This window comes from Flavobacterium soyangense (assembly GCF_015277675.1).
GTDB classification, from domain to species: Bacteria; Bacteroidota; Bacteroidia; order Flavobacteriales; family Flavobacteriaceae; genus Flavobacterium; species Flavobacterium soyangense.
Genome location: NZ_JADHEC010000012.1, coordinates 1 through 88,953, shown reverse-complemented (window position 1 = coordinate 88,953; position 88,953 = coordinate 1). Strand labels below are relative to the sequence as shown.

Sequence of the window (88,953 nt, the reverse complement as noted above, 5' to 3'; positions counted from 1 at the left end):
TTTTATTATATTTGACATGGATATTGTTTGTTTTGCGACTTCAAGATACTGAATTTCAGTGTCTTGAGCAATATCTAATTAATATTTTTTACTTCAAATAATTACACCCAACGGGTTTGATTAATGTTTATTGCCTATTGGTATGGGTACGAAGTCGGGAGACTTCGCACAGCATCGAGACCTATTGGAAAGGGTACGAAGTCGGGAGACTTCGCACAGCATCGAGAGCTAAGAATCAACGAAGTAATCTACTGTATTTCTCTCTTTGGTTATTATGAAAACAAAACGAAATTTTTAGCCCTGATGGAAGCGGCATCCTCGTAATCCCGCTGCAGCGGGATTACGAGATACAGCGGACAGCAGGAGGATTGGTTCTTGAAAATACCAATAATTCTGCTCCTAAAAAAACTTCGAATTAGCCTCTGGTTCATAACTCCTGATGTTTTCCTTTTAATACCAATTTCTAAATTCCTACTTTGCAGCTTTAAATTTAGCATCAAAAAATGAAGGTCTGTATTGCCGAAAAACCAAGTGTCGCCCGTGAAATCGCATCTGTTCTTGGAGCGAATACCAAACGTGATGGCTTTTATGAAGGCAACGGCTATGTCGTGACTTACACTTTTGGCCATTTATGCACTTTGAAAGAACCTAACGATTACAAACCCCACTGGAAAAGTTGGGATTTGAACAATTTGCCCATGCTTCCCGAGAAATTCGAAACCAAGGTGGTCGAAAATTCAGGTATTCAGAAGCAATTCAAAATCATAAAAAGCCTGTTCGACAAAGCGACATTAGTCATAAACTGCGGGGATGCGGGACAGGAAGGAGAACTCATCCAGCGCTGGGTCATGAACGAAGCCCATTACAAGGGCGAGGTGCAACGCCTGTGGATTTCGTCCCTAACCACCGAAGCCATCAAGGAGGGTTTCCAGAACTTGAAACCATCCGCCAATTACGATAATTTATACTATGCCGGATTTTCGAGAGCAATTGGCGACTGGTTGCTGGGCATGAATGCCACGCGATTGTATACCGTAAAACACGGCGGATACAAACAAGTTTTGTCTATTGGGCGGGTGCAAACCCCAACCTTGGCAATGGTTGTGGATCGCTTCAAGGAAATCGAAAATTTCAAGCCTCAACCGTATTGGGAGTTGCAAACTTTATACAGAGAAACGCTTTTCAGCTATGAGGAAGGACGCTTTTTGAAAAAGGAAGACGGCGAACTTCTCGCCAATAAAGTCAAGGAAAGTGAGTTCGAAATTGTCTCCGTAGAAAAGAAGAACGGCAATGAATTTGCACCAAAACTCTTTGATTTAACCGGTCTACAGGTCTATTGTAATACCAAATTTGGTTTTACGGCAGACGAAACCCTTAAAATTGTCCAAACGTTGTACGAACAAAAATTGGTCACCTACCCTAGAGTCGATACTACGTTTTTACCGAATGACGTTTATCCGAAAGTGGCTGGAATTCTGCAAAAATTGACCAATTACACTGCCTTGACGCAACCGCTTTTGGAAAAAAAGATCAAGAAATCACCCAAGGTTTTCAACGATAAAAAAGTAACCGATCACCATGCAATAATTCCAACGGGGATTCAAAGCAATTTGCAATACAATCAGCAGCAAGTTTACGATATTATTACACGCCGTTTTATTGCGGTTTTTTATGACGATTGCTTGGTTGCCAATACGACAGTAATGGGAAAAGCTTCCGAAGTACTATTCAAAACCACCGGAAAAGAAATCTTGAAAAAAGGCTTTCGTGTCGTTTTTGAAGACCCGAACGTTAAAGAAAAAGAAGCCGATCTATTGCCCAGTTTTGTCGTGGGCGAAAAAGGACCACACGAACCTTCCTTTTTGGAAAAGGAAACCAAGCCGCCCAACCAGTTTACGGAAGCGACCTTGTTGCGCGCCATGGAAACCGCGGGTAAACAGGTGGACGACGAAGATTTACGCGAATTGATGAAGGAAAACGGCATCGGGCGTCCCTCCACGCGAGCCAATATCATCGAAACACTTTTCAGGCGCCAATACATCGTTCGAAACAAAAAACAGGTTTTGCCTACACCAACAGGAATTCAGCTGATCGATACCATTCAAAATGATTTGGTCAAGTCGGCAGAATTGACGGGTTCTTGGGAAAAGCAGTTGAAAGATATTGAAAAAGGGACTTTTACCGCTGCGGCATTTATTAAGAATATGAAACTTATGGTCGAAACCTTGGTATATGAAGTACGAAGAGAAACCAGAGGCGCCAATATTTCGCACGCTGGAAGTGTTCAAAAACAAGAAACCGTTATCGAGAAAAAGAAAGCAGAAGGAATTTTGGCAGAAGTCTGTCCGAAATGTAAAAAATCGACGCTCATCAAGGGAAAATCGGCTTATGGCTGCGGCGATTACAAAGCCGGTTGCCGTTTTGTATTGCCCTACACTTTTGCCGAGAAAAAAATATCCGAAAATCAATATTTGCGATTACTCCAAAAAGGATCTACCGTAAACTTGAAAGATTTCAAAACCGAATCTGGCACGGTGGAAGGTTTGCTTCGCTTTGATGAAAATTTTGAGCTAAAATTAGAACCTAAGAAAACGGCTTCTCCTAGCCTAACAACAGAAAAAAAAGCAATATCGGAAACTTTAACCTGCCCGAAATGCAAAAAAGGAATCGTTATCAAGGGAAACACCGCTTATGGTTGCAGCGACTATAAAACAGGCTGTGATTTTAAAGTACCTTTTGAAATGGTCAGAGCAAAACTAAAAGGTCAAAAACCTACTAAAGAATTTGTTTATACTATTTTGAAAGATAGTTTTCAATAATATTTTGCGTTTTTTTAGGAGCTATTTCCAGCTATTCGTTACAATTCACGCTAGATTGCTTCATGCCTCGCAATGACAGCGTGGGATTTCCACTTCTATCTGGGCTAATTGCGATCTTTTTCATAATTTCGCAATGATTTAAAAAGAACATTTTCAATTTATACATTCATGAAAAAAATAGCTGCACTACTTATTCTGGTTTTAACCCAAAACTCTTGTAACAAATCGAAGGAATCATCTAAAATTGTAGTTGCCGATTGGCTTCCGGGAAAATGGGAAAATAAATCAGTTGATGGAGATCTATTGGAAATTTGGAAAAAAACAAACGACAGTCTTTATGACGGTGCAAGTTATTTTATAAAAGGAAAAGACACGCTTCATTTTGAAGAAATTCAATTGAAACAAAAAGGTGAAACTCTTTTCTACGTTTCCACCATTCGAGGACAAAATAATGATGAACCCGTAACTTTTGTCCATAAACCCGAAATTGAAAAGCAATTGGTTTTCGAAAATCTAAAAAATGATTATCCTCAAAAAATTAGTTATTCAAAGATTACCAATGACGGTATTGTTATCCAAATTTCAGGAATTCAACAAGGAAAACCAAGTTCTGACAAATATTCACTGAAGAAAGTGAAGTAAAAAGGATTTTTTTTGATGACAATAGCAATTTATTTCTAAAAAAGTAAGATATAGTTTTGTATCCTATTTTAAATTTCAATTAAATTAATAATTCTGTAGATTCTTATTTATATTTAGTCTAAATAAGCTTTGCAGATTCAAAAATGGTCTTTATATTTGCATTAATTATTTTTAATCAATCTAAATAACAAACTATATTAAAAACAAATTATAAATTTACAAAATGAAAAAAATTATTTTAATTGCCAGTTTTTTACTCCTAAGTTCAATGAGTCTTTTAGCTCAAGACAGAGTTTTCAATTACACTTATCAAAGCTCCGTTCTCAATAAAGGAGAAAAAGAATTAGAAGTTTGGACTACAGTTTTATCAGGTAAAACCGATTATTACCGAGAAATACAAAACCGAGTTGAATACGAAGTAGGTTTGGGTTCTAACTTGCAAACCGCCTTTTATATAAACTCCAAACAAAAAGCGGGATTTGAGACTAGTTCCGGCGAAATTGTTATGAGTTCTACAGAAATATCCTTTTCGAATGAATGGAAATACAAATTCTTTGATTCAGTTGCAGATAGAATTGGATTTGCCGGTTACGCCGAATTAACTGTAGCCACAGACGAATTAGAAATAGAATTAAAAGCAATTTTGGACAAAAGAATTGGAAGAACAATACATGCTTTGAACTTCACCTTCGAGCCTGAATGGGAAACCACCACTGCAAATGGAAAAGTTACCACCGCAACTGCATTGAAATATGACATTAATTATGGCTTGTCTTATAATATAAATAAACACTGGAATTTAGGTGGTGAAATTATTAACAGAAATGTATATCTAAAAGACGATAATTTTACACATTCCGCTTTATTTGCAGGGCCAACTGTTGCTTATTTTATGGATAAATTTTGGATAAATTTGTCTTTTTCCCCACAAATAGCCGGACTTAATAATCCTGAAGGAAAGTCTGGACTAAATGTAGATGAATTCACAAAAATGGATGTAAGACTTCTATTCTCCTATTCCTTTTAATCCTTTATAAAATGAAAAAATTAATCCTTTTTATCTCTATTTTATTAATAATTTCCTGTTCCTCAAAACTTTATGTTCCTAAATCAGAGTCTTCAACTGTTTCTGTTGATGATTTAAAAACTGGAAGAGAAATCTATGTGAAAAAATGTTCCAGCTGTCACCAATTGTTTTTGCCTAACCAATACAATGAAAAAGCATGGAGTTTAAATTTAACCGAAATGCAGGACAGAGCGAAAATTACAGATGCAGAAAAACAGTTGATCTATCAGTATATTGTGAATGCTCCTAAATAAAAGTATAAAAAATGGCTGTCAAAAATTATATTTTTTACAGCCATTTTTGATTGATAAAACAATTATTTCAATCCTGCCAAACTTTGTTCGATTGTAGCGATTTTTGACAAAGCATCAGCTTCTTTTTGTCTTTCGTTTGCCAAAACTTTTTCTGGCGCACCAGCCACAAATTTCTCGTTGGCTAGCTTACTTTGAACAGATTTCAAGAAACCTTGGGTGTAAACCAACTCGGCAGTTAGTTTTGCAATTTCTTCCTCGACATTTATGCTTCCTGTGATTGGAATGAAATATTCATTCGATTTAACACGGAACGACAACGCACCATCTACTTTATCCGAAACATATTCTAGCGAAGTGATGTTCCCCAATTTGGTTACAACCGCATCAAAATAAGTTGAAACTTTATCATTGTTTAGAATTCGCAATTCGATGGTGTCCTTAAACGGAATATTCTTGTCTTTACGAATCGTTCTAATCCCGGAAATCACTTCGATTGTGTTTTCGAAATCGGAAATTAATTGCGCATTAAATGGTTTTATTTCCGGCCAAGTTGAAACAATTAATGCTTCTTCTGGAGTTCTTTCGGCAAGGATTTGCCAAATTTCCTCTGTCAAAAACGGCATAAACGGATGCAATAATTTCAGGTTGTTTTCAAGCATTTCTATGGCTTTCGCCAAAGTTAGGCTGTCAATTGGTTGTTGGTAAGCCGGTTTAATCATTTCGAGAAACCAAGAACAGAAATCGTCCCAAACCAGTTTGTAAATTCCCATTAAAGCATCGGAAATTCTGTATTTATCGAAATTGTCTTCAATTTCCAGAAGCGTTTGTTGCAATTTCGCTTCGTACCATTCTATCGCCACTTTCGACGATTCCGGTTGTGGAATCGAATCCGAAACTTCCCAACCTTTTATCAATTTGAAGGCATTCCAAATTTTATTGGTAAACGCTTTTCCTTGGTTGCACAATTCTTCGTCGAACATAATGTCGTTTCCTGCCGAAGCGCTCAAAAGCAATCCCACACGAACTCCATCGGCACCAAATTTTTTGATTAACTCCAGTGGTTCTGGTGAATTTCCCAATGATTTTGACATTTTACGCCTTTGTTTATCACGAACCAAACCCGTTAAATACACATTAGAAAATGGTTTTTTGCCAGTATATTCATATCCCGCAATAATCATTCTCGCCACCCAGAAAAACAAAATATCCGGACCGGTCACCAAATCATTCGTTGGATAATAGTATTTAAAATCTTTGTTCTCAGGATCCATAATTCCGCCAAAAACGGACATTGGCCAAAGCCAGGAAGAAAACCAAGTATCAAGGGCATCGGCGTCTTGTTTCAGGTCAGAGGTTAGAAGTGAGAAGTTAGAAGTTTTTTCTTTGGCCAAAGCCAAAGCATCTTCAATGTTTTCAGCAACAACGAAATCTTCCTTTCCGTCACCGTAAAAATAGGCCGGAATTTGTTGCCCCCACCACAATTGACGGGAAATATTCCAATCGCGAATGTTATTCAACCAATGGGCATACGTATTATTAAAACGGGCCGGATGCAATTTGATATCGCCATCAACCAAAACCGATCGGATTGCCGGTTTTACCAAATCTTCCATTTTCAGGAACCATTGGTCTGATAAACGAGGTTCGATTACGGCTTTGGTCCTTTCGGAAGTTCCTACTTTATTTAGGTAAGCTTCTGTTTTTGCCAAAGCGCCTATCGTTTCTAATTCCTGAGCAATTTCAGTCCGAACAACAAAACGGTCTTTCCCTTGATACTGCAAACCAAAACTATTTAGCGTAGCATCTTCGTTGAAAATGTCCACTATTTCAAGATTGTGTTTTTCGCCCAAAGCTTTGTCATTCATATCGTGAGCCGGAGTTACTTTTAAGCAACCCGTTCCAAATTCGATATCAACATATTCATCTTCGATTATTGGAATCACTCGACCGCAAATTGGAACAATGGCACTTTTGTCTTTCAAATGGGCAAAACGCTCGTCATTTGGGTTGATACAAATAGCGGTGTCACCAAAAATAGTTTCGGGACGCGTTGTAGCTACTGTCAAAAAGTCTTCACTTCCTACGATTTTATATTTTAGGAAATATAATTTCCCTTGTTGTTCTTCGTAAATTACTTCTTCGTCAGACAAAGTTGTTTTGGCTTCCGGATCCCAGTTTACCATTCGATAGCCGCGATAAATTAAGCCTTTATTATACAAGTCAACAAAAGATCGAATCACAGATGCAGACATATCAGGATCCATAGTGAACTTGGTTCTGTCCCAATCGCAAGAGCAACCCAATTGTTTGAGTTGTTCCAGAATTACACCCCCATATTTGTCAGTCCATTCCCAAGCGTGTGCCAAAAATTCTTCACGTGTTAAATCGTTTTTATTGATTCCTTCGGCTTTTAATTTAGCCACCACTTTAGCTTCCGTTGCAATAGATGCGTGATCCGTTCCCGGAACCCAACAGGCGTTAAAGCCTTTAAGTCGTGCTCTTCTTATCAAAACATCTTGAATCGTATTGTTCAACATATGTCCCATATGAAGAACCCCAGTTACATTTGGCGGAGGAATTACGATGGTATATGGTGTTCTATGGTCGGGTTCCGAATGAAAATAATTATTCTTCATCCAGTAGTCATACCATTTATTTTCAATGGTTTTAGCGTCGAATTGTGCAGGAATTGTCATAAAAAGCAACTGTTAGAACCAAAATTGGGCTTTGGTCTGGTTTTTGTAATTCATATAGGTGACAAAAGTAAATAATTAAGTACAGTATAAAAAGAGAAATAAAAATTTGTCCCTTTAATTAAAAAAACTACATTTACTTACAAGTTAAAAAAAATAAAGATGAAAAATATAGCCACAATAATAGCAGTCGTATTAATTTCGAGTTTGGGTTTTTCACAAACTGGCGCAAAGATCGAATTCAAGGCAAAAGACAATACAATAGATTATGGAACTGTTACCAAGAAAGGTGACAATGGAGTTCGTTCTTTTGAATTTACAAACACTGGAGATGCTCCTTTGATTATTAGTAATGTACTTTCTACTTGTGGTTGTACAGTTCCCACAAAACCAAATGAGCCAATTATGCCTGGGAAAACAGGAAAAATAGATATTAAATATAATATGCAAGCAGGTCCAATCAGAAAAACTATTACTGTCGAATCTAATGCTGTGAATTATGAAGCAGGGAGAGTTCCTCTAAAAATAAAAGGTGACGTTATTGCTGATTAATATGAATTTTTAGCACCTTTACTTCAACATAAGTGAAAAATTATATGAAAACAATAAATTTTCTTAAAGGACTTCTTTTATTAATTTTGATAATTATTGCAAGTTGCACAAATGATCAAACAATAAAGAATCAAACTTATGTTTTCATAAAACCATATTGCGCGACCGTTACTGTTGGAGGTGTTGTCGGACTTTCTGAAAAATGTTACAAAATTGGAGATATCGTTTCCGGAAAAGAAAACACAAGCGGAAAATCAACCATTAGAATTGCAGAACATTCCTATTTAAATGATGGAGCATCAAGTAGTGCCAGTTATCAAGAATTTTTAGATGTACCATTAAATTATTTAGAAGTTATAAAATAATAATTTTGCTTAATCCTAAATTACAAAGAGCTTCTTGACAAACAAGAAGCGTTTCTTTTACAAAATATTTAGCAATTGAAATTTAAACTTCATAAGTTGGCTATCCCTTTCAATCTCAAAAGTCATCCATTTTTCTTCTTCAGATTTTAAAATCGAGTTGATTTTTTCCAAAGTAAATTGATAAGCAGGTTCATTATTAATTTTAACCAGAATATCCCCTTTTTGCAGTCCACTTATTGCAGCTGGAGAATTCTTTCTAACATTTGCGATAATATAAATTGGCTTTAAAACAAATTTGTATTTAAAATTATTTTCGGCATCATTTGGATGCACTACAAGATTGTCTGATTTTATTAGAGGAACCGTTTCCAAACGAACCGTTTCCTGAACCCATTGCAGACCATAATGTTCTAATTCAACACCGCTTTTATTGTAACTAAATGGAGCGCTGAAATTATTATTTTTCTTTAAAAACATTTTGTGGTTTGGATAATCAAAAACTACCGAAAATCGCTTTAAAATCTCAGAGCCTACGGAACCTGCACGATCCCGAACCATTCTCACATTTTTTATAGAAGTCAAATCCGGAAAAGCAATAATGGGATTATAAAATTGGTATTTTGAAATTGTAAACTTGACAATCTGTGCTCTTCTTCCTTCAACGTCGCCACTAAAACCTTTTCCAAGATAATCTTCGAAATTTTTTGCTGGTATTTTTATTGATTTATCATTATTTTCGAAAAGCCATATTGCGTCACTATTGCCTATATCAATTAATAATTTTACAGGAATTTCGACAGAATTTATAACTACGCTACTGTCAATATAAGGTTTTGATTTTTCTATAGTGATAGGGACTGCTTGGAATTTTCTTTCTATTCGTTTTCTGTTTTTAGTATTATCTCGGTAAATCGAAATTCGCTTTTTTTCGTAATTGATTTCCACCAAATTAGTTTTCAAAAAATTATACCCAATAATACCATTAACAGGAATCCCTATATGAGATGACAAGTTAAAACTTTGATCCAAGACGATATACAACAGGTTATTTACAGATTTTGCACCCTTAATTTCTAAGATATTATTGGTAGACTTTAATCCTTCGATAGATTCCTCTTCGCCCAAACCTCGCAGAGTTATTTTTTCGACATTAGAAAAACTAACCTCTTTCTTGTCTTCCATACTAAAAAGAATAGTTTCTTCGACTCCGGAATCCAACAAGAAGTTCAACTCCGCACCATTAACTTTTATGGGGATAAATATTAAATTATTGATAAATTTAAAAGGGATAGTTGTTTTTTCTATTCCTTTGTCAAAAATAAAACCTTCTTGTCCCTCAGCAGTCAAAGAATAAATAAATAAAAAACACAAAATGATTATTTGTCTCATCAAAAAATGATTTGGATAAAGTTAGTAAAAATTTGGAATGACACTACTCTTTTAAAGACAAATATGATTATAGTCTTCATTAAATTCGAAAAAAAATTGCAAATTTGCATCAAATTTTAACAACTATGCCTGAAATTTCAATTAGAGGTCGAAGAATGCCTGAATCGCCAATTCGCAAATTGGCTCCTTACGCGGAAATAGCAAAAAAGAAAGGTCATAAAGTTTATCATTTAAACATAGGACAACCCGATATAAAAACTCCGGAAATTGCCATCGAAGCGATAAAAAATATTGATTTAAAAATTATTGAGTATGGCCCGTCGGCAGGATACGAAAGTTACCGAAAAAAATTAGCCCAATTTTATGTCAATCAAAATGTAAAAATAGGATTCGAAGACATAATGATAACCACAGGTGGTTCTGAGGCTCTTTTATTTGCACTTGGCAGCATTATGGATCCAGGAGACGAAGTCATTATTCCAGAACCTTTTTATGCCAATTATAGTGCTTTTTCTGAAGAATCAAGCGCTAAAGTAGTTCCGGTAATTTCTAATATCGAAAGTGGTTTTACACTACCTACAATTGAAGAATTCGAGAAAGCAATTACTCCAAAAACCAAGTCCATTTTAATCTGTAATCCAAATAATCCAACAGGATATTTATATTCGGAATCCGAAATAAATCAATTAGGGGAATTGGTTCGAAAACACGATTTATTTCTTATTGTGGACGAAGTGTACCGAGAATTTATATATGATGATAGGGACAAGCACTTTTCGGTGATGAACCTAAAAGGAATCGAACAAAATGTAATCATGATTGATTCCGTTTCCAAAAGATACAGTATGTGTGGAGCACGCATTGGCTGTATGGTAACAAAAAACAAAGAAGTTATCGCTACTGCAATGAAATTTGCACAAGCTCGTTTATGCCCTCCAACAATTGAACAAATTGCTTGCGAAGCCGCAATAGACACACCTCAAAGCTACTTTGACGAAGTAATCTCAGAATACAAAGAACGAAGAGATACTTTGATTACTGAATTAAATAAAATTGAAGGTGTTATAGTAACTACTCCAAAAGCCGCGTTTTATTGTATCGCTCAATTACCTGTTGACAACACCGATGATTTTGCCCAATGGTTGCTTGAAAGTTACAATTCAAATGGAGAAACTGTTATGGTGGCTCCGGCTGCTGGATTTTATTCCACACCAGGTGTTGGTCTAAATCAGGTTCGTATTGCTTATGTATTAAAAAAAGAAGATTTAATTCGCGCGGTACAAATCTTAAAAGCCGCAATTCCAGTTTATAATTCGAAATAGGAAAATTCGGAAAAGTCACTAAACATCGATTTGAATTTATCAGATTAATTATTAAACGCTTTAGAAATTCTTTAGCTTTAATTAATTATCTTTGACTCCTATTTATTACACACAATAATTGCAATTTTTAATGATAAACAACGAAGAATTTCAGGACGAAATAGGAAACAATCATATTAGTTCATCAGCAAAAAACCCAGTAAGAGACGATGCTTTTGATATTTCTGATGATGAAAAAATTGAAAGAATAAAAAAAGATGTCGAAAATATCCTGATTACCCTTGGAATGGATTTGACAGACGACAGTTTAAAGGGAACTCCCAATCGAGTAGCAAAAATGTTTGTGAAAGAAATTTTTGGAGGGCTAAATCCTCTTAAAAAACCAAATGCATCCACTTTTGAAAATAATTACAAATATGGTGAAATGCTTGTTGAAAAAAACATCACAGTATATTCAACTTGTGAACACCATTTATTACCTATTATAGGAAGAGCTCACGTAGCCTACATTTCAAATGGAAGAGTGGTTGGTCTTTCAAAAATAAATCGAATTGTTGAATATTATTCTAAAAGGCCTCAGGTTCAAGAGCGTTTAACAATGCAAATTGTGCAAGAGCTTCAAATTGCGCTTAACACTGAAGACGTAGCCTGCATTATCGATGCAAAACATCTTTGCGTAAATTCGCGAGGTATAAAAGACATTGAAAGCAGCACTGTAACCTCAGAATTTGGAGGTAAATTTAAAAACGAACAAACTCGCAGAGAACTGTTGGATTATATAAAATTGGAAACGAAATTTTAACCCTCTCCCCGACCCTCTCCAAAGGAGAGGGAGTGAAGACTGGAAAATAAAAATTTAACATTATCAACAACACATTCACCTCTCTACTCCCTTCCCTTTGGGGAGGGTTGGGGTGGGGAAAATCATAAATTATATGCCTTTATACAAATCCAAAATCTTAAAAATATACAATACTCTTTCGGGAGAAAAAGAAGTTTTTACGCCAATACACGAAGGAAATGTCGGAATGTATGTTTGTGGACCAACGGTTTATAGCAATGTTCATCTAGGAAACGTAAGAACTTTTATGTCTTTTGATGTAATTTTTAGGTATTTTTTACATTTGGGTTACAAAACACGTTATGTTAGAAATATAACAGATGCAGGACATTTAACTGATGACGGAAATGTGGAAAACGACCGTTTTGTAAAACAATCTCGACTGGAAAAATTAGAGCCAATGGAGGTTGTACAAAAATATACAGTGGATTTTCATCAGGTTTTAGAAAAATTTAATTTTTTGGCACCTACAATTGAGCCTACTGCTACCGGTCATATTATTGAGCAAATAGAACTTATTCAAAAACTAATTGCCGATGGTTTTGCATACGAAACCCAAGGTTCTGTTTATTTTGATGTTTTTGAATACAACAAAAAGGGATTCAATTATGGTGAATTAAGTCATCGAAATATTGATGAATTATTTGCCAATACCCGGGATTTAGACGGTCAAAACGAAAAGAAAAATCCTCAAGATTTTGCTTTGTGGAAAAATGCTTCACCGGCACATATTATGCGTTGGAACTCCCCTTGGGGCGAGGGTTTCCCAGGTTGGCATCTTGAATGTACCGCAATGAGTACCAAATATTTAGGAGAACGATTTGACATTCACGGAGGCGGAATGGATTTAAAATTTCCACATCACGAGTGCGAAGTAGCGCAAGGGAAAGCTTGTAATGGAACTTCTCCCGTGAATATTTGGATGCACACTAATATGCTTACCATGAATGGTTTGCGAATGAGTAAATCTACTGGAAATTATATTTTACCAATGGAATTGCTTTCTGGAGAAAATTCTTTTTTTGAAAAGAAATTCCAACCTAATGTAGTCCGTTTTTGTTTCTTACAAGCCCATTATCGTAGCGTTCTAGATATTTCAAATGAAGCGATGTTAGCAAGCGAAAAAGGATTAAATCGATTGCTCGAAGGTGTAAATATGCTTAAAAGCATTCAGCCAAATACCACTTCCTCCTTTTATGTATCAGAATGGATAAAAAATTGTTATGAATCAATGTGCGATGATTTCAACACTCCTATTCTAATTGCCAATTTATTTGAAGGCATTCGATTTATCAATTTATTAAATGATAATTCAGCCACACTTACATCTGAAGATTTGCAATTATTCAGCAACTCGATGCGATCTTTTGTTTTTGATGTTCTGGGTCTGAAAGATGAAAAATCAGTTGAGAGCAACAACGAAAAACTGGAAGGTGTCGTAAATATGCTTATTGGCATGCGTAATGAAGCTAGAGCCAATAAAGATTTTGCGATGTCAGACCAAATAAGAAATCAATTGATTGCTTTGGGAATTCAATTGAAAGACGGTAAAGAGGGAACTACTTTTAGTGTTCAATAATCAGATAGTAGATTGTTAGTCTAAAAATTATGTTATCAAAAATTCTCATATTTCCTTTTGTACTGATGGTTCGCTTTTATCAAGTTGCGATCTCCCCTTTTACCCCATCCGCATGCAGATTTGAGCCTACTTGCTCGAGTTATATGATTGAAGCTTTACAAAAACATGGTCTGTTTTATGGTGGTTTTTTAGGAGTAAAAAGAATATTGAGTTGCCATCCTTGGGGTAAGACAGGATATGATCCTGTACCTTCCTCTCCCCAACCCTCTCCAAAGGAGAGGGAGTCAAAACACAAAAAATATAACCATTCATAAAAAATATTGAAACTCAAAACAAAAAATGTATTTTTACAATAAATATAAAAAATAATGACACACGCATTAAACATAGTTTGGAATCCATCGGAAGGTATTGATTTAGGCTTTTTTGTAATTCGTTTTTACAGCCTAATGTTTGTAATTGCTTTTGGATTGGGCTGGTACATTATGAAAAACATATTCGAACGTGAAAATGAATCGATAGATAAATTAGATTCCTTATTTATTTGGACCGTTTTGGCCACATTGATTGGTGCTAGATTAGGTCATGTTTTGTTTTATGATTGGGAATATTATCGTAATCATTTATTAGAAATATTTTTGCCTTTCCGCTTTACTCCAAATTTTGAATTTACAGGTTACCAAGGATTAGCAAGCCATGGAGCTGCAATATCCATAATAATCGCAATGTATTATTTCAGCAAAAAAATATTGGAGAAACCTCTATTATGGATTTTAGACAGAATCGTTATTCCAGTATCAAGCGGAGCTATTTTTGTTAGATTAGGAAATTTTTTCAATTCAGAAATTGTTGGAAAAGAAACGGATTCATCTTTTGGAATAAAATTTGTAAGAGACTATTTTTCTCCAAAAGATGCTGTTAATGCGACTCAATTAGCCACTCCAAAAGAAGCTTATCACGCCATTACCACTGACCCTAAATATGCTGATTTACTTCTTCAGGTTCCGGCTAAACATCCGGCACAATTGTATGAAGCCTTTTGCTATATTTTTGTTTTTGCCATCTTATTTTTCTTGTATTGGAAAACAGAAGCAAGAGAAAAATCAGGTTATCTATTTGGTCTTTTTCTTGTGCTTTTATGGTCTGTGCGCTTTGTTGTGGAGTATGTAAAAGAAAGTCAGGGTGGTTTTGAAAGTGCTTTAGGATTATTTTCAACAGGACAATGGCTTAGTATTCCATTTATATTAATAGGTTTGTATTTTGTATTTACTGCTGAAAAACCTGTTCATTTATAAATTATAATAATTGGCTTAGTCTATTTTAATAAAAACTACTATATAAAAAATGCTCCCAACTTAAGGAGCATTTTTTTATCTTTTCAAAGAAAAATGGGATTTGTATTTTTTGACAATACTTTGTTCAACATATTCTACAGTAAACCAATAATCGTCGGCAGGCATTGGCTGACCAATATAAGTTCCGTCCCATCCAGGGTCATTAGGACTAATATCTTTCAATAATTTACCGAATCGGTCAAATATATAAATCCTTGTATTCAATTGATTGCTTAAAGCTGAAATATTCCAAAAATCATTATAATTATCTCCATTTGGAGTGAAATATTTTGGATAGCCAATGACTAAAACATTGTTGTCAGTAATTGGAGTACTGCAACCATTTGCATCAATAACCGTAATGGAATGTATTCCAGAAGCTACATTTTCAAAAACCGAACTAGTTTGAAATGGTCCATTATCCAATTGATATAAATAATTCCCGGCAGCAGTTGCTATAATGGTTACTATTTGATTTTTGGAAAAAGCATCCGTAACAGACCAACTAATACTAGTCAAGGTATTGGATGGATTCACAGTCACATTAATCGTTTTTGCAGTAGCACACTGCGATGCATTTGGAGTAAACACATAAGCACCACTTGCTACATTACTAATTGTTGAAGGAGACCAAGTCCCTGTAATTCCGTTTGGTGAAGTAGGTGGTAAAATTGGAGCGGCAGTTCCAGAACACAAAGGGATATCCTCAAAATTAGGTGTAATGAGTGGATTTACAACAACATTTAAAGTCTGGGTTGTGGCACATTCAGTTGCATTAGGAGTAAAAAGATAACTTCCACTTGTTGTATTATTAATTGTTGCCGGTGACCAAGTTCCGTTAACGTTATTTGGTGATGTTGGGCCTAAAATTGGCGCAACAGTTCCAGAACAAAATGCCGGAATGGCTGCGAAATTAGTTACAACTCTAGGTGTTATTACAACCGTCAAAGTTTGTGTACTTGAACATTGACCTGCGGTCGGAGTAAAAACATAATTTCTACCAATTGTATTGCTAATTGTTGCCGGAGACCAAGTTCCAACAATACCGCTTGGAGATCTATTCGCTAAAATTGGAGCCGTTGATCCAGAACAAACATTAGGTATTGGAGCAAAATTCGGAGGCACAATTGGATTCACATTAATGGTCAAAGTGGTAGTCGTGGCGCATAGCCCAGCTGTTGGTGTAAAAGTATATAAAGTAGTCACAGTATTATTCAAGGCCGGTGACCAAGTACCCGCAATTCCATTAGTAGAAGTGGTGGGCAATGGCGCTATTACTGAACCATTACAAACTGCAGGAACAGGATTAAATGTAGGTGTAACATTAGGATTTACTATAATTATCATCGTAGTTTTTGTAGCGCATAAACCTGCTGTAGGTGTAAATGTGTACGTTGTTGTAGCCGTGTTATTCAAGGCTGGCGCCCAAGTTCCCGTGATCAAATTAGTTGAAATGGTTGGCAAAGCCGCCAAAACTTTACCAGAACAAATAGCAGGAACTGGAGTAAATGTCGGTGTAACATTTGGATTCACAGTAATTGTCATCGTAGTGGAATTTGCACATTGACCTGCTGTTGGCGCAAAAGTGTAAGTTGTTGTAACCGTATTATTCAAGGCTGGTGTCCAAGTTCCTGTAACTCCATTTAGGGAAGTTGTAGGTAATGGCGCCAAAACCGCTCCAGAACAAATAGGTGCTACAGGATTAAATGCTGGTGTTAATACAGGATCAATTCTAATTGAAACAGTTGTTAGAGTTGCTGAAGCACACTGACTAGGATTTGGAGTAAAAGTATAAACAGTTGTTCCTGTAATAGCCGTATTCACAGTTGCTGGAATCCATGTTCCCGATATTGGAGTAACATTATTAGAACTCAGTGGCAAAATTGGAGCTGTCGCTCCTTGACAAACTACAGCAGGAATTCCAGAAAAAGCAGGTGTAACTAAAGGATCTACTGTTACTGGTATTGTTTGAGTTAATGCACAAGGAAACAATATTGGGTCTGGAGTAAAAGTGTAAATTTTACTAATAGTGTTATCTATAATAGCTGGAATCCAAGTCCCTGTTATTCCTTCGTTAGATAATGTGGGTAATAATGGGATTGGAATTGTACCGGAACAAAAAGGAGCAATTGAGGCAAATGTAGGTGCTATTTTTTGAGCAGCAGTACAAGTAGAATTACAAGTTGTAGAAGTTGGCAATACACAAGGTAGACCTAAAACAGATAAAATGTTAAAAGTTACAGACATCCCTGGTCCTGGAACTGGCACATCGAAATGCGATGGAGACACCTGAAAGCCAGTCACAATAGGGCCACCCGCTATAGAGTAAGAATAATTATATCCAAGATATCCAATTACATTATTCCAGTCAAAAGCTACAGAAGTTGGTGTTGTATTTGCAAAATCACAAAAGGGAGTTAAAACACCTCCCGTATTAGCAACTACATTAACCACAATTGGAGTACGTGGATTACTTTCAACACCTGCAATAGTTTGAGTGACATAATAAGTTGTCGCCCCTACTGAAGTGGTAATCGGCGTAGGCGCGCCGGCTAATGCAACTCCTCCAGCTGCTAAAGTATACCAATTTAATGTCCCTCCCACTGAAGGTGTTGCTGTTAATGGTACTGCAACACTATTTTGACATAAATATATTGGCGAAGTTACCGTTGGTGGTGCGGTAGCAAGAGTCTCACTAACATAACTATTAATCCTGCTTTTAGCAAAAACAATTGAATTCGAAAAAGTAATTATCAAAAACAGAAAGGCATACGACCTGAGAATTTTTTTCATAATTATAGGTATTTAGGTTGCTTTAAAATCTGGGGGAATTATAGCAATTATTCGTAAATATATAAAATTTGACTCTTCAACAAAACTAAATCCATAATTATTATCCACTTAGAAATAAAATATCCTATAATAGAAAAGTTTTTGTACAAAAAAAAGACCCGTATAAAATTCGGGCCTTTCTTATAATTTATTAAAATCTAATTCATTTTAAACATTATGCTCACGTTCAATTTTTTTATGTTCTTCTTCAGACATTGTATCGCACAAAACAGGAGTTGCGATAAATAGTGAAGAGTAAGTCCCAACTACAATACCTATAAGCATTGCAAAGATAAATCCTCTAATTGATTCTCCTCCAAAAATAAACATAATCAACAATACCATAATCATTGTCAATGAAGTGTTAATGGTTCTAGACATTGTACTATTAATAGATTGGTTTACAATACTGTTGAAATTTCCTTTGGCTTTTTTACCATCCAAAAATTCACGAACTCTATCAAATACAATTACGGTATCATTCATAGAATAACCAATAACAGTAAGAATCGCAGCTATAAAGTGCTGGTCTATTTCCATACCAAAAGGCATAAATTTGTAACACAAAGAGTAAATTCCCAATACGAAAATAACGTCGTGTATTACTGCTGCAATCGCACCTAAACTGTATTGCCATTTTCTAAAACTGATTACTAAATAAAGCCCTACAATAAGCATAGCACCAAGTACAGCCCAGTAAGCGTTGGTTTTAATATCTTCAGCAACCGTTGGCCCAACTTTTGAAGCTTGAACAATACCGAATTTTTTACCTTCGTAAGCATTTACAAATTTGTCATAAGTTAAACCTGCAGAATAATGTTTTTTCAAATTATCATACAACAATTTATTTACATCTTGATCTGCTTGTATTCCATGCTCTTGTACCTTATATTTTGTGGTAATTTTTAATTGATTGTCTTTACCAAAAACTTTCACTTCGGCACTACCATCAAATACTTTACCTAATTCTGCTTTTACTACTTCAACTTCGATTGGTTTTTCAAAACGAACCTGAAAAGTTCTTCCTCCAACAAAATCAACACCCTGATCCAAACCATTTGTAGCTAATGAATAAATACTCACAATAGTTACAATAGCAGAAAATGCATAAGTCCATTTCTTTATTTTCAAGAAATCAAAATGGAAATTCGTAAAGAAATTTTTAGAAAAACTAGTTACAAATGACAATTTATTATTTTTGCTTATAGTCCAATCAATAAAAATTCTAGCAATAAAGATCGAGGTAAACAATGAGGTAATGATACCAATTAACAAGGTAGTTGCAAATCCTTTTATTGGTCCAGAACCAAAAATAAACAAAACCCCACCAGTTAATATGTGGGTTACGTTTGCATCTACAATAGAACGCATTGCTCCTTTCCAACCGTAAGATGCTTTTACAGCTTCTTCGAGTGATTTTCCAGAACGAAGTTCCTCTTTTGCTCTTTCATAGATGATGATATTCGCATCCACCGCAGTACCCATTGTCAAAACAATACCAGCAATACCCGGTAAAGTAAGTACAGCACCTAAACTTGCTAAAATTCCGAATAAGAATAATAAGTTGACTGCCAATGCAACATTAGCATACCAACCAGCTTTTCCGTAATAAACCATCATCCAAAGTGACACTAATAATAACCCAATAAGAGCCGAATTCGTCCCATTGTCAATAGCTTCCTGTCCTAAGGATGGCCCAACAACATCTGACTGAATAATATCTGCGGCAGCGGGCAGTTTACCTGCTCTTAATACGTTAGCTAAATCTTTTGTTTCTGAAATATCAAAAGTGCCTGAAATCTCAGATCTACCTCCTGAAATTGGACCGCTAGAAACTCCTGGTGCAGAATATACAATGTTGTCCAAAACAATGGCTATATTGCTTTTTTGAGTATAAGCTCTTCCTGTTAATTCTTCCCAAGCTTTTGCTCCCTGACCATTCATTTGCATAGTTACCGCAGGTTTGCCTGACTGGTCGAATGAATCTTTAGCATCAGTAACAACACCACCACTCATTGCAGCTACATCGTCTCTATTGCCTTTTAAAGCATATAATTCTACTGCATCAATTTCTTTTCCTTTTGCATCTTTAAGAGTTGTAGGTTTTCCCCAAACAAATTTTGCATAATGCTGGTCTTGTGCCAATAAAACTCTAATATCAGCTCTTCTCAAATAACCACCTACAACTGCAGTATCTTTTGGAGAGAAAAGTCCCAAAACTGGTCCTCCACCTTGTTGAATAATTTTATCAAGAATAGGATTATTTCCTTTTTTTGTAGCAGATGAATCTTTTTTGTCAGTTAATAACGCACTCAAAGTATCTTTAACAACTGCTTTAACTTCTGGAGATTTGATTTCGGTTTTTTTCAAGGCTTCATTTGCAGCCAATAAGAAATTACCAATTTCATCTATTTTGTATGTTTCCCAAAATTGGAGTTGAGCAGTACTTGATAATAATTTTTTAGCGCGGTCTACATCTTTTGCACCCGGAAGTTCAACAAGAATTTGCCCTGAATTTCCTAATTTTTGAATATTAGGTTGTGTCACACCAAATTGATCTATACGTTTTCTTAATACTCCAAAAGCACTATCAACTGATTCATCTACTTTTTTACGAATTACTTTTTGCGCTTCGGCATCGGTCATTTGAAAATTAATTCCATCTTCACCTTGCAAAGTTCTGTTTGCAAAAATATCAGGAGAAGCCAGTTTTACTGTTCCTTTAGAATTTGCATCAAATGCTTCGAAAAAGGCATCAATATAGGCTTGATTTCCTCTTTGGTTTGCAGTTGCATCAGCTAACGATTTATTGAAAACCGGATTTTTAGAATTATTGGCTAATCCTTTCAAAACATCTTTTACAGATATTTGCAATATCACGTTAATACCACCTTCTAAGTCAAGACCTTTGTTGATTTGCTTATCTTTTACTTCGTTGAAAGTAAAATTGGTAAACCCAAGATTGAAAACATTTTCTTTTCCAATGGAATCCAAATATTTTAATTCTTTATCAGGATTTCCATTAGCAAAAGTTTTTGCATCGTTTTTGACTTTGCTTGAAACGAAAGTGAACGAAAGTTGGTAAATGCTTACCAATGCAAATAGAATTGCGAAAAATTTAATAAGTCCTTTATTCTGCATTATTACTAAAAGTTAATTGTTTAATGAATTTTTTTTGGTTTAAACCCTTGTAAAATAAGCCATAACCACTGCTTTTATCTAAAAATAAAACGTCGTGATTTATCTCATTATTTTTTGACCGAGCAAATATATAATTAACGCAAAGATTAACCAATTTATTTATTGATTAATGTCAAAAAAAAGACTGCAAAAGTGCAGTCTTCTCTGTTTTATACCAAAATTATTATGCTAAAATTGATTTTAGGTCAGCATTCATATTTCTTACAGCATCTGCACTTTTGGCGAAAGCCGCTTTTTCAGCATCGCTTAATTTGATGTCAAGAATTTCTTCAATTCCGTTCTTACCTATAATACAAGGAACGCCGATACAAATATCGCTTTGACCGTATTCACCTTCTAACATTACTGAACAAGCAATCATTTTCTTTTGGTCATTCAAGATACTATCTACTAAATACGCAACAGAAGCTCCCGGCGCATACCAAGCTGAAGTTCCTAAAAGTCCAGTTAATGTTGCTCCACCAACCATTGTATCAGCAGCAACTTTAGCTAATTCTTCTCCTGATAAAAATTCAGAAACCGGAATACCATTATAAGAAGCCAATCTTGTCAATGGAATCATAGTTGTATCTCCGTGACCACCAATAACCATAGCAGAAACATCATTTGATGGTTTGTCCAATGCTTTTGACAAATAATATCTAAAACGAGAGCTATCAAGTGCTCCGCCCATTCCTATGATTCTGTTTTTTGGCAAACCTGTAGCTTTTAATGTCAAATAAGTCATTGTATCCATAGGGTTTGAAACTACGACAATAATTGCATTTGGAGAATGTGTTAAAACATTATCAGCAACCGTTTTCACAATTCCCGCATTGATACCTATTAATTCTTCACGAGTCATTCCTGGTTTTCTTGGGATTCCTGAAGTAATCACTACTACATCGCTATTTGCTGTTTTAGAATAATCACTTGTCACACCAGATACTTTGGTATTAAAACCTGTATTGGTAGCACATTGAGAAATATCCATTGCTTTACCTTCGGCAAAACCTTCTCTAATATCTAATAATACTACTTCACTTGCAATTCCTCTATACGAAATTGAATCTGCACAAGATGCTCCCACATTTCCTGCTCCTACAATTGTAACTTTCATTTTATGTTGTTTTGTTGTTATTTAATTTAGTTATAATATAAAACTACGCATCAATATTAGCGTAAACTGCATTTTTCTCGATAAATTCTCTTCGTGGCGGTACTTCATCCCCCATTAACATGGAGAAAACTCTGTCTGCTTCGGCAAGACTGTCAATGTTTACCTGACGCAAAGTTCTGAAACCTGGATTCATTGTGGTTTCCCATAATTGCTCTGCATTCATCTCTCCAAGACCTTTATAACGTTGAATCGCTGCGCTTCCGCCCATTCTTGCATTAGCTTGATCACGTTGATCTTCTGTCCAAGCATATTCTTTTTTGGTCCCTTTTTTTACTAAATATAAAGGAGGAGCTGCAATATATACATGTCCCTCTTCTATCAGTTCTTTCATAAAACGGAAGAAGAATGTCAAAATCAAAGTTGAAATATGACTACCATCGACATCGGCATCACACATAATAATTACTTTATGGTAACGCAATTTTGATATATTTAAAGCCTTACTATCTTCTTCAGTTCCAATGGTTACTCCAAGTGCAGTAAATATATTTCGGATTTCTTCATTTTCAAAAACTTTGTGATGCATCGCTTTTTCTACGTTCAAAATCTTACCACGTAAAGGCAAAATAGCCTGAAAAGCTCGGTCACGACCTTGTTTTGCCGTTCCACCAGCCGAATCTCCCTCGACAAGATACACTTCGCATTTTGAAGGATCTTGTTCAGAACAATCTGATAGTTTTCCTGGCAATCCGCCACCTCCCATTACGGTTTTGCGTTGTACCATTTCACGCGCTTTTTTGGCAGCGTGACGAGCCTGAGCAGCAAGAATTACTTTTTGCACAATGATTCGGGCATCATTTGGATTTTCTTCCAAATAATTCTCAATCATTTCGCTCACCGCTTGACTTACCGGCGCAACAACTTCTCTATTTCCTAATTTTGTTTTTGTTTGACCTTCAAATTGTGGTTCTGAAACTTTCACCGAGATAATAGCCGTAAGCCCTTCACGGAAGTCATCTCCTGCAATTTCGAATTTCAATTTATCTAACATTCCAGAAGCATCTGCATATTTCTTCAAGGCCCTGGTCAAACCAGTTCTAAAACCTTGTAAGTGCGTTCCTCCTTCGTGAGTATTGATATTATTTACGTAAGCAAAAATATTCTCGGTGTAACTTGTATTGTAAATTAAGGCAACCTCAACAGGAATTTCTCCTTTTTCAGAATTCATCGAGATAACGTGAGAAATAATTGGCTCTCTATTTGCATCCAAATAACGAACGTATTCTTTCAAACCTTCATCCGAATGAAAAATTTCTGAAACAAAATTTCCGTCTTTATCTACTTCCCTTTTATCCGTAAAAGTGATTGTAATTCCCTTATTAAGAAAAGACAATTCACGCATTCTGGATGATAATGTATCATAAGTAAAATCCGTAGTTTGTGTAAAAATTACTGGGTCAGGATAAAAAGTAACCATAGTTCCTCTTTTTGTAGTTTCCCCAATTTGTTTTACAGGATATAACGCCTTTCCTCTTTCGTATTCTTGCTCATACACTTTTCCGTCTCTGTGAACTGTTGCTCTCAAATGTTTAGACAACGCATTTACAACAGAAACTCCAACACCGTGTAATCCTCCGGAAACTTTATAAGAATCTTTGTCGAATTTTCCTCCCGCACCAATCTTAGTCATTACAACCTCAAGCGCTGAAACGCCTTCTTTTTTATGCATATCAACCGGAATTCCACGTCCGTTATCTTCGACGGTAACCGATCCATCCTCATTTATATCAACTCTTATAGTGTCACAATGACCTCCCATCGCCTCATCAATGGAGTTATCTACAACCTCATAAACTAAATGATGCAGCCCACGAACACCTACATCTCCAATATACATTGAAGGACGCATTCTTACGTGCTCCATTCCTTCTAATGCCTGAATACTATCTGCTGAATAATTGTTCTTCTTAATTTCGTCGCTCATATAAATTTACTCTAAAAATGTATTTTTTTTATAACAAGCAAATATATAAAAATGCATAGGATTTAATGGATAAAATCGAGGTTTAAGTCGTTAAGTTATTAACATTTTAGACTTTTTTTTACAATAAAAAACGCTCTCAAATTGAGAACGTTTTTAAATGGATTAAGATAATTAAATCTAATCTATTTTCTTATGATTCTAACATTCATTTCTTCTACTTTTTTATCCGATAAAAGTGATGGTGCACCAAATAATAAATCTTCGCTAGAACCTGTCTTTGGGAAAGCCATAACTTCTCGAATGGATGCTTTTTTCTCTAGAATCATCATCAAACGATCAATCCCCCAAGCAATTCCTCCGTGTGGCGGTGCTCCGTATTGAAAGGCTTTATACATCGTTCCCACACTTTTCATCATTTCTTCTTTGTTGTAACCCATATTTCTATAAGTCGCTTCCAGAATCTCCGATTTATGTGCACGAACTGAACCTCCACCTATTTCGTATCCGTTTAAGATTATATCGTATTGTTGCGCAATAATTGTCCCTATTTCTTCATCGGTTCCATTCATATGTTTTTGCAAATCATAAATAGCAGGCATTGAGAACGGATTGTGTGTAAATGTCCATCTACCTTCTTCTGTTTTTTCAAACATTGGAAAATCAACAACCCAAGCCGGACGTAATTCCTTCGGATTAATTAAATGCAATATTCTGCCCATTTCTTGGCGAACGGCATCCAAAGCTTTGTTCGCAGTTGCATAATCCGCCGCTGAAAAGAAAACAATATCACCAACTTGAGCATTGGTCACTTTTATAATTCCTGCAGCAATATCTTCGCCTAAAAACTTGATAATTGGCGATTGCAATTCGTCTTCATTTACAATAATATAAGCCAACCCGCCTAAACCGTGCTGTTGGGCAATAGCGGTAAGGTTTTCGATTTGACCTTTAGACATACGTTTGCTTCCTTGCTCTTGAGCTGAAACTTTTATGCATTTCACAATTCCACCTTCTTCAATTGGCTTACTAAATACTTGGAAAGTGGTCTCTTTTACGATTGCCGTAATGTCTTGCATCTTTAAACCATAACGCAAATCGGGTCTGTCACAACCATAAAAATCCATTGCATCTTTGTAGGTAATAACTTCAAACGGACGCAAAATCCATTTGTTGCCATAGATTTTCTTAACTACTTCATTAAACATTTTGGTGTTCAAATCGATAATTTGTTGCATACTGGCATATGCCATTTCGATATCCAATTGCGTAAATTCTGGTTGACGATCTCCACGAGAATCTTCATCTCTAAAACAACGTGCAATTTGGAAATATTTTTCATAACCACTTACCATCAACATCTGTTTGAACTGTTGTGGTGCTTGCGGTAATGTATAAAACAAACCAGATCCTTTACGTGTAGGAACAATAAATTCACGTGCTCCTTCATCTGTTCCCGCACTTAAAATTGGCGTCTCAATTTCTAAAAATTCTTCTTCGTCTAAAATGTCACGCAATAATTTAATTACTTTATGACGGTTTACGATTGCTCTTCGTACCTCTTCATTTCTGTGATCCAAAAACTTATATTGAAAACGAATTGATTCATTTGTTTTTGCCGCTCTTTTTATTTCAAAAGGCAATGTTTTAGATAAGTTTAAGATCTCTAAAGCTGAAGTTTCCAATTCAATTTTACCGGTACGTAAACCTGCATTATAATCATCTTCATTACGCCCTACTACTTTACCAGTTACTGAAATTACAGATTCCGGTTTTAATTTCACCAACTCATCAATGTTAGGAAATGATTCCCTGCTGATTCGCACTTGAAAAATTTCATAACTCGAATCACGTAAATCGATAAACATTAATTCACCGTGGTCCCGAACACTGGCTACCCAACCTGACAACATCACTTCTTCTTGAATATTTTCTTCTGATAATTGTGAAATTTTATGTGTTCTATAAACGTCTTTTATAATAATAGGAATTTCAGGAAGTGATTCTTCTTGAATTTCTTTATTCTCAATAATTATTGCCGCCGAAACCTTTTCAAAAGCTTGCCCCTTTTCTAAAACAGCAGCTGCTCCGAGTTTATCTAAAATAATTTGGCGAATTACTTTACCATTAGCACCTTTTCCAATAACTCCTAAAACCTTACCAACTAAAATACCTGCTTTTCCTTGGTCTCCAGCTTTTATATCATTGGCAACAGCTTCATTTTCTGAAATTACTTTAGCAATAACTTCTTGAATTTTATCTTCAGAAATGGTATTTTCTTCAAAGTACTTGTTGTAGTCAAAAGTTCGATCTTTTAAATAAGACGTAATGGCATTTTGAACTAAAACTGCCGTGATTTTCTCCGATTTGAATAATTTGAAAATATCCGTTAAATGGGAAATACTATGAATTTCAGCATAATCTTCAGCCTTGATATTGTTTGTCAAAGTTTTAGCCACAAACGAAGGATCTTTGATTTCGTTATTTATCTCCACGAATGTTTGCGAACGTAACTTATCTGCCGTAAAAAACTTGGCATCTTGAGGCAAAACACCACCGTTAATTAAAATAGATTCAACAGCGTAAGGCAAAGCGCTTGTATCCACTTTAATCGCTTCAATTTCAGCCTTAATGTTTACAAAAGGCAAATCCGGCTCCGAAATAAAACGATAATCCGCTTCAAATTCTTTTTTACGCATTACTTTGGTTTGCTTTAAGTCAGCATCCCACAATACAGTCGTTTGGTCAGGTCTAAACTCTTTGTGCTCAATAAAATAATTTAATTGTTTCTCTACTTCTTCCTTTAGAGCTTCCACCATAAACTTAAAGGAGTTCAAGTTTTTGATCTCCGTTCTTGGGTTTAATTCGTAACTGTGTTTTTTGCGTAAAGACACAGAAACATCAGATTTAAATTCTCCTTTTTCCAAATTTGCTTCAGAGATTCCCAAATTTTGAACAATACGTTGAATGTACTGCGCATAAGTCGAAGCATCTTCAATATTTCTGATGCAAGGCTCTGTAACAATTTCGATTAATGGCACACCTGCTTTGTTAAAATCGACTAACGAAATCTTCTTTTCGTGCATCAACTTTGCAGCATCTTCTTCAATATGAACCTGTGTTAGATTCACGGTAAATTGCGTACCGTCATTTCGGTAACAAGAAACGTGTCCGTCAGGTATTATCGGATTGTGAAATTGCGTTATTTGAATGTTTTTTGGGTTGTCCGGATATTCGTAATGCTTTCTATCCCAAGAGATTATTTCATTACTAAAAGATGAATCTACCGCTTTTCCAAAATAAATGGCCTTTACAATCGCTTCTTTATTTAAGGCAGGTAAAATACCCATTTGTCCCGTACAAACCGAACATATATTTTCATTAGGTGTTTCTATTTCTTGATTTGGACAAGAACAAAACAACTTGGTTTTGGTATTCAATCGAACGTGTGTTTCCAGTCCAATTACCAATTCTAAATCGTGGGCTTTTAAAGCCGCCGTTAATTGCTCCAATTCCATTATATCGTATCTTTTAAGAAGTTTGCAAATTGCAATACTAATTCATCATTGTTTTTTGCCGCAGTAATTTGCAATCCAGTGCTTGTTCCTTGTGGCACGGTCAAAGTGGGTAATTGCCCCAAACTAAAACCAACTGTATACGCATCCGACAAATACATCGCCAATGGATCTTTTAAACTGTCTCCAATTTTAGGCGGTGTGCTTGGTGTTACTGGTGATAAAATAATATCCACTTCTTCGAAATCTTTACTGAAATTCTCCGAAATCTGATCTCTTAAAGCCAATCCTTTTAAATAGATTTCATCCGAAAAACCTTGCGACAACACTTGATTTCCACCCACAATTCTGCGTTTTGTTTCTTCCGAAAAGTTTTCAGAACGGGTAACTGCATAAGTTTCAATTAAATTCTCCGCTTCAATACGGTTTCCGTAATTTGTTCCGTCTAATCGGGATAAATTAGAAGCCGTTTCTGCCATTGCCAATGTATAATAGGTTGAAACTAAAATATCCGATTTAAAAAAATCCAATGCTGCCACAGCAATTCCTTTAGCTTTTAACTTTTCGATAGTTGTCAAGAAATCAGCTTTTATTTGGTTATCGATAGCATCACTTTCGATAAAATTTTTAAAATAACCAATTGTTTTTACAGCAGAAGTTGCAATCGCATCTTCACTAATTTCAGTTGAAGCGACTGAAGTTTGATCTTTTGGATCTTTTCCGCTCATTACATTCAAAACAATTCGAATATCTTCAATTGATTTTGCCAATGGCCCAACGCAATCCGTAGAAGATGCATAAGCCATCAATCCAAATCTGGAAATTCTTCCGTAAGTTGGTTTAAAACCATAAATATGATTGTAACCAGCAGGCTGACGAATAGAACCGCCTGTATCGCCACCGATAGAAAACACAGTATATTCTTTAGCAACATTCACGGCAGAACCTCCGCTTGAACCTCCAGCAACTAATGTTGGGTCGATAGCGTTTTTTACAGCGCCAAAAATGGTGTTTTCACTGGAAGATCCGTGACCAAAACTATCACAGTTTTCTTTGACTAACGGAATAGCGCCTGCATCCAATAATTTTTGAATTGCAGTAGCTGTGTAAGGTGATTTATATTTTTTTAGCAATTCAGAACTTGCTGTAGCGTATGTTCCTTGCAACATATACACATCTTTAATCCCAAAAGGAATTCCTTCCAGCAAACCTATGGTTTCTCCTTTTGCAATTTTGGCATCCACTTTGGCCGCTAATTCCAAGGCCAAAGTATCCAACAAAGAATTGACAGAGTTATAAGTATTTTGTTTAAGCAGGTCTAATTTTTCTTGCACCAAAGCGGTGCAAGTGATTTGTTTGGACACCAATTGTTGGTGTATTTTTTTTATTTGAGAATCCATTTTATCCTTCTATAACTTTAGCAACCACTAAAAAACCATTTTTCTTGTTCGGGAAGTTTTCTATTATAAGTTGTTTCTCCATAACCGAACTCTCTATCACAACATCTTCTCTTAAATCATTTACAGACACACAATTATGATTGACATTATTTGCGGCATTATTATTTGTTGGAATTGCATTTTTAATTACATCAAATAATTGGTTCACGGACTCCGAGGGCTGTGCTCCTTTAATACTCGACAAGATGTCGACTGTCATTGTTTTGTTCATAATTTCGTTTCGTTTTAAAGTCAAACTTTTAAGCTTGCAAAATTACGAAAGTTTTATTAGGGAATAATGTTTTATTTTAATGATTTCGATAGTATTTTGTTAAAGAAGATGTTGATTTAACATTATGTTATATTTGATTTTATTATTGGGAAACTATGTTAAAATAGTAGTCTGTTCAAGAAAAGAGGACACGGATGAAACTGATATTATTCGCTTCTTTGTTTGATTTGATTGTTCAATTCTTCAGAATCGCCATTTAGTTCTTCAACTAATAAATGAACTCTGGTACAAGGATTGTGGATTGCATAATTATTGCAATTATGATTTAAAATCAACTTTTCGGCATAAGTTATGGCTTGTTTTTGATTTCCATACTTTTCTAAAATGGAATACATTTCATCACTATTCTTTTTGTATTCAAATTTTTTAGGTTTTTTACTTTTTGATTGAGCAGCAATTTTGGCATTTATTTCATCTTCAATTGCATTTTTAAAGTCATCTCTTGACATTGAAGTATTTCTATATTGAAAATGCAACAAATACCATAATTCAAAAGCTTCGTTTGACCAACCAACTTTTATATCATTATTCTCAGCCAATTGAATTGCTCCATTAAAATTATTTGGACTAAAACTATCTTTATCAAATACTACCCAAACACTATCGTATTCTTGACTTGAATTATCCCTTGCTTTTATAGTTCGCTTCACTAAATCTTTAGTATTAGAACCTTCTCCCAAAGTATCAATCGTGTAAACAAATGACTTGACATTTGTTTTAAAAGACTTGAAATAATTAGGCTCAGTTTGTTCTCCTTCGCAAACAATTAAAAAGTAAACACGAACTTCTTTTGTACGTTCCTTACGCTTCTTTTCTACTCTTGCAGTACGTTTTAAAACGGCATTATCAATTTTTATGATATTTGCCATAACTATACTTCTTGAAAGTTTGAAATATACGGAATAGCACCATAACGACCTCTTATATAATCTTTCTCAAAACTCCTGTCTTTTCGAATTGTATTTCCGTCTTCATCTTTAAACTCTAATAAAGAATACATATCAGTCGCTTCAAAATCATCTTTTTCGGTAAACCAAATTTGATCTCTTCTAAAAAGATTAGCTCCTAATAAATTAGTATCGTGAGTTGTAAAAATTAATTGGGCATTATTAGGATTCGTTTCAGGATTATTGAATAATTTGATAATTTCTTGAGTTAAAATAGGATGTAATTTTGAATCTAATTCATCAATAATTAAAAGCAATCCTAACTTTAATGTAAATATAATATAGCCCGATAAATCAAAAACTTTATTAGTACCTGATGATTCTTGATCTAATAATTTAAACTCATACTCAGAAACTTTAACACCTTTATCATCATAAACATTATGAAGTGTTTTAATTCTATTTTTAAAATTTTTATTCGAATCAGGATCAATAATAAATTTATTAAATCCCAAATCTAATGTAGCAATAAAACTGTCAATTTTATTTTCGTAATAATCATCTGTATGAATAACAGAAGTCATGGAGATGGAGCTTTCGTGATTTAAACCTGACTTCACATTTGTAAAAGAAAAATTTCTCATCACTATTTTTGCAATCTCAATATTTAATTGGTCTAACAACGACAAAAACAATCCATTTTCTCTTGTATTTTCAACGAATCCTTTTGCTTCTTCAAAAACATCTGAAACACCAATTCCGTTAATATTTCTAATAAAATACAAAACTTCATTTGTCGAATTTTTATTTAAAATATAAAGCCATTCATTATGAACCTTATCATTATCTAATTCAAAACCATACCTGAAACGTTTTCCCAATCGAGTAAATAAAATCTCAAAATAAGATGGTGAATTTTGGGTCCCGGTATTCAATAAAAAAGGTTTAGTTTTTAATTCATCGGTAGAATTTAATTTTGAAGAGTTCTTAACTGTCTCAACCATAAACTCCAATGCCTTGATAAAATTACTCTTACCACTTGAATTAGCACCATAAATTACTGCTGAACGAAGGACTTTGTACTTCTCTTCTTTCACTACGTTTTCTTTAAGTTCAGAAATACTTCCTGCTTCTAAACTAAAGGTTTTTTTGTCTTTAAATGATAAAAAATTCCCGACTGTGAATTCTAATAACATAACTTTATTTTTTTTTATTTTGAGAAAAAATCTCAAATCATAGACAAATGTAACTATAAAATATTCACAAACATTAAAATTTGAGAAAATTTCACAAAACAATAACTATTCAACATTTTCAATCAAATACCTCGTCCCATTAATTTCAAACGAAAATCCAATTTCATTTCCCATTAATTTATTTCCCAAAGGAGATTGGGGAGAAAGTGCAATAACATTAATTTCTTCAACAGCAATTTTAGGAAGTGCGGCGCTTAAATAAAGGTAAATTCCATTGGCTTTGACCAAACTTCCCACAATAATCGTTTTAGCAATTGTAGTGGAATCTATTTTATCTAAAATAGCTTTTTGAGCCAATACTTCCTTCAATTTATGATTGAGTTTTTCTTGCTCGATGTGCATCATCGACAAAGCAGTTTCGTGTTTGTCGCCTGCAGAACCTTTGGCATCGTTTTTTGAATCTTCGGTCAAAGCCACAATCATATCCTTGAAAACATCGATTCTGTCTTGAACTAATTGAAGGTAATATTGGTGAATTTTTTGTTTGAAAGTCATAATTTAGAAAGAAGTTTAAACACTAAGTTCACAAAGAAGACACGAAGCACACAGAGAAATATAATTTAAAAAAACTTTGTGAACCTTGCGCCTTCTTTGTGAACTTTGTGGTTAAATAAATATTAAAAATCAAATTTATAATTCGCTCCTAAAACCACCTGAAATCCCTGAACGGGATAATCCAACCATTTTTGATAGGATTTATTTGTAATATTATTGGCTCTCAAAAAAGCAGTTAATCTGTCACTGTATTTAAAACCTAAATGCGCATTTATATCAAAATAACTATCTAAAGTAGTTGGCCCTTGATCAATTAATGTCGATAATTCCGTATTGATTTTTTGATCTTTTCGTTCCCCTACATAAAACGCATTAACACCTGCATACCATTTTTCAGTAACATTAAAATCAATTTTTGCGTTTAATTTTACTGCTGGCAGATTCCATGCTTCAGATTGAAAATTATTTGTATAACTACTAAAAGTTCCGTCAATTCCAAAAGTTACATCATCTGAAAAATCGGCTTTTAATTCCCCATAAAGACTCACAGTTTTTGTATCGTCATAAACCACTTGGAAGGAATTCCCAAAAGCATAATCATTGTTGGCTATGTTTTCGGTAAAATCATTACTTTTAAATAACGCTTTATTTCTTTCATTTACATAAGAACCACGAATATTATAACTCACACTATTGGTCAGTTTTCCTTTCAAACCGGCAAAAATATCATATTGTTTGTCCGTTGGCGCAATGTTTAATGTAGGCGATAAATAAGGATTTTCACTAACAAAATCCATATAGGTATTCTGTTCCAAATTCCCTTTGGCTCCAGCATAAAAAATCATTAAATTACCTACAACTTTATAGGAAGCATTAATTTGCGGATAAATTAAAAATTTATTATTTTTATTTTCCTTATCCGAACTGTAAAATATACCAACACCTATATTCAATGTCAAATCGTCCTGTTGTATTGCAAAACTTGGGGCAATTCCAAAATTAGTAAAACCATATTTTATAGGATTTGTGTTCCAATATTCTTTTTTGAAACTTCCGCCAACATAATCCACAATAATATTTGTTTTTATTGCCTTGTCGCTGATGTTGAATTCCAATGAAGGCTTCACATAAAATCTGTTTTCTGAAGATCCAAAAGCATCCGAAAAATGATTGAATTTCACACTTGCTTCTTTTATAACATTTTCATTAAACTCAATTTTACTCCCCAAATAAATGTTGTTGTAGCTTTGCTGCGGATTTATTCCGTTTACCAAATTGGCTCTGTCATTTGGCGTTAATGAGCTGCCAAAACCCACTGGCAATCCGTACCAATTATAAATTTGATTTTGGTAACCCAAATCCACATTCCAGGATAAATCATTTTCGTGAATTCCATATGTCAAATCAATTGAAGTATCATAAAAAGAATTGGTTAATTCTACCCCTTTGATTCCGCCTTGCGACGAAAGATGACGAAACATTCCGCCCACATAATCCCTTGCACCGAGATCTTGATTTACAAATAGTTCCGCATTAAATATTCCGTAGTTTCCACCTCCAAAAGTGGCATAATTATTAAACAAATGTACTTGCTTTTCTTTTTCAACACCTTCAGCTTTTCCTTTTGATGGCGTAAAAGTTGAAGCTACCGGAAAGGAGAAAATGTTGTATTTTATAATTTCTTTTTTGGTATTTCCTTCATCGTCAAGAACCGGAGTTTCTTTTACCTTAAAGGCATCCGAAATTGTTGGCGTATATGGTTTTACCACATTCACGACTTCAGTTCCAATGTTTTCTCCCTTCTTTTGAGCGAAAGAAAATTGAAAAGTTAGAAATAAGACAACTGTAATTACATTATTGAAATTGATTTTCATATTTTATATTTTTCAAGAATAGAGACTCAAGAATATAGAGTATAGACTTATCTATTTTCTATATTCTATTCTCTTTTATCTTAATTTGTTATCGATGAATTCGTTTTGGATTCTTCATTTTTAATGCTGTCCAATTCCGTTTGTGCCTCTGAAACCACATCCGGGAAATCAGTGAAATTTTTTATCACATTGTCCAAGATATACGTCGCTTGGAAACTGTCTTTCAATCCATAGAAATTCTTCGCCATCAGAACCAATCCTTTAGCACCAAAATATTTATAACTGGAATAATTTTTGGCTAATTTTTGAACTACAGTATTTGAAACTTCGAATTTTCCATCTTTATTCTTGAAATAGGCATCATAATATAATGCTTCGGCGGCTAATTCTCCTTTGGCGATGGTTTGCAATTTGGCGTAAGCCGAACGCGCTTTAGTTTCGTCACCTGTTTGAATTGCTGCACGGGCAATGATAATTTGCGCATCACTTTTCACATTATCATCTGTTTTTGGGTTTGCTAAAACTTTCTCTGCATAAATAACCGAATTGTCATAATCCTTCTTGTCATAATAACATTTCATCAAGTTAGACTGCGCAAAGGTTATGTTTTGGGGGAAATCGGCTTCATTTTCCAAACGTGACAATACCGGAATCGCTTTGTCATAACTCTCTTTTTTCAAATAAATCTGGGCTAATCGTGCCAAGGATTGTTCCGTGAATTCGCTTCTTGGTTCACCAATTACAAATTCATAATTAGGAATGGATTTAGCTTCTTGTGCATCTGAAAAATACATTTGAGCCAAGTAGAAATTAGCTTTCAAGGAGTGAATTCCGTTTGGAAATTTAGAAACATAACCACTAAATCCAGAAATGGCTTGCTTGGAGTTGTTTTGCAAATATTGTTTTTCGGCAGCTTCATAAGTGTCATTATCCAATTCTGCATCAGTAACAGCAACGAAATCTAAGGTGCGAACCCAGGTTGCATATTCATCTACTTTGCCATTGTCAACATAAATTAATCGTGCTGTTGCAACCGCTTCCAAAGCTTCGGGAGTTTTAGGAAAATCAGCTGCTACTTTCTTAAATTTAACCAAAGCTTGTTCATCTTTATCCGCATTATAATATACTAAACCTTGTCGCAAAATTGATTTAGAAGTAAAAGAACCATTTTTGAACTCGGCATTTAATTTGTCGTAGGTTTTTATGGCAAGGTCTTGTTTATTTTCAGCAACATAAGTATTTCCTAGCTCGAACAAGGCATCATCGCGATATTCCGATTTTGGATACAATTGCAAAAAAGCATTGAGTTCTTCAATTTTTTTGTCATTTTTAGAAACAAATCCGTAGCAAATTGCTTTTTGAAAATAAGCATAATCTGCATCCACACTTTTCAATTCGATTACCTTACTATACGCTTCAAGAGCTGAAGTATATTTTGAGGCAACAAACCTGCAATCTGCTAAACGCAAATAAGAATCGTGCAAACGAACCTTGTCTTCTTTTGCATTGTCTATCTGGTTTTGGAAGTAATTTCCAGCTTGATCGTATTCTTTCAACTTGAAATACGAATAAGCAATATTGTAGTTACTATTTTTATATTCCGGCGTCTCCTTGGCTGCAGCCATACCCATAAATTGTTTGTAACTCAAGACCGCATTTTTGAAATCGTCTAAGACATATTCGGTTTCACCTTTCCAAAATGTGGCTCTTGCAGTAAACTTGGCGTCTTTTGGTTCGTCCAAAGATTTTTCGAATAGTGTTGCCGCTTCCTGATAGTTGGAGTCGGTGTACAATTCTAACCCGCGGTAAAAAGTAACTTTTTGGTAGGCCAATTTATTTTCGGGCGATTTATTCTTTTCCAATAAAACCAAGGCTTCCTTGTAGTTTTTGGAGGAAATATAGGAATCAATCAACAGTTTCTCAACTTCTGATCTGCTGGCGTTATTTGGATATTTTTTTAAGAAACTAATCAAAACTGCGGGAGTACTTTGATACGAATTCCCAATTTCGTAACTCAATTTGGCATAATTTAAACCTGCATCTTCTTGAATGCCAAGATTAAAATCCATTTCGGAAGCGTTTTTGAAAGCGTTCAATGCTTGAGTCTTTTGGTCAGTTTTCAGGTAACTTTCGCCCAAATGATAATAAGCATTTTGTGCCACGAAATCTTTTCCGTCAATGATTTTATTGAACTGGGAAATGGCATTTTCGTAATCCTTTTGCATATAATAAGCGTATCCCAATTGGTAGAAATCGGTATTGTTCCACCTTCCTTTTTTGCCTTTATACAAAGACAAATAGGGAATGGATTTATCGTATTGTTTCAAATTAAAATAGCTTTCGCCAATGATTTTATTCAATTCAGATTTTTCAGCAGCATTTGATTTATCCATTGCTTTCAAGCCTAAATCAATCGCTTTCTGGAAATTCCCCAATTTGAAATTCATATCGGCTTGATAATAGGAAAGTTTTTCTTTGTATTTTTCTTCGCCTGAAACTTCGTCAAAATATTTGGTAGCTTGCTTATAATCGTCGCTTTCATAAGCCATAAAACCTAAATAATACTTGGCCTGCGAGCCATATTCAGCAGAATTGACCACTTTATTAAAATAGGCTGTGGCTTCCTTTTTATTTTTGGAAACAAAAAAACTGTAGCCCTTCTGGAAGTTGAATTTGTCTCTGTCGTTGCCACTCAAATTGCCTTCATCCACTTTATCAAACCATTCCAAAGCTTGGGGATAATTGCCTTGAGCAAAGTAATATTGTGCAACGCCAATATAAGCCTGGTTTTGCTTCCTACTTGTGGGATAATCCGATACGAACTGCTCCATGAGCTCATCAGCACCAGCTTGATCAGTCCTGATAGCGCAATTGGCGATATAAAATGAACAATCCGATAGCAGTTCTTCATTGGCTGTAGCCGATTTCACTTTTTCAAAAATAATTTGGGCTGAAGCATATTGGGCTTCGTTATACAATGAAATTGCTTTGTCGAAATCTTTGGATTCGTGAGAGTAAATTGCTGATTTTTGAGCCGAAATGGATAGGGATTGAACAAAAAATACTAAAAAGAAAAGCCAGAAAAGTTTACGCATTGTGGTTTTGGTTTAATAATTCAAATGTATCATATTCTATTAGGTATAACGGAAGGTAATTCGTTTTTATTATGAACATTTTTTTAAACAATTTAGAATCGGAATTTGAAATTCCCGATTGCAAGTAACTATTTTAGAATGACAGTTTTAGTAATTCTCTTATATTTGGATAAAATTTATTTTGAATGCCGCCGTTATCTTGTTACTTTTACACATTAAATTAAATCTCCTATGTCACAACCTGTACTGTCATTAAAAAACGCAACTATTTCTCAAGAAGGAAAAATCATTTTATCAAATATAAATCTTGAGGTAAATCACGGTGAATTTATATACATCATTGGAAAAACAGGATCCGGAAAAAGTACTTTTATGAAGGCTTTGTATGCTGATTTGCCTTTGGCTGAAGGCGAAGGAAGAATTGTGGATTTTGATTTGGCCACTTTAAAAGAAGATGACATTCCGTTTTTGAGAAGAAAAATAGGTTTTGTTTTTCAAGATTTTAAATTGCTTCCAGATCGTACCGTAAAAGATAACATGTTGTTTGTCCTGAAAGCAACCGGATGGACAGATAAAGATGAAATTCAAAATAAAATTGATGAAGTTTTAGACAAAGTTGGAATGAAAACTTATGCAGATAAAATGCCACATCAACTTTCTGGCGGTGAGCAACAAAGAGTTGCCATTGCAAGAGCTTTACTCAACAATCCCGAATTTATTCTTGCCGATGAACCAACAGGAAATCTTGACCCTCAAACAAGCGTCGAAGTTCTTGAGGTTTTGAGAAAAATCAATGAAACTGGAAAAACAGTCATTATGGCCACACACGATTATGCATTATTGATGAAGTTTCCTTCTAAAACATTGAAGTGTGAAGATACTAAAATTTTTGAAGTGGTTCAAAAAACGGTCTGATGATCTCGATACTCATTCCAATATATAATTACGATGCTTTTCCTTTAGTTTCTGAGTTACACAAGCAATGTTTGGAAAGTAGAATCGAATTTGAAATTTTATGTCAAGATGACACTTCAAATCAATTTCTGAATGAAAATCAAAAGATTAATAATTTAGAAAACTGTAATTTTTCAAGGAACAATTCAAATTTAGGAAGAGGTAAAAACATCAATTTTTTAGCTGAAAAAGCTAAATTTGAATGGTTACTCATTATGGATTGTGATACATTTCCAATCCATAATATTTATATACAAAAATATATTTCCCAAATAAATGAAGGTGAAAAGGTTATTTATGGAGGAATCGAATATAAAAAAGAAAAACCTAATAATGACCAATTATTGAGATGGTTTTATGGCAACGCACGGGAATCACTCTCGGTAGAGAAACGCAATACCAACCCTAACGGAAATACACTAACTTCAAATATATTAATAAAAAAAAATACCTTTATTTCAAACAAATTTGATGAGTCTATCACTAAATATGGCTATGAAGATTTAGTGTTTTTGTCTGAATTGAAAAAAAAGAAAGTTTTAGTAAAACATATCGACAACCCTACTTATCATTTAGGTTTAGAAACCTCGAAACAGTTTTTAGAAAAGACAAAAACAGCTTTAGAAAATCTGGAGTTAATAATAAAAACTAATACTTTAGACAATTCAGAAAGTAAAATTTTAAGGATATATAGTTTTTTAAAAAGATTATATTTAGTTTCCATTATTTCATTTCTATTCAAAAAAACAGAAGGAAAGATTGAACAGAACTTACTTTCCCAAAATCCATCTTTATTACTATTTGATTTTTATAAATTGGGTTATTTTTGCAATATTAAAACCCAATAATTATTCCTTTACAAGATTTTTAAAAAGTGACACCCACTGTTGCATTATGATGTCCAAATCATAAATTTTGACACTTTCTTGAGCATTTTTACCCAATTGTATTCTCAAATTTTCATTTTCAATTAGCAATTCCATTTTTTGAACAAATGAATCAATATTTCCATCTTCAATAAGGAATCCGTTTTTATTATTTTGGATAATTGTTCTTGGACCGCAAGGACAATCAAAAGCAACACAGGGTAAACCTAAAGCCATTGCTTCAATAAGTACCATTCCAAAACCCTCGGATCGAGAGGTCATCACTACTATTGATGCTTCAAGATATTTACCATTAATATCATTTATAGGTTCAAAAAAACATACGCTATTACTAATATTTAGAGTATTAGCCAGTTTTTGCAATTCTTGATTTTCATTGGATTTACCATAAATTTCAAGACTCCAATCTGGATGTTTTTGAACTACTTTAAACCAAATTTGTAACATTCGATCTAATCCTTTTTCGTAAGAATGTCTGGCTACAATAATTACTTTTTTGGATTTTAAGTCCGCAAAACGAGATGCCTGAAACCATAATGGATTAGGAATTACAACTGCGTTTTTCACACTCCATTCCTTCAAACTTTCTGAAGATAATACAATGAATTTGGTAAACTTGTTTGCAGAAAATTCTTTGAATACAAATTTAATTTTTGTTGTAGAAAAATATTTTAATTTCTTTTTGTCTTCAATATACTTAGAACCGTGGCACTCAAAAATAATTGGAATATTTGTTTTTAAAATAAAAGGAATAGTAAACCCTTTTAAACCGTTGTCACAAACTATAATTAAATCTGGATTTATGGTGTGCAATGCTTTTTTTAATGCTTTTACATATTGTAAAAAAAAAGAAATTTTATTACCCAACAAAACCATATCGTGAAGTGCTATTTTATCATTAAAAGAATAAAATAAAGGCTTGTTCTCACCATTTTGTGTTAGTATATGAATTTCATAACCGAAGTTTTCTACTAGATAATTCGTTTTCATAGAGAGAACCCTTTGTACACCGCCAGCACCTTCAATGAAAGGTATTATATATAGAATTTTCATTCTTTCAATTTCAAAAATTCACCATAATCCCTAATATAATCGTCTTCGTCAAAAACATCTGAAGCAATTACTAGACAGACAGCTCCAGATGAAAAATTTTCTAATTCACGCCAAGTGGATTGATTTATCAACAATCCTTTGTCGGGTTTATTTAGAGTAACTTTTTTTTCTGAAATACCATTTTTTAGAACTACATCAAAACTGCCTGAAATAGCGATTAAAACTTGTTGCAAATTTTTATGTGCATGCCCTCCTCTTATGGCCGAACTTGGAATATCGAACAAATAATAAACCCGTTTTATTTCAAAAGGAATGGTATTGTTTTCTATAACGGCTATGTTCCCTAAACTGTTTTCTATTTTTGGAATGTCAATTAACTGTATCTTCATTGTTTAATATGTAGTAATAATCTATTTTTCCTTGATTTGCATTTTTAATAGCTTCCGGAATATGATTCATTTTTAGTTTTTTTTGTTTCAAATCAAAAAAAAGTTTGGTAACTAAGCCCACAAAACAGTACGCTTTTAAAACTCTGGATAAAAAAGCACCTTGAATGTAATAACGTTGTTCAAAATTAATTTTTTCAATTGAAGAAATTTCAGAATGCATCACAATTATGCTTGGAACAAAAGCAATTTGCTGATTTTTTTCTTTTATATCTGATAAAAAAATTGCTTCCTCTCCCATCTCAAATGTACTTCCGAGTCCGAAATTTTCATCAAATGTAATTCCTAATTTATCTAAAATCAACTTGTTTATACTTATTTCTATTGACAAAACATTAAATAATTCCAACAAGCTCAAATCCTTTTTTGCATTTGGCAAATACTTTTTAAACAACATACCGTTAGGCTTTTCGATGCAAAAACTAATTACGGCTTTGTTATTATATTGATTGTGTGCATGAACAATTGTTGTATCAAAATCCTTTTTATATACTACATCATCATCGGCAATTAGAACAATTTTGCCAATTGCATTTTTTAAAGCTAAATTTCTGCTCCGTGACAAACCTTTTTCGAAAGAATTTATGACTCGAATAGAAGGAAATTCAGAAACCAACAAGTTATTTTCCTGTGTTTGATTGACAATTAAAATCGAGAAATCAGAAAAATGACAAAAAGGAAACATAGGAATCAAAAAGTCCAAAGTATTTCGATTCATTGTCGAAACCAAAATTTCTAAATCTTGTTTTTTAAAATCGTTTGTCAATTTGTTAGTATATTTACACAAATATAGAAATTTATGTTTGGCAAATGAAAATACTTTTGTTAGGAGAATACAGCCGATTGCATAATTCGTTAAAAGAAGGTCTCGTCTCCCAAGGCCACGAGGTTATTATGGTGGCTAGTGGCGATGATTTTAAAAAATACGACACTGATTATTCTATCCATTCGGCCTTTTTTTCAAATTTTTGGTTAACCCAAAAAAGCAAAAGTCTGTTTTATAAAATCACAAAAATAGATTTGGGAAAAATTGAGAGAGCCTTGCGATTTTATTTTTTGCTTCCAAAACTAAAAGGATACCATCATGTACAATTAATCAATTCCGACGCTATTGAAACCTATCCGTTTTTGGCTCGATTTCTTTATAAAAAAGTGTTCCAGAATATTAAAAGTCGAAGTTTATTAGTCTGTGGTGATGAAACTCCCGTTATCGATTATTTGTTTAAAAAGAAATTGAAATATTCCGTTTTAACTCCTTATTTTGAAAACAATTCATTACAAAAACAATTTCATTTCCCTTTAAAATACAGAACTAAAAGTTATAGAAAAACTTTTGATTGGTTAAACGATAATTGCACGACATTAATTGCTTCCGATTTGGATTATAAAATCTCTTTAGAAGCTATGGAATATAATGCTGATATTATTCCAAACCCCATAAACACTGATACAATTAAATGTGAAGAATTAGAAATTAATGATAAAGTGATTATTTTTTTAGGCATCAATCGCGGAAGTTATATCAAAAAAGGAATTACTTTTTTCGAAAAAGCTTTAACAATTATCAAAGAAAAATACAACTCTAAAGTTGAAATAATAATTACTGAAAATATCCCTTATAATCAATATATCTCGCTTTATAACAAAGCCCATATTTTGCTGGACCAAGTTTATGCTTATGACCAAGGGTACAATGCGCTGGAAGCAATGGCAAAAGGGAAAGTTGTATTTACAGGTGCTGAAAATGAATTTACAAAACACTATAATTTGACCGAGCGTGTTGCAGTAAATGCTTTGCCAGATGTAGATTCTTTGGTTAACGAATTGACCTTTTTGATTGAAAACCCAGATGAAATAATTGCCATTGGAAAACGAGCAAGAACATTTGTTGAAAACGAGCATAATTACATAGAAATCGCCAGTAAATACTTGGAGGTTTGGAATTTAGAAACTACCTAATTAATTCTCAATTGCTTTATAAATTTTTGAGAAATCAGTAGAATCATAACAATTATAGCTAGTATTGGGTTGAAGATTATTCAAAAGCAATTTATCTTCACTTAAGTAAGAGAATAATATTCTAAACAAATTTACTGATGTTTTCAATTGTCCATCATAATCGGTATGTCGTGAATCATTCCACTTAATAGCTAATTTAGCTCCAAAAATAGAATTCAGGAGTTTGCGATTCGTAATTTTATTTTGAGCTTGTGGCGTATATTCAAAACCAACATATCCACCGTGGTCAGCACCAATAATGATGATTGCTTTTGGATCATTATTTTCAATAATATTAATGGTTTTCATTAACCAAACATTTGCTGTTTTCAATCCCTTGATATACTCAATTCTTTCCTTTTCTATACTACTATTTGATTTTTTTGCATTGGAAATATGACCTGGATTAAATTTCTCAATAAAGAAAAAATTATTGGTTTTTTTATTATTTACTATTTGATTTTCAATTTCATTTGTTATCCCTTTATAACAAGACAACCCATCTTTAAAAAACGGTAGTTCATCTAATTTATAATTACAATAATCAAAATAAACACTTGGTCTATTCATCAACAAATACGGAATCTCTGTTAAAAAAAATGTTTTGTAATTGTTATTCTTGAAAATTTCTAAAACAGGATTTTTACCCACAATCAAATCTCGAGCATAATTGAATTTTGAAAATTCATTTGAAAAATGATGCTTCATAAAAAAACAAGACGAATTTGAATATAAAGTAGAACTATAATTACTCCTGTAATTATCATACAAAGTAAATTGCCTGTCTTTTAGCCAATTGTCAAATGCCGAATTATCAAATCTATAAAGTGGCCCCTTTAAATTAATTTCGTTTGTGTAGCCATCAGGTTGAATATAATAAATATTTGGATTCTTTTTAAATTCACTTTTTAAAATAGCATCCGGCTGAAGCTTCCATTCAACTGAATTTAAATAATTTAAGGATATTATTTTTACTAATTTTAAGATTGGCAATACAGACATAAAAAAAACAAGAACAATAAAATATTTATAATTATGAATTTTGAACTTAATTAAAAATACAAATAGAATTATTAACAATCCCATTTTTTTATATGAAGCCAATAAATTTGGAATTCCAAATAAATAAATTGGCAATAAAAATAACATCATCATTAAAATGCCTTGTGCCGCAAAAGAAGAAAACTTGCTTTTTTGAATGATTTTAAAAATCACAAATACAATCATTATTGGAAAAACAATAAAGTCGATCAAGAAAACAAATGTTTGTTGCCAAGAATTAACCAAATCAAAATTATTGGAAAAATAAAAAACAAAAGCATAAAACCCAACGCTAAAGCCAGATAAAATGGGATAATCCTTAGTGTTATTCAAAAAATTATTGAATTTTTCTTTTACATCGAATTTCATTCTTTAAATTTAAATTATGATTGACGGCGTTTTAAACTATATAAAATTCTCTCTGAAGAGGCTATTTTTTTCTTGTTCACAATCTCGAAATAAACAGAATATTCCTTTTCAAAATTTTCTTCATTATAAAAATCAAAATGACCTTTAAAATCTCTTTTGCTATCCAATAAAAACTGAACCCAAGAATCATGTCTAGTTGGGAATTCAATCAATAAATTTGGAGCCATTTTTGAAAAAAATTGAGCCGAAAGTGAAAACGGAATGTTTCCGGATAAAGTAATATGATGTATCACAGCCAATGCTAAACAGCCGTCAATATTGGCTTCTTGCACCCTTTCGATAAACGAAAATCGCTCTTGATTGTTAAAACCATAATTTGCTGAAGGATTCAAAACATCTATGACCAATGGTAAGATAGACTTTTCTTTGTTCTTCAATATTTGTTTATAATTTTGTTCAACCGCATTTGGATCTACATCGGCAACAATCATGAATTCAGCAATTTTCATTAATTCTCTCGAAAAAGTTCCGTCATTGCCTCCAATATCAATCAAAGATTTTCCATCTATTTTCAAAAACCAATCTTTCGTAAACTCCTTTTTGGTTTGATAAGCTAACTCATTATAATTGGTTTGATTGTAATAATTATCCCATTCCGTGTTTTCATTAACTGATAAATTCAATATATAATCATAAAGTCCATCGATTAATTTTACCTGAGAAGCTTTAGATAAATTGTTATTTACCGTTTTCTTGTCTGATTCAAATTTTGCGTCATATTTTGCAGCCAAATGAATATTAGTCAGCAAAGTAGGATTCAAATATGTTTTTAATGGTAAGAGTTTCGACAGCTTTTGAAATGAAATTCCCTCTAAATTTTGAGCCAAGGTTTTTAGATGTTCAAACCCAAAATATTTTGCTAAAACTAATGGTCCTAAAAAGTGCAAAATAAACTGTTTATAGGCGTTCCAGGGAGAATTTTCTTGATAAATTTCAAAGGACAAAGTATCAATGAAAATGGGTTTTCCTTCGAAAAACGATATATTAAAAGCTGTTGCATCTTTTAGGGTAAAATCGTTTATTAAACACAATTTTTGGATTTTCAAAATCAATAAAGCAGCGTGTTTGTATTGCAAAAAACTCCATTCGTAAGGATAACTAATAAATGGTATTTTTGATGCTTCAAGAATAATTTCTGATGAAGAAATTGAGATTTCCTGGTGTGGAATTAAATATTTTTTATCGAATAATTTCTCATAAAAACCACTTGTTTTCAAGGCGTTATAATGATTGAAATATATGGGTTTTACAACACGTTTTATAGAATTTTCTTCAATAAAAACATAACCCGAAGGATCGCGAAAGGAAGAAGTATTTCGTTTAGACTCCATTTAATCTTTAGCTTCGTTGTCTTTATTTTCGTCCATAAAATCATCTTCTACTTTTTCTTTTATCCCAAAAATTGATTTTATTTTATGCATAACTGTTTTATAAAAAAGGACAAAACCTGCAACTGCGGCAGCTAAAAATTGAACAATTAAGGCTCCTGTTCCTGGGTCGAAATATAATGCAATCATTTATTTATTTTTTTCAAAAATACTCATTTTTTAGGCTATTCCAAATAATGTTCAAATTTCAAATCGGCATCAGAATAAACTTTTCCTAAAATATATGCTAAGCGCAACAAAATAAATAAAATTATCAAAGGCTTGTGCCATCACAATTCCTTCAATCCCAAAAATTTTAATTAAATAGTTACTCAGAAAATATAAAACTCCAAATGAAAATAGTTCAGATATAATAAACGCAATAGTCATTTTTTTTGCAAAAAATTGATATCCTAAAATCAAAGAAGCAACTTTTAAAACATCCCCTAATAGTTGCCAAAAAAACAAGGTAGAAACTGGAAGAAATTCTTTAGTAAAAAGTAATTTAATAATAAAAAAACGAGAAAAATAAATTACCGTTAGAGTAATTATAAAAATGGGGAGTACCGTTTTATAAAAACCTCGAAATATTTTTTTTGTTTCCTGATTATTTTTTGCAACAGCTAATTTTGGCAAAAAATAAAGGGTCAATATTGATGAAACAAATAATAAATAGTAAGAAGATATTTTGCTAATAGCTTCCCAATACCCCGCTTGTTGAATTCCAATATTTGAAATAATGTTTTTTCTAATAGCAATATAAACAACTGAACCTATCACTCCAGATACTAATGCCATTAAAAAATAATGAGATAAATTTTTTATGATTTTGAAGTCAAAAAAACGAAATCTAATTAAATTAAATAGTGAAAGTTCTTTGTTTGTGTAATAAAACGAAACAAAAAAAAGAAGTGAAGGGGTAATAATAATTGACAACAACGCTCCCGTAATTTGAAATTTAGAAACAAAGAATACCGAAACGAAAAGCCCAATAAAATTGCCAATTAGATTGATGTAAATTACTTTTTTAAATTTACCTAAACCATTAATTATTGAAACCAAAACAAGTGACAAAGCATACCAAGGAAGAGCAATTGCAAAAGCTTTAAAAATAAAACTATATTTAAAATCGAACCCAAAAATCAGTTCATCACAAAAATCCGGGAATGAGAATAAAAAACCACTAAGTAACAATGATGCTATTGAAATGCTTATTATAATAGTTGATACATATTTTTTTAATTCCGTTTCTTTTTCTTTGCTTTCAGCCACATATTTTACAATTCCGTTTTGAAAACCTAATGTCGAAACAGTTTCAAATGAGCCAACAAAATTTCTAAAATTCCCCAAAAGTGCTAATCCGCTTGGGCCTACAAAAATCGCAAGTACCTTAGAAGTAATTAACCCAATAAATAATCGTAAAACTATGCTCAAGCTATTTAAAGAAGTGATTTTAAATAGATTGGTTTGCGTTATCTTTTTTATCCTTTTCAATTGTATTGATTTAAAATTGAAATAATAAAATCTACTTCTTTTTCTGTTAAAACTGGACTCATTGGCAAACTCAAGACTTCATTGTGTATTTTTTCCGTAATTGGAAAAGATAAATTATTCCAATCCGTTAAAGCCTTTTGTTTGTGTGGCGGAATAGGATAATGAATCATCGTTTGAATTCCTTTGTCCAATAAATAGTGTTGTAATTCGTCCCTATTTTTGGTTCTAATAACAAACAAATGAAAAACATGATTATTCGAAAAATCCCAAAACGGCAATCTGATTTTATCATTTTTTATATTAGATAAATAGCGTTTGGCAATCGCTTTTCTCTTATTATTATCATCGTCTAAATGGGGAAATTTTACATTCAAAAAGGCCGCTTGTAATTCATCTAACCTTGAATTCGTTCCAATAAAATCATTGTAATATTTCGTTTCAGAACCATAATTCCTTAGGGAATGAATAGTTTTTGCCAATTCAGCATCATTAGTAGTAACTGCACCTCCATCACCTAAAGCACCCAAATTTTTTCCCGGATAAAAGCTGAAAGCTGCAGCATTACTTAGATTTCCTGACATACGATTTTTGGATAAAAAAGCTCCGTGGGCTTGTGCTGAATCTTCGATTACCAATAAATTATTTTGGTTCGCAATTTCATTAATGGCATCCATTTCAGCTAATTGCCCATAAAGATGAACAGCAAGAATTGCCTTAGTTTTTGAAGTGATTTTTTCAGAAATCAAATCTGGATTGATATTGTAAGTTTCTAATTTTGGTTCAACCAAAACCGGAACCAAATCAGCTTGCAAAATAGCTAGAATACTAGCAATATAGGTGTTCGCAGGAACAATTACCTCATCACCTTTTTGTAGTTTCCCCAATTGAATATACCCTTTAAAAATCAAAACCAAAGCATCAAGACCATTGCCTACTCCAATACAATGTTTTATTCCACAGTAACCAGCAAAATTGGTTTCAAATGCCGCGACTTCATTTCCTAAAATATACCAGCCACTTGCTAAAACTGCTTTCAATTTTTCTTGAAAAGCGGCTTCATAAGTGGCATTTATTTTTTTTAAATCAAGGAATTTTATCATAGCAAAACATTGTCTAATAAATTATGATTTATTGATTTAACTTCATAAAAATCATGGACAATAACACTTGCACCAAAACTTTCTTTCCAATATGACAAGCCATTATTTAACTTCCGGCCTTGATTTTCATTGGAAATTCCAAAATCAAAAAAATGTTTATTTTTAAAAACTTCAGTAATTAAATGGTGAAATAATAAATCAAGTCCTCCCAATTCATTTTTAGCTTCTTTTCCTGAAATATATTGACAATGTACCACGTTATCGGTTTCAAAAATAGTGGTTCCCGCATTAATAATTCCGTTTTCATAAACATTAAATTGTCGAATGTTATTGGGAAATAATGTTTTCAATTTTGCAATTTCCTCTAGGCTGTGAACGGGCTTTGCTTGGTGTCTTAAGGCTAGATTTGGAATTAAAACATCGTTCCAGAATAATTTAAAATCCTCCACTTCTTTTATTTTAAAATCATTCGAAACACCTTTTTGAACGCTCCTTTTTCTAAGTTTTGACAAAATATTTTTCTTTGACAAGTCGATAACCGCCATAGAATCTCTTCTGATTAATTGGGCTTTTGCCAAAAACAAAACATAATTTATTTCTTCGGCAGGCTTTTGATGATAAATAGAAGGAATTAATTTTAACTGCAATTTCTCGATATTATTTTCATTCAAAAAAGACAAAATACCTTTAAAAATTTCAATAACCGAAGCCAATTTTATCTTCTCATTATAAACTAATCCGCCATAAGTCAATCCTTGATGCGAGAAAACCTCATTGCCGACAATATTTGCCGGAAGAACTGCAACCCATTTTTCTTTGTCCAAAACAATCAAGGAATAATCCTGAAATTTAACATTGTGATATCCCATAAAATCACGATGAAACAAGAAAGTTGAGTTTTTGGCTTGGCCAATAAAGGCATTCCAATTTTGATAATCGTTTTCTTGATATTGTCTGACAGAGTAATTTTTCACTATTTGAATTTAGAAGCGTGAAATTAAGCATTTTTTATTTATCTTCTAAAGCAGGAAAAACAATTTTACATATTCAACAATAGAATGCAAATTAAACAACAAAACCTTTGTAACTTTGACGCCTGCAACTTTCCATTTCAAAAATGAAACAAATTACTTCGATACAAAACCCATTCATAAAATCTTTGGTTTTATTGCAGGAAAAAGCAAAAGCACGTAAAAAATCAGGCTCTTTTCTGATTGAAGGCAAAAGAGAAATTGAATTAGCAATCAAAGGTGGATACGAAATAGAAACCCTTTTATTTTTGCCGGAATTAATCACAGAAAAACATCTTCGGAATTTTCATCCCAATATAGAATTAATAGAAATCTCGAAAGAAGTCTATCAAAAACTGGCCTATCGCGACACTACCGAAGGGATTTTGGCTGTAGCCAAAACCAAATCCCTGCAATTGTCCGATTTAAAATTATCCGAAAACCCCTTGATTCTCGTTGCCGAAGCACCTGAAAAACCAGGAAATATTGGTGCTTTACTTCGAACTGCCGATGCGGCAAATCTCGATGCGGTGATTATTGCCAACCCCAAAAGCGATTTATACAATCCAAATATTGTTCGTTCAAGCGTAGGATGTTTGTTTACCAACCAAATTGCCACAGGAACAACGGATGAAATTATTGCCTTCCTGAAAGAACGAAAAATAAATATATATTGCGCCACTTTGCAAAATTCGACTTCTTACCACACTCAAGATTATACAACTCCAACGGCATTGGTTGTTGGCACGGAAGCAACTGGCCTGACTGAAGAATGGCGAAACGCAGCCACACAAAATATTATTATTCCAATGCAAGGCGAAATCGACAGTATGAATGTTTCAGTTGCAGCGGCAATTTTGATTTTTGAAGCGAAAAGACAGAGAGGATTTTAAAAAAATTATGAATTAAAAATTATGAATATGAATTGTAAATTAGTCATTGTGTTATTGTTATTTATCCATTTCAATACAAATGCCCAGATAACTGAGCCTCAATTGGATCTTTTAGTCGAAAATACATTGAAAAATTTTAACGTTCCCGGAATTGCGGTAGCCATTGTCAAGGACGGAAAAGTTGTTCACGCCAAAGGTTATGGAGTGAAATCAATTCTTACCAAAGAAAAAGTAGATGCAAACACATTATTTGGAATTGCATCTAACAGTAAAGCCTTTACAACAGCCGCTTTAGCAATGTTAGTCGATGAAAAAAAACTGAATTGGGATGATAAAGTAACCCAATATCTTCCTGAATTTAAAATGTATAATGAGTATGTGACCAATGAATTTACCATTCGGGATTTATTGACTCACAGAAGCGGACTTGGACTAGGCGCTGGAGATTTAATGATTTGGCCTGACGGAAGCGACTTTAAAGCGACTGATATTATTCACAATTTGCAGTATTTAAAACCCGTTTCAGCTTTTAGAACAAAATATGACTATGACAATTTATTATATATTGTTGCCGGTGAAGTCATAGAGAAAGTAAGCGGTAAAACATGGTGTGATTTTATTGAAGAACGTATAATGAGACCATTGGAAATGAATAATAGCGCAGCTTCCTATTCAAGACTTAAAGACACTACAAATATTATAGCTCCTCACGTCCCGACAGATGGAAAACTAAAAATAATTTCTCGTTATAAAAATCACACTTTCGACGCGGCAGCCGGGATTTATTCAAGTGCAAACGATTTGAGTAAATGGATGATTCTGCAATTACAAAACGGAAAATATGGTCCAGAAAAACAGAATCAATTATTTTCTAAAAAAGAACAAGATGAAATGTGGAGTCTTCAAACCATAATTCCTGCAAATACAAGAGCGCCTTATAACACACATTTTAGCGGATACGGTTTGGGTTGGTTTTTGAGTGATATCAAAGGCTACAAACAAGTTACCCATACTGGTGGACTAGAAGGAATTGTCACTCAAACTACTCTATTCCCAGAGTTGAATTTGGGAATTGTGGTTTTGACAAATCAGCAATCTGGAGCAGCTTTTACTGCCATTACCAATACAATCAAAGACACCTATTTAAATATTCCTTACACAGATTATGTGCAATTGTATAGCAAACGGGAAAAAGACAACATATCTAAATCTGATAAAACCACTGAAGAAGTTTGGGCTGTCGTTGCCAAAAATCAAAAAGACAAAGTAAAAATTGATGGTAAAAAATACACTGGTTTTTATGTGGATAATTGGTTTGGCCAAATTGAACTTTCAGAGAAAAAAGGAAAATTATTTTTTAAATCCATTCGTTCACCGAAATTGACTGGCGAAGTTTTCTTTTATAAAGACAATACCTTCGTGGTAAAATGGAATAATCGCAGCTTTAATGCTGATGCTTTTTTGTTTTTTGAGATTGATGAAACAGGAAAATTGGATGCTATAAAAATGAAGCCCATTTCAGAATTAACAGACTTTAGCTATGATTTTCAGGATTTGGATTTTGCCAGAGTTAGGGAATAAATTTTTCAAAATTATAAATTGCAATCACTGTTTGCATATCTCATTACTTTTTTCTATTTTTAGAAATTGAACCATTTTTTTATGTTAGAAATAGATTTTGAAAAAGAAAACAAGGCAATCCTTCAGGAATACAAAGAGTTACTTCGTATTAGTTACCAAACCTTAACTCCCGAAGATAAAAAACTCATTCGTAAAGCTTTTGATGTTGCCATGGATGCACATAAAGAACAACGAAGAAGATCTGGTGAAGCCTACTTTTTTCATCCTATCGCTGTGGCAAAAATTGTAGCTTCGGAAATAGGTTTGGGAGCAACAGCTATTGCAGCAGCATTATTGCACGATGTCGTCGAAGACACTCCAATAACAGTAGAAGATATCGAACGAATATTTAATCCAAAAGTTGCCCAACTGGTAGAAGGATTGACCAAAATTTCGAAGGTTCAAAAGGAGATGAATGTTTCGATGCAAGCCGAAAATTTTCGAAAGATGCTCCTCACATTAAATGATGATGTACGCGTAATTCTGATAAAAATCGCCGACAGATTGCATAATATGCAAACTTTGGACACGATGGAAGATTTTAAACAAGTCAAGATTGCCTCTGAAACATTATACATTTATGCACCTCTAGCCCATAGATTAGGCTTATATAAAATAAAAAACAAACTCGAGGATTTAGGGTTAAAATATACAGAACCTGAAATTTACAATGACATTGTAAGCAAGTTAAAAGAAACCAAAGAAGAGCAAGATGCATATATAAAAGACATATCAGATGTTCTTCAATCTGCATTAGACGAAGAAAAACTCGATTATATCATAAAAGGAAGACCAAAATCCATCTATTCCATTTATAGAAAAATGAAAGCTCAGGGAGTTGGCTTCGATGAAGTTTACGATAAATTTGCATTGCGCATCGTTTACAAATCAAATCCACACGAAGAAAAATTCCTTGCCTGGAAAATATATTCAATTGTAACTGATCATTACAGACCAAGTCCAAGCCGTTTGCGAGATTGGATTTCATCTCCAAAAACGACTGGTTACGAAGCCTTGCACATTACTGTTATGGGACCAAAAGGGCGTTGGGTTGAAGTTCAGATTCGAAGCGAACGTATGGACGAAATTGCAGAGAAAGGATATGCTGCCCATTACAAATACAAACAAGGTGGTTCCGAAGAAAGTGGTTTAGACATTTGGCTTAATTTGCTGAAAGAAGCCTTGGAAAATTCAGAAGCCAATGCCGTAGATTTTGTTGAGGATTTCAAAATGAATCTATATTCCAAGGAAATCTTTGTATTTACTCCAAAAGGAGAAATAAAATCATTGCCAAAAGGCGCTACTTCACTTGATTTTGCCTTTAGCATTCACTCCGAAGTTGGAATTCGCACTAGAGGAACCCGTGTCAACGGAAAATTAGTAGCTTTAAATCACGAATTAAAAAGTGGTGATCAAATCGAAATTATTACTTCTCAATATCAAAAGCCAACCATCAACTGGCTTGATTATGTGACCACTTCGAGAGCAAAAAATAAAATAAAAAATGTTCTAAACGAAAACACGAAGAAAATTGCCGAGGAAGGAAAAGAAATTCTCACCCGAAAACTAAAACACTTAAAGATTACTTTAAGCGAATCAGTTGTCAATGAATTGGTCAATTTTTTTAAACTAAAAACCAGTTTGGATTTGTTTTACCGAGTGGGAGTTGGAGCCATCGAAAATCAGCAATTGAAAGATTACGCTGCTCAAAAAAGCAATACTTTTATTAATTTTTTCAAGAGCAAAATAAAACGTTCTGCAAGTACCGCCAACGAAGACATTCATAAACAGGTATTGAACAGTAATTATGACATGTTAGTCTTTGGCGCAGACCAAGACAAGCTAGATTATAAATTATCCACTTGTTGCAATCCCATTCCCGGCGACGAAGTTTTTGGTTTTATAACAATAAACGAAGGAATTAAAGTTCACAAAAGAGATTGTCCTAATGCGATAAGTCTTCAATCGAATTATGCTTATAGAATTATTTTAGCAAAATGGATAGATTCCTCACAACAGGAATTTAAAGCAATTTTGCACATCACCGGAATGGATACTATAGGACTTACAAATAAGCTTACTAAAGTAATTTCTGACAATATGAATGTAAACATTCAAAGTATATCTTTGAGTGGAGAAGCTGGAATTTTTAAAGGCCAAATCGCTGTAATCGTACAAAATAATAATATTCTTAAAAGATTAATTGATAATATCAAGCAAATTGATGGTATTGATAAAGTAAGTCGAGAATATAAAAATTAAGAGATAGTTATAAGTATAGAAGGTTATTAATTTAGTAACTAAACTTTTAAACTTCTAAACTTCTAAACTAGAAAATAATAATTTATATTTGCATGATATGACACAAATTTCAACAGATAACAGCAAAAATCAAGAAATTGTAAAAAGTGTTTTTACGATGTATCTTGAGAACAAAGGACATCGCAAAACGCCTGAACGCTATGCAATACTTCAAGAAATTTATGAGAGCGAAGAGCATTTTGATATAGAGAATCTTTATATCAAAATGAAAAACAAAAACTACCGTGTGAGTAGAGCAACTCTCTACAATACAATAGAACTTTTATTGGAATCAGGTCTGGTTCGCAAACATCAGTTTGGACAAAATCAGGCACATTACGAAAAATCTTATTTCGACAAGCAACATGATCATATTATAATGACTGATACTGGTGAAGTAATTGAGTTTTGTGATCCAAGAATTCAAATTATCAAAAAAACAATCGAAGAAATATTCGATATAGAAATTACAAACCACTCCCTATACTTATACGGAACAAAAAAACAAAAATAACACACAAATTAACTACAAATAACACACAGAATGACCGTAGATTTATTACTAGGATTACAATGGGGAGACGAAGGAAAAGGAAAAATTGTCGATGTTCTTACTTCAAAATATGATATTATTGCTCGCTTTCAAGGTGGACCAAATGCGGGACACACTTTAGAATTTGACGGAATAAAACATGTTTTAAGAACCATTCCTTCAGGGATTTTTCATAAAACTGCCGTAAACATTATTGGAAACGGAGTTGTAATAGACCCTGTTGTTTTTCAAAAAGAAATTGAAGGCTTGGCCAAATTTAATTTAGACTTAAAAAATAAATTAATAATTTCCAGAAAAGCACATTTAATCTTACCTACGCATCGTTTACTTGATGCTGCATCTGAAGCCTCAAAAGGAAAAGCAAAAATTGGATCTACACTTAAAGGAATTGGCCCAACTTATATGGACAAAACCGGCAGAAACGGAATCCGTGTTGGTGATATTGAATTAGAAGATTTCAAAGAAAGATACCGCGCTTTGGCAAACAAGCACGAAGAAATGATTAAATTCTACGATGTTGCTATTCAGTACAATTTAGAAGAAATGGAAAAAGAATTCTTTGAATCCATCGAAGAATTGAAAAAAATAGATTTTGTAGACAGTGAAGAATACTTAAATCAAGCACAAAGAGCAGGAAAAGCTATTTTGTGCGAAGGTGCCCAAGGCTCATTATTGGATGTTGATTTTGGAACTTATCCGTTTGTGACTTCATCCAATACTACCGCAGCTGGTGCTTGTACTGGTTTAGGAATTGCTCCCAATAAAATAAAAGAAGTTTACGGAATTTTTAAAGCCTATGTAACTCGCGTAGGAAGTGGTCCTTTTCCAACGGAACTTTTCGACGAAGATGGCGCAACAATGGCAAGAGTTGGAAATGAATTTGGGTCTGTAACCGGAAGACAAAGACGTTGTGGTTGGTTAGATTTAGTTGCCTTAAAGTATGCTGTTCAAATTAATGGCGTTACCCAATTAATGATGATGAAAGGCGATATTCTTTCTGGTTTTCCAACTTTGAAAGTATGTACGGAATACAATTACAAAGGCGCAACCATTTCTCATTTTCCTTACAACATCGAACCTGAAAATGTAACTCCTGTTTTCAAAGAATTCAAGGGATGGCAAGCCGATTTGACCGGAATGACCACTTATGATCAATTACCAATCGAGTTGAAAGAATACATTGAATTTATAGAAAAGGAAGTTGAAGTTCCCATAAAAATTGTTTCTGTAGGGCCAGACAGAAAGCAAACGATTTTAAAATAAACATCAAACGCTCTGAAATTTCGAGGGCATTTTTTATATCCCTATATGAAAAAAATTATTTTATTTTTTTTGTTTCATCGTTTCCGATTTTTATTTCATGTTCAAAATCGGAAACCGTTATTATTCCAATTTCTCAAAATGGATATACTGTTTCGGGCACAAAAATTTTAAATTCTAACAAACCAATTCAATTAATTGGAGCAAATGCTTTTCATTCGTTTGGTGCAAGTATTTCTAGCAATGATGATATGAAATCTTGGAAAATGGATATAGCTAGGGAATTTATTGGAAATATCAAAGAAAATCCCATTGATGGTAGTCCAATTCAAGACTCGAATGGTAATTGGTTACATTCGCTACAAAAAATAGTAGATGGCAATAGGTTAAACAACCGAATAACAATTCTTTGTGCTTTTGGTTGGGATGGAACCTCGGCAACGTTATTTTCAGGAACAATGCCTGCTCGAACTACTTGGTTTGCTAATTATAAAATAAAGTTGCAAAGTTGGGCAAATCAATTTAAAAACCAACCCGATGTGTGGCTTGAAGTTTGGAATGAGCCTTATCGATTTGATAGAGCTGATGGTTATACTGATGCAATTTGGATAAATGATATGAACGCAATGGTTACCAATATTAGAAACACCGGCAATACAAGTATCATTATAGTTCCTTGTGCAGAGCAAGGTCAAGACGAAAGTGTATTGATAAATAAAGGAACTTCATTTTTAGCAAACAAAACTAATATTCTTTATGATATTCACGCTTATGAAAAATGGCTTTTAGTAAGCAACACCAATATTACAAGTCGATTAGACAATTTACAAACTAACAATTTACCTGTAATTTTTGGAGAAACTGCTCCAATGAATGCAGGCGAGCTTATGAATCCGCAGTTTTTGTTAAACGAACTCTACAATCGTGGTAAATCTGTTTGCGCTTGGATATGGAAATACAATGAAAATGATACCGATGCATTACTTATAGAAGCAGGATTTCCTAACGATACTAACAATAATAATTGGGGAACTACTTTCAAAAACCTTAGTTTAAAAGCGAGGAATCCTTAATTTAGTTCATTGATGAAAAATTCAAAAATAAAAATACAACAAACTGATTGTTAATAACTTATCTGCAGCAATTATTTTTTATGAAATAACTAGTTATAAAAACACCTAATTCTTAAAATTTTAATATATTTTTGTGAAAAAAATTCATACATAATGAGTAACAATGAGATTTATCAACCTGCAAATAATAGAATTAAAAACATATTGCTGCTAAATGCTGAATAATATCTTTTGAATAATAAATCATACAAAAGTAATCCTAAATAAATATTAAATATGAAAACAATTAGCCCCAAAACTAGTCTCGTTTTATCTTCAATTTTCAGTATTTTGTTATATTCCTGTGTCAGTGACAAGGAAATTAGCAAAGATCAAAATTATGCCAATTTCGATTTTAAAACCACAAAACAAATAACGGTTTCAGTTTCGACCTTAAATTCAGAAAACAAACCTATTGGAGGTGTACCTGTTCAAATTTACACCCAAAACCCCTTAACACCTGAAGGTTTGCTTAAAGAAAACAGCAGCGATTTTTTAGCATTTAAAGGAATTAGTTCAAATAGTGGTCTTTTAGACTGCGAAATTGCACCTGAAACTTTTGTTGATAGCTTGAGTGTTTTAGTAAATCATATTGGTTTACCATCATTAAAACAGGTGAAAATAGATTCTAAGAATCTTAATGTCGTAGTTGGCGGTTCATCATCCCAAAAAACTAACAAGTCTAATGGTGCTTTAAAAACCACCTCAACAGCCGTTATACCTGATCCAATAAAAATGAGCGGCTACTATGTACTAGGTTCTTGGGATAACCAAGGAAAACCAAATTACTTATTGAATGTAGGTGGCAATATAGCTAATGATTTTTTAGCGGATGTAAATGCTTCTTTACCTGAAAACCTTAGACTTCCTGTATCTCATCCTGAATATTTAAATTCTAGTGATAATGGAAATATAGAACTTATAGCTGATGCCGAAGTTTGGGTTACATTTGTTCACGAAGGTGCTGGATACAGAAATGCACTTGGATATTATACACATAAAAATGACAATCCTCCTGCTAGTCAAACTGAAATTAAAGATCAAACTATTATTTTCCCAAATGTTTCTTATAATGGTTCTGGAGGGTCTTTACGTTCAGGTAACAAAGTACAATTACTATATTTAGATCCTTCAACAAATAAATACACCACAGTTTTTCCTTCAGGAACTACAGTAGCTTGGTTTTTTATTGCTAACAGTTTTAATTCTTCAACAAATTCAATTGGTTCAGGCAATGGAAAATTCTATTCAGACAAACGCTTTAATCCTGAGACCAACATTGATAAGAAAAAACACAATGTAGTTTTAAAAGACAATAAACGTCAACTTTTATTACTTGGTTTTGAAGATATTAATCGTGAAAAAGGTTCAGACGAAGATTTTAATGATGGAATTTTCTATTCAACTGTCTCTCCATTCTCTGCGGCCAAAACGGATAAAATAAAATCAATAGATACACCAAAAGATACTGATGGTGATGGTGTAGGTGATTCACTTGATGAATATCCAACAGATCCTACAAAAGCGTTTAATAACTATTATCCAGCTAAAAATAGTACAGGAACATTGGCATTTGAAGATTTATGGCCATCTAAAGGGGATTATGATTTCAACGATTTAGTTGTGGATTACAATTTTAATCAAGTAACCAATGCCAGCAATAAAATAGTAGAAATAAATGCTGCATTAACCGTTAGAGCTATAGGAGCATCATTTAAAAATGGGTTTTCATTACAATTTAACACCACTCCAAGTAATGTTAAATCAGTTACAGGACAAAATTTAAATAATGGTGTATTTACTTTGAATTCAAATGGAACAGAACAAAAGCAATCCAAAGCAGTTATTCCTATTTTTGATGACCCTTATAAAGTGCTTAATACAGCTACAGCTATTACTAACACTTATGTGGGTGGTGCCTATAGTGCTCCTAAAACAATGAACATAAAAATAGAATTTATAACACCAATGCCATTAAGTAGTTTTGGAACAGCACCTTACAATCCGTTTATTGTAGCAAGTGGTATTCGTGGAAAAGAAATACATTTGCCAGCAAACACACCAACCGATTTGGCTGATAAATCTAAATTTGGTACTGGAGATGATGACAGCAATTTAGCTACCCAAAAATATTACATGTCTGATAATAATTTACCGTGGGCAATTAATATTCCGGTGCAATTTGCTTATCCAGCAGAACAACAAGATATTACTAAAGCCTTTTTATTGTTTAATAAATGGGCTGAAAGTCAAGGAACTAACTTTATGGATTGGTACATCGATAAAAACGGATACAGAGACAGTTCTAAATTATATAAAAAATAAAAAAAATAAAAATCCTAACAGACTTCAAAAACCTGTTAGGATTTAATCTTTAAAATAGCTTCTAATTAGCAAACTATATTTTTATATTATCAATCCAATTAGGTAAAAAATATAATTGCTTGTTCTACTATAAAACTTACTTCCTAATTTTCTAATTTTAAAATTTTTGATAAAAAAAATTTAAATTTAAATTCACAGGGTATTAAGTAGAATTTACAAAGAATCTGAGCAAACACCCAAATAACCAATAAGTTACTAAAATTCACCGGAATTATCTTATGCGGAATAATTTTACGGAGCAAATCCTATAATAATATTCTGATGGAACAATCTTTGAATGGGCTTAATTATCATATCTTCGATTTAAAAATTACACACTAACCACTTAAGATTCGTAAAATTTATAAAAATGACTTATAAGAATTATTTACTTAATTTAACAAAAGAATTAACCTTAATACCAGCTAAATATACAAATGTTAAATAAATTATTGTAATTAATATTCAAACAAAGCCAATACTTAGCTTTATACTATCTTTATAAACTAAAATGAAAAAATGAACAACCCAAAAATAAAAATCCGTCAAACTGATTTGCTTTCAGACAATTGGTATCTTTTAAATAAAGTAACTTACGATTATCAAAAAGAAGACAACACCATAGAGACACATATTCGTGAAGTATACGATCGTGGAAATGGAGCAGGAATTTTGCTTTACAATTCAACTCAAAAAACCGTTATTCTGACACGACAATTTCGGTTACCTTCTTATCTCAACGGAAATGCATCGGGGATGATGATTGAAGTTTGCGCCGGTCTTTTGGATAAAGATCATCCAGAGCAATGCATTATCCGAGAAACCGAAGAAGAAACCGGCTATCGTCTTTCAACAGTTCATAAAGTTTTTGAAACCTATATGTCACCAGGATCAGTAACGGAAATCTTGTATTTATTTGTGGGCGAATATGATGCATCAATGAAAGTAAACAATGGTGGTGGTGTCGACACTGAACAAGAAAATATTGAAGTTCTGGAATACCATTTTGACGAAGCATTTGCTATGATAGAAAATGGAGAAATTAAAGATGCTAAAACAATTATGTTGCTGCAATACGCCAAAATAAATAATCTCGTTTAATTTAAGCTTAATAAAACCCTTTATTCGATATTAAAATAAAAAGGAACAATGAAAAATTTCTCATTGTACTTTTCTATTGTACAAACCTACAAAATTTATTTATTGGGTTGTGGGGTCATCCTTAGGTAATATTTTATGCGTTTAAATCCTTTTGGAAATTTTGCAGGAATATCACTATCCGGAATTGCTGGTGATATAACCACATCTTCACCGTCTTTCCAGTTTGCTGGAGTTGCGACGCTATAATTGGCAGTCAATTGCAAACTATCGATGACACGCAGAATCTCGTCGAAATTTCTTCCAGTCGATGCTGGATAAGTTAAAGTCAATTTTATCTTTTTGTCAGATCCAACTACAAAAACCGAACGAATCGTAAATTTATCATTCGCATTAGGGTGAATCATATCGTATAAAGTGGCGACTTTTTTGTCCTCATCCGCAATAATAGGGAAACTTACTGTGGTGTTTTGAGTTTCATTAATGTCTTTTATCCATTCTAAATGCGACTCTAATCCATCAACGCTCAATGCAATAACTTTTGTATTTCGCTTTACAAATTCAGGATAATAATTTGCCACTGTTCCTAATTCAGTAGTACAAACTGGTGTGAAATCTGCGGGATGCGAAAATAATACTCCCCATGAATTTCCTAACCATTCGTGGAAATGAATCTTTCCTTGTGTAGTTTCCGCTTCAAAATCTGGAGCAATGTCTCCTAATCTTAGTGTTGCCATAATTATTATTATTTTAATTACCTAAAATTAAATAAAAAAAACCATACTTCTAAGAAGTAAAATCATAAATAAAATACAAATTAATTGTTGGCTTTTTTCTTTTTCATATTTGGTAGAAAGTAAGTTATGACACCAATTAAAGGAAGAAAAGAACTTATTTTATATACATATTCAATACTCTTTTGATCGGCTAAATAACCCAAAACTGCAGAACCCAATCCTCCCATTCCAAAGGCAAAACCAAAAAATAATCCTGAAATCATTCCTACTTTTCCTGACATTAATTCCTGTGCAAAAACTAAAATAGCAGAAAATGCCGAAGCCAAAATTACTCCAATAATTACAGACAAAGCCCCTGTCCAAAATAAATTAGCATATGGCAACATTAAAGTAAAAGGTGCAGCTCCAAGAATAGAAATCCAAATAATATACTTCCTTCCAAAACGATCTCCCAAAGGCCCGCCAATCAAAGTTCCAGCTGCGACTGAAGCCAAGAAAATGAATAAATGAAATTGGGATTGTTGAATGGTCAATCCAAATTTATGCATCAAATAAAAGGTAAAATAACTGGACATACTTGCCATATAGAAAAACTTCGAGAAGATTAGCAACAATAGAATCGCAATGGAAATATTGACTTTACTCTTAGAAAAATGAACTGTTCCCCCTTCTAAAAATATTTTTTTAGAAGCACGTAAATCCAAATGATTTTGATACCAATTAGCAATTTTTGACAAAATAATCATTCCTAAAACCCCAGCAATTACAAACCAAATTATATAGGATTGTCCGTGAGGAGCCACAATCAAAGCCACTAATAATGGTCCAATTGCACTACCGGTATTTCCTCCTAATTGAAAAATAGACTGCGCTAATCCTCGTTTTCCGCCAGAACCCAAAAAGGCAACACGTGAAGCTTCAGGATGAAATATAGAAGAACCAATTCCCACAAATGAAACGGATACCAATAACATCCAGAAAGAAGACGATTGTGACAAGAATGCCAATCCTGAAATAGTGAAAATCATTCCAATTACCAATGAATATGGCTTTGGGCTTTTGTCTGTATAAAATCCAATAAAAGGTTGCAATAAAGAAGCCGTAAGCTGAAAAACAAATGTTATTAATCCAATTTGGGTAAAAGATAGATGGAAGTTTTGCTTTAATAATGGATAACTAGAAGGAATAACCACTTGCATCAAATCATTTAATAAATGGGCAAATGCTATCGAAAACAATACCGAATAAACTGTTTTTTGAACAATTGGATTATGTCCTTTTTTTGATGTCGTATCAGTAAAAGTGTTCATATTTGAATAATAAAGAACTCTTTGTAAAATAGTAATTTAGAGGCAAAAATATATTTTAAATATAACCTACCACAAAATACCAAAAGATTAATGTAATAAAAGATAATGGTATTCCAAAACCAATCATCATACTGCTTAATTTTGGTTTTAAACCATAAGAAGATGCCAGAATACTAGCTGTAATCATTGGTGCCATAGCCGATTCCATTATGGATACTTGAATAATTTGGGAATGTTGATTTAAAATCACGACGTACAATAAATAAAATAGCGCCGGAGTCAATATCAGTTTAAACAAAAGTCCTAATCCAAGGAATTTCCAATGCTGACTTTTCCTGTCAAAATGCAGTTGTAAACCAACAGAAAGCATAGCCAATGAGGTCATCGCACTTCCAATTTTTTGCTACAAAAACTGAATTACATCCTGAAATTCAAAGTTGAAAATATTCATCAAACAAGCAACAACAAAGGTGATAAAAGGCGGGAAAAATAGAATCTTTTTCACAATAAGAACCCCGCTAGAACCCCCTGATGAGTATAAAATTGCAGTCAAAATTCCCAAGGTAGAAAGTACAACAAAAGAACCTGGCTGATCTACTAAAATAGCTGTTTTTAAAGCTTCCTGACCATATAAAGCTTCAATTATGGGAAATCCCAAAAACGAAGTGTTTCCAAAACCCGCAGTAATAATTAAGCAACCAGTAAGTTTTTTGGACCAGCCCAATTTTTTTCCAAGAAAGCTAAAAAACAAATAAGAAACTGCAAATCCTATCCAGGCTATACCAATTGGAAAAAATAACTGATGATCTAATTTAATTTTTGGAATATAATACAAAGCTAAAGCAGGAAGGCAAAAATAAACCACGACATCATTTAGTAATTTATAACTATTAGTTGGGAAGCGTTTTACTTTTTGCAGAACAATTCCAAGTACCAAAAAAACGAAGATTAGAATGAAGTTGTTCATATGCCTCAAAGATATTGACTAATTTGGTATTTCCGCAATGCATAAATATAAATGCACTATTTTTGGATAAAATTTAGAATATTCATCACCATATTAATTCTAGTACATAAAATAAATTAACTCCTATTTATGCACTAATTTTACTAAAACCATTTTAAGTTTTGGAAAACAAAAAGATTAAACACTCTGCGCTTCACGAAAAAGTTGGAATTTCTCCACCAGAAATTATCAGTTCAAATGCTGTGAACCAAGTCCAGAAATTTAGAAAAACCCAACCTTCTTCGCAGGAATTGATTGCTGGGATTTTATTAGGAAACATTTCTGCACTGAGTCGTGCGATTACTTTGGTCGAAAGCACCAATGCAAACCATTTGGCAAAAGCCAATGAAGTAATAAATGCTTGTTTACCTCACGCAAATAAATCAGTTCGAATAGGGATTACTGGTGTTCCCGGTGTGGGGAAAAGCACGTTTATTGAAGCCTTTGGAAAATATTTGACTGGTTTAGGAAAAAAAGTTGCCGTTTTAGCCGTTGATCCAAGTAGCACGATTTCTCACGGGAGTATCCTTGGTGATAAAACCCGAATGGAAGAACTGGTAAAAGATGAGAACGCTTATATCAGACCTTCGGCTTCTGGAGAAACTCTTGGGGGCGTCGCTCGAAAAACCAGAGAAACTATTACACTTTGCGAAGCTGCCGGTTTTGACACCATACTCATTGAAACTGTTGGCGTTGGTCAAAGCGAAACTGCAGTTCACAGTATGGTAGATTTCTTTTTACTATTAAAAATCCCTGGTGCCGGCGATGAATTACAAGGCATTAAACGCGGTATTATGGAAATGGCAGATGCAATTGTTATCAATAAAGCTGATGGTGATAATGTTAAAAAGGCAAATTTAGCAAAAGTAGAATTCAACAGAGCTTTACATCTTTTTCCTGCTAAGAAATCTGGTTGGACACCAACAACTTCTACTTGTAGTGCCATAACTCACGAAGGAATTCCTGAAGTATGGGGAAGTATCAAGAAGTTCATAAAACTCACAAAAGAAAATAATTATTTCTTTGAAAAAAGAAAAGAACAAAATCAATATTGGATGTTAGAAACTATTAACGAACAATTGAAAACCAACTTTTACAATCATCCTGAAATTAAAAAACTTTTAGAATCAACAAAAAAAGCGGTGCAAAACGATGAAATATCCCCTTTTGCAGCCGCTCAATTATTATTGGAAAAGTATTTCAAGAAATAAATTATTTCATCAAAGTTACATGTCCTGTATATTGTTTTGGTTTTACAACTCCATTTTCAACGCTAAAACCAATACGAACTTGAGTTTTTAAAGTGTCTTTTAAACCAGAAGTTGCTTTTTCGACTATAACAAATACTAATTCACATTCTCCATCTTGCAATTCCAATACCACATCATTTTCGTCATCTTGAATTTTCTGAACCGTTTTTCCAGTTCTTGCATACGAAGCAGCGGCAGCACCACCTCCACCAGCTAAATTACCCACACTAGAAACTGCAGCCGAAATAATAGCTCCGCCTGGCAAAGCTCCTCCTAATAGAGAAGCACCTGACGCTAATGCACCACCTGCTGAATGAAGACCTGCATTTACTTTTTCGCCAAAAACTTGACACTCATTTTTAGACAATTCATTAATGCTTTTGTCTGAAGTATTTACTCTGTAACCTACATTAGAAGGAAATAAAACCACACAACCACCTTCAACTAAAGTAACATTTATTTTTCCAGAATTTAATTTTTCGCCAAAAGTTGCTCCTTGAGTTTGTTTTGGAACAGTTACATTCATCGAAATTCTATTGGGCATACCACCATTTATGTTATTGACACTTTTTCGATTGACCATTGTTTCCGCTATTGCTTTTACTTCTGCATCATTAGCGACATTTTCAATTTCATTCTTTTTCAAACCTCCTTCATTAATTCCTTTTCTTTTTGTTTCGGATAAAGGATTTTCCCCTACTCCATTTGATTCATATAAAGGATTTGATTTCAGTGATGTATTTTTCCTAATATCTGCTTTGTCAATTCCTCTGTTTTCCGATGCAGAATCAACCATTGGAACACATTCCCCATTTTTCATCACAAATCCATTAGGGCAACTTATTGAATTCTTCATAACGTCATCATTCCAACTCAATATTCCAGAAAGTGTTGCTCCACCCGCAGGAACAATAATTATAAAACTACTATTTTGTTCATTAATGGTGTAAATGTTCTCTTTTTTAGGTTTTAATTTTACGCGGATTTGCGGATTATCCAAAACTAATTCAATACCAGAACCATCATATTGATAAGTACTCTTAGTGTAATTAATTTTTATCATTCTATTAATGGAGGATTGCAATTGGTCTTGTGGAAAAGAAAGTTCATATTCACCTTCTTCTAATTGGGTAGAAAAACCTCCATTATTCCCTGTTTTAATAATAGAGCCACCAGTTCCTGGATTCTTTTTAACTACAATACCAACTCCTGGAATTGGCTTATTTGCAAAACTATTTTGCGCAACAAAAAGAAAAACGATAAGAATTTTGAAAATTGTTTTTGGATGTTTCATCTTGTTTTAAATTTAATGGGTTATGTTTATATATAAATAGATGTTGGTTTTTGTTACCCCAGTTTTTAATTTTTATTTAATAAAAAACTGAATGTACTGAATGTTAATTTGTTAAAACTACAACTATTTTTATTTGAATATAACTTTTTTTCAATCAACCAATAAAAAAGCAGTTGCAAAATGAGGATATATCCTCATTTGCAACCGCTATTTTTTTTTTAGAAAAGCAATAAAAAAAATTATTCTTTCTCGTATCGTTCCATTTCTCTATCATAAAATTCATTTGCAAGCACAATCAATCCTTCCATTTCGGCATTGAGTTCACCTTCATCAAGGTCTTCAGCTTCTTCCATAAATTCGACTTCATCATCTTTTAAATTGATAATAAATCTTGGATAATCAAGGTGAATGATAAAAATATCTTCGGGAAAATCAGTATTATCGCCGAGTAAAAATTTTGGTAATTCCATTTTAAATATTTGGTTTTAGATATAAAAATAAAGTTTGAACATATTGCATTTCAAACTTCATTTTTAAAATTATTTATCAGACAAAATTACTGGTGCACTTCCTTTACCCATAAAAATAATTTTGGTGTTAGGAGAAGTGGCAATTTCTTTTTGTGCTTTTATTTGTTCGTATTGCAATTGTTTGTCGGTTAATCCCATTGAAATAATCCTTTGATAATCAGCAATACCTTGAGCTTCGACTCTTTTTCTTTCGGCTTCCTGTTTTTCTTTTTGAAGTACGAAAGTCATTTTTTGAGCATCTTGTTCTGCATTTATTTTACTTTCTATAGATGCTTTAACCGAAGGAGGAAGATTGATATTTCTAATCAACAATTGCTCTAGAACCAAACCTCTGGTTTTAAAATCTGCTTCAATAGTTTTAAAAATTCGTTGTTGAAATTCGTTTCTTTTAGTAGAATACAATGCTACGGCATCATAATAAACAGCATTGTCTCGAATACGGGTTCTAGTGACTGGTCGAACAATTTTATCATTATAATTCACCCCAATTTGTTTGAAAATCATTGGTGCATCTGCAGGGGTAATTCGATATAAAACGGTCAAATCAATTACCACTTCAAGTCCGTCATTAGACAAAACACGAATAGCATCATCGCCTTCCTGAGCTCCTTCACCGTGAATTGCGGACATTGTATAATTTTGAGTTTGAATATCAAAATCGGTTACATCAAGAAGCGGATTTATCAAATGCAATCCACTCTCCAAAACATCCGGTTGAACGCTTCCATATAGTGATTTAACACCCACTTTTCCCGCATCAATTTGCTTGAACATAGATGAGAAAACCCCTAATGCAATTACTAAAAGTCCAATATTTCTAAGTGTACTCGAAAATTTCGAAAACGGACTACTCACATTACTTTTTAATCCAAAACTTAAAACCAATAAAACAACTCCAATAATAATTAATAGTATCATTTTTTTTTGAAAATTAATTTGTTCGATGATTATACGTGTTACTGAATAGGAAGTTACACTTTTTTAAGAAAAAACTTTAATTTTAAGAATTTTCCAATGCCAACCTTTTTGTCAATCTCGCAAAGCGAATATACAAAAATAAAGCTGCCGATGATAGTCCAGCTAAAAGTCCAATCCAGATTCCAGTGGCTCCTAAGTTTGTATGTTTTCCCAAATAATAGGATGTTGGAAATCCCACAACCCAATAGGCAACAAAAGTGATATACATTGGAATTTTTACATCTTGCAAACCACGCAAAGCACCAAGAACTACCACCTGAATTCCATCCGAAATTTGGAATACCGCAGCCACCAAAAGTAATTTGGATGCAATAATAATAATTTCCGCATTGTCTAAAACTTGAGTAGGATCGGACATATTCAAAAATAAATGGGGCAAATAATTATGAAAAACCACAAAAATTAGCCCAAAAAACATCTCAAAAATTATAGTCAATAAAAATATAGAACGCGCAGTAATTATTAAGCTTTTAAAATCTTTCGACCCTTTATGAAAACCCATCCTAATCATTGCGGTAACACTGAAACCCATCGCAAACATAAAGGTTGTTGATGCCATAATAAGCGCAATTTGATTTGCTGCCTGACTGTTTTTTCCAAGAGAACCCGATAGCCATATTGCAGCTGTAAATAATGTCACTTCAAACAACATTTGCATTGCCGAAGGAAAACCAAGATTGATAATTTTATTCAATATTGACTTTCGAATTTCTTTAAAACTAAAATTCTTGAAATATCGCTTGAAAGCGGCATTTTTTCTTAAAATGAAATGCATAAAAACCACCATCATAATTCTGGAAATCACAGTTCCTAAAGCCGCTCCCAAAATTCCTAGTTTTGGAAAACCCCAAACACCATAAATTAAAACATAATTAAAAAATATGTGAACAACATTGGCTAAATAAATCGCATACATCGAATATTTTGTTTGCGATAAACCATCCGAGAATTGCTTATAACCTTGGAAAACTATTACTGGAATCAATGAAAAAGCAACCCAATCAATATAAGGTGTAGCTAATTTTACAACTGCTACAGGCTGATTCATCAAGTTCATTATTGGCTTTGACAAAACGATTAAAACGAATACTGCAATTCCTAAAATCGTGCATAACAACAATCCGTGATGAAAGGTAGTTCGGATTTTTTTGTCATCTTTTTTAGCGTCGGCCTCAGCAATCAAAGGTGTTATTGCTGTAGAAAATCCAATTCCCAATGACAATCCAATAAATATAAAACTATTGCCAAGCGAAACCGCAGCCAACTCTGTTGAACCAAGATTTCCAACCATAAAATTGTCAACAATGCCTATTAAGGTATGACCTAGCATTCCCAAAATTACGGGATAAGCTAATCTTAAGTTATAGGAGAACTCTTTGGTATATTGTGATAAATTCAATTTCTTTTATTTTGGTTGGCAAATATACTTAAAAAATTATCCCTTTTAGGGATTAAAATCCTGAAAGGGATAACAATAAAAACCGCTTTTAAAAATTTAATTTTCCAACTGCTTTTTATATTCTGCAAAATTAGCTTTTACCTTTTCGTCTAATTCCGGCTCTTTTATATCTGTATGTTTTTGCATTTCTTCCCAAATAATTTTTGCCACAATATATCGTGCCATTTCCTTATCGTCAGAGGGAATAATATACCAAGGTGCAATTCCCGTAGAAGTTTTATTAATCGCTTCCTCATAATATTCCATATATTCATCCCAATGTTCTCGCTCTTTCAAATCTCCAGGCGAAAATTTCCAATGATGTTTTTCTTCCTCTAATCTTCGCAACAAGCGCTTTCGTTGTTCTTCTTTACTCATATGAAAGTAAAATTTCATCACTATCGTTCCGTTTTGCGAAATATGTTTCTCAAAATTATTGATTTGTTTCATACGATTTTCCCAAAACATAGGAGTAATATCCTCCACTTTTTCAATTTCAGGCAAGTTCTCACTTAAAATATATTCAGGATGCACTCTGGTCACCAATACATTTTCATAATGTGTCCGATTAAAAACAGCAAACTTACCTTTTTCTGGCAAAGCCAAATAATGTCGCCATAAATAATCGTGCTCGAACTCGGATGAATTCGGCGTTTTAAAACTATGAACAACTACACCACGCGGATTAAATTCCTTGAAAACTTCCCGAATCAAACTGTCCTTTCCTGACGTATCCATTCCTTGTAAACAAATCAAAACGCCATATTTATTGTGCGCATACATCACATCCTGAAACTCGCTCAACTTAGCTTGCACCTTATTTAGCTTGGATTCTTTCTCGTCTCCATCGGCACCATTAAATAAATTTGTAGGGATTTTTGACAATTCAATTTTGTCAACCACTTTAAAATCATCCGGATTTATAGACTTCATAATAAATAATTTATCTTTGTAAAAATAATAATCCGAAGCTATTTCCAGCTATTCGTTTCAATCTTTTCTTTTTTTAAAGAAAAAAAAAGAAAAGGATTTTCACTTCTATCTGGGCTAGGGTATTCGTTTAAAAATCACTTCTATGGAAAAATTTACACTCGAATCACAATTCCAAATCACCGGTATTGGTTCTGCTTCAGGATTAGTTTACAAAGAAAATTCCTTGTTTATCATTTCAGACAATGGTTCATTTCTTTATCAATTTGACATTCCATATAATAAACTAACCCGAATTCCATTAGTAAAAAATGCTCAGGAAAATATACCAAAAAAAGACAAATACGATTTTGAATCCATTGCACTAAAAGGAAATAAACTTCATATTTTTGGTTCCGGTTCAACTGCTAAAAGAGAAAAAGAAATAACCTATAATCTTGAAACTGCAGCAACAGAAGAAAAAGATTTGTCAAAGTTATACAAAAAAATAAAACAAACCGCTACACTTTCTGACGAAGATTTAAACATTGAAGGTGCTATATTCTTCAACGAAAAATGGCACTTATTCCAACGAGGAAACGGAGCCAATTCAAAAAATGGAATTGCAATATTAAATGATAATTTCGATGAAAAAGGTACAATAGAATTCATTTTAATCGAATTACCAAAAATAAAACATATAGAAACTTCATTCACTGATGCTATTTTAGTCGAAAATAAAATCTACTTTTTGGCAACTGCAGAAGACACAACTTCAACTTATGCTGATGGGGAAATATTGGGAAGCATTATTGGCCGAATTGACACTCAAACAATGAAAATCGATTTTACACAAAAAATCACTGACATCAATAAATTCGAAGGTCTCACACTTTATAATAAAACCCAAGACAAAATGGAATTTTTCCTTTGTGAAGACAAAGATTCTGAAGTTTTAGAAACTACAATTTTCAAATTAACATTAGACATAAAACACAACTAATAATGATAAACTTAAAAAATAAAAATGCACTGATTACCGGAGCAGGAAAAGGAATTGGAAAAGCAATCGCATTGGCTTTAGCCAAAGAAGGAGTAAATGTAATTTTGCTGGCACGAACCCAAGCAGATGTGGATAAAGTTGCCAAAGAAGCAAATACTTTAGGAGTAAAATCATTGGCATTAACCACTGATGTTGCCGATATTAATTCGGTAAATGCTTCCATAGAAAGAGCTTTAGCTGAATTTAAAACCATCGATATTTTAATAAATAATGCTGGAATTGCTGCTTTCGGAAAATTCATGGAATTGGAACCTGCTGCTTGGGAACGCATTATTCAGGTCAATTTAATGGGTACCTATTATGTAACACGCGCGGTTTTGCCTAATATGATCGAAAGACAAATAGGTGATATTATCAACATTTCCTCAACTGCAGGGCTAAATGGAAATGCTTTGACAAGTGCTTACAGTGCGTCAAAATTTGCAGTTTTAGGATTGACCGACTCGCTGATGCAAGAAGTTCGAAAACATAATATCCGCGTGACAGCTCTAATGCCAAGCACCGTTGCCACAAATATGGCCAAAGAACTGAACCTTACTGACGGTAATCCAGAAAAAGTGATGCAAGCCGAAGATATGGCCGAATTAATCATCGCTCAACTAAAATTAAACCGACGTGTTTTTATAAAAAATAGCAGTATTTGGTCTACGAATCCGTAATGTTTTTCTTTTTTAAATAACAAAACCCCTGAAAAAAGGGGTTTGTTATTTATAGAAAGTCGCAATTCAATTTAAACCTCGATATTCAAGAATTCCATTCGCACACTTCCATCTTCATCAATTTTTGTTAAATTGATTTCTTGTAAAGTGTTTGCCAAATCCGGATTCCAAGGGGTTTTTACACGAACATAATTTTCAGTAAAACCGTGAATATAACCTTCTTTATTTTCACTTTCAAACAAAACACTTCTGTTAGTTCCAATTTGGCTTTCATAAAAAGCACGACGTTTTTTTACGGATAAACTGCGTAACATTTTGCTGCGTTTTGCTCGAACATTAGCAGGAATAACGCCTTCCATTTTGGCAGCCTCTGTATTATCGCGTTCTGAATAAGTAAAAACGTGCAAATACGAAATGTCTAAATCATTCAAAAAATGATAAGTTTCGAGGAAATGTTCATCCGTTTCTCCAGGAAAACCAACAATTACATCCACGCCAATGCAAGCATCAGGCATTACTTCTCGAATTTTGTTTACTCGCTCTGTATATATTTCTCGAAGGTAACGACGTTTCATCAACTTCAGGATTTCATTGCTTCCGGATTGCAACGGAATATGAAAATGCGGCACAAAAGTTCGACTTTTCGACACAAATTCAATGGTCTCATTTTTCAACAAATTCGGTTCGATAGATGAAATTCGCAAACGCTCGATTCCTTCCACTTTATCCAATTCCTGAACTAATTCCAAAAAAGTGTGTTCGTGTTTTTTGTTACCAAATTCCCCTTTTCCGTAATCACCAATGTTTACGCCTGTCAAAACAATTTCTTTAATTCCTTGTCCTGAAATTTCTTTGGCGTTTTTCAGCACATTTTCCAGTTCATCACTTCGGGAAATTCCTCTTGCCAACGGAATGGTACAATACGTACATTTATAATCGCAACCGTCTTGCACTTTCAAGAAAGCACGAGTTCTGTCGCCAATGGAATAACTGCCTACATAAAAATCGGCTTCTTCAATTTCGCAAGAATGCACTTCGCCAAAATCGTTTTTGGACAAATCGTTTATGTAATCGGTGATTTTGAACTTTTCGGTGGCACCCAGAACCAAATCAACACCATCAACATTAGCTAATTCTTCGGGTTTTAATTGGGCATAACAGCCAATCGCCGCCACAAAAGCTTTGTCGTTAAGTTTCATCGCTTTTCGCACGACTTGCTTGAATTGTTTATCTGCATTTTCAGTTACCGAACACGTATTAATGACATACATATCAGCCACTTCTTCAAAATCGACGCGGTCAAAACCTTCGTCTTGAAAATTTCGGGCAATTGTAGATGTTTCCGAAAAATTCAATTTACAACCTAGCGTATAGAACGCCACTTTTTTTCTGTTTTCCATAAAATAACTCAATTAATGAAATCGTTGTCAAAAAATTGAGATTGCAAATTTACGGACAATATTTCTAAAAATGATACATTAGAAATCTATAAAATAAAACCCCTAACTCGCAGATTAAAAATCCAATCCGCGAATCTGCGGTAAATTAAATATAAAGAACATTACTCCTTCCTCCACTTTTTAGTTTCTTCAAAAACGTGTTCTAAAATCGCGGCTTCTTTTTCATCAAATTCTATATTCCTGCGACCCATTACCAAACGAGCCGTTTCAAAAGCTTTTTTAGTCAAATATGTTGTAAAACCTGAGGCTCCTCCCCATGAAAAACTAGGTACAAAATTGCGCGGAAATCCAGCACCAAAAATATTGGCGCTTACTCCTACAACTGTTCCCGTGTTAAACATCGTGTTAATTCCGCATTTACTGTGATCTCCCATCATTAGCCCACAAAATTGGAGTCCTGTTTTTTCAAAACCTTCAGTTTCGTAACTCCACAATTTCACTTCTTCATAATTGTTTTTCAGATTGGAGTTGTTGCTGTCAGCACCAATATTGCACCATTCACCCAGAACTGAATTCCCTAAAAATCCATCATGGCCTTTATTGGAATAACTAAACAGCACTGAATTATTGACTTCACCTCCAATTCTGGAATAAGGCCCAACGGTTGTTGCTCCATAAATTTTTGCTGCCATCTTAACAACGGCTCCTTCACACAAAGCAAATGGCCCGCGAATAACAGAACCTTCCATTATTTCGGAATTTTTCCCAATGTAAATTGGCCCTGTCGATGCATTTAAAGTTATGAATTCAAGCTTTGCTCCTTCTTCGATAAATATATTTTCTTTCGAAATTACGTTAACACTTTTCGGAATTGGTTGCGATTTCCTGTCTTCGGTTAAAAGTCCAAAATCTTCCCGAATTGCAGCCTCATTATTCGAAAAAATATCCCAAGTATGCTCAATTCTTATACATTCGCCTTCAAATTCGATTATTTCATAAGTATCAAAATCAACTTCTTCCTGATTTTCACTTGTATAAAAGGCAATAACATCTTCTCCTTTAAAAATAGCCTGATTCGATTCGAGATTACTGACCATTTCAGCCAAAATTGTATTGGGAAGAAAGGATGCGTTTATCATGACATTTTCCTCCATTTCCACCATCGGAAATTTATCGGATAAATATTCCTCCGTCAATGTTGTTGTGGTAGAACCCAAAAGCATTTCCCATTTTTGACGAATTGTCATTATCCCAACAAGAATATCGGCAACCGGACGTGTAAAAGTAAAGGGCAATAAAGCGGTTCTTGCAGGTCCGTCGAAAAGTATATAATTCATTTGATGAAGGTTCAGAGTTTTGAAGTCTCAAAGTTACAAAGTTTTGAATAGCAATGAAAATAAAAAAACTCCCCAAAATTGGAGAGTTCTATATAATTTAAAAACCGATAATTATTATTTACCGTGTTTAGCGTATTTAGTTTTGAATTTATCAATACGCCCTGCAGTATCAATAAGTTTAGATTTACCAGTGTAAAAAGGGTGAGAAGTTCTAGAAATCTCCAATTTTACAACTGGATATTCAACACCATCAACAGTTATTGTTTCTCTTGTATCTGCAGTAGATTTAGTGATAAAAACGTCTTCATTTGACATGTCTTTAAAAGCAACTAATCTGTAATTTTCTGGGTGAATTCCTTTTTTCATCTTTATTTTATTTATTTTTTTGAGCGTCTTAATTTTGAAGCTTTCTCTATTTAGAAAAAGGTGTAAATGCAACTACTCTTTTTGTTTAAAACTCTTTACTTATTTTGAGTTTGCAAATTTACACTAATTTTTCAATAATCAAATCTTTACATTACTTTTTTTTATAATCGTAAAAAACGATTTTTTCCCTTGAATAAATTGGGAATTGTTATCTTTGTAGATTAATAAATAAATACCTTCAACTATGAATGAAATTATAAAGAAAAACGGGGTTTCTTATGGGATAATTACTGGTGTTGTAGCTGCATTAATTACAACATCAATATATGCAATTGATTTAAAATTATTTACCGCTTGGTGGGTAAGCCTTTTAAGTATTTCATTTTATATCATTATTGGTGTTGTATTACTTTCTAAAACAAAGAAAGAATTAAAGGGGATTTTCCCGTTTAAAGATGCTTTTACCACCTATTTTGTTTCTGCTGTTATTGGAATATTAATTTCTGTTGTTTTCAATATTATTTTATTCAATTTTATTGACCCATCATCAAAAGAATCTATCAAAGAAATATCCATAAAATATGCTGTCGAAATGATGCAAAAATTTGGAACACCCTCCTCAGCCATTAACGAAGCAGTTAAAAAACTTCAGGAAAACGATCAGTTTTCGATTGTTGAACTATTAAAAGGATCAGTATTTAGTATCGTTTTTAGCGCTCTTTTTGGATTACTTTTGGCTTTAATTTTCAAAACCAAACCTACTCAAGAATAAAAAAATATAAATGAATTTATCTATACTCATTCCACTTCTCAACGAAGACGAATCAATCAAAGAACTTTATACTTGGATAATTTCGGTTATGAAATCCAACAATTATTCCTATGAAATCATTTTTATAGACGATGGAAGTACTGATCATTCTTGGTCCATTATCGAAGGATTAGCTGCCGAAAATCCAAATGTGAAAGGGATTCGTTTTATGAAAAACTTTGGAAAATCACAAGCCCTTCACGCTGGTTTTGCAAAAGCTAAAGGTGACGTAATCATCACCATGGATGCTGACTTGCAAGATAGTCCTGAGGAAATTCCAGGATTGTTTAATATGATCACCTTACAAGATTTTGATTTGGTTTCCGGTTGGAAAAAGAAACGATATGATTCTGTAGTTTCAAAAAACCTCCCTTCAAAACTATTCAATTGGGCTGCCAGAAAAACTTCGGGTGTAGAATTGAATGATTTTAATTGCGGATTAAAAGCTTACAAAAATATAGTTGTAAAAAACATTGAGGTTTCAGGCGAAATGCATCGATATATTCCGGTTTTGGCAAAGAACGCCGGCTTTGGAAAAATTGGAGAAAAAGTAGTGCAACATCAAGCCAGAAAATATGGTGAGACCAAATTTGGAATGAATCGTTTTGTAAATGGTTTTTTGGACTTAATCACCATTTGGTTTCTGTCCAAATTCGGAAAAAGACCAATGCACTTATTTGGTGCTATGGGTTCAGTAATGTTTATCATTGGATTTCTATTGGCTGGTTATATTGGTGTAATGAAATTATACAATCTCTATAATAATTTACCTTATCATTTAGTCACAAGCAATCCTTGGTTTTATATTGCGCTAACAACTATGGTTTTAGGAACGCAATTATTTTTGGCGGGATTTCTAGGTGAAATCATTTTGAGAACAAAAAACAACGAGGAAAGATATAAAGTTTCGAAGGAAATCAATTAATCTTAAAAAAATATTCAAATTTCAAATAAATATACAGAAATGGAAATCAAAAAAAACATTTTAGACGCAGTAAATGAATGGCTTACGCCAACATTTGACAATGAAACCCAAAAAGAAATCAAAGAAATAATGACTTCTTCACCAAAAGATTTAGAAGAAAGTTTTTATAAAAATCTAGAATTCGGAACAGGCGGAATGCGTGGAGTGATGGGAGTTGGAAATAACCGCATCAACAAATATACGCTCGGAAAAAGTACTCAAGGACTCTCTGATTATTTGCATAAAGTATTTCCTAAACAACCATTAAAAGCCGTAATTGCTTTCGATTGTCGCCATAACAGCAAGTCTTTGGCTAAGACCGTAGCCGATGTTTTTTCGGCTAACGGGATTCAAGTATATTTGTTTTCTGATTTGAGACCAACTCCAGAGCTGTCATTTGCCCTAAAATATTTGGGCTGTCAATGCGGTATTGTTCTTACTGCATCCCACAACCCCCCAGAATACAACGGCTACAAAGTATATTGGGAAGATGGCGGTCAAATTGTTCCTCCACAAGATGAAGGCATAATCAATACAATTGAAAAATTAAATTACAATCAAATAAAGTTTGATGCCAACGAAGATTTGATACATTATATAGATACTGAAGTCGATCAAGCTTTTATAAAATCAACTATTGAGAATGCCAGTTTCGGGACATCTCAAGAAGCAAAAAATAATTTAAATATTGTATTTACTTCTTTACACGGAACTTCGATTACTTTGGTTCCCGATACTTTTGCCCAAGCAGGTTATCCAAACGTGCATATTGTTGAAGAACAAAGAGTGCCAAATGGTAATTTTCCAACGGTAAAATCACCAAATCCAGAAGAGCCGGAAGCATTGACTATGGCATTGGCATTGGCTGATAAAATCAATGCAGACATTGTTATTGGTACCGACCCGGATTGCGATAGACTTGGCGTTGCAGTGCGAAATGATGAAGACAGGATGATTTTATTGAACGGAAACCAAACGATGATTTTGATGACCGCATTTCTATTGGAACAATGGAAAAAAGCAGGAAAAATCAACGGAAAGCAATTTGTGGGTTCAACTATTGTTTCAACTCCGATGATTATGGAATTGGCCACAGCTTATGGAGTAGAATGCAAAGTGGGTTTGACTGGTTTCAAATGGATAGCCAAAATGATTAAGGATTTTCCTGAATTGGAATTCATTGGCGGTGGCGAAGAAAGTTTTGGATTTATGGTGGGCGATGCAGTTCGTGATAAAGACGCAGTTGCTGCGACATTATTAGTTTGCGAAATAGCAGCTCAGGCAAAAGCCAAAGGAAGCACTGTTTACAAAGAATTATTACAATTATACGTAGAACACGGATTTTATAAAGAACATTTGATTTCGATTACTAAAAAAGGAATGGAAGGTTTGGCAGAAATCAATCAGATGATGGTTACCATGCGTAATAATCCCGTGAAAGAAATTAACGGACAAAGAGTAATTATGCTGGAAGATTACAAATCATCTGTTGCCAAAAATTTACTTACCGGTGAAGAAGAAATGATGAATATTCCCAAAGCTGACGTGTTGATTTATTATACCGAAGACGGCTCTAAAATTTGCGCCAGACCAAGCGGAACGGAGCCCAAAATAAAATTTTATATCAGTGTTAATGCAGAATTGGACAGTGTTGAAAATTTTACGAAAGTCGAAACTATTTTAAATACTAAAATTAAAAATATCATTGCTGCAATGCAATTAAACTAATGGACAAGAATTTAATAAAACTATTTCCCTATACAAAACCGTATAAATCACACATCATTTGGAATGTGATATACAACATTTTATATGCTTTATTTAGCACCATTTCAATGTTGACGTTGCTTCCTGTCCTGCAAGTGCTTTTTGGTAAAACCAAAACTATTGACAAAGCGCCAATATATACAGGTATTGGAAATATAAAGGATTTTGCAACTGATTTTTTATATTATAAAATCTCAGAATTAACGAAAGAAAATGGACCACAACTGGCACTTTTACTAGTGGTTTCCTTAGTTATTATAACTTTTTTATTCAAAAATTTATTCAATTATCTGGCTTCACACCATATTATGCACCTAAAAAATGGCGTATTAAGAGATTTACGAAAATCTATGTATGATAAAATAATTGAATTGCCCATTTCTTATTATTCAGAAAAAAGAAAAGGCGACATTATGGCTCGAATGCTTGGTGATGTAAATGAAGTTCAAAATTCATTTTTTTCAGTTTTAGAGCTTGTTGTCAAAGAACCCTTAACTATTGTTTTTGCTATAATAACGATGTTTTTTATAAGCGTAAAACTGACCTTGTTTGTTTTAGTTTTTATCCCTCTTTCAGGTTTAATAATTTCAAAAATTGCCAAAAATTTGAGAGCGCAATCTCTGCAAGCTCAAAAAGAAAGTGGTTTTCTTATTTCTATTGTGGATGAAAGTCTGGGTGGTTTGAAAGTGATAAAAAGCTACAATGCAGAAGCTAATTTCAAAAGTAGATTTAACGAATCGGTTACTCGATTGTTAAACTTATCAAATAGCATTGGAGACAAAAACAATTTGGCAACACCTTTGAGTGAATTTTTAGGGATTACAACTATTGCCGCATTGCTTTGGTATGGAGGAAATTTGGTTCTAATAGACAAAACCCTTGAAGGAGCTGCTTTTATTGTTTATCTGACCTTGGCTTTTAACATCCTTACTCCTGCCAAAGCGATTTCAAAAGCATCCTATGCTGTAAAAAATGGGTTAGCTGCTGCAGAACGGGTTTTTGAAGTTCTTGAAGTAGAAAACGAAATTACTTCAAAGGAAAATGCTATTGCCAAAACCACTTTTGAAGACAAAATATCGTTAAAAAACATCAATTTTAAATACGAAGAAGAAGTTGTTTTAAAAGATTTCTCACTTGAAGTAATAAAAGGGCAAACTGTGGCACTCGTGGGTCAATCCGGTAGCGGAAAAAGTACGATTGCCAACTTATTGACTCGTTTTTATGATGTGAATGAAGGCACGATTTCCATTGATGGCCTTGATATAAAAGATATCAGTCTTCATTCACTTCGCGGTTTGATGGGATTGGTAACACAAGACAGTATCTTGTTTAATGAGACCATAAAAGCCAATATTTCAATAGGGAAACTAGATGCAACCGATGATGAGATTATTGAAGCTTTGAAAATTGCCAATGCTTATGAATTTGTAAAAGATTTACCACTTGGAATTCACACTAACATTGGCGATAGCGGGAACAAACTTTCAGGCGGTCAAAAGCAACGATTATCAATTGCCCGTGCGGTTTTGAAAAATCCACCGATAATGATTTTGGATGAAGCCACATCAGCATTGGATACTGAAAGTGAAAAATTTGTGCAAGTAGCTTTAGAAAATATGATGCAAAACAGAACTTCGATTGTGATTGCGCACCGACTTTCGACCATTCAAAAAGCAGATAAAATTGTGGTGATGCAAAAAGGAAAAATTGTAGAACAAGGCACTCATGATGAATTAATTGCGCTAAACGGAACATATAACAAATTAGTGACTTTGCAATCTTTCGAGTAGTGATTAAAATTGCGAAACGAAGCAATCTGATTTTAATGGAAAGCAGATAAAACGGATTCGCTTTGCGAAAACGGAAAAAAAAAAACGATTTTTCTACTTAAAATTTCAAGTAAAATACAGATTCTGTCGAATTTTTAAATTTTTGAATTATTCAATCTTTAAATTAAATGTACCTCAATAACAAAAATATCAAGCTTCCGGAGAATCCTGACACCATTGTTTGGAAATACTTGGACTTGTCAAAGTTTCTCGATTTGTTGATGTCTAAAAAACTCTTTATGTCACGTTCGGATAAATTTGAAGACCAATATGAAGGTACATTTAGCGAACCAACCTACGAAGAAATAAAGAGAATTGCAGAAAACAACCCTGAGTTTTTACAATATTACAAATCACATCGAGAAAAAGTTGCCATCAGTAGCTGGCACATCAATGAATACGAATCGTTTGCAATGTGGCAGATTTTCACTCAAAATAGCGAAGGTCTGGCCATTCAATCTACTATCGGAAGATTGCAAAATGCAGTTATTCCGGAAAAAAAATACGAGCAATACATTGGCGAAGTCAATTATATAGATTACAAAAAGGAACATATTCCGTTTGATGATATGTTTTTCCCATTTTTGTTCAAGCGAAAAAGTTTTCAATACGAAAGAGAAGTTCGCATCATTTCTGATGTCACCCTAAGCAACATCAAATTGAATGATGGTCTAAAAATTGATGTGGACATTAAACAGTTAATCGAAAAAATTTACATTCACCCTAAATCAGAAAACTGGTATAAAAACCTTGTAATCGAATTAGTTTCGAAACTAGGATTTGATTTTAAGATAGAAAAATCGGATTTGGAAAGTGATATTTTGATATAGAATTAAAACCTCATATTCACCTTCACATTAAAAACTCTTGTGGTCAAATAATTAGGAATCGCATATTGATTTTTAGAATACACATCGCGTACCCAAGTATTGGTAATTGCGTTTTGATTGTCGAAAAGGTTGAAGATTTCTAGTCCAATGGCCAATTCTTTGAAACTTTGCAACCATTTTTTATTAGACGGATTTTGAGCATCAATTAATACTTTGGAGAAACCAACATCAGCACGACGGTAATCTCTCAATCTATTTTGGTACAAATAAGGATCAGCGTAGGATGGCGAACCTCCAGGCAATCCTGTGTTGTAAACTAAATTAAGGTATAATTTTATACTTGGAATATTAGGCATATAATCTTGGAACAAAAGCGCAAATTTTAATCTTTGATCCGTTGGTCTGGAAATAAATCCTTTATTGTCAATGTTTTCTTCGGTCTTTAGATAGCCAAAACTAAACCAAGATTCGGTTCCAGGAACAAATTCTCCGTTTACTCTGAAATCAAAACCTTCCGCGTACGCTTTTGCATTATTGGCTGCAGCGTAGCGAATTCGGACATTGTCCAAAGTAAATGGATTTACATCTGTCAACGATTTGTAATACAATTCGGAAACCATTTTGAAAGGACGATTCCACATTTTGAAACTATAATCATTACTTAAAACGACATGAATTGCTTGTTGCGCTTTCACTGTAGGCTGCACTACCCCATCGGCATCTCTCAACTCTCGATAAAAAGGTGGCTGATGGTATAGCCCTCCCGATAGTCGGAAAAAAATATCCTTATTCCAATTGGGTTTCAAAGAAAATTGTGCTCTTGGGCTAAAAGTAAACTGTGTATTGCTCACTAAATTATCGCCTAAAACTTCCCAATTTTGTGAACGCACACCAGCATTTAACCATATTTCGTTATTGCCAATATATCCTTTTCGACTCCATTGCACATAACCAGAAAACCGGTTAATATTAACAAAATTAGTCGCCCTTACATTATTATATGGAACCAATGGTCCTGTGTATGGCGAATAAGGTTGGTCATTTTTTGGTAAAATGAGAATTGGTGTATTTAAGGAAAACCCAGCAGAATCGATCACTTCCCATTCTATAACTCTGTCTCGAATAGATTCTCGCGTGAACTTCGCTCCCCATTCAAATAGATTTTTCTTCCAATTATGTATTCCTTTTAACTCTGTATTTACAATTAAGGCATCCAAATCATTTCTAGCGTGATTGAGTTGCGAGCCAATTCCTCTTGTATATGAGACATTACCAAAATTTTGGGAACCAAAATTTGAATCTACTTCGCCCAAACGATATTGTGCCAAAATATCAAAATGCTCTTGTTCTTTTGTATTATAAGCTGAAACAATTAGTTTGTAAGTGGAGTTTTTTGAAGCATTATAAGTAGATTTCACTGCTCCAAAATAAGTGGTATATTTATCTTTTTCCTGACCTTCATAATAAATCAAAAGTGCCATTGGATTATCGATGGTTCCAAAATTAGTCTGACGTGTCAAAGGTTGATATTGATAATCGTTTTGGGAAATATTCCCAAGAAAACTCCACTCCCATTTATCGGAAGACTTAAAATTGATGTTGGTTTGAAGATCGACAAATGTTGGTTTATAATTTGTTTGTGTTTCCTGACTATTTACCAAAAGTGAATTATTTCTATACCGAATTCCGGTGATTTCAGACCATTTACCATTCTTCGAAACCGCATCGACAGCAACGCTTGCGCCAAGAAAACTGGCTTCGGCAACAGCTCCAAATTTTGTTGGCTTTCGATACGTAATATCCAAAACAGAAGATAATTTATCTCCAAATTTTGCCTGAAAACCTCCAGCAGAAAAATCAACATTTTGAACCAAATCCGTATTGGTAAAACTCAAACCTTCTTGCTGACCCGAGCGAATCAGAAAAGGACGATAAACTTCGATTTCGTTTACATAAACCAAATTTTCGTCATAGTTTCCACCACGAACAGCATATTGCGTACTTAATTCATTATTGGAATTTACACCTGGTAAGGATTTCAAAATATTTTCGACACCTGCATTGGCGCCAGGAATTTTCCGAATCAATTCCGGTTCGATAATTGTAATTCCCTGAACTCTTTTTTTATTGTTTACCGTAATTACAACTTCGCCCATTTGCTCATCTTTGTCATTCATGACCAAGTTAAACTCATAATCTTCGTTTGAATTTAATGTAACCGCAACAGTAACTTTTTTTAGGGAAATGTGGGAGAAAACTACTATTGTTTTTTGATTAGCGGGAACTTCTAAACTGTAAAAACCATTTTCGTTGGATTTTGTCCCTTTACTGGGACAAGATACATTCACGTTATCAACAGGTTGATTCTTTTTATCGAGAATAATTCCTTTTATGTGGGCTGATTGTGCAAAAGTTGTAGCACCAAAACAAAAAAAGAAGAAAACAAGTATTATTTTATGTACACTCAAGGAATTTAATTTTTATTTTTTTTGACTTCTAAAAAACCGAGTTTCAAAGATAGTGGAATTTCCTAAATTATCGACCACTATAATTTTTAATTCATTTGCACCTTCGGCAACAATACCATCACTAAAATCATGGGTTATTTTCTTGGTTTTATTGTCATATTCAAATAAAATCCATTTACCGTTCAAATAACCATTATAGGATTTTATGCCTGATAACCCATCGCTAATGGTGAATTGTATAAACTTTTTATCATTTAACCACTTTCCTTCAATTGAATTTGCAATGCTGATTTTTGGTGGAATAGTATCCAAAACTAAAGCGAACTTTCCTAAAGTTTTAACTTTGGCAGTAAAAACACTATCATTTCGAAACGTAAAATTATAGGCTGTTTTGTTGTCGTCAATTGTGGCTATGAACAATTTTTCTCTTTGCGCTTTTGTAAATTTATTATCAATTATCTCGATAGTGAAATTTGCGTGAACTGGAACTGTATCATCATGAAGATACAAAGTATCGTTCTTTACGTCGAAATTTAAATAGAAATCATCATAAAAAGTTCCTGCGGGAAAAGAAACTGAAACATTGTCTTTGGTGAAATTACTGTCATTATTTGCTTTTACAAAATATTTTGATAAAATAGGTTCCGGAACAATGATGGCGGGCTGAGTATCATATTTAATTGGAATGGAAACTGAAGTCAGATTGCCATAAAAATCAGAAACTTCAATACGATAACTTGAACTCAAATTAGGGACTGCCGTAAGAACTCCGTTAGTCTTATCTGTCTTTATTATGCTCAATCCATATGGATTTCGCATAAATAATTTTTGAACTCTTTGCAGCGTTTTTTTATATCGTGGATAATCAATTAGGGCATTTACATAACGCATTTCATCAAAGGAATAAGTGTCAAATTGGTAACCAAAATTAGGAATTCCATTATAAAAAGTTTGTACTTTATAGACACCGTTTTTATTGAAAGAAACATCGTCATAATCGAAAGTATTGATTCCAAAACCAATTTTTCCATTGGAAACCACTTGATCCGCTAAATAAGTTCCGTCCTTTTGCAATAACAAGTTGAGCAATAAAGGACGTTTTGATTGATTCACAATAGTTTTATTATCTAAAGGATAAACATAAATACTTGAAATAAGTGGTTTTTTAGTATCCTTCATATATTTATCAAACCCAAAAAGCATCGGATTAATAATATTTTCTGTAATGTTATCCCGAAATTCGAAATGTAAATGAGGACCTTCAGAAGCACCGGTATTTCCTGAAAAAGCAATAATCTGACCTTTCTTAACCACTAATTCTCCGGGTTTCAAATACATTTCTATCTCGAATGATTGCTCAGCATAATGCATTTTTTTGATGAAAGCTTCAATAAAATCAGTAGCTCTTAGTAAATGCCCGTAAACTGAAGTATAGCCATTAGAATGCGTTATATATATAGTTTTTCCGTTTCCAAAGGTCGAAATCTTAATTCTTGACACATAACCATCGGCTACCGCATGAACTTCTAAACCTTCCCTTTGCATCGTCTTCAAATCAAAACCTGCATGAAAATGATTGGGTCTCAACTCTCCAAAATTCCCTGATAGCTGCATTGGAATAGCGAGTGGCGGACTAAAATAATCTTTTGGATAATTAACTTGAGCAAAAACGGAACTATAAAATAACAGGATAAGTAGGTACAATCTCATGGAATACATTTTTGCTAAGATAAAAAAAGTATTTTAAAAAAATTTAAAAAAGCATTTAAATGTAATTAACTGATATACAATATATTAATATTTTAAGAATAAAAAAGCCCCTAAAATATTGTAAAAATAAAAAGGAATACTAACTTTGTAGGATTAAGTAATACGTAGGATATAATATGAGTGTAATTGCAGAAATAATTGATACTCTTGAAAATAAGATTGAAAAGCTATTTACAAAAATAAATAGTTTGGAGAAAAAATCTCAAGATTTGAAAATTGAATTAACAAAATCTGCAACTATCATACGAACTCAGTCTCAAGAGATTGAAGCATTAAAAGCAAAGTATGAAACACTTAAAGTAGCTAACGCACTACTTGGCAGTGAGGATAATAAAAGAGAAACAAAGCTTAAAATAAATTCATTAATTCGTGAAATTGATTACTGCATAGCACAGCTATCAGATTAATAAAAGATATGGACGAAAAGCTTAAAATTAAGATATCGATTGCGGACAGAGTTTATCCATTGACCGTGGAGCTCTCTCAGGAAGAAGGACTAAGAAGTGCTTCAAAAAAAATTGATACTATGATAAAGCAGTTTGAAGAAAATTATGCCGTTCGTGACAAGCAGGATGTATTAGCAATGTGTGCTTTGCAATTTGCCTCTCAAACAGAACAAAAACAAATTGATAATGCCATCGATGGAGTAGCAACTATCGAAAGAATTAAAAAAATCAATTCGCTTTTAGATCAATATCTCAGCGATTAAACACGTTCTTTACAGAAACTAAGATACTGCCTACATTAGTTCATATTTGGTAAACTCAACACTAACAAATTAGAATGAGCAAATCATCGTTACTATAGCAAGCCAATTCAGTTTGGAAGCTTGAACAACGAGTTAGCTCAAAACTTGTATTTCCGAGTTTATTCAAGCAACCTAATGTAGGCTTTTTTATATACTAAATTTAGATAAACATGGACATTTTAACAATAATTATTTCAGCAATTGCTGGTATTGCAGGAGGTTTTGGTATAGCCAAAACAATAGAGAAAAGCAACAACTCTAATTTGATCAAAAGAGCAAAAAAAGAGGCTTCTTCTATTTTAAAAGATGCTAATCTTGAAGCCGAAAACATCAAAAAAGATAAAATTCTACAAGCAAAAGAAAAATTTATCGAATTAAAGTCAGAACACGAGCAAGTAATTCTTTCTCGTGACCAAAAGATGGCTGAAGTCGAAAAAAGAATTAGAGACAAAGAATCTCAAATTTCAAACGAATTGTCAAAAGCCAAAAAAGTAAATGACGATTATGAAGCTAAAACTTTAGAATATAATTCAAAAATAGAAATTTTAGACAAAAAACAAGCAGAAGTTGACAGATTACACAAAAGCCAACTTCAACAACTAGAGGTTATTTCTGGTTTATCTACTGAAGATGCCAAAAATCAATTGATAGAAGGCTTGAAAGCTGAAGCAAAAACCGAAGCGATGTCTCATATTCAAGACACTATTGAAGAAGCCAAATTAACAGCACAACAGGAGGCTAAAAAAATAATCATAAATACCATTCAAAGAGTTGGAACAGAAGAAGCAGTAGAAAATTGTGTATCTGTTTTCAACATCGAATCGGATGATGTAAAAGGAAGAATCATTGGTCGTGAAGGTAGAAATATTAGAGCGATTGAAGCTGCAACCGGAGTAGAAATTATAGTTGATGACACGCCAGAAGCTATCATACTTTCTTGTTTTGATCCAGTACGAAGAGAAATTGCACGTTTGGCCTTGCATAAATTAGTCACTGACGGACGCATTCACCCGGCCCGTATTGAAGAAGTTGTTGCAAAAACTACCAAACAAATTGATGACGAAATTATAGAAGTTGGAAAACGTACCGTAATCGATTTAGGTATTCACGGTTTACATCCTGAATTAATCAAAGTTGTGGGTCGAATGAAATATCGTTCTTCTTACGGACAAAATTTATTGCAACACTCACGCGAAGTTTCCAAACTTTGTGGAATTATGGCAGCCGAATTAGGTCTAAATGTAAAACTTGCCAAAAGAGCTGGTTTATTGCACGATATTGGTAAAGTTCCAGATGCCGAAAGTGATTTACCTCACGCTTTATTAGGAATGCAATGGGCTGAAAAATATGGCGAAAAAGAAGAAGTTTGCAACGCCATTGGAGCACACCACGATGAAATTGAAATGAAATCATTATTATCACCGATTGTTCAAGTTTGCGATGCTATTTCAGGTGCAAGACCAGGTGCAAGAAGACAAGTTTTAGACTCTTACATTCAACGTTTAAAAGATTTAGAAGAAGTTGCTTATGGATTCAGCGGAGTAAAAAACGCTTACGCAATTCAAGCCGGTAGAGAATTACGTGTTATTGTAGAAAGCGAAAAAGTTTCTGATGAAAATGCAGCTACATTATCTTTCGAAATTTCACAAAAAATACAAACTGAAATGACTTATCCTGGTCAGGTAAAAGTGACTGTAATTAGAGAAACTAGGGCAGTAAATATTGCAAAATAGGTGACAGACGGCAGTTTGCAGATTTCAGCTAGCAACTTAATTGATATATAATAAAAAATATTTAAAAAATGACTTGTTTTCAACAAGTCATTTTTTTTTCAATCTGAAATCTGCTATTTGAAACCTGCCATCTATCCTCTAGGATGAAAAGTATTCATAACTTCTCTCAAAAATTTTCTGTCCAGATGCACATAAATTTCTGTGGTTGTAATCGATTCGTGACCGAGCATTAGTTGAATTGAACGTAAATCGGCTCCATTTTCAAGAAGATGTGTTGCAAAAGAATGCCGTAAAGTATGCGGGCTAATGCTTTTATTCAACTCAATTTTGGCTGCCAAATCCTTGATTATCGTAAATATCATCGCTCTCGAAAGCTGATTTCCTCTTCTATTCAAGAACAAAGTATCTTCGTGTCCTTTCTTTATATTCAAATCGGTTCGCTTATAGTCTTTATAAATTTGAATGTATTTTTGGGTCAAATTACCAACAGGGACAAAACGTTGTTTATGTCCTTTACCTGTAATTTTGAGAAATCCTTCATCAAAAAATAAATCTGAAATTTTTAGCGAAACTAATTCCGAAACTCGAAGTCCGCAACCATATAACGTTTCTAACATTGCTCGATTCCGTTCGCCTTCATTTGAATCCAAATCAATAGCGGCAATTAAAGAATCAATTTCATCAATAGACAAAGTATCGGGAAGTTTTCTGCCGGTTTTTGGGGTTTCAATTAATTCTAAAGGATTATTAGTGCGATAGTCTTCAAAAATTAAATAGCTAAAAAAACTTTTTAATCCCGAAATTATTCTGGCTTGCGATCGGGGATTTACTTCTTTTGAAACACTATAAATGAACTGTTGGATAGTTTCTTCACTGATTTTTATTGGCGAGACAGTTATGGCATTTTCTTCCAAAAAAAGACACAATCTCTCAATATCAAAAGTATAATTGTCAATGGTGTTTTTAGACAAACCTCTTTCAATCCTAAGATACGACTGATAATTTCTTATAAAAATACTCCAATTCATAAAAGCAAAGTAAAGCTATTTTTGGACATAAAAAAACCACGCCAATGGCGTGGTTTTTAGTAAAAAAAGTTACTTAGAATTTATAACCTAAAGCTATTTGAAAAACTGAATTATGTGAAGCAGATTCTCCTGAAATCAAATCTTTTTGCAATTGACTTAAACCTAAATTATAGCGTATTCCTAAAGTAAAGTCTCCAATATCATATCCAGCTCCAAAATTTAAGCCAAAATCAGTAGATTTAGTAGAGTCTTTTAAATTTTCACTAACTCCGCCAGATTTAGCTTTTGCCGACAGTAAAAAACCAATTTGCGGACCAAACTCAAGACTAAAATCTTTAGCTATATAATATTTAGCCATAACCGGAATATTGATATAATCTAATTTAACATCAATTTTATCTCCATCGGAATCAACCTTAACACCTTGTGCAGAATACAACAATTCAGGCTGAATAGCGAATTTATCACTTACCATAAATTCCCCAAACAAACCAAGATGAAAACCAATCAAAGAACTTGAATTAGACCCATATTGATCAGCATTCGTAACCGAACAAATGTTCAAGCCTCCTTTAACACCAAAAGACATATCTTTTTTGTCTTGTGCATTAGCAAAACTAAATGCTAAAAAAGCAACCGATAATAAAATAATTTTTTTCATGATTGTTTATGTTTAAAATTAGTAAAGTAAAGTTACAGAATAATTTCATTAAAAACACATAAAAAAAACAAAAACAATTGATTTTCAATATATTAAAAAGAATTAAGATAAAACCTAAATAAAATTTGAATCATTAATAATAAGAAAATCACTATCGACCGACAAAACTAAGATTTAGGCAATAAATTCCTTTTAACCCTAGTAAATGCTAGGATTATTTTGTAAAATAAAAAACCTACCTCCCTATATTTCAGAAGAATTGCAT

Annotated in this window: 72 protein-coding genes; 33 read left to right on the top strand and 39 right to left on the bottom strand. The window is 33.4% G+C overall.

The window, feature by feature from the left end; all coding sequences use genetic code 11:
- Window positions 1-503 precede the first annotated feature (503 nt).
- The 4 genes from IR213_RS07410 to IR213_RS07395 all read left to right on the top strand — a co-directional run bounded on the left by IR213_RS07410 (window position 504) and on the right by IR213_RS07395 (window position 4,781).
- Window positions 504-2,819, top strand: a complete 2,316-nt coding sequence (locus IR213_RS07410; protein WP_194311671.1) for a type IA DNA topoisomerase — start codon at window positions 504-506, stop codon at window positions 2,817-2,819.
- A 168-nt stretch (window positions 2,820-2,987) separates the two neighbouring features.
- On the top strand, window positions 2,988-3,461 hold the full coding sequence (locus tag IR213_RS07405) for a DUF6265 family protein (protein ID WP_194311670.1): 474 nt from the start codon (window positions 2,988-2,990) through the stop codon (window positions 3,459-3,461).
- A gap of 223 nt (window positions 3,462-3,684) precedes the next feature.
- Window positions 3,685-4,488, top strand: a complete 804-nt coding sequence (locus IR213_RS07400) for a hypothetical protein (protein ID WP_194311669.1) — start codon at window positions 3,685-3,687, stop codon at window positions 4,486-4,488.
- An 11-nt stretch (window positions 4,489-4,499) separates the two neighbouring features.
- Window positions 4,500-4,781: a c-type cytochrome gene (locus IR213_RS07395; protein ID WP_194311668.1), complete on the top strand. Its 282-nt coding sequence runs from the start codon at window positions 4,500-4,502 to the stop codon at window positions 4,779-4,781.
- 62 nt (window positions 4,782-4,843) lie between these two features.
- Here the strand turns inward: IR213_RS07395 and IR213_RS07390 are convergent, their stop codons facing one another.
- Window positions 4,844-7,477 carry a valine--tRNA ligase gene (locus IR213_RS07390; RefSeq protein WP_194311667.1) on the bottom strand — a complete coding sequence of 878 codons (2,634 nt, stop codon included), beginning with the start codon at window positions 7,475-7,477 and terminating at the stop codon, window positions 4,844-4,846.
- A 159-nt stretch (window positions 7,478-7,636) separates the two neighbouring features.
- Here IR213_RS07390 and IR213_RS07385 point away from each other — a divergent pair, with 159 nt between their 5' ends.
- Window positions 7,637-8,026, top strand: coding sequence for a DUF1573 domain-containing protein (locus IR213_RS07385; protein ID WP_194311666.1), 390 nt, complete (start codon window positions 7,637-7,639; stop codon window positions 8,024-8,026).
- Between the two features lie 44 nt (window positions 8,027-8,070).
- A complete protein-coding gene (locus IR213_RS07380) occupies window positions 8,071-8,391 on the top strand; it encodes a hypothetical protein (RefSeq protein WP_194311665.1) in 321 nt (106 codons plus the stop codon).
- Between the two features lie 57 nt (window positions 8,392-8,448).
- Here the strand turns inward: IR213_RS07380 and IR213_RS07375 are convergent, their stop codons facing one another.
- Window positions 8,449-9,780: an aspartyl protease family protein gene (locus IR213_RS07375; RefSeq protein WP_194311664.1), complete on the bottom strand. Its 1,332-nt coding sequence runs from the start codon at window positions 9,778-9,780 to the stop codon at window positions 8,449-8,451.
- 125 nt (window positions 9,781-9,905) lie between these two features.
- Between IR213_RS07375 and IR213_RS07370 the strand changes: the two genes are divergently transcribed.
- From IR213_RS07370 to lgt, 5 genes are all read left to right on the top strand, one after another.
- The gene (locus tag IR213_RS07370) at window positions 9,906-11,102 is read left to right on the top strand and encodes a pyridoxal phosphate-dependent aminotransferase (protein WP_194311663.1); all 1,197 of its coding nucleotides are present in this window, start codon (window positions 9,906-9,908) and stop codon (window positions 11,100-11,102) included.
- A 130-nt stretch (window positions 11,103-11,232) separates the two neighbouring features.
- A complete protein-coding gene (gene folE / locus IR213_RS07365; protein ID WP_194311662.1) occupies window positions 11,233-11,904 on the top strand; it encodes a GTP cyclohydrolase I FolE in 672 nt (223 codons plus the stop codon).
- 133 nt (window positions 11,905-12,037) lie between these two features.
- Window positions 12,038-13,522, top strand: coding sequence for a cysteine--tRNA ligase (gene cysS, locus IR213_RS07360; RefSeq protein ID WP_194311661.1), 1,485 nt, complete (start codon window positions 12,038-12,040; stop codon window positions 13,520-13,522).
- Window positions 13,523-13,551: 29 nt separating this feature from the next.
- Window positions 13,552-13,836: a membrane protein insertion efficiency factor YidD gene (yidD, locus tag IR213_RS07355; RefSeq protein ID WP_194311660.1), complete on the top strand. Its 285-nt coding sequence runs from the start codon at window positions 13,552-13,554 to the stop codon at window positions 13,834-13,836.
- Window positions 13,837-13,890: 54 nt separating this feature from the next.
- Complete coding sequence (lgt, locus tag IR213_RS07350) at window positions 13,891-14,817, top strand: prolipoprotein diacylglyceryl transferase (protein ID WP_194311659.1); 927 nt, start codon at window positions 13,891-13,893, stop codon at window positions 14,815-14,817.
- Window positions 14,818-14,892: 75 nt separating this feature from the next.
- On the opposite strand, the gene IR213_RS07345 is transcribed toward lgt, so the two are convergent.
- The 12 genes from IR213_RS07345 to IR213_RS07290 all read right to left on the bottom strand — a co-directional run bounded on the left by IR213_RS07345 (window position 14,893) and on the right by IR213_RS07290 (window position 36,822).
- The gene (locus IR213_RS07345; protein WP_194311658.1) at window positions 14,893-17,649 is read right to left on the bottom strand and encodes a T9SS type B sorting domain-containing protein; all 2,757 of its coding nucleotides are present in this window, start codon (window positions 17,647-17,649) and stop codon (window positions 14,893-14,895) included.
- Window positions 17,650-17,856: 207 nt separating this feature from the next.
- On the bottom strand, window positions 17,857-20,829 hold the full coding sequence (secDF, locus tag IR213_RS07340) for a protein translocase subunit SecDF (RefSeq protein WP_194311657.1): 2,973 nt from the start codon (window positions 20,827-20,829) through the stop codon (window positions 17,857-17,859).
- Between the two features lie 223 nt (window positions 20,830-21,052).
- Window positions 21,053-21,988 carry a malate dehydrogenase gene (locus tag IR213_RS07335; protein ID WP_194311656.1) on the bottom strand — a complete coding sequence of 312 codons (936 nt, stop codon included), beginning with the start codon at window positions 21,986-21,988 and terminating at the stop codon, window positions 21,053-21,055.
- Window positions 21,989-22,031: 43 nt separating this feature from the next.
- The gene (gyrB, locus tag IR213_RS07330) at window positions 22,032-23,972 is read right to left on the bottom strand and encodes a DNA topoisomerase (ATP-hydrolyzing) subunit B (RefSeq protein ID WP_194311655.1); all 1,941 of its coding nucleotides are present in this window, start codon (window positions 23,970-23,972) and stop codon (window positions 22,032-22,034) included.
- Between the two features lie 182 nt (window positions 23,973-24,154).
- Entirely contained in the window at window positions 24,155-27,487 is a 3,333-nt protein-coding gene (gatB/aspS, locus tag IR213_RS07325; RefSeq protein ID WP_194311654.1) for a bifunctional amidotransferase subunit GatB/aspartate--tRNA ligase AspS, read from the bottom strand.
- The gene (locus IR213_RS07320; protein ID WP_194311653.1) at window positions 27,487-28,884 is read right to left on the bottom strand and encodes an amidase; all 1,398 of its coding nucleotides are present in this window, start codon (window positions 28,882-28,884) and stop codon (window positions 27,487-27,489) included. Before IR213_RS07320 ends, gatB/aspS begins: the two co-directional genes overlap by 1 nt.
- Before the next feature lies 1 nt (window position 28,885).
- Window positions 28,886-29,143 carry an Asp-tRNA(Asn)/Glu-tRNA(Gln) amidotransferase subunit GatC gene (locus IR213_RS07315; protein WP_228479117.1) on the bottom strand — a complete coding sequence of 86 codons (258 nt, stop codon included), beginning with the start codon at window positions 29,141-29,143 and terminating at the stop codon, window positions 28,886-28,888.
- Between the two features lie 218 nt (window positions 29,144-29,361).
- A complete protein-coding gene (locus tag IR213_RS07310) occupies window positions 29,362-30,084 on the bottom strand; it encodes an RloB family protein (RefSeq protein WP_194311651.1) in 723 nt (240 codons plus the stop codon).
- Between the two features lie 2 nt (window positions 30,085-30,086).
- Window positions 30,087-31,298: an AAA family ATPase gene (locus IR213_RS07305; protein ID WP_194311650.1), complete on the bottom strand. Its 1,212-nt coding sequence runs from the start codon at window positions 31,296-31,298 to the stop codon at window positions 30,087-30,089.
- Between the two features lie 105 nt (window positions 31,299-31,403).
- Window positions 31,404-31,853 carry a hypothetical protein gene (locus tag IR213_RS07300; protein ID WP_194311649.1) on the bottom strand — a complete coding sequence of 150 codons (450 nt, stop codon included), beginning with the start codon at window positions 31,851-31,853 and terminating at the stop codon, window positions 31,404-31,406.
- Between the two features lie 122 nt (window positions 31,854-31,975).
- Window positions 31,976-33,727, bottom strand: a complete 1,752-nt coding sequence (locus tag IR213_RS07295; protein WP_194311648.1) for a porin family protein — start codon at window positions 33,725-33,727, stop codon at window positions 31,976-31,978.
- Window positions 33,728-33,807: 80 nt separating this feature from the next.
- Window positions 33,808-36,822, bottom strand: coding sequence for a tetratricopeptide repeat protein (locus IR213_RS07290; protein ID WP_194311647.1), 3,015 nt, complete (start codon window positions 36,820-36,822; stop codon window positions 33,808-33,810).
- A gap of 231 nt (window positions 36,823-37,053) precedes the next feature.
- Here IR213_RS07290 and IR213_RS07285 point away from each other — a divergent pair, with 231 nt between their 5' ends.
- Both IR213_RS07285 and IR213_RS07280 read left to right on the top strand, forming a co-directional pair.
- Entirely contained in the window at window positions 37,054-37,737 is a 684-nt protein-coding gene (locus tag IR213_RS07285) for a cell division ATP-binding protein FtsE (protein WP_194311646.1), read from the top strand.
- The gene (locus tag IR213_RS07280) at window positions 37,737-38,624 is read left to right on the top strand and encodes a glycosyltransferase family 2 protein (protein WP_194311645.1); all 888 of its coding nucleotides are present in this window, start codon (window positions 37,737-37,739) and stop codon (window positions 38,622-38,624) included. Before IR213_RS07285 ends, IR213_RS07280 begins: the two co-directional genes overlap by 1 nt.
- Here the strand turns inward: IR213_RS07280 and IR213_RS07275 are convergent, their stop codons facing one another.
- The 3 genes from IR213_RS07275 to IR213_RS07265 are packed head-to-tail and all read right to left on the bottom strand — an operon-like array spanning window position 38,625 to window position 40,928.
- Window positions 38,625-39,716, bottom strand: coding sequence for a glycosyltransferase family 4 protein (locus IR213_RS07275; protein ID WP_194311644.1), 1,092 nt, complete (start codon window positions 39,714-39,716; stop codon window positions 38,625-38,627).
- Window positions 39,713-40,105 carry a sugar 3,4-ketoisomerase gene (locus IR213_RS07270; RefSeq protein WP_194311643.1) on the bottom strand — a complete coding sequence of 131 codons (393 nt, stop codon included), beginning with the start codon at window positions 40,103-40,105 and terminating at the stop codon, window positions 39,713-39,715. The genes IR213_RS07275 and IR213_RS07270 overlap by 4 nt, the downstream gene beginning before the upstream one ends.
- Window positions 40,086-40,928: a glycosyltransferase family 2 protein gene (locus IR213_RS07265; protein ID WP_194311642.1), complete on the bottom strand. Its 843-nt coding sequence runs from the start codon at window positions 40,926-40,928 to the stop codon at window positions 40,086-40,088. Before IR213_RS07265 ends, IR213_RS07270 begins: the two co-directional genes overlap by 20 nt.
- 44 nt (window positions 40,929-40,972) lie before the next feature.
- Here IR213_RS07265 and IR213_RS07260 point away from each other — a divergent pair, with 44 nt between their 5' ends.
- Window positions 40,973-42,121 carry a glycosyltransferase gene (locus tag IR213_RS07260; RefSeq protein ID WP_194311641.1) on the top strand — a complete coding sequence of 383 codons (1,149 nt, stop codon included), beginning with the start codon at window positions 40,973-40,975 and terminating at the stop codon, window positions 42,119-42,121.
- Here the strand turns inward: IR213_RS07260 and IR213_RS07255 are convergent, their stop codons facing one another.
- The 6 genes from IR213_RS07255 to IR213_RS07230 form a co-directional block, all read right to left on the bottom strand.
- Window positions 42,122-43,570: a hypothetical protein gene (locus tag IR213_RS07255; RefSeq protein ID WP_194311640.1), complete on the bottom strand. Its 1,449-nt coding sequence runs from the start codon at window positions 43,568-43,570 to the stop codon at window positions 42,122-42,124.
- 14 nt (window positions 43,571-43,584) lie between these two features.
- Window positions 43,585-44,961: a class I SAM-dependent methyltransferase gene (locus IR213_RS07250; RefSeq protein WP_194311639.1), complete on the bottom strand. Its 1,377-nt coding sequence runs from the start codon at window positions 44,959-44,961 to the stop codon at window positions 43,585-43,587.
- Window positions 44,962-45,147 (bottom strand): hypothetical protein, encoded by a 186-nt coding sequence (locus IR213_RS07245; protein WP_194311638.1) that lies wholly within the window; start codon window positions 45,145-45,147, stop codon window positions 44,962-44,964.
- A gap of 69 nt (window positions 45,148-45,216) precedes the next feature.
- A complete protein-coding gene (locus tag IR213_RS07240; protein WP_194311637.1) occupies window positions 45,217-46,491 on the bottom strand; it encodes an O-antigen translocase in 1,275 nt (424 codons plus the stop codon).
- The gene (locus IR213_RS07235; RefSeq protein WP_194311636.1) at window positions 46,488-47,591 is read right to left on the bottom strand and encodes a DegT/DnrJ/EryC1/StrS family aminotransferase; all 1,104 of its coding nucleotides are present in this window, start codon (window positions 47,589-47,591) and stop codon (window positions 46,488-46,490) included. Before IR213_RS07235 ends, IR213_RS07240 begins: the two co-directional genes overlap by 4 nt.
- The gene (locus IR213_RS07230; RefSeq protein WP_194311635.1) at window positions 47,588-48,565 is read right to left on the bottom strand and encodes a GNAT family N-acetyltransferase; all 978 of its coding nucleotides are present in this window, start codon (window positions 48,563-48,565) and stop codon (window positions 47,588-47,590) included. The genes IR213_RS07235 and IR213_RS07230 overlap by 4 nt, the downstream gene beginning before the upstream one ends.
- A gap of 143 nt (window positions 48,566-48,708) precedes the next feature.
- Between IR213_RS07230 and IR213_RS07225 the strand changes: the two genes are divergently transcribed.
- From IR213_RS07225 to nudK, 8 genes are all read left to right on the top strand, one after another.
- On the top strand, window positions 48,709-49,494 hold the full coding sequence (locus IR213_RS07225) for a TrmH family RNA methyltransferase (protein WP_194311634.1): 786 nt from the start codon (window positions 48,709-48,711) through the stop codon (window positions 49,492-49,494).
- Window positions 49,495-49,521: 27 nt separating this feature from the next.
- Complete coding sequence (locus IR213_RS07220; RefSeq protein WP_194311633.1) at window positions 49,522-51,075, top strand: serine hydrolase; 1,554 nt, start codon at window positions 49,522-49,524, stop codon at window positions 51,073-51,075.
- Window positions 51,076-51,156: 81 nt separating this feature from the next.
- Window positions 51,157-53,376 (top strand): RelA/SpoT family protein, encoded by a 2,220-nt coding sequence (locus IR213_RS07215; RefSeq protein WP_194311632.1) that lies wholly within the window; start codon window positions 51,157-51,159, stop codon window positions 53,374-53,376.
- 97 nt (window positions 53,377-53,473) lie between these two features.
- Window positions 53,474-53,929 (top strand): Fur family transcriptional regulator, encoded by a 456-nt coding sequence (locus IR213_RS07210; protein ID WP_194311631.1) that lies wholly within the window; start codon window positions 53,474-53,476, stop codon window positions 53,927-53,929.
- A 30-nt stretch (window positions 53,930-53,959) separates the two neighbouring features.
- Window positions 53,960-55,231, top strand: a complete 1,272-nt coding sequence (locus IR213_RS07205) for an adenylosuccinate synthase (RefSeq protein WP_194311630.1) — start codon at window positions 53,960-53,962, stop codon at window positions 55,229-55,231.
- Between the two features lie 35 nt (window positions 55,232-55,266).
- On the top strand, window positions 55,267-56,301 hold the full coding sequence (locus IR213_RS07200; RefSeq protein WP_394354907.1) for a cellulase family glycosylhydrolase: 1,035 nt from the start codon (window positions 55,267-55,269) through the stop codon (window positions 56,299-56,301).
- Between the two features lie 276 nt (window positions 56,302-56,577).
- A complete protein-coding gene (locus IR213_RS07195) occupies window positions 56,578-58,665 on the top strand; it encodes an LruC domain-containing protein (RefSeq protein ID WP_194311629.1) in 2,088 nt (695 codons plus the stop codon).
- 558 nt (window positions 58,666-59,223) lie between these two features.
- Window positions 59,224-59,805: a GDP-mannose pyrophosphatase NudK gene (gene nudK, locus IR213_RS07190; protein WP_194311628.1), complete on the top strand. Its 582-nt coding sequence runs from the start codon at window positions 59,224-59,226 to the stop codon at window positions 59,803-59,805.
- 95 nt (window positions 59,806-59,900) lie between these two features.
- Here the strand turns inward: nudK and IR213_RS07185 are convergent, their stop codons facing one another.
- From IR213_RS07185 to IR213_RS16560, 4 genes are all read right to left on the bottom strand, one after another.
- Complete coding sequence (locus tag IR213_RS07185) at window positions 59,901-60,539, bottom strand: peroxiredoxin (RefSeq protein ID WP_194311627.1); 639 nt, start codon at window positions 60,537-60,539, stop codon at window positions 59,901-59,903.
- Window positions 60,540-60,619: 80 nt separating this feature from the next.
- Window positions 60,620-61,849, bottom strand: a complete 1,230-nt coding sequence (locus tag IR213_RS07180; protein WP_194311626.1) for an MFS transporter — start codon at window positions 61,847-61,849, stop codon at window positions 60,620-60,622.
- 55 nt (window positions 61,850-61,904) lie between these two features.
- Window positions 61,905-62,234: an AEC family transporter gene (locus tag IR213_RS16565; protein ID WP_317173128.1), complete on the bottom strand. Its 330-nt coding sequence runs from the start codon at window positions 62,232-62,234 to the stop codon at window positions 61,905-61,907.
- Window positions 62,235-62,252: 18 nt separating this feature from the next.
- On the bottom strand, window positions 62,253-62,816 hold the full coding sequence (locus IR213_RS16560) for an AEC family transporter (protein WP_317173127.1): 564 nt from the start codon (window positions 62,814-62,816) through the stop codon (window positions 62,253-62,255).
- Window positions 62,817-62,977: 161 nt separating this feature from the next.
- Here IR213_RS16560 and meaB point away from each other — a divergent pair, with 161 nt between their 5' ends.
- A complete protein-coding gene (meaB, locus tag IR213_RS07170) occupies window positions 62,978-64,066 on the top strand; it encodes a methylmalonyl Co-A mutase-associated GTPase MeaB (RefSeq protein WP_194311625.1) in 1,089 nt (362 codons plus the stop codon).
- Between the two features lies 1 nt (window position 64,067).
- Here meaB and IR213_RS07165 read toward each other — a convergent pair whose 3' ends face one another.
- The 5 genes from IR213_RS07165 to IR213_RS07145 form a co-directional block, all read right to left on the bottom strand.
- Entirely contained in the window at window positions 64,068-65,399 is a 1,332-nt protein-coding gene (locus tag IR213_RS07165; RefSeq protein ID WP_194311624.1) for a hypothetical protein, read from the bottom strand.
- A gap of 239 nt (window positions 65,400-65,638) precedes the next feature.
- Window positions 65,639-65,869: a hypothetical protein gene (locus IR213_RS07160; protein WP_039110009.1), complete on the bottom strand. Its 231-nt coding sequence runs from the start codon at window positions 65,867-65,869 to the stop codon at window positions 65,639-65,641.
- A 69-nt stretch (window positions 65,870-65,938) separates the two neighbouring features.
- Window positions 65,939-66,847, bottom strand: coding sequence for a prohibitin family protein (locus IR213_RS07155; RefSeq protein ID WP_194311623.1), 909 nt, complete (start codon window positions 66,845-66,847; stop codon window positions 65,939-65,941).
- An 82-nt stretch (window positions 66,848-66,929) separates the two neighbouring features.
- Entirely contained in the window at window positions 66,930-68,306 is a 1,377-nt protein-coding gene (locus IR213_RS07150) for an MATE family efflux transporter (protein WP_194311622.1), read from the bottom strand.
- Window positions 68,307-68,402: 96 nt separating this feature from the next.
- A complete protein-coding gene (locus IR213_RS07145) occupies window positions 68,403-69,278 on the bottom strand; it encodes a PPK2 family polyphosphate kinase (protein WP_194311621.1) in 876 nt (291 codons plus the stop codon).
- A gap of 142 nt (window positions 69,279-69,420) precedes the next feature.
- Between IR213_RS07145 and IR213_RS07140 the strand changes: the two genes are divergently transcribed.
- Together IR213_RS07140 and IR213_RS07135 are read left to right on the top strand one after the other, a co-directional pair.
- Entirely contained in the window at window positions 69,421-70,257 is an 837-nt protein-coding gene (locus IR213_RS07140; protein WP_194311620.1) for a DUF6929 family protein, read from the top strand.
- A 2-nt stretch (window positions 70,258-70,259) separates the two neighbouring features.
- Window positions 70,260-70,976 (top strand): 3-ketoacyl-ACP reductase, encoded by a 717-nt coding sequence (locus tag IR213_RS07135; RefSeq protein WP_194311619.1) that lies wholly within the window; start codon window positions 70,260-70,262, stop codon window positions 70,974-70,976.
- Window positions 70,977-71,047: 71 nt separating this feature from the next.
- On the opposite strand, the gene mtaB is transcribed toward IR213_RS07135, so the two are convergent.
- From mtaB to IR213_RS07120, 3 genes are all read right to left on the bottom strand, one after another.
- On the bottom strand, window positions 71,048-72,376 hold the full coding sequence (gene mtaB / locus IR213_RS07130; RefSeq protein WP_194311618.1) for a tRNA (N(6)-L-threonylcarbamoyladenosine(37)-C(2))-methylthiotransferase MtaB: 1,329 nt from the start codon (window positions 72,374-72,376) through the stop codon (window positions 71,048-71,050).
- Between the two features lie 161 nt (window positions 72,377-72,537).
- Complete coding sequence (locus tag IR213_RS07125) at window positions 72,538-73,713, bottom strand: GlmU family protein (protein ID WP_194311617.1); 1,176 nt, start codon at window positions 73,711-73,713, stop codon at window positions 72,538-72,540.
- Window positions 73,714-73,827: 114 nt separating this feature from the next.
- The gene (locus tag IR213_RS07120; protein WP_194311616.1) at window positions 73,828-74,079 is read right to left on the bottom strand and encodes a type B 50S ribosomal protein L31; all 252 of its coding nucleotides are present in this window, start codon (window positions 74,077-74,079) and stop codon (window positions 73,828-73,830) included.
- A gap of 244 nt (window positions 74,080-74,323) precedes the next feature.
- On the opposite strand from IR213_RS07120, the gene IR213_RS07115 reads away from it, so the two are divergent.
- From IR213_RS07115 to IR213_RS07095, 5 genes are all read left to right on the top strand, one after another.
- The gene (locus IR213_RS07115; protein ID WP_194311615.1) at window positions 74,324-74,851 is read left to right on the top strand and encodes a DUF4199 domain-containing protein; all 528 of its coding nucleotides are present in this window, start codon (window positions 74,324-74,326) and stop codon (window positions 74,849-74,851) included.
- Between the two features lie 10 nt (window positions 74,852-74,861).
- Window positions 74,862-75,815: a glycosyltransferase family 2 protein gene (locus IR213_RS07110; protein ID WP_194311614.1), complete on the top strand. Its 954-nt coding sequence runs from the start codon at window positions 74,862-74,864 to the stop codon at window positions 75,813-75,815.
- A 39-nt stretch (window positions 75,816-75,854) separates the two neighbouring features.
- A complete protein-coding gene (locus IR213_RS07105) occupies window positions 75,855-77,582 on the top strand; it encodes a phospho-sugar mutase (RefSeq protein WP_194311613.1) in 1,728 nt (575 codons plus the stop codon).
- On the top strand, window positions 77,582-79,411 hold the full coding sequence (locus IR213_RS07100; protein WP_194311612.1) for an ABC transporter ATP-binding protein: 1,830 nt from the start codon (window positions 77,582-77,584) through the stop codon (window positions 79,409-79,411). Before IR213_RS07105 ends, IR213_RS07100 begins: the two co-directional genes overlap by 1 nt.
- 167 nt (window positions 79,412-79,578) lie before the next feature.
- On the top strand, window positions 79,579-80,280 hold the full coding sequence (locus tag IR213_RS07095; protein WP_194311611.1) for a hypothetical protein: 702 nt from the start codon (window positions 79,579-79,581) through the stop codon (window positions 80,278-80,280).
- Between the two features lie 2 nt (window positions 80,281-80,282).
- Here IR213_RS07095 and IR213_RS07090 read toward each other — a convergent pair whose 3' ends face one another.
- Together IR213_RS07090 and IR213_RS07085 are read right to left on the bottom strand one after the other, a co-directional pair.
- Complete coding sequence (locus tag IR213_RS07090; protein ID WP_194311610.1) at window positions 80,283-82,748, bottom strand: TonB-dependent receptor; 2,466 nt, start codon at window positions 82,746-82,748, stop codon at window positions 80,283-80,285.
- Window positions 82,749-82,760: 12 nt separating this feature from the next.
- Window positions 82,761-84,458, bottom strand: coding sequence for a M23 family metallopeptidase (locus tag IR213_RS07085; RefSeq protein ID WP_194311609.1), 1,698 nt, complete (start codon window positions 84,456-84,458; stop codon window positions 82,761-82,763).
- A gap of 176 nt (window positions 84,459-84,634) precedes the next feature.
- Here IR213_RS07085 and IR213_RS07080 point away from each other — a divergent pair, with 176 nt between their 5' ends.
- The 3 genes from IR213_RS07080 to rny all read left to right on the top strand — a co-directional run bounded on the left by IR213_RS07080 (window position 84,635) and on the right by rny (window position 86,999).
- Window positions 84,635-84,925: a hypothetical protein gene (locus IR213_RS07080; RefSeq protein WP_194311608.1), complete on the top strand. Its 291-nt coding sequence runs from the start codon at window positions 84,635-84,637 to the stop codon at window positions 84,923-84,925.
- A gap of 8 nt (window positions 84,926-84,933) precedes the next feature.
- Complete coding sequence (locus IR213_RS07075; RefSeq protein WP_194311607.1) at window positions 84,934-85,227, top strand: cell division protein ZapA; 294 nt, start codon at window positions 84,934-84,936, stop codon at window positions 85,225-85,227.
- Between the two features lie 209 nt (window positions 85,228-85,436).
- Window positions 85,437-86,999 carry a ribonuclease Y gene (gene rny / locus IR213_RS07065; protein ID WP_194311606.1) on the top strand — a complete coding sequence of 521 codons (1,563 nt, stop codon included), beginning with the start codon at window positions 85,437-85,439 and terminating at the stop codon, window positions 86,997-86,999.
- A 131-nt stretch (window positions 87,000-87,130) separates the two neighbouring features.
- Here rny and xerD read toward each other — a convergent pair whose 3' ends face one another.
- On the bottom strand, window positions 87,131-88,027 hold the full coding sequence (xerD, locus tag IR213_RS07060; protein WP_194311605.1) for a site-specific tyrosine recombinase XerD: 897 nt from the start codon (window positions 88,025-88,027) through the stop codon (window positions 87,131-87,133).
- 73 nt (window positions 88,028-88,100) lie between these two features.
- Window positions 88,101-88,688 carry a porin family protein gene (locus tag IR213_RS07055; RefSeq protein ID WP_194311604.1) on the bottom strand — a complete coding sequence of 196 codons (588 nt, stop codon included), beginning with the start codon at window positions 88,686-88,688 and terminating at the stop codon, window positions 88,101-88,103.
- Window positions 88,689-88,953: the final 265 nt, after the last annotated feature.

What these genes read in the sequence shown, in the direction of transcription:
- IR213_RS07155 (WP_194311623.1), bottom strand. Translation starts at nt 66,847, where the DNA reads ATGATACTATTAATTATTATTGGAGTTGTTTTATTGGTTTTAAGTTTT.
- IR213_RS07235 (WP_194311636.1), bottom strand. Translation starts at nt 47,591, where the DNA reads ATGATAAAATTCCTTGATTTAAAAAAAATAAATGCCACTTATGAAGCC.
- IR213_RS07205 (WP_194311630.1), top strand. Translation starts at nt 53,960, where the DNA reads ATGACCGTAGATTTATTACTAGGATTACAATGGGGAGACGAAGGAAAA.
- IR213_RS07370 (WP_194311663.1), top strand. Translation starts at nt 9,906, where the DNA reads ATGCCTGAAATTTCAATTAGAGGTCGAAGAATGCCTGAATCGCCAATT.
- IR213_RS07290 (WP_194311647.1), bottom strand. Translation starts at nt 36,822, where the DNA reads ATGCGTAAACTTTTCTGGCTTTTCTTTTTAGTATTTTTTGTTCAATCC.
- IR213_RS07055 (WP_194311604.1), bottom strand. Translation starts at nt 88,688, where the DNA reads ATGAAAAAAATTATTTTATTATCGGTTGCTTTTTTAGCATTTAGTTTT.
- IR213_RS07125 (WP_194311617.1), bottom strand. Translation starts at nt 73,713, where the DNA reads ATGAATTATATACTTTTCGACGGACCTGCAAGAACCGCTTTATTGCCC.
- IR213_RS07300 (WP_194311649.1), bottom strand. Translation starts at nt 31,853, where the DNA reads ATGACTTTCAAACAAAAAATTCACCAATATTACCTTCAATTAGTTCAA.
- IR213_RS07225 (WP_194311634.1), top strand. Translation starts at nt 48,709, where the DNA reads ATGAAACAAATTACTTCGATACAAAACCCATTCATAAAATCTTTGGTT.
- yidD (WP_194311660.1), top strand. Translation starts at nt 13,552, where the DNA reads ATGTTATCAAAAATTCTCATATTTCCTTTTGTACTGATGGTTCGCTTT.
- IR213_RS07145 (WP_194311621.1), bottom strand. Translation starts at nt 69,278, where the DNA reads ATGAAGTCTATAAATCCGGATGATTTTAAAGTGGTTGACAAAATTGAA.
- IR213_RS07410 (WP_194311671.1), top strand. Translation starts at nt 504, where the DNA reads ATGAAGGTCTGTATTGCCGAAAAACCAAGTGTCGCCCGTGAAATCGCA.
- gyrB (WP_194311655.1), bottom strand. Translation starts at nt 23,972, where the DNA reads ATGAGCGACGAAATTAAGAAGAACAATTATTCAGCAGATAGTATTCAG.
- IR213_RS07255 (WP_194311640.1), bottom strand. Translation starts at nt 43,570, where the DNA reads ATGAAATTCGATGTAAAAGAAAAATTCAATAATTTTTTGAATAACACT.
- IR213_RS07295 (WP_194311648.1), bottom strand. Translation starts at nt 33,727, where the DNA reads ATGAAAATCAATTTCAATAATGTAATTACAGTTGTCTTATTTCTAACT.
- IR213_RS07135 (WP_194311619.1), top strand. Translation starts at nt 70,260, where the DNA reads ATGATAAACTTAAAAAATAAAAATGCACTGATTACCGGAGCAGGAAAA.
- IR213_RS16560 (WP_317173127.1), bottom strand. Translation starts at nt 62,816, where the DNA reads ATGAACAACTTCATTCTAATCTTCGTTTTTTTGGTACTTGGAATTGTT.
- IR213_RS07380 (WP_194311665.1), top strand. Translation starts at nt 8,071, where the DNA reads ATGAAAACAATAAATTTTCTTAAAGGACTTCTTTTATTAATTTTGATA.
- xerD (WP_194311605.1), bottom strand. Translation starts at nt 88,027, where the DNA reads ATGAATTGGAGTATTTTTATAAGAAATTATCAGTCGTATCTTAGGATT.
- IR213_RS07245 (WP_194311638.1), bottom strand. Translation starts at nt 45,147, where the DNA reads ATGATTGCATTATATTTCGACCCAGGAACAGGAGCCTTAATTGTTCAA.
- IR213_RS07075 (WP_194311607.1), top strand. Translation starts at nt 84,934, where the DNA reads ATGGACGAAAAGCTTAAAATTAAGATATCGATTGCGGACAGAGTTTAT.
- IR213_RS07120 (WP_194311616.1), bottom strand. Translation starts at nt 74,079, where the DNA reads ATGAAAAAAGGAATTCACCCAGAAAATTACAGATTAGTTGCTTTTAAA.
- IR213_RS07085 (WP_194311609.1), bottom strand. Translation starts at nt 84,458, where the DNA reads ATGAGATTGTACCTACTTATCCTGTTATTTTATAGTTCCGTTTTTGCT.
- IR213_RS16565 (WP_317173128.1), bottom strand. Translation starts at nt 62,234, where the DNA reads ATGACCTCATTGGCTATGCTTTCTGTTGGTTTACAACTGCATTTTGAC.
- IR213_RS07105 (WP_194311613.1), top strand. Translation starts at nt 75,855, where the DNA reads ATGGAAATCAAAAAAAACATTTTAGACGCAGTAAATGAATGGCTTACG.
- IR213_RS07405 (WP_194311670.1), top strand. Translation starts at nt 2,988, where the DNA reads ATGAAAAAAATAGCTGCACTACTTATTCTGGTTTTAACCCAAAACTCT.
- IR213_RS07140 (WP_194311620.1), top strand. Translation starts at nt 69,421, where the DNA reads ATGGAAAAATTTACACTCGAATCACAATTCCAAATCACCGGTATTGGT.
- mtaB (WP_194311618.1), bottom strand. Translation starts at nt 72,376, where the DNA reads ATGGAAAACAGAAAAAAAGTGGCGTTCTATACGCTAGGTTGTAAATTG.
- IR213_RS07345 (WP_194311658.1), bottom strand. Translation starts at nt 17,649, where the DNA reads ATGAAAAAAATTCTCAGGTCGTATGCCTTTCTGTTTTTGATAATTACT.
- IR213_RS07080 (WP_194311608.1), top strand. Translation starts at nt 84,635, where the DNA reads ATGAGTGTAATTGCAGAAATAATTGATACTCTTGAAAATAAGATTGAA.
- cysS (WP_194311661.1), top strand. Translation starts at nt 12,038, where the DNA reads ATGCCTTTATACAAATCCAAAATCTTAAAAATATACAATACTCTTTCG.
- IR213_RS07115 (WP_194311615.1), top strand. Translation starts at nt 74,324, where the DNA reads ATGAATGAAATTATAAAGAAAAACGGGGTTTCTTATGGGATAATTACT.
- IR213_RS07320 (WP_194311653.1), bottom strand. Translation starts at nt 28,884, where the DNA reads ATGGATTCTCAAATAAAAAAAATACACCAACAATTGGTGTCCAAACAA.
- IR213_RS07310 (WP_194311651.1), bottom strand. Translation starts at nt 30,084, where the DNA reads ATGGCAAATATCATAAAAATTGATAATGCCGTTTTAAAACGTACTGCA.
- IR213_RS07220 (WP_194311633.1), top strand. Translation starts at nt 49,522, where the DNA reads ATGAATTGTAAATTAGTCATTGTGTTATTGTTATTTATCCATTTCAAT.
- IR213_RS07335 (WP_194311656.1), bottom strand. Translation starts at nt 21,988, where the DNA reads ATGAAAGTTACAATTGTAGGAGCAGGAAATGTGGGAGCATCTTGTGCA.
- IR213_RS07385 (WP_194311666.1), top strand. Translation starts at nt 7,637, where the DNA reads ATGAAAAATATAGCCACAATAATAGCAGTCGTATTAATTTCGAGTTTG.
- lgt (WP_194311659.1), top strand. Translation starts at nt 13,891, where the DNA reads ATGACACACGCATTAAACATAGTTTGGAATCCATCGGAAGGTATTGAT.
- folE (WP_194311662.1), top strand. Translation starts at nt 11,233, where the DNA reads ATGATAAACAACGAAGAATTTCAGGACGAAATAGGAAACAATCATATT.
- IR213_RS07095 (WP_194311611.1), top strand. Translation starts at nt 79,579, where the DNA reads ATGTACCTCAATAACAAAAATATCAAGCTTCCGGAGAATCCTGACACC.
- IR213_RS07180 (WP_194311626.1), bottom strand. Translation starts at nt 61,849, where the DNA reads ATGAACACTTTTACTGATACGACATCAAAAAAAGGACATAATCCAATT.
- IR213_RS07375 (WP_194311664.1), bottom strand. Translation starts at nt 9,780, where the DNA reads ATGAGACAAATAATCATTTTGTGTTTTTTATTTATTTATTCTTTGACT.
- IR213_RS07400 (WP_194311669.1), top strand. Translation starts at nt 3,685, where the DNA reads ATGAAAAAAATTATTTTAATTGCCAGTTTTTTACTCCTAAGTTCAATG.
- IR213_RS07315 (WP_228479117.1), bottom strand. Translation starts at nt 29,143, where the DNA reads ATGACAGTCGACATCTTGTCGAGTATTAAAGGAGCACAGCCCTCGGAG.
- IR213_RS07215 (WP_194311632.1), top strand. Translation starts at nt 51,157, where the DNA reads ATGTTAGAAATAGATTTTGAAAAAGAAAACAAGGCAATCCTTCAGGAA.
- IR213_RS07275 (WP_194311644.1), bottom strand. Translation starts at nt 39,716, where the DNA reads ATGAAAATTCTATATATAATACCTTTCATTGAAGGTGCTGGCGGTGTA.
- secDF (WP_194311657.1), bottom strand. Translation starts at nt 20,829, where the DNA reads ATGCAGAATAAAGGACTTATTAAATTTTTCGCAATTCTATTTGCATTG.
- IR213_RS07270 (WP_194311643.1), bottom strand. Translation starts at nt 40,105, where the DNA reads ATGAAGATACAGTTAATTGACATTCCAAAAATAGAAAACAGTTTAGGG.
- IR213_RS07305 (WP_194311650.1), bottom strand. Translation starts at nt 31,298, where the DNA reads ATGTTATTAGAATTCACAGTCGGGAATTTTTTATCATTTAAAGACAAA.
- IR213_RS07250 (WP_194311639.1), bottom strand. Translation starts at nt 44,961, where the DNA reads ATGGAGTCTAAACGAAATACTTCTTCCTTTCGCGATCCTTCGGGTTAT.
- rny (WP_194311606.1), top strand. Translation starts at nt 85,437, where the DNA reads ATGGACATTTTAACAATAATTATTTCAGCAATTGCTGGTATTGCAGGA.
- IR213_RS07185 (WP_194311627.1), bottom strand. Translation starts at nt 60,539, where the DNA reads ATGGCAACACTAAGATTAGGAGACATTGCTCCAGATTTTGAAGCGGAA.
- IR213_RS07285 (WP_194311646.1), top strand. Translation starts at nt 37,054, where the DNA reads ATGTCACAACCTGTACTGTCATTAAAAAACGCAACTATTTCTCAAGAA.
- IR213_RS07395 (WP_194311668.1), top strand. Translation starts at nt 4,500, where the DNA reads ATGAAAAAATTAATCCTTTTTATCTCTATTTTATTAATAATTTCCTGT.
- IR213_RS07165 (WP_194311624.1), bottom strand. Translation starts at nt 65,399, where the DNA reads ATGAAACATCCAAAAACAATTTTCAAAATTCTTATCGTTTTTCTTTTT.
- IR213_RS07390 (WP_194311667.1), bottom strand. Translation starts at nt 7,477, where the DNA reads ATGACAATTCCTGCACAATTCGACGCTAAAACCATTGAAAATAAATGG.
- IR213_RS07100 (WP_194311612.1), top strand. Translation starts at nt 77,582, where the DNA reads ATGGACAAGAATTTAATAAAACTATTTCCCTATACAAAACCGTATAAA.
- IR213_RS07195 (WP_194311629.1), top strand. Translation starts at nt 56,578, where the DNA reads ATGAAAACAATTAGCCCCAAAACTAGTCTCGTTTTATCTTCAATTTTC.
- IR213_RS07110 (WP_194311614.1), top strand. Translation starts at nt 74,862, where the DNA reads ATGAATTTATCTATACTCATTCCACTTCTCAACGAAGACGAATCAATC.
- IR213_RS07210 (WP_194311631.1), top strand. Translation starts at nt 53,474, where the DNA reads ATGACACAAATTTCAACAGATAACAGCAAAAATCAAGAAATTGTAAAA.
- IR213_RS07260 (WP_194311641.1), top strand. Translation starts at nt 40,973, where the DNA reads ATGAAAATACTTTTGTTAGGAGAATACAGCCGATTGCATAATTCGTTA.
- IR213_RS07160 (WP_039110009.1), bottom strand. Translation starts at nt 65,869, where the DNA reads ATGGAATTACCAAAATTTTTACTCGGCGATAATACTGATTTTCCCGAA.
- gatB/aspS (WP_194311654.1), bottom strand. Translation starts at nt 27,487, where the DNA reads ATGGAATTGGAGCAATTAACGGCGGCTTTAAAAGCCCACGATTTAGAA.
- nudK (WP_194311628.1), top strand. Translation starts at nt 59,224, where the DNA reads ATGAACAACCCAAAAATAAAAATCCGTCAAACTGATTTGCTTTCAGAC.
- IR213_RS07280 (WP_194311645.1), top strand. Translation starts at nt 37,737, where the DNA reads ATGATCTCGATACTCATTCCAATATATAATTACGATGCTTTTCCTTTA.